Annotated in this window: 100 protein-coding genes and 1 pseudogene (1 of these 101 only partly in view); 54 read left to right on the top strand and 47 right to left on the bottom strand. The window is 72.3% G+C overall.

What is annotated here, in order from left to right; all coding sequences use genetic code 11:
• The 3 genes and pseudogenes from ACFYZ3_RS29290 to ACFYZ3_RS29300 form a co-directional block, all read right to left on the bottom strand.
• Positions 1-253, bottom strand: a pseudogene (locus tag ACFYZ3_RS29290) (hypothetical protein); the annotation flags it as partial.
• Positions 254-284: 31 nt separating this feature from the next.
• The gene (locus ACFYZ3_RS29295; RefSeq protein ID WP_388523767.1) at positions 285-2,240 is read right to left on the bottom strand and encodes a DNA/RNA non-specific endonuclease; all 1,956 of its coding nucleotides are present in this window, start codon (positions 2,238-2,240) and stop codon (positions 285-287) included.
• A 124-nt stretch (positions 2,241-2,364) separates the two neighbouring features.
• Complete coding sequence (locus tag ACFYZ3_RS29300; protein ID WP_388523770.1) at positions 2,365-5,733, bottom strand: ALF repeat-containing protein; 3,369 nt, start codon at positions 5,731-5,733, stop codon at positions 2,365-2,367.
• Positions 5,734-6,273: 540 nt separating this feature from the next.
• On the opposite strand from ACFYZ3_RS29300, the gene ACFYZ3_RS29305 reads away from it, so the two are divergent.
• Both ACFYZ3_RS29305 and ACFYZ3_RS29310 read left to right on the top strand, forming a co-directional pair.
• Entirely contained in the window at positions 6,274-6,819 is a 546-nt protein-coding gene (locus tag ACFYZ3_RS29305) for a hypothetical protein (RefSeq protein WP_388523773.1), read from the top strand.
• A 46-nt stretch (positions 6,820-6,865) separates the two neighbouring features.
• Positions 6,866-9,079, top strand: coding sequence for a trypsin-like serine protease (locus ACFYZ3_RS29310; RefSeq protein ID WP_388523777.1), 2,214 nt, complete (start codon positions 6,866-6,868; stop codon positions 9,077-9,079).
• 14 nt (positions 9,080-9,093) lie between these two features.
• Here the strand turns inward: ACFYZ3_RS29310 and ACFYZ3_RS29315 are convergent, their stop codons facing one another.
• A complete protein-coding gene (locus ACFYZ3_RS29315; protein WP_388523780.1) occupies positions 9,094-9,780 on the bottom strand; it encodes a hypothetical protein in 687 nt (228 codons plus the stop codon).
• A 147-nt stretch (positions 9,781-9,927) separates the two neighbouring features.
• Here ACFYZ3_RS29315 and gcl point away from each other — a divergent pair, with 147 nt between their 5' ends.
• Entirely contained in the window at positions 9,928-11,712 is a 1,785-nt protein-coding gene (gene gcl / locus ACFYZ3_RS29320; protein WP_388523783.1) for a glyoxylate carboligase, read from the top strand.
• A gap of 122 nt (positions 11,713-11,834) precedes the next feature.
• On the opposite strand, the gene ACFYZ3_RS29325 is transcribed toward gcl, so the two are convergent.
• The 5 genes from ACFYZ3_RS29325 to ACFYZ3_RS29345 all read right to left on the bottom strand — a co-directional run bounded on the left by ACFYZ3_RS29325 (position 11,835) and on the right by ACFYZ3_RS29345 (position 16,737).
• A complete protein-coding gene (locus tag ACFYZ3_RS29325) occupies positions 11,835-12,497 on the bottom strand; it encodes a TIGR04222 domain-containing membrane protein (protein ID WP_388523786.1) in 663 nt (220 codons plus the stop codon).
• A gap of 67 nt (positions 12,498-12,564) precedes the next feature.
• Entirely contained in the window at positions 12,565-12,816 is a 252-nt protein-coding gene (locus ACFYZ3_RS29330; protein WP_385358453.1) for a hypothetical protein, read from the bottom strand.
• A 475-nt stretch (positions 12,817-13,291) separates the two neighbouring features.
• Positions 13,292-14,755, bottom strand: coding sequence for a catalase (locus tag ACFYZ3_RS29335; protein WP_388523788.1), 1,464 nt, complete (start codon positions 14,753-14,755; stop codon positions 13,292-13,294).
• Positions 14,756-14,959: 204 nt separating this feature from the next.
• Positions 14,960-15,850: a 2-hydroxy-3-oxopropionate reductase gene (locus ACFYZ3_RS29340; RefSeq protein WP_388523791.1), complete on the bottom strand. Its 891-nt coding sequence runs from the start codon at positions 15,848-15,850 to the stop codon at positions 14,960-14,962.
• Positions 15,851-15,897: 47 nt separating this feature from the next.
• The gene (locus ACFYZ3_RS29345) at positions 15,898-16,737 is read right to left on the bottom strand and encodes a TIM barrel protein (RefSeq protein WP_388523794.1); all 840 of its coding nucleotides are present in this window, start codon (positions 16,735-16,737) and stop codon (positions 15,898-15,900) included.
• A gap of 142 nt (positions 16,738-16,879) precedes the next feature.
• Here ACFYZ3_RS29345 and ACFYZ3_RS29350 point away from each other — a divergent pair, with 142 nt between their 5' ends.
• The 9 genes from ACFYZ3_RS29350 to ACFYZ3_RS29390 all read left to right on the top strand — a co-directional run bounded on the left by ACFYZ3_RS29350 (position 16,880) and on the right by ACFYZ3_RS29390 (position 24,392).
• Positions 16,880-17,146, top strand: coding sequence for a hypothetical protein (locus ACFYZ3_RS29350; protein ID WP_361016138.1), 267 nt, complete (start codon positions 16,880-16,882; stop codon positions 17,144-17,146).
• Positions 17,143-17,511 carry a helix-turn-helix domain-containing protein gene (locus tag ACFYZ3_RS29355; RefSeq protein WP_361016140.1) on the top strand — a complete coding sequence of 123 codons (369 nt, stop codon included), beginning with the start codon at positions 17,143-17,145 and terminating at the stop codon, positions 17,509-17,511. Before ACFYZ3_RS29350 ends, ACFYZ3_RS29355 begins: the two co-directional genes overlap by 4 nt.
• A 149-nt stretch (positions 17,512-17,660) precedes the next feature.
• Positions 17,661-18,176, top strand: a complete 516-nt coding sequence (gene uraD / locus ACFYZ3_RS29360; protein ID WP_388523799.1) for a 2-oxo-4-hydroxy-4-carboxy-5-ureidoimidazoline decarboxylase — start codon at positions 17,661-17,663, stop codon at positions 18,174-18,176.
• Positions 18,173-18,574, top strand: coding sequence for a hydroxyisourate hydrolase (gene uraH / locus ACFYZ3_RS29365; protein WP_388523802.1), 402 nt, complete (start codon positions 18,173-18,175; stop codon positions 18,572-18,574). The genes uraD and uraH overlap by 4 nt, the downstream gene beginning before the upstream one ends.
• Positions 18,575-18,581: 7 nt before the next feature.
• Positions 18,582-19,517, top strand: coding sequence for a factor-independent urate hydroxylase (gene pucL / locus ACFYZ3_RS29370; RefSeq protein WP_127892693.1), 936 nt, complete (start codon positions 18,582-18,584; stop codon positions 19,515-19,517).
• A 64-nt stretch (positions 19,518-19,581) separates the two neighbouring features.
• Positions 19,582-20,997 (top strand): nucleobase:cation symporter-2 family protein, encoded by a 1,416-nt coding sequence (locus ACFYZ3_RS29375; RefSeq protein WP_388523806.1) that lies wholly within the window; start codon positions 19,582-19,584, stop codon positions 20,995-20,997.
• A 72-nt stretch (positions 20,998-21,069) separates the two neighbouring features.
• Positions 21,070-22,458 (top strand): 8-oxoguanine deaminase, encoded by a 1,389-nt coding sequence (locus ACFYZ3_RS29380; RefSeq protein ID WP_388523809.1) that lies wholly within the window; start codon positions 21,070-21,072, stop codon positions 22,456-22,458.
• A 255-nt stretch (positions 22,459-22,713) separates the two neighbouring features.
• Positions 22,714-24,102 carry a nucleobase:cation symporter-2 family protein gene (locus ACFYZ3_RS29385; RefSeq protein WP_388523812.1) on the top strand — a complete coding sequence of 463 codons (1,389 nt, stop codon included), beginning with the start codon at positions 22,714-22,716 and terminating at the stop codon, positions 24,100-24,102.
• 137 nt (positions 24,103-24,239) lie between these two features.
• Positions 24,240-24,392 carry a hypothetical protein gene (locus tag ACFYZ3_RS29390; RefSeq protein ID WP_388523815.1) on the top strand — a complete coding sequence of 51 codons (153 nt, stop codon included), beginning with the start codon at positions 24,240-24,242 and terminating at the stop codon, positions 24,390-24,392.
• Positions 24,393-24,408: 16 nt separating this feature from the next.
• Here the strand turns inward: ACFYZ3_RS29390 and ACFYZ3_RS29395 are convergent, their stop codons facing one another.
• Genes ACFYZ3_RS29395 through ACFYZ3_RS29405 form a run of 3 tightly spaced genes read right to left on the bottom strand, consistent with a single transcriptional unit; the run spans position 24,409 to position 26,180 of the window.
• Positions 24,409-24,831, bottom strand: coding sequence for an acyl-CoA thioesterase (locus tag ACFYZ3_RS29395; protein ID WP_388523818.1), 423 nt, complete (start codon positions 24,829-24,831; stop codon positions 24,409-24,411).
• 54 nt (positions 24,832-24,885) lie between these two features.
• Positions 24,886-25,533, bottom strand: a complete 648-nt coding sequence (locus ACFYZ3_RS29400; RefSeq protein ID WP_388523821.1) for a hypothetical protein — start codon at positions 25,531-25,533, stop codon at positions 24,886-24,888.
• Positions 25,534-25,580: 47 nt separating this feature from the next.
• Positions 25,581-26,180, bottom strand: coding sequence for a histidine phosphatase family protein (locus tag ACFYZ3_RS29405; protein ID WP_388523824.1), 600 nt, complete (start codon positions 26,178-26,180; stop codon positions 25,581-25,583).
• Positions 26,181-26,285: 105 nt separating this feature from the next.
• Here ACFYZ3_RS29405 and ACFYZ3_RS29410 point away from each other — a divergent pair, with 105 nt between their 5' ends.
• Entirely contained in the window at positions 26,286-26,747 is a 462-nt protein-coding gene (locus ACFYZ3_RS29410; RefSeq protein ID WP_388523827.1) for a hypothetical protein, read from the top strand.
• Positions 26,748-26,757: 10 nt separating this feature from the next.
• Here the strand turns inward: ACFYZ3_RS29410 and ACFYZ3_RS29415 are convergent, their stop codons facing one another.
• A complete protein-coding gene (locus ACFYZ3_RS29415; protein WP_388523830.1) occupies positions 26,758-27,966 on the bottom strand; it encodes a pyridoxal phosphate-dependent aminotransferase in 1,209 nt (402 codons plus the stop codon).
• Between the two features lie 87 nt (positions 27,967-28,053).
• On the opposite strand from ACFYZ3_RS29415, the gene ACFYZ3_RS29420 reads away from it, so the two are divergent.
• Positions 28,054-28,704 (top strand): winged helix-turn-helix transcriptional regulator, encoded by a 651-nt coding sequence (locus ACFYZ3_RS29420; protein ID WP_388523833.1) that lies wholly within the window; start codon positions 28,054-28,056, stop codon positions 28,702-28,704.
• 42 nt (positions 28,705-28,746) lie between these two features.
• Here ACFYZ3_RS29420 and ACFYZ3_RS29425 read toward each other — a convergent pair whose 3' ends face one another.
• From ACFYZ3_RS29425 to ACFYZ3_RS29435, 3 genes are all read right to left on the bottom strand, one after another.
• Positions 28,747-29,553 (bottom strand): hypothetical protein, encoded by an 807-nt coding sequence (locus ACFYZ3_RS29425; protein ID WP_388523836.1) that lies wholly within the window; start codon positions 29,551-29,553, stop codon positions 28,747-28,749.
• A complete protein-coding gene (locus ACFYZ3_RS29430; RefSeq protein ID WP_388523838.1) occupies positions 29,553-30,818 on the bottom strand; it encodes a VWA domain-containing protein in 1,266 nt (421 codons plus the stop codon). The genes ACFYZ3_RS29425 and ACFYZ3_RS29430 overlap by 1 nt, the downstream gene beginning before the upstream one ends.
• A gap of 62 nt (positions 30,819-30,880) precedes the next feature.
• Positions 30,881-32,407 (bottom strand): IucA/IucC family protein, encoded by a 1,527-nt coding sequence (locus ACFYZ3_RS29435; RefSeq protein WP_388523840.1) that lies wholly within the window; start codon positions 32,405-32,407, stop codon positions 30,881-30,883.
• 139 nt (positions 32,408-32,546) lie between these two features.
• On the opposite strand from ACFYZ3_RS29435, the gene ACFYZ3_RS29440 reads away from it, so the two are divergent.
• From ACFYZ3_RS29440 to infA, 4 genes are all read left to right on the top strand, one after another.
• Entirely contained in the window at positions 32,547-34,076 is a 1,530-nt protein-coding gene (locus ACFYZ3_RS29440; protein ID WP_388523842.1) for an IucA/IucC family protein, read from the top strand.
• Between the two features lie 67 nt (positions 34,077-34,143).
• Positions 34,144-34,758 (top strand): TOPRIM nucleotidyl transferase/hydrolase domain-containing protein, encoded by a 615-nt coding sequence (locus ACFYZ3_RS29445; protein ID WP_388523845.1) that lies wholly within the window; start codon positions 34,144-34,146, stop codon positions 34,756-34,758.
• A 207-nt stretch (positions 34,759-34,965) separates the two neighbouring features.
• A complete protein-coding gene (locus ACFYZ3_RS29450; protein ID WP_388523848.1) occupies positions 34,966-35,757 on the top strand; it encodes a GNAT family N-acetyltransferase in 792 nt (263 codons plus the stop codon).
• A complete protein-coding gene (infA, locus tag ACFYZ3_RS29455; RefSeq protein WP_109029568.1) occupies positions 35,754-35,978 on the top strand; it encodes a translation initiation factor IF-1 in 225 nt (74 codons plus the stop codon). Before ACFYZ3_RS29450 ends, infA begins: the two co-directional genes overlap by 4 nt.
• A 110-nt stretch (positions 35,979-36,088) precedes the next feature.
• On the opposite strand, the gene ACFYZ3_RS29460 is transcribed toward infA, so the two are convergent.
• From ACFYZ3_RS29460 to ACFYZ3_RS29470, 3 genes are all read right to left on the bottom strand, one after another.
• Positions 36,089-36,958, bottom strand: a complete 870-nt coding sequence (locus tag ACFYZ3_RS29460; protein WP_388523852.1) for a carbohydrate ABC transporter permease — start codon at positions 36,956-36,958, stop codon at positions 36,089-36,091.
• On the bottom strand, positions 36,955-37,869 hold the full coding sequence (locus ACFYZ3_RS29465; protein WP_388523855.1) for a carbohydrate ABC transporter permease: 915 nt from the start codon (positions 37,867-37,869) through the stop codon (positions 36,955-36,957). Before ACFYZ3_RS29465 ends, ACFYZ3_RS29460 begins: the two co-directional genes overlap by 4 nt.
• A gap of 111 nt (positions 37,870-37,980) precedes the next feature.
• On the bottom strand, positions 37,981-39,303 hold the full coding sequence (locus tag ACFYZ3_RS29470) for an ABC transporter substrate-binding protein (RefSeq protein ID WP_388523857.1): 1,323 nt from the start codon (positions 39,301-39,303) through the stop codon (positions 37,981-37,983).
• A 269-nt stretch (positions 39,304-39,572) separates the two neighbouring features.
• Between ACFYZ3_RS29470 and ACFYZ3_RS29475 the strand changes: the two genes are divergently transcribed.
• The 3 genes from ACFYZ3_RS29475 (at position 39,573) to ACFYZ3_RS29485 (ending at position 44,390) form a co-directional block, all read left to right on the top strand.
• Positions 39,573-42,014 carry a glycoside hydrolase family 2 protein gene (locus ACFYZ3_RS29475; protein WP_388523860.1) on the top strand — a complete coding sequence of 814 codons (2,442 nt, stop codon included), beginning with the start codon at positions 39,573-39,575 and terminating at the stop codon, positions 42,012-42,014.
• Entirely contained in the window at positions 42,011-43,048 is a 1,038-nt protein-coding gene (locus tag ACFYZ3_RS29480) for a LacI family DNA-binding transcriptional regulator (protein ID WP_388523863.1), read from the top strand. The genes ACFYZ3_RS29475 and ACFYZ3_RS29480 overlap by 4 nt, the downstream gene beginning before the upstream one ends.
• Positions 43,049-43,241: 193 nt before the next feature.
• Positions 43,242-44,390 (top strand): cellulase family glycosylhydrolase, encoded by a 1,149-nt coding sequence (locus tag ACFYZ3_RS29485; protein WP_388523866.1) that lies wholly within the window; start codon positions 43,242-43,244, stop codon positions 44,388-44,390.
• A 64-nt stretch (positions 44,391-44,454) separates the two neighbouring features.
• Here ACFYZ3_RS29485 and ACFYZ3_RS29490 read toward each other — a convergent pair whose 3' ends face one another.
• A complete protein-coding gene (locus ACFYZ3_RS29490) occupies positions 44,455-44,640 on the bottom strand; it encodes a DUF397 domain-containing protein (RefSeq protein WP_361016186.1) in 186 nt (61 codons plus the stop codon).
• A complete protein-coding gene (locus ACFYZ3_RS29495) occupies positions 44,637-45,470 on the bottom strand; it encodes a helix-turn-helix transcriptional regulator (RefSeq protein ID WP_361016188.1) in 834 nt (277 codons plus the stop codon). Before ACFYZ3_RS29495 ends, ACFYZ3_RS29490 begins: the two co-directional genes overlap by 4 nt.
• Before the next feature lie 149 nt (positions 45,471-45,619).
• Here ACFYZ3_RS29495 and ACFYZ3_RS29500 point away from each other — a divergent pair, with 149 nt between their 5' ends.
• The 3 genes from ACFYZ3_RS29500 (at position 45,620) to ACFYZ3_RS29510 (ending at position 48,505) form a co-directional block, all read left to right on the top strand.
• Positions 45,620-46,048, top strand: a complete 429-nt coding sequence (locus ACFYZ3_RS29500; protein ID WP_388523869.1) for an ATP-binding protein — start codon at positions 45,620-45,622, stop codon at positions 46,046-46,048.
• Between the two features lie 259 nt (positions 46,049-46,307).
• A complete protein-coding gene (locus tag ACFYZ3_RS29505; protein ID WP_388523871.1) occupies positions 46,308-47,543 on the top strand; it encodes an acyl-CoA dehydrogenase in 1,236 nt (411 codons plus the stop codon).
• A 47-nt stretch (positions 47,544-47,590) separates the two neighbouring features.
• On the top strand, positions 47,591-48,505 hold the full coding sequence (locus ACFYZ3_RS29510) for a HipA family kinase (RefSeq protein WP_361016196.1): 915 nt from the start codon (positions 47,591-47,593) through the stop codon (positions 48,503-48,505).
• Positions 48,506-48,563: 58 nt separating this feature from the next.
• Here ACFYZ3_RS29510 and aceB read toward each other — a convergent pair whose 3' ends face one another.
• Positions 48,564-50,186 carry a malate synthase A gene (gene aceB, locus ACFYZ3_RS29515; protein ID WP_388523874.1) on the bottom strand — a complete coding sequence of 541 codons (1,623 nt, stop codon included), beginning with the start codon at positions 50,184-50,186 and terminating at the stop codon, positions 48,564-48,566.
• A gap of 184 nt (positions 50,187-50,370) precedes the next feature.
• A complete protein-coding gene (locus tag ACFYZ3_RS29520) occupies positions 50,371-51,003 on the bottom strand; it encodes an NTP transferase domain-containing protein (RefSeq protein WP_388523877.1) in 633 nt (210 codons plus the stop codon).
• 153 nt (positions 51,004-51,156) lie between these two features.
• On the opposite strand from ACFYZ3_RS29520, the gene ACFYZ3_RS29525 reads away from it, so the two are divergent.
• Complete coding sequence (locus tag ACFYZ3_RS29525) at positions 51,157-51,471, top strand: DUF5955 family protein (RefSeq protein WP_388523880.1); 315 nt, start codon at positions 51,157-51,159, stop codon at positions 51,469-51,471.
• A gap of 22 nt (positions 51,472-51,493) precedes the next feature.
• Here ACFYZ3_RS29525 and allR read toward each other — a convergent pair whose 3' ends face one another.
• The gene (allR, locus tag ACFYZ3_RS29530) at positions 51,494-52,306 is read right to left on the bottom strand and encodes an allantoin degradation transcriptional regulator AllR (protein WP_388523883.1); all 813 of its coding nucleotides are present in this window, start codon (positions 52,304-52,306) and stop codon (positions 51,494-51,496) included.
• A gap of 255 nt (positions 52,307-52,561) precedes the next feature.
• Here allR and allB point away from each other — a divergent pair, with 255 nt between their 5' ends.
• Positions 52,562-53,899 carry an allantoinase AllB gene (gene allB, locus ACFYZ3_RS29535; protein WP_388523886.1) on the top strand — a complete coding sequence of 446 codons (1,338 nt, stop codon included), beginning with the start codon at positions 52,562-52,564 and terminating at the stop codon, positions 53,897-53,899.
• Between the two features lie 64 nt (positions 53,900-53,963).
• Positions 53,964-55,094, top strand: coding sequence for an allantoicase (gene alc, locus ACFYZ3_RS29540; RefSeq protein WP_388523889.1), 1,131 nt, complete (start codon positions 53,964-53,966; stop codon positions 55,092-55,094).
• A gap of 99 nt (positions 55,095-55,193) precedes the next feature.
• Here alc and ACFYZ3_RS29545 read toward each other — a convergent pair whose 3' ends face one another.
• Complete coding sequence (locus ACFYZ3_RS29545; protein WP_388523892.1) at positions 55,194-55,964, bottom strand: SDR family oxidoreductase; 771 nt, start codon at positions 55,962-55,964, stop codon at positions 55,194-55,196.
• Between the two features lie 182 nt (positions 55,965-56,146).
• Between ACFYZ3_RS29545 and ACFYZ3_RS29550 the strand changes: the two genes are divergently transcribed.
• Positions 56,147-56,542, top strand: a complete 396-nt coding sequence (locus ACFYZ3_RS29550; protein ID WP_388523894.1) for a ribonuclease domain-containing protein — start codon at positions 56,147-56,149, stop codon at positions 56,540-56,542.
• A 30-nt stretch (positions 56,543-56,572) separates the two neighbouring features.
• On the opposite strand, the gene ACFYZ3_RS29555 is transcribed toward ACFYZ3_RS29550, so the two are convergent.
• The gene (locus ACFYZ3_RS29555) at positions 56,573-56,773 is read right to left on the bottom strand and encodes a hypothetical protein (protein WP_388523897.1); all 201 of its coding nucleotides are present in this window, start codon (positions 56,771-56,773) and stop codon (positions 56,573-56,575) included.
• 170 nt (positions 56,774-56,943) lie between these two features.
• Here ACFYZ3_RS29555 and ACFYZ3_RS29560 point away from each other — a divergent pair, with 170 nt between their 5' ends.
• Together ACFYZ3_RS29560 and ACFYZ3_RS29565 are read left to right on the top strand one after the other, a co-directional pair.
• Entirely contained in the window at positions 56,944-58,203 is a 1,260-nt protein-coding gene (locus tag ACFYZ3_RS29560; protein ID WP_388523900.1) for a sensor histidine kinase, read from the top strand.
• 46 nt (positions 58,204-58,249) lie between these two features.
• Complete coding sequence (locus ACFYZ3_RS29565; protein WP_388523903.1) at positions 58,250-58,939, top strand: response regulator; 690 nt, start codon at positions 58,250-58,252, stop codon at positions 58,937-58,939.
• On the opposite strand, the gene ACFYZ3_RS29570 is transcribed toward ACFYZ3_RS29565, so the two are convergent.
• Positions 58,936-59,949: a Gfo/Idh/MocA family oxidoreductase gene (locus ACFYZ3_RS29570; protein WP_388523906.1), complete on the bottom strand. Its 1,014-nt coding sequence runs from the start codon at positions 59,947-59,949 to the stop codon at positions 58,936-58,938. The two genes, ACFYZ3_RS29565 and ACFYZ3_RS29570, sit on opposite strands and share 4 nt — an antisense overlap.
• 128 nt (positions 59,950-60,077) lie before the next feature.
• Here ACFYZ3_RS29570 and ACFYZ3_RS29575 point away from each other — a divergent pair, with 128 nt between their 5' ends.
• The 13 genes from ACFYZ3_RS29575 (at position 60,078) to ACFYZ3_RS29635 (ending at position 75,957) form a co-directional block, all read left to right on the top strand.
• A complete protein-coding gene (locus ACFYZ3_RS29575) occupies positions 60,078-60,815 on the top strand; it encodes a myo-inositol degradation transcriptional regulator (protein ID WP_388524199.1) in 738 nt (245 codons plus the stop codon).
• A gap of 218 nt (positions 60,816-61,033) precedes the next feature.
• A complete protein-coding gene (locus ACFYZ3_RS29580; protein WP_388523909.1) occupies positions 61,034-62,038 on the top strand; it encodes a sugar ABC transporter substrate-binding protein in 1,005 nt (334 codons plus the stop codon).
• The gene (locus ACFYZ3_RS29585; RefSeq protein WP_388523912.1) at positions 62,035-63,075 is read left to right on the top strand and encodes an ABC transporter permease; all 1,041 of its coding nucleotides are present in this window, start codon (positions 62,035-62,037) and stop codon (positions 63,073-63,075) included. The genes ACFYZ3_RS29580 and ACFYZ3_RS29585 overlap by 4 nt, the downstream gene beginning before the upstream one ends.
• Entirely contained in the window at positions 63,072-63,863 is a 792-nt protein-coding gene (locus ACFYZ3_RS29590) for an ATP-binding cassette domain-containing protein (protein ID WP_388523915.1), read from the top strand. The genes ACFYZ3_RS29585 and ACFYZ3_RS29590 overlap by 4 nt, the downstream gene beginning before the upstream one ends.
• Positions 63,864-64,002: 139 nt before the next feature.
• A complete protein-coding gene (locus ACFYZ3_RS29595; protein WP_011030775.1) occupies positions 64,003-65,151 on the top strand; it encodes an ROK family glucokinase in 1,149 nt (382 codons plus the stop codon).
• Complete coding sequence (locus ACFYZ3_RS29600; RefSeq protein ID WP_361016219.1) at positions 65,148-65,729, top strand: sugar kinase; 582 nt, start codon at positions 65,148-65,150, stop codon at positions 65,727-65,729. Before ACFYZ3_RS29595 ends, ACFYZ3_RS29600 begins: the two co-directional genes overlap by 4 nt.
• 138 nt (positions 65,730-65,867) lie before the next feature.
• The gene (locus ACFYZ3_RS29605) at positions 65,868-68,753 is read left to right on the top strand and encodes an SNF2-related protein (RefSeq protein WP_388523919.1); all 2,886 of its coding nucleotides are present in this window, start codon (positions 65,868-65,870) and stop codon (positions 68,751-68,753) included.
• Positions 68,750-71,038, top strand: coding sequence for an SWIM zinc finger family protein (locus ACFYZ3_RS29610; protein ID WP_388523922.1), 2,289 nt, complete (start codon positions 68,750-68,752; stop codon positions 71,036-71,038). Before ACFYZ3_RS29605 ends, ACFYZ3_RS29610 begins: the two co-directional genes overlap by 4 nt.
• A gap of 118 nt (positions 71,039-71,156) precedes the next feature.
• Positions 71,157-72,317 carry an NAD(P)/FAD-dependent oxidoreductase gene (locus tag ACFYZ3_RS29615; RefSeq protein WP_388524201.1) on the top strand — a complete coding sequence of 387 codons (1,161 nt, stop codon included), beginning with the start codon at positions 71,157-71,159 and terminating at the stop codon, positions 72,315-72,317.
• Positions 72,314-72,568 (top strand): (2Fe-2S)-binding protein, encoded by a 255-nt coding sequence (locus ACFYZ3_RS29620; RefSeq protein WP_388523925.1) that lies wholly within the window; start codon positions 72,314-72,316, stop codon positions 72,566-72,568. The genes ACFYZ3_RS29615 and ACFYZ3_RS29620 overlap by 4 nt, the downstream gene beginning before the upstream one ends.
• Positions 72,561-74,060, top strand: a complete 1,500-nt coding sequence (locus tag ACFYZ3_RS29625; RefSeq protein ID WP_388523928.1) for an FAD-dependent oxidoreductase — start codon at positions 72,561-72,563, stop codon at positions 74,058-74,060. The genes ACFYZ3_RS29620 and ACFYZ3_RS29625 overlap by 8 nt, the downstream gene beginning before the upstream one ends.
• On the top strand, positions 74,057-74,953 hold the full coding sequence (locus tag ACFYZ3_RS29630) for a dihydrodipicolinate synthase family protein (RefSeq protein WP_361016261.1): 897 nt from the start codon (positions 74,057-74,059) through the stop codon (positions 74,951-74,953). The genes ACFYZ3_RS29625 and ACFYZ3_RS29630 overlap by 4 nt, the downstream gene beginning before the upstream one ends.
• 2 nt (positions 74,954-74,955) lie before the next feature.
• On the top strand, positions 74,956-75,957 hold the full coding sequence (locus ACFYZ3_RS29635; RefSeq protein WP_388523932.1) for a proline racemase family protein: 1,002 nt from the start codon (positions 74,956-74,958) through the stop codon (positions 75,955-75,957).
• 88 nt (positions 75,958-76,045) lie between these two features.
• On the opposite strand, the gene ACFYZ3_RS29640 is transcribed toward ACFYZ3_RS29635, so the two are convergent.
• The 3 genes from ACFYZ3_RS29640 to ACFYZ3_RS29650 all read right to left on the bottom strand — a co-directional run bounded on the left by ACFYZ3_RS29640 (position 76,046) and on the right by ACFYZ3_RS29650 (position 80,388).
• On the bottom strand, positions 76,046-78,346 hold the full coding sequence (locus ACFYZ3_RS29640) for a M9 family metallopeptidase (protein WP_388523935.1): 2,301 nt from the start codon (positions 78,344-78,346) through the stop codon (positions 76,046-76,048).
• A gap of 258 nt (positions 78,347-78,604) precedes the next feature.
• Entirely contained in the window at positions 78,605-79,282 is a 678-nt protein-coding gene (locus tag ACFYZ3_RS29645) for a GntR family transcriptional regulator (protein WP_388523938.1), read from the bottom strand.
• A gap of 164 nt (positions 79,283-79,446) precedes the next feature.
• Complete coding sequence (locus ACFYZ3_RS29650) at positions 79,447-80,388, bottom strand: GlxA family transcriptional regulator (protein WP_388523941.1); 942 nt, start codon at positions 80,386-80,388, stop codon at positions 79,447-79,449.
• A gap of 71 nt (positions 80,389-80,459) precedes the next feature.
• Between ACFYZ3_RS29650 and ACFYZ3_RS29655 the strand changes: the two genes are divergently transcribed.
• Both ACFYZ3_RS29655 and ACFYZ3_RS29660 read left to right on the top strand, forming a co-directional pair.
• On the top strand, positions 80,460-81,365 hold the full coding sequence (locus tag ACFYZ3_RS29655; protein WP_388523944.1) for an NAD-dependent epimerase: 906 nt from the start codon (positions 80,460-80,462) through the stop codon (positions 81,363-81,365).
• Positions 81,366-81,482: 117 nt separating this feature from the next.
• Complete coding sequence (locus ACFYZ3_RS29660; RefSeq protein WP_388523947.1) at positions 81,483-83,381, top strand: ABC transporter ATP-binding protein; 1,899 nt, start codon at positions 81,483-81,485, stop codon at positions 83,379-83,381.
• Here the strand turns inward: ACFYZ3_RS29660 and ACFYZ3_RS29665 are convergent.
• The 5 genes from ACFYZ3_RS29665 to ACFYZ3_RS29685 all read right to left on the bottom strand — a co-directional run bounded on the left by ACFYZ3_RS29665 (position 83,320) and on the right by ACFYZ3_RS29685 (position 88,545).
• Positions 83,320-83,799, bottom strand: coding sequence for a thioesterase family protein (locus ACFYZ3_RS29665; RefSeq protein ID WP_388523950.1), 480 nt, complete (start codon positions 83,797-83,799; stop codon positions 83,320-83,322). The genes ACFYZ3_RS29660 and ACFYZ3_RS29665 overlap by 62 nt on opposite strands.
• Positions 83,796-84,752, bottom strand: a complete 957-nt coding sequence (locus tag ACFYZ3_RS29670; protein WP_388523953.1) for a 3-hydroxyacyl-CoA dehydrogenase NAD-binding domain-containing protein — start codon at positions 84,750-84,752, stop codon at positions 83,796-83,798. Before ACFYZ3_RS29670 ends, ACFYZ3_RS29665 begins: the two co-directional genes overlap by 4 nt.
• A gap of 29 nt (positions 84,753-84,781) precedes the next feature.
• The gene (locus ACFYZ3_RS29675) at positions 84,782-85,675 is read right to left on the bottom strand and encodes a 3-keto-5-aminohexanoate cleavage protein (protein ID WP_386904276.1); all 894 of its coding nucleotides are present in this window, start codon (positions 85,673-85,675) and stop codon (positions 84,782-84,784) included.
• 54 nt (positions 85,676-85,729) lie between these two features.
• A complete protein-coding gene (locus ACFYZ3_RS29680) occupies positions 85,730-86,587 on the bottom strand; it encodes a TetR family transcriptional regulator C-terminal domain-containing protein (RefSeq protein ID WP_388523956.1) in 858 nt (285 codons plus the stop codon).
• Positions 86,588-86,706: 119 nt separating this feature from the next.
• Positions 86,707-88,545, bottom strand: coding sequence for a glycoside hydrolase family 3 protein (locus tag ACFYZ3_RS29685; RefSeq protein WP_388523958.1), 1,839 nt, complete (start codon positions 88,543-88,545; stop codon positions 86,707-86,709).
• A 254-nt stretch (positions 88,546-88,799) separates the two neighbouring features.
• Between ACFYZ3_RS29685 and ACFYZ3_RS29690 the strand changes: the two genes are divergently transcribed.
• On the top strand, positions 88,800-89,846 hold the full coding sequence (locus ACFYZ3_RS29690; RefSeq protein ID WP_388523961.1) for a DUF6215 domain-containing protein: 1,047 nt from the start codon (positions 88,800-88,802) through the stop codon (positions 89,844-89,846).
• Between the two features lie 104 nt (positions 89,847-89,950).
• Here the strand turns inward: ACFYZ3_RS29690 and ACFYZ3_RS29695 are convergent, their stop codons facing one another.
• From ACFYZ3_RS29695 to ACFYZ3_RS29720, 6 genes are read right to left on the bottom strand one after another with little or no spacing between them, the layout of a single operon-like run.
• A complete protein-coding gene (locus tag ACFYZ3_RS29695) occupies positions 89,951-90,922 on the bottom strand; it encodes a fumarylacetoacetate hydrolase family protein (protein WP_388523964.1) in 972 nt (323 codons plus the stop codon).
• Positions 90,923-90,954: 32 nt separating this feature from the next.
• The gene (locus ACFYZ3_RS29700; protein ID WP_388523967.1) at positions 90,955-91,893 is read right to left on the bottom strand and encodes a VOC family protein; all 939 of its coding nucleotides are present in this window, start codon (positions 91,891-91,893) and stop codon (positions 90,955-90,957) included.
• Positions 91,894-91,897: 4 nt separating this feature from the next.
• Positions 91,898-92,917, bottom strand: coding sequence for an amidohydrolase family protein (locus ACFYZ3_RS29705; RefSeq protein WP_388523970.1), 1,020 nt, complete (start codon positions 92,915-92,917; stop codon positions 91,898-91,900).
• Positions 92,914-94,044: an FAD-dependent oxidoreductase gene (locus ACFYZ3_RS29710; RefSeq protein WP_388523973.1), complete on the bottom strand. Its 1,131-nt coding sequence runs from the start codon at positions 94,042-94,044 to the stop codon at positions 92,914-92,916. Before ACFYZ3_RS29710 ends, ACFYZ3_RS29705 begins: the two co-directional genes overlap by 4 nt.
• Before the next feature lie 23 nt (positions 94,045-94,067).
• On the bottom strand, positions 94,068-95,030 hold the full coding sequence (locus ACFYZ3_RS29715) for a cyclase family protein (RefSeq protein ID WP_388523976.1): 963 nt from the start codon (positions 95,028-95,030) through the stop codon (positions 94,068-94,070).
• A complete protein-coding gene (locus tag ACFYZ3_RS29720) occupies positions 95,027-96,028 on the bottom strand; it encodes a fumarylacetoacetate hydrolase family protein (protein WP_388523979.1) in 1,002 nt (333 codons plus the stop codon). Before ACFYZ3_RS29720 ends, ACFYZ3_RS29715 begins: the two co-directional genes overlap by 4 nt.
• A gap of 127 nt (positions 96,029-96,155) precedes the next feature.
• On the opposite strand from ACFYZ3_RS29720, the gene ACFYZ3_RS29725 reads away from it, so the two are divergent.
• From ACFYZ3_RS29725 to ACFYZ3_RS29745, 5 genes are all read left to right on the top strand, one after another.
• Positions 96,156-97,070 (top strand): LysR family transcriptional regulator, encoded by a 915-nt coding sequence (locus tag ACFYZ3_RS29725; protein ID WP_388523982.1) that lies wholly within the window; start codon positions 96,156-96,158, stop codon positions 97,068-97,070.
• A 380-nt stretch (positions 97,071-97,450) separates the two neighbouring features.
• Positions 97,451-98,800, top strand: coding sequence for an alpha/beta fold hydrolase (locus ACFYZ3_RS29730; protein ID WP_388523984.1), 1,350 nt, complete (start codon positions 97,451-97,453; stop codon positions 98,798-98,800).
• Between the two features lie 43 nt (positions 98,801-98,843).
• The gene (locus ACFYZ3_RS29735; protein ID WP_388523987.1) at positions 98,844-99,479 is read left to right on the top strand and encodes an MBL fold metallo-hydrolase; all 636 of its coding nucleotides are present in this window, start codon (positions 98,844-98,846) and stop codon (positions 99,477-99,479) included.
• A 54-nt stretch (positions 99,480-99,533) separates the two neighbouring features.
• Positions 99,534-100,313, top strand: a complete 780-nt coding sequence (locus ACFYZ3_RS29740) for an exodeoxyribonuclease III (protein ID WP_388523990.1) — start codon at positions 99,534-99,536, stop codon at positions 100,311-100,313.
• Positions 100,314-100,400: 87 nt separating this feature from the next.
• Positions 100,401-100,808: a DUF6278 family protein gene (locus ACFYZ3_RS29745; protein WP_388523993.1), complete on the top strand. Its 408-nt coding sequence runs from the start codon at positions 100,401-100,403 to the stop codon at positions 100,806-100,808.
• A 241-nt stretch (positions 100,809-101,049) separates the two neighbouring features.
• Here the strand turns inward: ACFYZ3_RS29745 and ACFYZ3_RS29750 are convergent, their stop codons facing one another.
• The gene (locus tag ACFYZ3_RS29750; protein WP_388523996.1) at positions 101,050-102,657 is read right to left on the bottom strand and encodes an amidase family protein; all 1,608 of its coding nucleotides are present in this window, start codon (positions 102,655-102,657) and stop codon (positions 101,050-101,052) included.
• A gap of 233 nt (positions 102,658-102,890) precedes the next feature.
• On the opposite strand from ACFYZ3_RS29750, the gene ACFYZ3_RS29755 reads away from it, so the two are divergent.
• Together ACFYZ3_RS29755 and ACFYZ3_RS29760 are read left to right on the top strand one after the other, a co-directional pair.
• Positions 102,891-103,622 carry a lytic polysaccharide monooxygenase gene (locus ACFYZ3_RS29755; protein ID WP_388523999.1) on the top strand — a complete coding sequence of 244 codons (732 nt, stop codon included), beginning with the start codon at positions 102,891-102,893 and terminating at the stop codon, positions 103,620-103,622.
• Between the two features lie 151 nt (positions 103,623-103,773).
• Entirely contained in the window at positions 103,774-105,237 is a 1,464-nt protein-coding gene (locus ACFYZ3_RS29760) for a class I adenylate-forming enzyme family protein (protein WP_388524002.1), read from the top strand.
• A gap of 150 nt (positions 105,238-105,387) precedes the next feature.
• On the opposite strand, the gene ACFYZ3_RS29765 is transcribed toward ACFYZ3_RS29760, so the two are convergent.
• The 4 genes from ACFYZ3_RS29765 to ACFYZ3_RS29780 are packed head-to-tail and all read right to left on the bottom strand — an operon-like array spanning position 105,388 to position 110,688.
• Positions 105,388-106,650, bottom strand: coding sequence for a cation:proton antiporter (locus tag ACFYZ3_RS29765; RefSeq protein WP_388524005.1), 1,263 nt, complete (start codon positions 106,648-106,650; stop codon positions 105,388-105,390).
• Positions 106,647-108,032: a cytochrome P450 gene (locus tag ACFYZ3_RS29770; RefSeq protein WP_388524008.1), complete on the bottom strand. Its 1,386-nt coding sequence runs from the start codon at positions 108,030-108,032 to the stop codon at positions 106,647-106,649. The genes ACFYZ3_RS29765 and ACFYZ3_RS29770 overlap by 4 nt, the downstream gene beginning before the upstream one ends.
• Entirely contained in the window at positions 108,029-109,117 is a 1,089-nt protein-coding gene (locus tag ACFYZ3_RS29775; protein WP_388524011.1) for an alpha-hydroxy acid oxidase, read from the bottom strand. The genes ACFYZ3_RS29770 and ACFYZ3_RS29775 overlap by 4 nt, the downstream gene beginning before the upstream one ends.
• Positions 109,114-110,688, bottom strand: coding sequence for an NAD(P)-binding domain-containing protein (locus ACFYZ3_RS29780; RefSeq protein WP_388524014.1), 1,575 nt, complete (start codon positions 110,686-110,688; stop codon positions 109,114-109,116). The genes ACFYZ3_RS29775 and ACFYZ3_RS29780 overlap by 4 nt, the downstream gene beginning before the upstream one ends.
• 62 nt (positions 110,689-110,750) lie before the next feature.
• Between ACFYZ3_RS29780 and ACFYZ3_RS29785 the strand changes: the two genes are divergently transcribed.
• On the top strand, positions 110,751-112,310 hold the full coding sequence (locus ACFYZ3_RS29785; protein ID WP_388524017.1) for an aromatic amino acid ammonia-lyase: 1,560 nt from the start codon (positions 110,751-110,753) through the stop codon (positions 112,308-112,310).
• Here the strand turns inward: ACFYZ3_RS29785 and ACFYZ3_RS29790 are convergent.
• Positions 112,291-113,406: the 3' portion of a sensor histidine kinase gene (locus tag ACFYZ3_RS29790; RefSeq protein WP_388524020.1), read on the bottom strand. 171 nt of this gene lie beyond the right edge of the window; 1,116 of the gene's 1,287 nt are visible here — the last part of the coding sequence; its start codon lies off the right edge, out of view — the gene reads right to left on this strand; the stop codon is at positions 112,291-112,293. The two genes, ACFYZ3_RS29785 and ACFYZ3_RS29790, sit on opposite strands and share 20 nt — an antisense overlap.

The raw sequence follows: 113,406 nt of genomic DNA on the forward strand, positions 1-113,406 counted from the left end.
GCGTGGGGGGGCGCGGGGGCCCCCGGCCGGCCGGGGGGGGGGGGGGGGGGGGCGCGGGGCCCCCGGGGGGGGGGGGGGCCCCGGCCCCCCCCGGGGGGGGGGCGCCCCCCCGCGGGCCCCCCCCGACCGAGCTGTCGTGCCGCGTCGGCGACCCGGCGCGAGGGTGCAACCGGGTCGCCGTGCGGGCCAGGGGAGCCAGTCGAGGAAAGAACGCGGTGACGTCGAACGGCCGCGGCGGGGTGGTGCGACTCATACTGGCTCCCGATGGCGAGATTCGGCTGGGTTCAGTTCCCGAGGTTGAGTGTCCCGGTGTTGCCCTTCGTGTTGGGGATGTAGACCTCGGGGAACAGCGGTTGCGAGGTCCCGTCCGCCCGCTGCACTGTAGCGGTCATGGTGACCCCGACGGGTATCGTGCTGGTGGCGTCCTGGTAGTCGGGCGTGACCTGGTAGAAGAGGGCGTCGGTGGCCTTGAAGTTGGGGTCCTCCTTCACCAGCTTCTGTGCCGCCAGCTCGAAGGTCCGCATGCTGGGCGTGCCTGTGTTCATGCCGGACTGCCAGCAGGGGACGAGATTGTCCTGCCCGCCGTCCAGTATCTGCCCCTTGCCGCCGAGTACGTTCGGGATCAGGTGACAGCGGGCGAGCCCGGCGTTCGGGGCGTAGGTGTCGCGGTACAGCCCCGCGTCCTGCCACCCGGTGATGTCACCGTCGGCCGCGGTGCCGGTGTCGAGGTTCTTCCCCAAGCAGGCCGTCGCCTGGGCCGCGCGGGTGCCGGCGCCGTTCGGCGTGGTGGTCTTGTTGACATGAGCGACGGCTTGGGTGGTGTTCCTGATCCACCCGTCGCCGGCCCGGACCGATCCGTTCGGCAAGGTCTGCAGGCAGGCGCCCTGCCGGACGGCGGTGGAGTCCGTGATCTTCACCAGGAACTGCTCGGCCTCCAGAATCCGCTGGTCCACGAAGCCGTCGGAGAGCTGAGCCTCGGCGGCCTGGTTGGCAGCGAGCGGGATGTGGGCGCGCACACAGGGCCTGCTGGGGTCCGCGTTGCCCAACTCCTGGACGGCCCAGCCGCCACCGGTGTCCTTGAGGACGATCTCGGTGCACAGGGAACCGTCGGTTCCGCCTTCATGGGTGGCCGGGAAGGGGAACGTGCCACAGCTGTCGTTCGCGACGACGTTCGGCAGCGGCTGGAAGGGGTCGGATCCCCCGCAGGTGCGACTGGTGCGGTCGGAGATACCGCTCTTCGCCCGCGTCAGCGGCTTGGCGGCCCCCCAGCCGTCGGCGAGGTTCTGCTGAGCCCACTGGTATCCGACCGCCGCGGCACCCGCCGTGCCGTCCAACTGGACGGTCGGCATGATGCTGGGCACCACGCAGCCGGGGCTCGGTGTGCTGGTGGAACTGGTGTCGCGGACGTCGTCGTCGCAGCGGATCTGCCTCGGGTTGCTCCAGGAAGCGCTCGGGTCGGTGATCGTGGCGCCGGGGTAGGACACGTACAGCATGTATGACGTCGTGAACTCGGTCTTCGTGCCGGGGGCCGGCGACGAGGAGTAGGAGACACGGCCGTTGCGGGAGTCGCCCTTGACCATGGTGCCCCCGTACCACGGGGCGGTCTTGGTGGCCGTGCAGCCGGCCGAGCACGAGGCCCTGAACTTCGCGATCAGGGATGTCACGGCGCCGGTCGCACCGGTCATCGTCACGGTGACGTGCTCGTTCCACGTCGTGTCCGCGGCGGGCAGGAGGGCACTGGTGGCCACCTCGAGCGTGCCGGTGCCGATCTGCTTGCCGTTGGCGTCCTTGAGCACGTACAGGACGGTCAGGCCGGTGATGCAGTAACCGAACCGGTTGTACGTCCAGTTGCCGGGCGCGGTGATCGTGCAGGTGGCCGAGTCGGGGGGGTCGGCCGCGGCCGCCGACCGCGGGGCGACGGCGTCCGGTTGCGTCCCGGCCGGCGCCTTCGGCGCGACACCCATGGTGACGCAGGACTCCACCGCGCCCGCCCTGCGCTCGCGGGAGCCGACGGGAGTGGGCCGGCAGTGCTCCCCGGGGGTGACCCGGAGGGGCTCCGTCTCCACCGGGGCCGGGGCGTCGGTCGGCGCCGCCGTCCCGATCCGGTCCACCGTGCGGGGGGCCGCGGCCGATGCCTCGGAGACCGGCGCCATCGCGGTGGTGGTGACACCGAGAGCCAGGACGGCCAGCAACGGGACGGCCGCCCGTTGGAGCCGGGTGAGAAGCGAGAATGGTCGCATTGTCGTACATGCCTTTCGGATGTGACGTGCTGCCTGGTGAGTGGGGGCCGGGGGACGCACGGGACCGCCCCGCCGGGCACCGGCGGGGCGGGGTATCACCCGTTGCGAGAGTGGAGGGTCCCCGTCAGAAGTGGACGAGGTCGTCGACGAAGTCGGAGACCAGTTCCTTGCCTTCGTGCGCGATCTTGCTGACCACGGGGGAGGCCTTCTTCACGAGCGACTTCACCACCTTGCCGCGGCCGAAGGTGGCCAGGTTGAGGGCGGCGCTCCCGACCGAGCTGACGAACTCGCCGCTGAGGAAGCCGTGTTCGATGCCGGTGAAGAGAGCGCTCAGGGCGCCGGCGCCCAGCGAAACGTAGCCGAAGAACGCCGCGCCCGCGGCGAGCGGCGGGAAGACGAGACTGGCGGCGCCGAGACCGGCGGCGATCAGGCCCGAGGCGACGCTGACCTTGTTGGCGGTGTCGGCCCACCAGCCGGCGTCCGACCACCAGTCCTCGCCGTCTTCTCCGGTGCCGGTGCCGGTGCCGTTGGGACGGACTTCGTCGTTGGTGCCGTTGTCGGCCGGGTTACTGCCCTGCTGGCGCTGCTCCCTCGCCTTCTCGGCGGCCTCACGGGCCTGCTCCTGGATCTCGATCTGGCGCTTCTGGTCGGCGATCTGGTGTGCCTGGCTGGCGGCCGCGGCAGCCGCTGCCTTGTCCCGACCCGCCTGCAGCTCGGACTGGCGGGCCGCCGCGGCGGACGCCTGAGCGCTGTAGGAGGACTGGAGTGCCGAACGGGCCGCGTCGATGGCCTTGTTCGCGGAGTAGTTCGCCGACCGGGACGCCTGGCGCGCGGTCGCGGCCGCCGCGCTGGCCTGGTTGGCCGAAGACTGCGCGGCAGCCGACGAACGGTCGGCGGCGTCGGCGTTGTCCTCGGCCTGCTGGGCGTAGCCGTTCGCCTTGTCCGCCGCGTCCAGCGCCTTGTCGGCCCACTCCTGCGCCTCTTCGCCGGCCTTGCGCGCGTCGGCTGCCGCCTTCGAGGCTTCCGCCGCGTCCTTCTGCGCCTGGTAGGCGATCTTGGCGGCGGCTGCGATCGACCCGCGGATGGCGGCGACGTGGGTGGCGGAGTCGTGATCGAGTCGCGCCGCCTTGTACTGCGCCGTCTGCACGAGACTCCGGCGCATCCAGGTGGGGCCCTCCAGGGCCACCTCCGCGTACGCCTTCACGTACTCGCCGCCGGTGGCCGTCAACGTCGCGGTGGCCACCGAGTCGTCCTCCCGCACCGCGGCCGGGTAGGTGCGGTCGAAGAAGTCCTGGTAGCCCTCGGGAGTGTTCTCGTCGAGCGCGTCGTTGGCGGCCTTGATGACGGCCTTGCCCGGATCGTCGTCGAGGATGCGACCGATCTGGACCTTGTTGTCGTCCTGCGATGCCCGGATGACACCGGAGGTGAGGAAGTCCCCCACCGCTGTCGAACTGGAGTCCTGAAGGGCGGCGTAGGCCGCTTCCGCGATGGTGGGACTGGATATCTGTGCCAAATAGAGGACGGTCTCCCGGTCGTCCTGGTTCTTGGCGAGGGTCCGGTCGAGGTCCACCCAGGAGAGCACGTCCTCGTCGCTGCCGGCGAGTGCGAACTGAGCCGCCTGCCGCGTCCACGCGCCGTTGGACTCCAGCAGCCCGGTGGCGGCCTTGCGGCCCAGGGTGGCGGCGAGGGTCAGGTCACCGGTCTCCCACAGCGCCTTCTCGGCTGCGGCGATGACCTCCTTGAGGGCCTGCTCGGTCTGCGCGTCCTGGGTGCGCTTGTCCTCGTACTCGGCCCTTTCGAGGGCCTCGATCTGGGCCAGCTGGCGGGCCTCGTCGATGCCCTGCAGCTTCTGCTGCTCGATGCGGGCCAGCTCCGCGTCCCTGGCGTTCTGTTCCACGGTCATGGCGTCCGTCACCGCCTTGGTGGCGGTGTCGGCGGCCTTCACGGCCTCCGCGGCGTGCGCGGTGGACTTGTTGGCGTAGTCGATGGCCTTGCCCGCGTTCTTCACCGCCTCGTCGGCGGCGTCGGCGGCCTTCTCCGCGTGTGCGGCCGCGGAAAAGGCGGCGTCGCGGGCCTGACGCGCGGCGGAGGCCGCCGTGTTGGCGAGCGCCTGAGCGGTGGAGGCGGAGTTGGTGGCGCGGTTGGCGGCGGCCGTTGCGATGGCCGCCTGCCGCTTGGCCTCGGCGGCCTCGGACTGGGCCGCGCCGGAGGCCTCGGCCGCCTGTGCGGCGGCCCGTGCGGCGGCGGCGGAGTTGCGCGCGGCGCCCGCCGCGGCGACGCCGGCGTTGACGGACTGGGCGGTGGCGGCCGCGGCGTAGTCGGCGGCCTTGGCCGCGGACGTGGCCTTCGCGGCCGCGTCGCGAGCGGCGACGGCCGCGTTCTTGGCGGCCTGCGTCTTGCCCGCGTCCTTGGACGCGGCGATGGCCGCGTTGTAGGCGCGCGCGGCGGCGTTGCCGGCCGACGCGGCGGCGTGCGAGGCAGCTGTGGCCGCGTAGGAGGCGCGGCGGGAGGCTGTGACGGCCGCGTTCGAGGCGCTGATGGCGTCGCGGGCGGCGTTCGCCGCGCCCTTGGCGGCGTTCGCCGCCTTACGGGCGGCCGCGGCGGACTTCTTCACGTCCTGCTGGGCGGCCGCGGCTTCGGCGGCGGCCTTCTCGGCCGCCTCCTTCGCCTTCTGGGCGGCGGCCTCCGCACGTGCCGACGCCTCGACCGCCAGGTCGGTCTCGGCCCTGGCGCGCTTGCCCTCCCGCTCCACCACAGCGACGAGTTCGGCGATGGTCGCGGACTCCTGGTCCCGGGCCCGGGCGATGTGCTGGCCGGTGTCGAGGAACCACTGGACGTCCGTGGCCGAGCCGCTCAGCGCGCGGTCGGCGTACTTGCGCACCTCGGGTCCGGCGCTGACCAGCATGGCCGCCACCTGAACCCGGGCGTCCTCCAGCGCGGCATCGTACTGACCGTCCGTGAGGAAGGTCTCCAAGGCCTGGCGGGTGCCGGAGTTCAGAGCGGCGGACGCCTCTCGTCTGACCGCCTTGTCGCCGGTGGACGAGACGATGGCGGTCGCCACGCTCAGGTCCTCCAGCAGTGCGGGCTGGTAACCCTGCGCCAGGAACGCGGCGATGGCGTCGTCACCGTCGTCCAGGGCGGCCACGGCCTCCCGGCGCGTGCCCTTGCCGGCCCGGACGAGGGACCTGGCGATGGCGACGCGATTGTCCTCCGTCCTGACCTTGGGGAGCGTCTCGGTCAGGAACGTCTGGACCTCCGCGTCGGTGCCGTACAGGGCGTATGCGGCCGCGGCCTTGGTGGCGCGGCCGCCCGTCATGAACGCCTTGACGACCTTCGCGCGGTCGGTGTCCGGCAAGGTGAGTGAGTCGGCGGGATCGGCGTCGGCGGCCAGGGCGGGGGTCGGAAGAGCGAGCGACAAGGGGGTGGCGGCAGCGGCGGTCGTAGCGGCAACCGCGCCGAGGAGTCGTCTGCGACTCCAGTACATCGTCTGCATAAAAGTGTTGTCCTCGTCGTCAGTGGTTGACGGGCAGCGAATGCGAGCTCGGACCAGACCATTCCAACGCGCCGTCATGCGGAAATCAATTGCCCCCGATGGAAATTGAGGGGTAGTCAGGCGATGGGTCACGAATGACACTATTTGCTCTGCGTGACTTCTTCGCATTTGGTCACACCACCTCCACGGGTAGTGACGGATCTCACACGCGATCTTCAACTCTGGTCCGTTTTGCTCAGGTTCAGGCGGTGGACGAGATCGTCGAGGGACGATGACATGTATGGGCGCGGTGAAGTCGGGATCTTGGAGGTCGGCGATTCCGTACGGTTTCGATGAGGCCGGAACGAGGGGGATGGGAGCTGATGTTCGCCGAGTTCGACCGCTGCCGAAATACGGGGCATTTCAAAGGCGGGCGATTCCCGCAGGCCCTCGGAACGGCCGTTTCCGGCCTGATTCCCGATACCGCCCGCCCAGGGGCGGCCCGACGTATCACTCCGGTCGTCGAGGCCCCAGCCATCCACGGATCGACGAAGGAATGAGATGAAGGCACACGTCGTGAGCACTGCCAAGTCGCACCGCAAGAGGATCGTCGCGCGCACCCTGATAACCTGCGTGGCCACCGGTGCCGTGGCGTTCGGAGTCCTGGCGGCCGGGACACAGGGCGGGGACGACGGCAACGGCCCGGCGGTGTCCGTGGCCGACGAAGACCCCGGTTATGCGGTGGAGGACTTCAACTACCCGGGGGCCGACCGGATCCTTGAGGAGCGGGGCATCGTCCTCAAGCGCGGTGACGGTCACATCACTCTCGCCGACTGCGCCTCCGGCACCGACCTCATCCAGGTCATGGCGCGGCGCGCGGAGGACCCCGTCTGCTTCCGGACCGTGGGCGCCTCCGGTTGGCTCACCATGGAGATACCCGCCGTCTACCTCGTCAGAGGCAACGACTACGCCACTCAGGTGGACATGACCGTCGGGGACGAGGAGAAGTCCTTCGACATCGAGAAGAACACCTGGACCGCGGTGGGCGAGAGCGCGGACGAGCAGGGCCGCGAACACCTGCTGGTGGAGATTCGCACCACCAAGTGAGGTGCCGGCCGACATCTTCCCGTCCAACTTCTGCAGGAAAGTGCTGATGCGAAGAAGTAGACCATCGCGGTTCGCCGCACTCGCCGCCGCGCTCCTCGCCGGGCCGCTCGCTCTGACCGCCGTCCCGGCGCACGCCGTCACCGGCCCGGCCGTCACCGACTCCACCACGACGTACTCCTTCGCCGCCCAACTCACCGTCGGCGACCACGACCGCGGCTGCTCCGGCGTCCTGGTCGACACCGAATGGCTGCTCACCGCCGCCAGTTGCTTCGCCGACAACCCCGCCGACAGCCTCGCCGTGCCCCCGGGCAAGCCCGCCATGGCGACCACCGCGACCATCGGCCGCGCCGACCTCACCGGCACGGGCGGCGCCGTCCGCAAGGTCGTGGAACTGGTGCCGCGCACCGACCGTGACGTGGTCCTGGCCCGGCTGAACCGCCCGGTCACCAATGTCACCCCGCTCGCCCTGGCCACCACCGCCCCCACCGCCGGCGAGGAGCTGACGCTCGCCGGGTACGGCCGCAGCGCGTCCGAGTGGGCGCCGCTGAACCTGCACACCGGCGTCTTCTCGGTGGACGCGCCGGACGCCACCACCGCCACGGTGACCGGCAAGGACGGCGCGGCAGCGTGCATGGGCGACACCGGCGGCCCGCTGGTGCGCACCGTGAACGGCACCCAGCAGCTCGCCGCCCTGGGCAGCCGTTCCTACCAGGGCGGCTGCTTCGGCATCGACGCCGCCGAGACGCGCACCGGCGGCATCGTCGCCCGCGTCGACGACCTCGGCTCCTGGGTGGCGTCCAAGACCGGCGCCAACCGGATCACCGACTTCAACTGCGACGGCGTCGAGGACGTCGCTGTCGCCGACCCGATGGCCGACGTCGACACGCACGCCAAGGCGGGCCTGGTCAGGGTCGTCTACGGCGGCGGCAAGGGCACCGCGGAGATCACCCAGGACCTCGACTGGGTCCCGGGCGGCTCCGAGGGCAACGACCAGTTCGGCACCACGCTGGCCGTCGTCGACTACGACGAGGACGGGTGCAGCGACCTCGTGGTCGGCGCTCCGCGCGAGAACCTCGGCGAGGCCGTCGACGCGGGCATGGTCGACGTCCTGCACGGCGGCCGGGGCGGTCTCGGCACCTCGGCGACCAAGGCCACCCACTTCGAGCAGGGGGCCGGAAACGGGACCATCAAGGCCTCCGCGTCGGAGACCGGCGACCTGATGGGGCAGGCCCTCGCGGCCGGGACCACCGCCGCCGGTGAGCCGTTCGTCGCCATCGGTGTGCCGGGCGAGAGCCTCGGCACCGACGCCAAGGCGGGCCAGGTCTACTACGTCCGGGGCGGCACCAACGCGGGCATCCACCAGGACCGGCTGGACGTGCCCGGCGCCGTCGAGGCGAACGACGGTTTCGGCGCGGTGCTCGCCGCCGACGCCAACCACCTCGTCATCGGGGCGCCCGACGAGGCCATCGGCGCCGACGCCGCCGCCGGTAACCTCGCGGTCTTCTCGCACACGCTGAACAGCGAGAAGCGGCCCACCCCGCTGTTCGGTCTCGACCAGGACCTGGACACCGTCTCCGGCGGTGCCGAGGCCGGCGACCGCTTCGGCGCGGCCCTGGCCCTGGCCCCGTACCGTCCGTCCGGCGCGGCGCGCGCCGACGAGTCGATCCTCGCGGTCGGTTCACCGGGCGAGGCCCTGAGCATCAACGGTGCGAACAAGGCGGAGGCGGGCAACGTCCTCACCTTCCGCATCACCGCCGCGGGCGCCTACACGCAGATGAACAACTACTACTCCGGCACCAACGAGGACGACGTCTCCGGTGCCTCGGAGGCGGGCGACCACTTCGGGTCCACCCTCACCGCCGTCAACACCGCGCCGCGCGCGGTGAGCACCACGGCGACGATGAAGCTGGCCGTCGGCATCCCGGACGAGGCACTCGGCTCGACGGCCAGTGCCGGGGCGGTGCACGTCTTCTCGCTGCTCGGCTCGCCCGGCGCCAACGACAAGTGGATCGAGTCCGGCGACGGCGACGGTGTCCCGGGGACCCCGGGCGCCAACCAGCGCCTCGGCTCCAGCCTCCACTTCACCGGCACCCACCTGTACGTGGGCATGCCCTACGGTCCGACCAGCACCGGCGCGCTGTACGCCCTGCCGATGTCCAACGTGACCCTCGGCGAGACCAACGCCGCGGTCACCGCCTACCAGCCGGGACAGGGCGGTCTCCCCGCCTCCGGCACCACCTTCGGGTACGCGGCGCGGTAGTCACCGCGTCAGTCTCAGCCGGCCGTGGCGTCCAGCGCCACGGCCGGCGCGTTCGCCGGGCGCGGTACGCCCGACGGGTCGAGCACGAACAGCGCGACGTCCAGCAGGTCACCGCGGACCCGGGCGTCCTCGGCGTACCCGGCGAGCGAGAAGTACACGCCCCGCGCCGACTCCGCCATGGCCGTCAGCCACAGGCACTCCACGTCCCGCACCGAGGCCGGGCCCACCGTCGGATCCACCTGGACGACGAGGCCGGGCGCGGCCAGCCCGATGCCGGACAGGGGCCGCTGGTCGGCGCGGCGCACGTCCCGGTGGCCGAGCCCGCGCAGGTACAGGACGGCCGCGGTGACCGCGTCGCGGGCGGTGCGGATCGGGACGGCCCGGTGCGCGGGGACCCGTGACCCCGGAGTGCGCCCCGACCGGCCCGTGGCCGAGGGGTCCACCGGCACGCACAGCACCGTCCCGCAGGGGCAGCCCAGCTCCGGCCGCGGCCACCGGCTCTCGATCCCGCAGGCCGCGCAGCGCACCCCGATCCACTCCTCGTCCCAGGCCCGCCGGGTGACCGCGGTGGCGGCCCCGCGCGGATCCAGCTCCGGGGCGACGGGCGCGCCGCACACGCAGGGGTACGACGGTGCCGTGTAGCGGTGCCGGCGCCCGCAGGCGGTGCAGCACACCGAGATGGTCTCGGACATGACCCCCATCGTCCTCTCTTGACGGCCCCCGGCTGCCCACTTACATTACTTCCAGATCGTAGAAAACAAATTTCGCTATACGGAAGTTGCTACGGAAGAAGCTCACCGCGGGGCGCGACGGGAGTGCGAATCCGACAGCCGGATCAGGAGTACTCGATGGCTCGTATGACCGCTGCCCGAGCGGCAGTTGAGATCCTCAAGCGCGAGGGCGTCACCGACGCGTTCGGTGTGCCCGGTGCGGCGATCAACCCCTTCTACGCGGCGCTCAAGGCGTCCGGCGGCGTCCAGCACACCCTCGCCCGGCACGTCGAGGGCGCCTCGCACATGGCCGAGGGCTACACCCGCACCCACCCCGGCAACATCGGCGTCTGCATCGGCACCTCGGGCCCGGCCGGCACCGACATGATCACCGGTCTCTACTCGGCGATCGGCGACTCGATCCCGATCCTGTGCATCACCGGCCAGGCGCCGACCGCCGTGATCCACAAGGAGGACTTCCAGGCCGTCGACATCGCCTCGATCGCCAAGCCGGTGACGAAGATGGCGGTCACCGTCCTGGAGGCCGCGCAGGTCCCCGGCGTCTTCCAGCAGGCGTTCCACCTGATGCGCTCCGGCCGTCCGGGACCGGTCCTGATCGACCTGCCGATCGACGTCCAGACCACCGAGATCGAGTTCGACCCGGAGACCTACGAGCCGCTCCCGGTCTACCGGCCCACCGCCACCCGCGCTCAGATCGAGAAGGCCCTCGGCCTGCTCAACGCCGCCGAGCGGCCGCTGATCGTGGCCGGCGGCGGTGTCATCAACGCCGACGCCGCCGACCTGCTCGTGGAGTTCGCCGAGCTGACCGGCACCCCGGTCGTGCCGACCCTGATGGGCTGGGGTCTGCTGCCCGACGACCACGAGCTGAACGCCGGTATGGTCGGCCTCCAGACCTCGCACCGCTACGGCAACGCGACCTTCCTGGAGTCGGACTTCGTCCTCGGCATCGGCAACCGCTGGGCCAACCGCCACACCGGCAAGCTGGACGTTTACACCGCCGGGCGGAAGTTCGTCCACGTCGACGTCGAGCCGACCCAGATCGGCAAGATCTTCGCCCCGGACTACGGCATCGCCTCCGACGCCAAGGCCGCCCTGGAGCTGTTCGTCGGGGTCGCCAAGGAGCTGAAGGCGGCCGGGAAGCTGCCCGACCGCTCCGCCTGGGCCGCCTCCGCCCAGGAGCGCAGGGCCACCCTCCAGCGCCGTACGCACTTCGACGACATCCCGATCAAGCCGCAGCGCGTCTACGAGGAGATGAACAAGGCCTTCGGCCCGGAGACCCGGTACGTCTCCACCATCGGCCTCTCGCAGATCGCCGGCGCCCAGATGCTGCACGTCTACCGGCCGCGGCACTGGATCAACTGCGGCCAGGCAGGACCGCTCGGCTGGACCGTCCCGGCCGCCCTCGGCGTCGCCAAGGCCGACCCGGACGCCCAGGTCGTGGCGCTCTCCGGCGACTACGACTTCCAGTTCATGCTGGAGGAGCTGGCCGTCGGCGCGCAGCACAAGATCCCGTACGTGCACGTCCTGGTGAACAACTCCTACCTGGGCCTGATCCGCCAGGCGCAGCGGGCGTTCGACATCGACTTCCAGGTCAACCTGGAGTTCGAGAACATCAACTCGCCCGAGCTGGGCGTCTACGGCGTCGACCACGTCAAGGTCGCCGAGGGCCTGGGCTGCAAGGCGATCCGGGTGACCGACCCGAACGAGCTGGGCGCGGCCCTGGAGCAGGCCAAGAAGCTGGCCGCCGAGCACCGGGTGCCGGTCGTCGTCGAGGCGATCCTGGAGCGCGTCACCAACATCTCCATGTCGGGCACCAACGACATCTCCAACGTGGTGGAGTTCGAGGAGGTGGCCACGGAGCCGGGGCACGCCCCGACCGCGGTCCGGACGCTGAAGGTCTGACGGACCCGGCGCCGAGCGCCCAGAGCGGCCCGTTCCCCTCCTCCGGGGGACGGGCCGCTCTCACGTATGTGCGGACCCCACGTGTGGGCGGACCACATGTGTGCGGACCAATGTGTGCGCGCTCAGTCCGAGCCACCACCGCCACCACCACCGCCCCCCGAGCCGCAGCCGCCCGCATGGTCCCCGTGGTGGCCCGCGCCGCCCCAGTCGCCCGAGACCGAGTCCTCGTACTCGTCGCGCCACCTCAGGAACCTGCCGCGGCCCAGGGAGAAGCGCACTCCTTCGGCCGGGGTGCCCGGGGCCGCCAGCCCGGTCCGCAGCGCGAAGCGCGGCAGCAGCAGGCGCAGGGCGGCATCGCCGTGCAGGGCGACCGCGAGCAGCGTGTCGTCGTCCGTCAGCCCGTGCCTGACCGCCGGCAGCGGGTGTCGCTCCCGCCAGAACTCCACGCGCCGACGGGCACCGCGGGTCGGCCTGAGCCAGGGACGGCCGAGCAGCCCGTCCTCGGCGAGCGGGATGCGCGTCAGGGCCACGGCGAGGCGCACGTCGGGGTGCCGGACCAGCTCACGAGCGGTGAGCGGCTCGTGCAGGCAGTCCAGGACCGTCCCCTCGAACGGCCCCAGGCCCTCCGGCTCGGGACCCGCCGCGCACAGCGTCCGGCGCGGGCCGGTCTCGACGGCGCCCAGCAGGTGCAGGGCGACCAGCGCCACCGTGACGGCGGCCGGTGGCCCGCCGCCCAGCAGCGCGACCTGGTGCGGCTCCCACCCGATCTCCGTGACACCGTCCACGACCCCACCCCCGTGCGCCCCGTGTTGTGCCGGGGTTGTGCCCGCTGCGGGGGACTCCTACGCCCGCTCAGCCACCGCGGTGCTCATGGTGCTCGTGCAGTCCCGGCCAGTCCTCCGGGCCGCCGCCCTGCCACTCGACCAGGTCGCTCGACTCGACGTCGGTCACGTACAGGTCGGCCAGCCGCAGCAGCTCGGCCACGTCGTCGACGTGCGAGGCGACGCCCAGGGTCTCCTCGCCCGAGGTGACCCGGCGGGAGCCGTCGAGGGCGGGGGAGTGGACGACGATGTGCGGATGCTCGGGCGGGTGTGCGGTTGCCATGCCTCCAGGCTGCTGCGCGGGCGGGCGATCCGCACGCCGGAGCACATAGGAGCACCTCGGTGAACGCCGAGCAGCGCCGGATGCGGGACCGTCCGCATCCGGCGCTGCTCGGCCGGTGAAGGTTCTTGGTGAGGGTTGTCGCCGAAGGTTTCTTCACGTGGTGCCCGTCCGGCGGCGCGAGGATGGGCGCGACAGGTCGTTCGCGCCGCCGGACGGAGTGTGCGGGGCCTCTCGATCACGAGAGGCGTGTGGCTGGGACCGCGGCGGTGCGACGGGCCGGAACGGCTCCTCCCCTCAGGTCGTAGGAGGAACGCCCGTGCCCTTCACCACCGCACTGGCTCGCTGGCCGCCGCGGTCCTCGCCCTGCCCGCGCCGGCACCTGGCGGTCACCCCTCATCCGGGCCGCTTCGGTGCCTGCGCGGGCCGCGCGCACGGTCCCGGCCTCCCCGCCGGGTCCCGTGCGCGAGCCGGTGGATCAGTCCTCGCGCAGGGCGCGGACCGCCTCCTCGACGCGCTTGCCGTAGTCCGGGTCGGCCGCGTGGAAGTGCGCGAGGTTCTTCTCCACGACGTCGTTGCGGGAGACCTGCGACAGACCGCCGGCGATGTTCGCGACCAGGCGCTGCTTCTCGTCCTCGCTCATCAGCCGGTACAGCGCGCCGGCCTGCACGAAGTGGTCGTCCTTGGTGTGCAGCGGCGCCTCGTGGGTGCCGGTGTGACCGGACACCGGGAGCGGGGCCGCCAGGGGCGTGCCGGTCTCGGCCGGGCCGTCGTAAGAGTTGGGCTCGTAGTTCTTGGCGTACCGGCCCTGGGAGTTGGACGCCATCAGGCCGTCGCGGCCGTAGTTGGCGGCGCCGCCGGGCACGGCCTTCGGGGCGTTCACCGCGAGCTGGGTGTGGTTGACGCCCAGGCGGTAGCGATGCGCGTCCGCGTAGGCGAACAGGCGGCCCTGGAGCATCTTGTCGGGGGAGGGGCCGATGCCGGGAACGAAGTTGTTCGGGGAGAACGCGGCCTGCTCGACCTCCGCGAAGACGTTGTCCGGGTTGCGGTCCAGCACCAGCCGGCCGACCCGCTTGAGCGGGTAGTCGGCGTGCGGCCACACCTTGGTCACGTCGAACGGGTTGAAGCGGTAGTTCGCCGCCTCGGCCACCGGCATCAGCTGCACGTGCAGCGTCCAGGACGGGTACACGCCCCGCTCGATCGCCTGCACCAGGTCCGTCTGGTGCGAGGTCGGGTCCTCGCCCGCGAGCTTCGCGGCCTCGTCGGCGGTCAGGCAGCGGATGCCCTGGTCCGTCTTGAAGTGGTACTTGACGAAGAAGGACTCGCCCTTGGCGTTCGTCCACTGGTAGGTGTGCGAGCCGAAGCCGTCCATGTGGCGGTACGACGCGGGGATGCCGCGGTCGCCCATCAGCCAGGTGATCTGGTGCGTCGCCTCGGGGGAGTGCGCCCAGAAGTCGAAGACGTTGTCCGGCTCCTGACGGCCCGTGAACGGGTCGCGCTTCTGCGAGTGGATGAAGTCGGGGAACTTGATCGGGTCCTTGATGAAGAACACCGGGGTGTTGTTGCCGACGAGGTCGTAGTTGCCCTCCTCGGTGTAGAACTTCAGCGCGAAGCCCCGCGGGTCGCGGACCGCGTCCGCGCCGCCGAGCGAGTCGGCCACCGTGGAGAAGCGCAGGAAGACCTCGGTGCGCTTGCCGACCGTGTTCAGGAAGTCGGCGTGGGTGAAGCCGCTGACGTCGTCGGTCACCTCGAAGTGGCCGTAGGCGCCGGAGCCGCGGGCGTGCACCACGCGCTCCGGGATGCGCTCGCGGTTGAAGCGCGCGAGCTTCTCGATGAGGTGCTGGTCCTGGATCAGGAGCGGGCCGCCGATGCCGGCGGAGGCTGAGTTCTGGTTGTCGGCGACCGGGGCGCCGGACTCGGTGGTGAGCACGCGCTGCGACATCGTGGACCTTCCGTGGCCTTGCAGACGAGGGTTCAGCGGGAACATCTAGTGGAAACTGATTTCCGCTTCGTGGAGCCTAGATTTGGGACTGTGGCACGTCAACAGTTTGTTGAAGTGGGTTCCGGGCGGCGCCGCCGCTCGGGCGCGACATGACAGGTGTCAGCGACCGCGCCGCCCGGAGGTCTCATGGGGCCGGTACGACGGTCAGACCTGGCCGCCGGACAGGCGCTCCACGGCGCGCAGCAGCGCCGAGTGGTCCAGGCCGCCGTCGCCCTGGGCGCGCAGCGAGGCGACCAGCTGGGCCACCACGGCGCCCACCGGCAGCGCGGCGCCCACGTTGCGGGCGGCGTCGGTGACGATGCCCATGTCCTTGTGGTGCAGGTCGATGCGGAAGCCCGGCTTGAAGTCGCGGCCGAGGAAGTTGTCCTTCTTCCGCGTCAGCACGGTCGAGCCGGCCAGACCGCCGTTGAGGACGTCCAGGGCGGCCTTCAGGTCCACGCCGGACTTCTCCAGGAAGACCACGGCCTCGGAGCACGCCTGGATGTTGACGGCGACGATCAGCTGGTTGGCGGCCTTCACGGTCTGGCCCGAGCCGTGCGGGCCGCACAGCACGATGGTCTTGCCGAGCGCCTCCAGGAGCGGCCTGGCCTCGTCGAAGTCGGCCTGCTCACCGCCGACCATGATGGACAGCACGGCCTCGATCGCACCGGCCTCGCCGCCGGAGACGGGGGCGTCCAGGACGCGGATGCCCTTGTCCTTGGCGGCCTTCGCGAGGTCCACCGAGGTCTGCGGGGTGATCGAGGACATGTCGACCAGCAGCGCGCCGGACTTCGCGTTCTCCAGGATGCCGTCGGGGCCGTAGGCGATGGCCTCGACCTGCGGCGACGCGGGCACCATGGTCACGACGACGTCGGCGTCGCGCACGGCCTCGGCGATCGAGCCGGCCACGGTGCCGCCGGCGGCGGCGAGGCGGTCCAGCTTCTCCTGCTCCAGGGTGAAGCCGGTGACCTGGTAACCCGCCTTGATCAGGTTCTCGGACATGGGGGAGCCCATGATGCCGAGACCGACCCAGGCGACCTTGGGGAGCGTGCTCATGATGGGTACCTCTCTGGAAAATCTCTGAAGAGTTCTGCGGGTGGCGCTCAGCGGGCCGCGCGGGCCCCGGCCGGCAGCCAGGAGAAGGACTGGGAGCTGGGGGCGTCGCCGGGCTTGTACTCCAGGCCGACCCAGCCGTCGTACCCGGCCTTCGCCAGCCGGTCGAGCAGGTCCTCCAGCGGGAGGGAGCCCGTGCCGGGTGCGCCGCGGCCCGGGTTGTCGGCGATCTGGACGTGGCCGGTCTTTGCGGCGTACGCGTCGATCACCTGCGGCAGGTCCTCGCCGTTCATGGACAGGTGGTAGAGGTCCATGAGGAACTTGGCGTTGCCGAGACCGGTGGCCTCGTTGACCTTGTCCACGACCCCGATCGCGGCCGGTGCCGACACCAGCGGGTACCGCGGCGACTCGGGCTCGTTGAGCGCCTCGATCAGCAGGATCGCGCCGATCCGGTCGGCCGCGCGGGCGGCGAGGACCAGGTTCTCCAGCGCCAGCTTGTCCTGCTCGGCCGGGTCCACGCCCTCGACCCGGTTGCCGTACAGCGCGTTGAGCGCCGTGCAGCCCAGCGACCGGGCGAAGTCGGCGGCCACGTCGATGTTGGCGCGGAAGCGGTCCGACTCCGCGCCGGGGATCGACAGCGCGCCCCGGTCGGGTCCGGGCAGCTGCCCGGCGTAGAAGTTCAGGCCGGTGAGCCGGACGCCCGCGTCCTCGATCGCCGACCTGAGGGCGTCGAGTTCGGACTGCTCGGGGGTGGGCGAGTCGATCCAGGGCCACCACAGCTCGACCGCGGTGAAGCCGGCCGCGGCGGCGGCCGCGGGGCGCTCCAGGAGCGGGAGTTCCGTGAAGAGGATCGACAGGTTGACGTTGAAGCGCTGCTCTGCGAATCCCATGGGATGCCGCGCTCCCTTCCGCTTGAGGGTGTGTTTCCGTATTACGGAAGTTCGTTTCTGCTTGATGGAAGGTTGCCCGGGGAGTGCGGCTGTTGTCAAGAGGGGGCGGCGCAAAGCGGTCACCCCGCGTTAGGTTGACCGCGTGCGATTGAGAGTGGAGTTCACGACCGAGCCCTTCGACCTCGACGAGGCGCCCGCCCATGCGGTGGTGGCCCGGGAGGTCGTCGAGGCGGCCGAACTGGACGCGGTGGACGTCGGCCCCTTCGGCAACACCGCCGAGGGCGGCGCCGACCAGGTGCTCACCGCCGTGGACGCGCTGCTGCGCCGCTCCCTGGAGGCCGGCGCGACCCGGATCTCGCTCCAGGTCAACGTGGTCGGAGAGGGCGTCGAGGGGGAGGGCGAGCGGTGACCGGTCCTGCCGAGGAGCCGTTCATCGCGGCCGTGAAGCCCCTGGTCGACGCCATGGGCGGCGAGATGCTGCCGCCGGACGAGGCGGGTCTCGAGGATGTCGTGCTCGCCTGGGAGGGCGCGGACGTCGTCGCCGTACGCCTGCCCCAGCTCGCCGACTCCCTCGATCACATCCTGGCCGCCATGGAGCGCCGGCAGGGCAGGCCGCTGGCCGACCTGGACCGCCGCACCAAGCAGGAGGTCGTCCGGGCCCTGGAGGCACGCGGCGCCTTCGCCGTACGGCACGGCGTGGAGACCGTCGCGAGCGCCCTCGGCGTCAGCCGCTTCACCGTGTACAACTACCTCAACCGCGAGAAGGGCACCTGACCTGCACGGTTCCTTCGCGCCTCCAGCCGCCGTCCGGTAACCGGGCGGCGGCTTTTCTGACCCCGAATTTTCAACAAAGTGTTGACGGCTTGTTTCCGAGGGCGTTAGCTATCGGCACGCCCGCTCAGCACAAGGCCACGGAGGCTCCCGTGACGTCCACTTCCGCGTCGGGCCTGGCCCGCTTCAACACCCTCGAGGAGACCGCGGCACTCGCGGAACTCCACGAGGCGTGCGCCGCCACGGCGTGGGCCCGGTACCTGCTCGCCGCCCGCCCCTTCGCCACCGCCGAGGACCTGTACGCCGCCAGCGACGCCGCCATGGCCGAGCTGACGGCGGACGACCTCGCCCAGGCGATGGCCGGACACCCGCCGATCGGCCGCCCCAAGCCGGGCGATGCGACCTCGTCCCGCGAACAGGCGGGCATGGCGGGCGCCGCCGAGGAACTCAAGGCGGAGATGCTCGAACTGAACCTGGCCTACCAGGAGAAGTTCGGCCACGTCTTCCTCATCTGCGCCACCGGCCGGACCGGCGAGCAGATGCGGGACGCGGCTCTGGAGCGGATCGGGAACTCGCCCGAGCAGGAGCGGGAGATCGTCCGCACCGAACTGGGGAAGATCAACCGCATCCGCCTGACCCGACTTCTCGAACAGGACGCCCGACCATGAGCACCAGCACCACCGCCTCCGTGTCCACGCACATCCTGGACACCAGCGTCGGCCGCCCCGCCGGGGACGTCGCCGTCCACCTCGCCGCCCGTGCGGGCCGCGAAGCGGACTGGCAGGCACTCGGCGGCTCCGCGACCGACGCCGACGGCCGGTGCAAGGACCTCCCGGCCCTGCCGGAGGGCACCACCCACGTACGGCTCGACTTCGACACCGAGACGTACTTCGCCAAGAAACAAGCCGCGGCCCAGCAGGACGCCCCCGCGCTCCGGGACAGCGAGAACGGCCGGCCCGTGTTCTTCCCCGAGGTCACCATCACCTTCGCGGTGGTGCCCGGCGAGCACTACCACGTTCCGCTGCTGCTCAACCCGTTCGGCTACTCCGTTTACCGAGGGAGCTGACCGAATCATGACCCGTTTCGTCCTGGGACAGAACCAGTACGGCAAGGCGGAGAACCGCGTCGTCAAGATCACGCGCGACGGCGACACGCACCACATCAAGGACCTGAACGTCTCCGTCGCCCTGTCCGGCGACATGGAGGAGGTCCACCGCAGCGGTTCCAACGCCAACGTCCTGCCGACCGACACCACCAAGAACACGGTGTTCGCCTTCGCCAAGGAGCACGGCATCGAGAGCGCCGAGGACCTCGGCGTCAAGCTCGCCCGCCACTTCGTGGACAACAACGAGCCCATCCACCGGGCCCGCATCCGCATCGAGGAGTACGGCTGGGAGCGGATCGAGACGTCGAAGGGCGGCGCCCGCTTCGTCGGTGCGGAGGAGATCGCGCACTCCTTCGTCCGCACCGGCCAGGAGACCCGCGTCGCGCAGATCACCTACGACGGCCACGGCATCCAGGTGCTCTCCGGCTTCAAGGACCTCACCGTCCTGAACTCGACCAACTCCGAGTTCTTCGGCTTCCTCAAGGACAAGTACACGACCCTTCCGGAGGACCACGACCGCATCCTCGCCACCACCGTCTCCACCTGGTGGCGGCACAACTGGGACGGCATCGACTCGCACGCCCCCGACTGGGACCGCTCCTACGGCGGGGTGCGCAAGCACGCGCTCCAGGCGTTCGCCGAGACCTACTCGTACTCGCTCCAGCAGACCCTCTTCGAGATGGGTGTGCGGGTGCTCAACTCCCGCGACGAGGTCGACGAGATCCGCTTCTCGATGCCCAACAAGCACCACTTCCGCTCGGACCTGTCGCCCTTCGGGATCGACAACGAGGCCAAGGACGGCGCCGTGTACTACGCCGCCGACCGCCCCTACGGCCTGATCGAGGCCACCATCCTGCGCGACGGCGCCGAGCAACTCATCCCGGTCGACATGACCAACCTCTGACGCGGGACGCGCGCCACCGGCCCGGCCGCCCGGGCCGGCGGCGCGTCACACCGGAGGGAACACCATGGCACAGCCTGCAACGGAGCCGGCGAAAGGCTCGAGTTCCACCCCGTCACCGGAGCACACCGAGGACGCCGTCACGTCCGTGCACCCGGTCGACGAGAAGCTCCACCCCTCGCGGCTCGTCCCCGCCGCACTCCAGCACATCGCCGCCATGTACGCGGGCGTTGTCACTCCTCCGCTCATCATCGGCCAGGCCTGCGGACTGGACATCGAGGGCCGCACCCGGCTGATCGCGGCCTCGCTGCTCATCGCGGGCGTCGCCACCCTGCTCCAGACCCTCGGCGTCAAGGGCTTCGTCGGCAACCGCCTGCCCTTCGTCAACGCCGCCTCCTCGGCCGGTATCGCCCCCATCCTCGCCATCGTCGAGACCAACGCGCAGGGCAGCCAACTCCCCGCCGTCTACGGCGCGGTGATGGTCGCCGGTGTCTTCTGCCTCGCCGTCGGACCGTTCTTCGGCCGACTGCTGCGCTTCTTCCCGCCGCTGGTCACGGGCGTCGTCATCACCCTCATCGGCGTCACGCTGATGCCGGTCCCGGTCGGCTGGGCCCAGGGCGGCGACAAGACCGCCGCCGACTTCGGCTCGATGCGCAACCTCGCGCTCGCCGCCTTCACCCTCGCGGTCATACTCGTCGTCCAGCGCTTCGGCAAGGGATTCGTCAAACAAGTGGCCCTGCTGTTCGGTCTGTTGATCGGCACCCTGGCCGCCATCCCCTTCGGCATGGCCGACTTCGGCGCCCTGGACTCCGCGCCGGTCGCCGCCCTGCCGACCCCCTTCGCCTTCGGCGCGCCCGAGTTCCAGCCCGCGGCCGTCCTGTCGCTGTGCATCGTCATGCTGGTCCTGATGACGGAGTCGTCCGCCGGCATGCTCGCCCTCGGCGAGATCTGCGACCGCCGCGCCGACGCCAGGGTCATCACCCGCGGCCTGCGCACCGACGGCCTCGCCACCCTCGTCGGACCCGTCTTCGGCGGCTTCCCCACCTCCGCCTTCGCCCAGAACGTCGGCGTCGTCTCCCTCACCCGGGTACGCAGCCGCTACGTCGTCGCCGTCGCCGGCGCCACCCTGCTCGTCCTCGGCGCCTTCCCGGTCCTCGGCGCGGTCGTCTCGCTGGTGCCGATGCCGGTGCTCGGCGGCGCGGGCATCGTGCTGTTCGGCTCGATCGCGGTCAGCGGCATCCGTACGCTCTCCGAGGCCGGGCTGGACGACAGCTCCAACATCATCCTGGTCGCCGTGGCGCTCGGCGCGGGCATCATCCCGCTCGCCGCGCCGACCTTCTACGCCGAGTTCCCCGCCTGGGCCCAGACCGTGCTGGGCTCCGGCATCAGCGCCGGAGCGATCGTCGCGGTCGCCCTCAACCTGTTCTTCCACCACCTCGGCACCCGGAGCCGCCACCCGGTCCCGGCACTCAAATCCTCCTAGGGTCCTGCCGTGCCCTCCCCGCGGGTACTCGACTCCCCGCCCGCGGGCCCCACCGAAAGGCAAGGAAGCAGCATGGCAGCAGCATCGGCAACCGAACGCACCGTCATCGAGCACTGTGCGATCGCCACCGTGGACGCGGGCGACACCGAGTACGCCTCCGGTCACGTCGTGCTCGCCGGCAACCGCATCGAGTCCGTCGGCGCGGGCGGGGCACCCGAGGACCTGGAGAACGTCGTACGCCGGATCGACGCGACCGGCCACCTGGCCACCCCCGGACTGGTCAACACCCACCACCACTTCTACCAGTGGCTCACCCGGGGCCTGGCCACGGACCACAAGCTCTTCGACTGGCTGGTCGCCCTGTACCCGACCTGGGCGCGCCTCGACGAGCCGATGGCCCACGCGGCCGCCCAGGGCTCGCTGGCGATGATGGCCCGCGGCGGGGTCACCACCGCCGCCGACCACCACTACATCCACCCGCGCGGCGCCGGCGACCTGTCCGGCGCGATCATCCGCGCCGCCCGCGACATGGGCGTCCGCTTCACCCTCGCCCGCGGCTCGATGGACCGCGGCGAGTCCGACGGCGGGCTGCCGCCCGACTTCGCGGTGGAGAGCCTGGACGACGCGCTCGCCGCCACCGAGGCCACCGTCCGGGAGCACCACGACCCCTCCTTCGACGCGATGACCCAGGTCGCCGTCGCCCCCTGCTCGCCCTTCTCCGTCTCCACCGAACTGATGCGGCACAGCGCCGAGCTGGCCCGCCGGCTCGGCGTGCGGCTGCACACCCACGGCTCGGAGACCGTCGAGGAGGAGAAGTTCTGCCACGAGCTGTTCGGCATGGGCCCCACCGACTACTTCGAATCCACCGGCTGGCTCGGCGAGGACGTGTGGATGGCGCACTGCGTCCACATGAACGACTCCGACATCGCCGCCTTCGCCCGCACCGGCACCGGCGTCGCCCACTGCCCGTCCTCCAACGCCCGCCTGGCCGCCGGCATCGCCCGGGTCCCCGACCTGCTCGCCGCCGGAGTCCCGGTCGGCCTCGGCGTCGACGGCACCGCCTCCAACGAGTCCGGCGAACTCCACACCGAACTGCGGAACGCCCTGCTGATCAACCGACTCGGCGCCCACCGCGAGGCCGCGCTGAACGCGCGCAAGGCACTGCGCCTGGGCACGTACGGCGGCGCGCGGGTCCTCGGCCGGGCCGCCGAGACCGGCTCCCTGGAGGCGGGCAAGCTCGCCGACCTGGTGCTGTGGCGCATGGACACCCTCGCCCACTCCTCGATCGCCGACCCGGTGACCGCCCTGGTCCTCGGCGCCCCCTCCCCGGTCACGGCGTCGTTCGTGAACGGACGGCAGATCGTCGAGGACGGCAGGCTGCTCACGGTCGACGAGGACGCCGTCGCCCGCTCCACCCGGGACGAGGCACGGCGCCTGGCCCGGATCGCCGCGCAGGACTGAGCCGGACGCCGCCGAACACCGCACAGCAGAACACCACTTGATCTCCGGCCGGGAGGGACGGCTCCCGGCCGGTAACCGTGGACCCGAGCGGGGTCCACGGTGGCCTACTCCGGGGTGTGCGCCCCTGCGCGCACGCCCCGGAGCGGTCGCCCGTTCCCCCGAACGGTCCGTCCCGGTCCCGCACGACCACCACTAGCTCCACCTCCCTGACACCCACGTCAGAGCCGACGTGTAACCGACCGGAGGAACGCCGCCGTGGCCGACCACCCTGTTGACGAGAAACTCCCGCCACTGAAGATGGCGACGACCGGCCTGCAACACGTGGCCGCCATGTACGCCGGGGTCGTCGCCCCGCCCCTGATCGTCGGCGCGGCCATCGGCCTGAGCGCCACCGAGCTGACCTTCCTCACCGGCGCCTGTCTGTTCACCGCGGGCCTGGCCACCTTCCTCCAGACGCTGGGCATCTGGAAGATCGGCGCCCGGCTGCCCTTCGTCAACGGCGTCACCTTCGCCGGTGTCGCCCCCATGACCGCGGTCGTCGCCTCCACCGACGACAAGTCCGACGCGCTGCCGATCATCTTCGGCGCGGTCATCGTCGCCGGACTCCTCGGTTTCGTCGCCGCCCCCTTCTTCAGCAAGGCGATCCGCTTCTTCCCGCCGGTCGTCACCGGCACCGTCATCACCCTGATAGGCATATCCCTGCTGCCCGTCGCCTTCGGCTGGGCACAGGGACCCAGCCCCACCGCGGACGACTTCGGCTCGGCGACCAACCTCGGCCTGGCCGGAATCACCCTCGTCATCGTGCTGTTCCTGCGCCGCTTCACCCGGGGCTTCGTCAAGCAGATCGCCGTGCTGCTCGGCCTGATCGCGGGCACGCTCGTCGCGATCCCGTTCGGCGTCACGGACTTCGGCCCGGTCGCGGACGCGGACGTGGTCGGCTTCCCGACGCCGTTCCACTTCGGCGCCCCGCAGTTCCAGATCGCCGCGATCATCTCCATGTGCGTGGTGATGGTGGTCTCGATGACCGAGTCCACGGCCGACATGCTCGCCCTCGGCGAGATCGTGGACCGCCCGGCCGACGAGAAGACCATCGCGGCCGGACTGCGCGCCGACACCCTCGGCTCCGCCCTCAGCCCGGTCTTCAACGGCTTCATGTGCAGCGCCTTCGCCCAGAACATCGGCCTGGTCGCGATGACGAAGATCCGCAGCCGGTACGTCGTCGCGGTCGGCGGCGGCTTCCTGGTCCTGATGGGCCTGTGCCCGATGGCGGCCTCGCTCATCGCCGTCGTCCCGCGCCCGGTGCTGGGCGGTGCCGGCGTGGTCCTGTTCGGCTCGGTCGCGGCCAGCGGCATCCAGACCCTGGTGCGGGCGAGCCTGGACAAGGACAACAACGTCCTGATCGTGGCGGTCTCGCTGGCCGTCGGCATCATCCCGATCGCGGCGCCGGAGTTCTACCACTCGTTCCCGGAGAACGCGCGCATCATCCTCGACTCGGGCATCTCGACCGGCTGCGTGGCCGCGGTCCTGCTCAACCTGGTCTTCAACCACATCGGCGGCCGGGAACGCGACGCGGAGGACGTCACCCACCCGATGGAGGCGGGCGACGAGATCACGGAGTCGTCCCGGGCCGCGGCGATGCCGTGACGCCGGGAGCCCCGCCAGGGCTCCATCGCTGTCCGGTGACGGGACGGTTCGTCCCGGGCGACCCGCCGTCCGCGCGGTGTGCCGCCCGGGACGAACCGTCCCGGCGGTGTGTCGTCCGGGACGAACCGTCCCGCTCCATGTCACCGGCGCCTCACCGGTCCCGCCCCTCCCGACACCGCAGGGCGGCCGTGGCGATCGTCGTCGCCACCCGGAAGGCGGGCCGCCGCCCCTCGACCGAGGCCCGCGCGGCCCACGACACCGAGCACCGGCCGGAGCCGACGGACGCCTGACGCGGCATCCGTCGGCCTACAGTCCGAACAGCTCCGGCCGGGCCGCCAGTTCCTTGAAACGCTGCCGCGGGTCCGCCACCAGCCTGCGCTCGCGCAGGTCCATCAGCCCGCCGACGGCCTCGATCTCGGCGGCGACCGTGCCGTCCGCCTTGGTGATGAGCTGCCGGATCCGGAAGGTCTTGCCCGTACCCCACTCGAAGGCACAGGTCACCGTGACCTCGTCACCGGCGAGCAGCTCCCGCTGGAACCGGATGGTCGTCTCCAGGGCCACCGGCCCGACCCCGCGGGCGACCAGGTCCGCCTGTCGGATCCCGGCCGCCTGGAGCATCGACCAGCGGGCGTGCTCGGCGTAGTTCAGGTACACCGACTGGTTCAGATGGCCCTGGGTGTCGGTCTCGTACCCGCGGACGGTCACGGGAACGGAGAACGGTTCGCTCACTGCTGCTGCCTCTCCTCGCACACGTACGGACGGACCGATCCTGACATGCGGGCGTCACACCTTTCGCGGGGAGGCCAGCAGGTAACGGGCCCGTGTGCGCGGCTCGGTGTGCTCCCCGGTCTGCCAGCCCGCCCGCTCCAGCGTCGCCGCGCACTCCCGCAGCGCGGCGCCGTCGCCTTCGTACACGGCGACCGCCTCGGGCTGCGGCGTCGCCCGCACCCGGTATCCGTCGTCGCCGTCCGGACCGGCCGGACGGTGCCCGGCCGCCTCCAGGGCGAGTGCGGCGGCCCGCACGAGATGCGTCCGCTCCCACGCGCACGGCCGGTCCGTGCTCCCGTCGGGATGCGTCATCCGGCGCAGCTCCAGCAGCCCCTGCCAGGCGCCGCGCACCTCACGCAGCCGCGCGGACCCCGAGCCGCCCGGCGCGGCCTCCTCCCCGCCGACCCGTGCGGCGAACACACCCCCGGCGGCCGGGGCTCCGGCGGGCTCCGGCGCCTCCGGCTCTTCCGGCGCGTCGGCCGCCTCCCGTATCCGGTGCCCGGCCGGGGTCAGGAAGTGGTCGTGCGGCGGGCGCGGATGCCGGAAGGCGAGCCCCCGCCTCACCAGCGCCGCGAGCTGGGTCTCCGTACCCTTCAGGCGTCCGGTGGCGGGATCGGCGGCGGCGATGACACGCCGCTGCGCGGCGGTCGGCGACAGTGCCACGGCGTGCCCCCCTTCTCTCGTCGGCTCACCGGTGACGCCTTCGAAGACTACGACGGAGGTCTGACATTCCAGGCGGCGATCACCGGCCGCCCGTGCTCCGTCCCCAGCCGGCACAGCGTCCCCGTACCCAGCTGGAACAGCGCCCCGTGCGAGGGCGGAAGACCCAGGTGCCGGGCGGTCAGCACGCGCAGGAAGTGCCCGTGCGCCACCAGCACCACGCACCCCTCGGTGTTGGCGAAGGCCGCCTCCACCGTGGCCAGCACCCGGTCGGCCCGCTCACCCACCTGCTCGGGCGTCTCCCCGGGGTGGTCCGGCGGTCCGGGCGCGACCCCGTCCGTGAACAGGAACCAGTCCGGCCGGCTCCGGTGGATCTCGACGGTCGTGATTCCTTCGTAGCCGCCGTAGTCCCACTCGTGCAGGTCCGGCTCGATCCGCACCCCGTGCAGCCCGATCAGTTCGGCCGTCTCCCGGGCCCGCTGGAAGGGGCTGACGAAGGCCGCCCCGATCCGGTGCGACCGGATCAGCGGCACCAGACTCCGGGCCTGCTCCCGCCCCTTCTCGGTCAGCGGGACGTCCGTCAGCCCGGTGTGCCGCCCCGAGCGCGACCATTCGGTCTCACCGTGCCGGACCAGAAAAAGATCACCCATGGACCTCCGCCTTTCCACCGTGCTCGTCAGCACGGTGTCACATGGGCAGCATGGCCCACGGAACCGACTCGGTCCCCGGCGGGTGCCCGGATCTAGGATCCCTCCGTGCTCAAGACACCCTTCGCACCCGCCGTCCGCTGGACGGCCGCCGTGCTGATCACTCTGCCGGCGGCCACGGCGTGCGACGATACCGGCGCCCGGACCGCGACGGTCTCCGCCGTCCGAGTCACCGCCGCCTGGCAGGCCGGCGACGACACGGCCCTCACCCTGTCCGCCGACCGTACCTTCACCGCGTCCGGGCTGGACTCGGGCAAGCTCGCCGGTGCCGGCTGCCCGGGCGGGCACACCGCCGGCGACTGGGCCTTCTTCGCCGACGACGGCGACGGCCTGTACATGACCTCGCCGCGGGCCCGGTCGGGATCGGAGATCGGCCTGTCCTTCACCGAGCAGTCCGACGAGCCCTGCCGGCTCACGCTGACGGTCGTCGACGACGGTGAGACCCTGTGCGCCACGTCCGATCCGGAAACCCCGTGCGACCTGGGCGTCCGCTTCACCCGGAAGGGCTGAGCCCCGGCCGCTACTGCCGGTACCCGCTCAGGAACCGCCCGATGCGCCCGATCGCCGCCTCCAGGTCCTCCGCGTGCGGCAGCGTCAGGATGCGGAAGTGGTCGGGGGAGGGCCAGTTGAAGCCCGTCCCCTGCACCACCTGGATCTTCTCCCGCAGCAGCAGGTCCAGGACGAAGCGCTCGTCGTCGTGGATCCTGTGGACGGCCGGGTCGATCCGCGGGAAGGCGTACAGCGCGCCCTTGGGCTTGACGCAGGAGACACCGGGGATCTCGTTGAGCTTCTCCCAGGCCACGTCCCGCTGTTCGTGCAGCCGTCCGCCGGGGGCCGTCAGCTCGCGGATGGACTGGCGGCCGCCGAGCGCGGCCTGGATGGCGTACTGGGCGGGCGCGTTGGCGCACAGCCGCATGGAGGCCAGCATGGTCAGGCCCTCCAGGTAGTCCCTCGCGTGCTGCTTCGGTCCCGTCACCACCAGCCAGCCGGAGCGGAAGCCCGCCACCCGGTATGTCTTGGACAGGCCGCAGAAGGTCAGCACCACCAGGTCGGGGGCGAGGGAGGCGGCCGAGTGGTGCACGGCGTCGTCGTAAAGGATCTGGTCGTAGATCTCGTCGGCGAGGACCATCAGGCCGTGCCGGCGGGCGAGGTCGAGGATGCCCTCGACGATCTCCTTGGGGTAGACGGCGCCGGTGGGGTTGTTGGGGTTGATGATGACGACCGCCTTGGTGCGGTCGGTGATCTTCGCCTCCATGTCGGCCAGGTCGGGGTACCACTCCGCCTGCTCGTCGCAGAGGTAGTGCACCGCCCTGCCGCCCGCGAGGGTGGTCACCGCCGTCCAGAGGGGGAAGTCGGGGGCGGGGATCAGCACCTCGTCGCCGTCCTCCAGCAGGGCCTGCACGGCCATGGAGATCAGCTCGGACACGCCGTTGCCCAGGTAGACGTCGTCCACGTCGACCTCCAGGCCGAGGGCCTGGTAGCGCTGGGCGACGGCCCGGCGGGCGGAGAGGATGCCGCGCGAGTCCGTGTAGCCGTGCGCCTGCGGCAGCATCCGGATCATGTCCTGGACGATCTCCTCCGGCGCCTCGAAGCCGAAGAGGGCCGGGTTGCCGGTGTTCAGGCGCAGGACGCTGTGGCCCGCCTCCTCCAGTGCGTTGGCCTGCTCGATGACCGGGCCGCGGATCTCGTAACAGACCTCGCTGAGCTTGTTCGACTGCCGGAACTCCATGCGCGGCTTCCCCTCCGGAATCTGGTGTTGCTTGGTTTTACCAAGTGGCAGCTTGGAAAGTCCAACAACTTGTCTACACTGCGTCGCATGTCACCTCGCCGTAGCTACGACCAGTACTGTTCCGCCGCCCGCGCGCTCGACGCCGTCGGCGACCGCTGGACCCTGCTGATCGTCCGGGAGCTGCTCGCCGGTCCGCGGCGCTACACCGACCTGCACGCCGACCTGCCCGGCGTCAGCACGGACGTACTCGCCTCCCGGCTCAAGGACATGGAGCGCGAGGGACTGACGACCAGGCGCCGGCTGCCCCCGCCGGGTGCGGCGTACGTCTACGAACTCACCGCGCGGGGACGCGGCCTGCTGCCCGTCCTGGAGGCGCTCGGAGCGTGGGGCGCCGGCGACCTGGGGGAGCGCCGGCCCACGGACGCCGTACGCGCGCACTGGTTCGCCCTGCCGCTGCTGCGGGCCCTGCGGGAGGCGGGCGCGGCGGAGGGGCTCGTCGAGGTCCGGCTGGAGGAGGGGGACTTCCACCTGTACGCCGATGCCCGCGCCGAGGGGGAGGACGGTCCCGTGTACGGCGAGGGGCCCGCGCCGGGCGAGCCCGACGCCCGGCTCGTGCTGGACGCCGCGACCTGCGCGGCCCTCGGCCGCGGCGAGGTCGGTCTGCGCGACGCGGTGCGCGACGGCCGCGTCGGGGTGACCGGCGACGGCACGGCGGCCAAGGCGCTGCGGGAGGGATGAGACGGCAGAAGGCCCGCCTCGGGCGGGCCTTCTGAGGGTGGATCAGGCGCCGGGCGGCACCCGGGACGGCCGTCCCGAACCACGGGTCAGCGCATAGCCGCCGATGCCCGCGAGCGCGGCCAGGACGGCCCCGATCCCGCTCCATACCCAGCGGTCCGACCACCAGCCCGACGACCAGCCGTCCTCCGGCTCGATCGCGGACAGCACGGCGCCCCGGTCCCCTTCGTCGTCCTCGGCGGCGCCGGACGTCAGCGCGATGCCCGGCACCAGCGGCTCGGCCAGCGAACCGTCCACCGCCGCAGCCCCGCCCATGTCCTTGGAGTCGGCCCGGACCTCGGCGGAGACGGGCACACCGAGGTCGGAGGTGGGCACGTTCACCGCAGTGAGCCGGACGTAGTAGGTGCCCGGCAGCGGGTCGTTGGCCCACGGCTCGGTCCAGGCCCGCACGGTGCGCAGCACGCAGGCCAGTTCGACGGAGGAGGTGCCCGCGTCCGCGGTGCGGGCCTGGGCGCCCCACTGGCAGGCCTGGCGGCGGCGCAGCCCGTCGTACACGTCGACCCGCCAGGTCTGGGCGGCGTGCGTCTCGGGCAGCTTCACCGTGGCCTTGACGGTGGGCCGCTGCCCGGCGTCGGCCGGGAACGACCAGTACAGGTAGTCGCCCGCGGCCCCGTTCGCCGTGGCCACCTGCCCCTGCTCGAACTCGGTCGCGGTACGGAAGGACGTGCCCGCCGTGGTCGGCGCGTCACCGTCCCCCGACGGGCTCGCGGAGGGCGAGGAGTCGGCCGCCGCGGGAGCCGCGGCGAGACCGAGCAGCACGACGGCCGCGCTCAACGCTCGGGTGAATCGCATCAGTTGGTCCTCCAGATCGCGAACCGCCAGCGCGAGAGCCAGCCCCACAGCAGACCGGCGACGAAGCCGACCAGCACCAGCAGGCCGAGCAGCCACCAGCCGCGCCCGAGGCCGAAGGCGGCCACGTCGTCGGAGTCGCCCGGGCCGTCCACGACGTCGACGGTCAGCTCCAGCGGCAGACCGGGCGTGGTCTTCACACCGGAGGCGACGGAGAAGGAGTTGGTGACCTGCAGACACACGCCCTCGGCCGGGGCGCCGTCCTCGTCACTCTCCGCCTTCGGGTACCGCAGCCCCGTCGAGAGCACGTCGGTGCGGCCGTTGCCCGCCGCCTCACCGCGCACGATCTCCCGGCCGTGCACGGTCACCGCGCGCAGCAGCACCCCGTAGGAGGGGTTCACGGCCCGGTCGGCGCCCACGCTCACCGAGGCGCGCAGCTCCTGACCCGGCTCCACGTCCACCCGGTACCAGCGCTGCTGCCCGAACTCCTCGCGGTCGGTGTACAGCCCCGACTTCAGCGTCGGCGCCTTCGCGCACGCGTCCGCGCCCTCGGTGGCCACCGGCGTCACCACCGGATCGGCCGCCCGGTCCACCAGCTGGTTCACCTTGTCGGTCAGTTCGTCGGTGTGCTCGACCGACGTGTACGTGCCGCCGGTCGCCTCGGCAATGCAGCTGAGCTGCTGCCGCATCTTGGTGTTCGGGACCAGACCCAGCGTGTCGATGGTCAGCCCGATGCCCTTGGCGGCGATCTCGCGGGCCACCTCGCACGGGTCCAGCGGAGCGCAGGTGTCCTCGCCGTCGCTGATCAGCACGATCCGCTTGGAGCCGTCGCCGCCGTCGAGGTCGTCCGCCGCCTTGAGCAGCGCGGGGCCGATCGGCGTCCAGCCGGTCGGCGCCAGGGTCGCCACCGCCGTCTTCGCCTCGGTGCGGTCCAGCGGCCCGACCGGGTAGAGCTGCGCGGTGTCCTTGCAGCCGGTCTTGCGGTCGTCGCCCGGGTAGTCCGCGCCGAGCGTCCGGATGCCCAGCTGCACCTCTTCCGGCGTCGCGTCGAGCACCTCGTTGAACGCCTGCTTCGCCGCCGCCATGCGCGTACCGCCGTCGATGTCCCGCGTCCGCATCGAACCGCTGACGTCGAGCACGAGGTCGACCTTCGGCGCGTCCTCACCCGTGGGTTCACCGGCACTCGCCCCGACCGGGAACGCCATCCCGGCCGCCAGCGCGGCGAGCAGGGCACAGGCACCCGCCGCCAGCCGTGTTCTTGTGATCATCGGCGGATCCTATTGATCAGTGGTGCCGCGCTCCAAAACGAGACCGTGCCGATGCCCCGGCTTCACCTCCACCGCAGCGGATTGGGCAGCTCCGTCCACACATCGCCCGTGCTCCCCGGCGAAGTCCGCATCGCCGTCAGCGCCTTGACCGGTAGCGGCCCCTCACGCAGGGCCATGACGTCCCCGGTGCGCGGCAGTTCGGGCACCGCTGCCTCCAGGCACGTCCGCAGTGCCGGGCCCGAGCCGGCCGTCGCCGCCAGGGCGCCGCCCACCAGCGAACCGAACAACTTACGGCGCAGCGCGACCGGTTCGTCGGTGAGGATCCGGTCGGGCAGGCCGGTCGCGGCGATCCCGTGCCGGGCCAGGCGGGCCGGGGAGACGCGGATGTCGGCCAGGTCGCGGTAGACCAGGCGGAGCGGGTCGCCCGTCGGGGACAGGACGACCAGGAGGTTCTGACCGTGGGCCTCCAGGGCCACGCCCAGCTCCAGCGCGCGCAGCCCGACGGTGAGCGCGAGACGGGCGAAGGCGGCGAGCCACGCGGGGGAGCGCGGCAGCCCGGTGGTCGCCAGCGCGGCCACCGGGACGACGTGCTCGCCCGGCGAGGCGTACACCTCGGGCGCTTCGCGCAGTACGGCGGCCAGGTCGGGGGAGTGGGCGGTGGCCGCGCCCAGCGTGCGGGTCACGTGGAGCAGGCCGTCGAGGCGCGCCGCCACGTCCTCCCCGAACGACGACAGGTCGCCCGACGCGGCGATCGAGGCGACCGAGATGTCCCGCACCGAGGACGTCAGCCGGGTGCTCAGCGCCGTCTTGACGTGCACCGAGCCGGGTACGGCGAGGGTCCGCAGGGACATCAGCGGATGCGCGGTGGGCCCGGCGCCGTACGACTGCTTGAGCACGTGCGCGGCCTGCCACGGATGCACCGGGACCACCACCCGCGCCCCGTCCCGCCACTCCCCGGGCCACACCCCCGTCACCAGGCACTCCGCCGCCGGGACCGGCACGAGCCCCAGCTCCACCACCGGCCCGTGCTCGGGCCCGTACGCCAGCTGCTCCGCCACCGAGAACCCCGGCCGCGCACGGCAGCCCGGGTGGTACGGGTGCCCGTCGACCACCCGCTGTTCCCACCCCCAGTCGCTGTCCGGCCACTCGTCCGGGTGATTCCCGGATGCCCCCTCCCGCGCGGCCCGGGGCTGCGCCGCACGCGACAGTGCCAACGACGCCGCACTGCGCCCGAGTTCGGCGGCGAAGGAGGCCGAGTGCGGTACGGCGAGGTCCGTCATCAGCCGCTCCGGGTCGTCGTACGCGACCTCGTCCAGCCGTACCACCGGGACGTACGCGTCCGTGCGGTACGGGTCGGCGGCCGGACCCGTCAGCCGGCGGCCGTCCCGCAGCCGCAGGACGAGACCGTCCCCGGACCCCTCCCGGCCTCCGATCCACGGCAGCGGTTCGAAGGCGAGCGCACGCCACAGCCGGGACAGCACGGCCGCGCGGGCCCCGGGCCGCTCGGCCGTGAACCGGGCGGCCAGAGCGGGGCGTACGGCCGCCACCTCGTCGGCGACCTCGGCCGCAGCGCTGGAGGGACGATGCACGGGCTGACTCCTCGGGTAAGGGAACGGGGACACGTACGTGTACGGGTGGGGCGGCAGGGCGGAGGGCCGACGAGGGTCACCACGAGAGACATACTGATCGTCTCCGTCCTCTCCGCCATGGACCGACCGTAGGGAACGAGTGGAACGCGTGGATCTCCTGCCCCCGCCCACCGGCGCCGACTCCCGGGACGACGTGGCGCGCCGCGCCGACGCCCACGCGGCCGTACCGCTGCTGAACTGCCTGCTGCGCGAGGTGGCCGAACCCCTGCCGGGCCCCGGTGCCCGCCCCGTGTACCGGCTGCCCGGCGGCAGACTGCTGCGGGTGCGCCCAGGGCGGCGGCCCGCCGAACCGGAGGTCCGCACGGCGGACGGGTGGCACCGCGTCGACCACGCCGAACTGGTGAAGCTCGTCGCCGAGGCACTGCGCCGGCACACCGGTGTGCCCAACCACGAACTGCCCACCGAGATGACCGACAGCCGCGACGCGGTGGCCGCGCTGCTGACGGCACGCGCGCGTGCCACCCCGCCCGCGGACCCGTACCTCCGCTCCGAGCAGGCCCTGCTCACCGGCCACACCCACCACCCCGCCCCCAAGGCACGCGGCGGCGGCCCGCACGCCGGGTGGCTGCCGTACGCGCCCGAGGCGCACGCCCGCTTCCCGCTGGCGCTGCTCGCCGTGCGCGAGGACACCGTCGTCGACGAGGGCGACACCACCGCCCTCGACGCCCTCGGCAAGGCCCCGCCCGGCTACCGCCTGCTGCCCGCCCACCCCTGGCAGCTGGAGCTGACGGCACCCGCCCTGGCCCCCGCCTTCGCCGACGGCCGGCTCGTCCGGGTGGGCACGACCGGCTTCTTCGCCTGGCCCACGGCCGCGATCCGCACGGTGTACGCGCCCGAGTACCTGCCCGGACAGGACCTGTTCCTGAAGTTCAGCCTCGACGTGCGGGTCACCAACGACATCCGCCGCCTGTGGCGCCACGACCTGATGCGCCTGCGCCGCACCGACACCGCGGTCACCGAGGCCTTCGCCTCCGTCGGACCCCCCGCCGCCTGGCTCGGCGACCGCGGCCACCGCACCGCGGACTTCGCCTTCGAGGAACTGGCCGTCGTCGTCCGCGACGGACTGCGGGACCACCTGCTGCCCGGCGCGACCCCGCTCCTGGCCGCCGCGCTCGTGGAGGGCTTCCCCGGCAGCCCGCTGACCGCCACCGCGGACCCGGCGGCCTGGTGGGAGGCGTACCTCGCCGCCGTCGTGCCGCCCGTCCTGACCGCCTTCGCCGACGACGGCGTCGTCCTGGAGGCGCACCTGCAGAACACCCTGGTCGCCGTGGACCCGACCGGCATGCCGGTGCAGGCCCTGTTCCGCGACGCGGAGGGCGTCAAACTGCTGCCGGACACCCCCCGGGCGGCCGGCTGGGAGCGCCTGGTCTACTGCCTCGTCGTCAACCACCTGTACGAGATCGCCGCCGCCCTCGCCGAACACCACCCCGGCCTCGACCCCTGGCCCGCCGTCCGCCGCGAACTGGCCCGCCACGGCCTCCCCGAGATTCCCGCGCTGCTCACCGCCCCCACCCTCCCCGCCAAGACCAACCTGCTGCTGCGCTGGACCGGCGCGGACGGCGCCGACGCCCGCTACCGCCCCCTGGCCAACCCGCTGCGCGGGGCATGAGGCGGCGGCCCACCGCGACGCCCAATAATCCCGTGCCGTGCCGCCCCCCTTGGTGCACACTCACCGCATGGCGGACATGGACGCGTTCCGGGACGAGATCGCCCACTGGGCGGCGGGCGGTACCGGAGACGCGGCGGCAGAGCTGGCGGCCGACCTCGGCCTGCGGACGGCGGTGCTGCTGGAGGGCCCCAGCGACCTCGCGGCCGTCGAGGCGCTGGCGGCCCGGGAGGACCGCGACCTGACCGCCGAAGGCGTGGCCGTGGTGTCGATGGGCGGCGCCATGAGCGTCGGCCGCTACGCCGGCCTGCTCGGCCCGCCCGGCCTCGGCCTGCGCCTGACCGGCCTCTGCGACGCCCGCGAGGAGCCCTTCTACGACCGCGGCTGGCAGCGGGCGGGCGCCGTACGTGACTTCCACGTCTGTGTGGCCGACCTGGAGGACGAGATGATCCGGGCGCTGGGCCCGGAGCGGGTCGAGGAGGTCATACGCTCCGAGGACGAACTCCGCCCCTGGCAGACCTTCCTGGCCCAGCCCGCCCAGCACGGCCGCGCCCGGCAACAGCAGTTGCGCCGCTTCCTCAGCACCCGGAAGGGCCGCAAGATCCGCTACGGCAGCCTCCTGGTGGAGGCCCTCGACACCGTAAGGCCACCGGCACCGCTCGCGGATCTCCTCGCGGGGCTGTGACCGTCGGGCTGCTTCGTGACGCAAAGCGTTTGAGCGAGGCGGCGCCCCGCTGCTACGGTCCTGGCGGACCGTGAAGTCGTCGTATGGAGGTGAGCCCCGTGAACACAGTCACCCGTGGGTGCTCCCTCGATCCGTCACGGTCCGACGGCTGACGTCCGGTGTCGCCAGGAGCGCCTGAGGCCGAGGCACTCCTGGAGGAGGACTCCGATGAACACAAAGCCCTTCACATCCGGCCCGAGCGAAAACGCCGTGGCGATCACGCGCGTCGCGGACCGGCAATGGCATGCACTGGACGACGACTTGGTGGTCGGGCGCGGTTATGCGGCGCGCCGGGCCGACGGTCGCCTCTTCGTCAGCATCGACGCCTGGCACGACGCCCCCTTCGACCGGCTCGCCGAGACGATGCTGACGGAACTGCCGGCACCGTTGCACACGGTGGTCGACGAAGCCGATGCCGAGCTGACGGCCCGCTGGCGGCGGGCTGGGTTCACGGTCCGCCGCCGTGAATGGGAGTACGTCGTACCGACCGACCCGCGGGTCACCGGGCTCGGCGACGCCCTGCCGCCTTCGGGCGTGACAATCGTTCCCGCCGGTCAGGCGGACGAGGGCCTGCTGCGGGCGGTGGACCGCGCGGTCCGTGACGAAGTCGGCGCGACCGTCGGATGGCAGTCGATGCCGACGGAGGTGATCCCCTTTTACGAAGGCGACACCATCGTCGATCCGTCGAAGTACGCGGTGGCCGCGGCGCCGGGCCGCTACCTGGGGCTGATCCGGGTGGTGACGGTGAACCGGCCGCGCATCGGGCTGCTCGCGGTCCGCACCGGCGAACAGCGCCGCGGCATCGCGCGGGCACTGCTGGCCCACGCGCTGGGGACACTGCACCGCTCGGGATTCGCCGAGGCCCGGACCGAAGTCCAGGAGTCCCATCACGCGGCATCGGCGCTGTTCGAGGGCATCGGCGCCCGGCCGACGAGCAGCAACCTGGAGCTGGTGCGATGACGAAGCACAAGAACGTCATCGAGGTCGAGGGCAAGGTCGTCGAGTGCCTGCGCAGCGCCATGTTCACCGTGGAGCTCGAGAACGGGCACCAGGTCCTCGCGCACGTCAGCGGGAAGATCCGCAAGAACTACATCCGGATCATGCTGGAAGACCGGGTACTGGTGGAGCTCCCGCCGTACGACTTGACGCGCGGCCGGATCGTGTTCCGGTACCGGAACTAGCGGCAGTCGGCGCTCTCCGGGGCGACTGATCGCCCCGGTCCCGACGCGTCGCCCCGTCCTGGAGGAATCCAGGTCGGGGCGTTCGGTCGTTCGGCGGTGAGCCGGCCCTGCTACTTCGTGGCCCCCTGGGCGAAGCCGTTGTAGATGTAGCGCTGGAGGAACAGGAAGATCACCAGGGTCGGCACGATGACGAGGACGGCACCGGCGGAGATGTTCTCCCAGTGCGCCCCGAACGGCCCCTTGAACCGGAACAGGGCGGTCGACATGGTCCCGAGATCCTCGGAGGGCATGTAGAGGAAGGGGATGTAGAAGTCGTTGTACGTGGTGATGCCCTTGATGATGACCACGGTCGCGATGGCCGGCTTCAGCAGCGGAAAGATGATCTTCCGGTAGATGGTGAAGGAGTTGGCGCCGTCGAGCCGCGCGGCCTCGTCGAGCGACCGGGGGATGCCGCGGATGAACTGCAGGAAGATGTAGATGGCCACGATGTCCGTGCCCATGTACAGCAGAATCGGGGCCCAGCGGGTGTTGAACAGCCCGAAGCTGTTGACCACCTGGAAGGTCGCCACCTGTGTCGTCACGGCCGGCACCAGCGTGGCGATCAGGAACAGCGCCATGACGAGCTTCTTGAGGCGGAAGTCGAAGCGGTCGATCGCGTACGCCGTCATCGAGCCGATGACCACGGTGCCGGTGATGGAGAACAGCAGGATGAAGGCCGTGTTGCCGAAGGCCTTCAGCATGTGGCCGTCGTTGAAGGCCGTCGCGTAGTTGGAGAAGTTGAGCCAGTCGTCCGGCAGGGCGAGCGCGCCCTGCCCGTCGGAGATTTCCCCGTAGGACTTCAGCGAGGTCAGGAAGATCACGGCGAGCGGCAGCAGCACCACGAGCGAGGCGAGGACGAGCGACAGGTACGTCAGAGCGGTGCTGACGCGCGGGCGGCGGCGTACCTGTTCCGGGGAGCGGGCCGGGGCGGTGAGGGTCATACGAGGTCCACCTTCTCGTCGGACACGAGGCGGCGCTGGATCCAGGTGATCACCAGGATGATGGCCAGCAGCACCACGGCGCAGGCCGAGGCCAGGCCGGTCTTGTTGAACTGGAAGGCGAACTTCACCGTCTGGATGACGAACGTCGAGGTCTCCGTCGCACCGCCGGTCATGATGTACGGGATCTCGAAGACGGACAGGGAGCCGGAGATCGCCAGGATGACGCTCAGGCTCAGCACCGGCCGGATGCTCGGCGCGATGATGTGCCGGAACTGCTTCCAGCGGCCGGCGCCGTCCAGCTGGGCGGCCTCGTAGAGCTCGCCGGGGATCGACTGGATCGCGCCCAGGAACAGGACGAAGTTCAGGCCGGTGAAGCGCCACACGGACACCCCGGCCATGGAGGTGTTGGCCGACTCCGGAGACCCCAGCCAGGCGTGGTCGGTACCGACGCCGAGCCAGGACAGGACCGAGTCGAGCGTGCCGCCGTCCTGGAAGAAGTACAGGAAGACGAAGCCGATCGCGACGCCGTTGATCAGGTACGGGAAGAACAGGATGCCCTTGAACAGGTTCCTGAAGCGCAGGTCGAAGCTGAGGACGGCGGCGAAGTACAGGGCGACGACGATCTGTACGACGGACGCCGCGAGGTAGTAGAAGCTCACCGCGAACACCCGGAACAGCTCGGGCCGGGTGAAGATCTCGGTGTAGTTGTCCGCCCCGACGTAGCTGCGGTCGGGGCTGATGCCGTCCCAGTCGGTGAAGCTGTAGTAGATCATGTTGCCCACCGGCACATAGGTGAACGTGATCAGCAGGGCGAGGGGCGCCAGCAGGAACAGCCACGGCGTGATCCTGCGCCGGGCGGCCGGGGCGGGGGGTGAACCGGTGGTGACGGTCCGGGTTCGGGTTCGGGTCATTGCGGAGCCTGGGGCCTTTCGTCGTCCGCTGAGGGCACTGGCGCCGGGTCCCCGTTCACCGGGGAGGCGGGAGAGGACCCGGCGGGTGCTGGTACCAGACGGGTGCCGGGGTCAGGAGCCGACCGTCCCCCTGGCCTCGGACCAGCGCTTGTTCAGGTCGTCGAAGTAGCCGTCGAGGGAGCCGTCCGTGGCGCCGCGGGCGATGTCGATGAGCTTCTTGCGGTAGTCCGGCTTGTTCAGCCCGATCTCGGAGGCGTTGTCGATGGCGTTGACGTCGGCCGTCTTCGCCTCGGAGCGCTCGATCATCCTGACATCGTTGTCAACGTACTCCTTGAGCGTCGCCGGCATCCCCTCGGACTTCAGGGCGGAGACGGCCCCCTCCTTGGCCGCGTAGCCGGACTTCTCCGTGAACCAGTCGATCCACGCCCGGGCGGCCTCCTTGTGGTCCGAGTGGATGTTGACGGCCTGCTGGTAGTCGGAGACCAGGGTGGCGCAGAACTGGCCGTCCTTCTGGGACGGAACCGGCATGAAGCCGATGTCGTCCGGGTTCTGCCCGGCCGCCTCGGCCGCGTCCCGCATCTGGTTGACGGCCCAGGAGCCGAGCATCATGCTGCCCACCTTGCCCTTGGCCAGGAGGGTCTTCGAGCTCTCCCAGTTGGTGGTGGCCGGGTCCTTCTCCGACAGCTTCTCGTGGACGATGTCGTAGAGGAGGGTGTCGAGGGTGTCGAGGTCGTTGCCCTCCGCCCACGGCTTGTCCATCGCGGCCAGCTTGTCGGAGGCCTGGGTGTCGCAGCTGATCGAGCCGACGCCGTTGGTCCAGGGGCTCTCCAGCGGCCAGCCGTCCTTGAAGTTGGTGTAGTACGGAGTCGCCCCGGTCTTGTCCTTGACCGCCTTGAGGTCGTCGAGGAACTGCTCGGTAGTCGTCGGCCAGTCGGTGATCCCGGCCTTCGCGAACAGCGCCTTGTTGTAGACCAGGCCGTTGGCGGTGCCGAAGGTGGCGATGCCGTAGGTCTTGCCGGCGACCTCGGTCTTGTCGGTGAAGCGGTAGGTGCCCTTCATCGACGAGGTCTCGCCGAGCGGCGCGAAGAACGTGGGGTAGTCGCCCTTGGCGACCGCCGACGGAATCAGCAGGACGTCGCCGTAGTCCTCCGTGTTCATGCGGATCTTCACCTCACCCTCGTAGTCGGTGAGACCCTCGAACTCGACCTTCACGTCGGGATAGGTCTTGTTGAACTCGGCGGCGTACTTCTTCATCGTCCCGTCCTCGACGAGGTCGGTGCGGTTGGTGAGCACGGTGATGTCCCCCGAGACGCCATCCGGGTTCACCGGCGCGGCGGCGGTCTCGCCCGCGTCCGCGCCGCCCCCTCCACTACACCCCGCAACGGTCAGCATCGCGGTGGCGAGCAGTGCGACGCTCAGCGTCCTCTTCCCCATGTGCCCAGCTCCTTTCCAAGGATTACGGCTCGGGCTCCGGTGGTGGTGACGGCGACTATGTCAGCCACTCATGAACCGGTAAAGCTTCCTCATCGCTCGCGATGCGCAATCGTTACCTGTAGCGCATAGCCGAGTGGGAACTTCCCAGGCGCTACCGCTCTGGAGTGCTGACCCCTGATCGACAGAGAGGGCTAGACCGGTTTACTCAAGGGAGTTAGGTTGAGTCGCGTTGCATCGACACCGGGCCCGTCCCGCCGAAGGAGCCGTACATGAAGGAAGTCGTCCCGCTCGCCGAGGGCTGGAGCCTGAGCCACAGCGAGAACCTGCTGCCGGCCCAGGTCCCCGGTTGCGTCCACACCGATCTGCTCGGGGCCGGCCTGATCCCGGACCCCTTCCTCGGCGTCAACGAACCCGACGTGGCCTGGGTCGGACAGCGGGCCTGGACCTACGTCCGCGACCTGCCGGCCACCGACACCGCAGGGGAGCGGCACGAGCGGACCGACCTGGTCTTCGACGGCCTGGACACCGCCGCCACCATCACCCTGGACGGGCGGGAGGTGGGCCGGACCCGGAACATGCACCGGCGCCACCGCTTCGACGTCACCGGTCGGCACGGGCTCCTGGCGGTGGACTTCGCCTCCGCCTACGACGAGGCCGCCAAGGTCCGGGCGCTGACGGGGGAGCGCCCCAACGTCTACCCGGAGCCCTTCCAGTACATCCGCAAGATGGCGTGCAGCTTCGGCTGGGACTGGGGCCCGACCCTGGTGACGGCCGGCATCTGGCGCCCGGTCCGGCTGGAGCGGTGGTCGACGGCCCGGCTGGCCGCCGTACGCCCGCTGGTGACGGTCCACGACGGCACCGGCCGCGTCGAGATACGTGTGGAGGTCGAGCGGACCGCGCGGGGGACGGCCCGCCCGCTCGCCGTGCGCGCCACCGTCGGGGACGGCCTCGCCGAGGCGCGCGGCGCGGTGGAGGGGACGCACGCCGTGCTGACACTTCAGGTGCCCCACGCCGATCTGTGGTGGCCCCGCGGCTACGGCGCTCAGCCTCTGTACGACGTGGAAGTCGCGCTGGTCGAGGAGAGCGACGGCCCCGACGTACGGCCCCTCGACACCTGGCACCGGCGGATCGGCTTCCGGACCGTGGAGCTGGACCGCTCGGCGGACCGGCACGGCACCGGCTTCACCCTCGTGGTCAACGGCGAACGGATCTTCGCGCGCGGGGTCAACTGGATCCCCGACGACGTGTTCCCGTCCCGGATCACCCCGGAGCGCTACCGCACCCGGCTGCGCCAGACCGCCGACGCGGGCGTGGACCTGGTGCGGATCTGGGGCGGCGGCATCTACGAGGACGACGCCTTCTACGACACCTGTGACGAACTGGGCCTCATGGTCTGGCAGGACTTCCTCTTCGCCTGCGCCGCCTACCCGGAGGAGCAGCCGCTGCGCGGCGAGGTCGAGGCCGAGGCACGCGACAACGTTGTCCGGCTCATGCCGCACCCCTCGCTCGTCCTGTGGAACGGCAACAACGAGAACCTGTGGGGCTTCCGCGACTGGGACTGGGAGCCCGAACTGCGGGGCGACTCCTGGGGCGGCGGCTACTACCTGGACCTGCTCCCGCGGATCGTCGCCGAACTCGACCCCACCCGCCCCTACACCGCGGGCAGCCCCTGGTCCGGCTCCTGGGACCACCACCCGAACGACCCGGCCCACGGCACCCACCACTCCTGGGAGGTCTGGAACCGCCGGGACTACGCCGAGTACCGCGACTCGGTGCCCCGCTTCGTGTCGGAGTTCGGCTGGCAGGCGCCGCCGGCCCTGGCGACCCTGCGACGCGCGCTGCCCGGCGAACGGCTCGCGCCCGACTCGCCCGGCATGCTGCACCACCAGAAGGCCGAGGACGGCAACGGCAAGCTGAACCGGGGCGTGGCACGCCACTTCGACCTGCCCGAGGACGACTTCGACCGCTGGCACTACCTCACCCAGGTCGTGCAGGCCCGCGCGATCGCCACCGGGATCGAGCACTGGCGCTCGCACTGGCCCGTGTGCGCGGGCACCATCGTATGGCAGATCAACGACTGCTGGCCGGTCAGCTCCTGGTCGGCCATCGACGGCGACGGCCGGCTCAAGCCCCTCTACCACGAGCTGCGCCGGGTCTACGCGGACCGGCTCCTCACGCTCCAGCCGGCCGACGGCGACGACAGCCCCGTACTCGCCGTGGTCAACCAGTCCGCCGAGCCCTGGCAGGCACGCGTGGGACTGCGCCGACTGCGGGCGGACGGCCCCGAAGTGGCCGAGCACGTGCTCGACGTGTCGGTCGCCGCCCGTTCGGTGCACCGGGTGGCCGTACCGCGGGATCTCGTACCCGCGCCGCATTCCGGCAAGGAGTTCCTGGTCGCCGACAGCGGGGACCTGCGCAGCGTGCACGTCCCCGTCACCGACCGGGAATTCGCCTGCCCGGCCCCGCGCTACGACGTGGCCGTGGAGTCCCCGGTAGGTGCCGGGACCGGTAATGTCGAGGTCGTGGTAACCGCACACACCCTCGTACGCGACCTCCTCCTACAGGCCGACCGGCTCGGACCGGACGCGGTCTGCGACACCGGACTGCGCACCCTGCTCCCCGGCGAACAGCTCCGGCTGCGGGTCACCGGCGCGGCCGAGACCGGGGCCAACGCCGTACGAGCGGCTCTGTTCTGTGTGGAACCGGCGTGAGCACACCGTCCGTACGCGTCACCATCAAGGACGTCGCCGCGGCCGCCGGGGTGTCCAAGGGCGCCGTGTCCCTGGCCTTCAACGACAAGCCGGGGGTCTCCGACGCCACCCGTGAGCGGATCTTCGCGGCGGCCCGGCAGCTGGGCTGGGCCCCGAACTCCTCGGCGCGCAGCCTGTCGCGCCAGTCCGTCGACACGGTGGGGCTGGCGATCTGCCGCCCCGCCCGGCTGCTGGGCCTGGAGCCGTTCTACATGGAGTTCGTCTCCGGTATCGAGAGCGTGCTCGCCGAGCGCGACTGTTCGTTGCTGCTGCGGCTGGTCGGCTCGCTGGAGGAGGAGATCCGACTCCAGGAACGGTGGTGGCGGGAGCGGCAGGTGGGGGGCTCGATCCTGGTCGACTTCCATCAAGAGGACCCGCGGATCGGCCCGCTCGGACGGATCGGCCTCCCGGCCGTGGCCGTCGGTCACCCGTCCCTGACCGGAGGATTCCCGTCGGTGTGGACGGACGACGACGCCGCCGTCGCCGAGGCGGTGCGCTACCTCGGGGTGCTGGGGCACCGGCGCATCGCGCACGTGGGCGGCCCCCGTGGGCTCGGGCACAGTGCCATCCGGACGACCGCGTTCGAGCGGACCATGAGTGAACTCGGCCTCGACCGCGGCCCGCACGTCGAGACGGGCTTCTCGGGCGAGGACGGCGCCCGCGCCACCCGCTCCCTGCTGCTGTCCGCCGAGCGGCCCACGGCGATCCTCTACGACAACGACATCATGGCGGTCGCCGGACTCGGGGTCGCCGCCGAGATGGGCGTCTCCGTGCCGGACGATCTGTCGCTGCTCGCCTGGGACGACTCCCAGTTGTGCCGGCTGACCCATCCGACCCTGTCGGCGATGAGTCACGACGTGCACGGCTTCGGTGCGCAGGTCGCGCGGGTGCTGTTCGAGGTGCTGGCGGGTCACGACGTGGCGTCCCGGCCCGTCGCGACGCCGTCGCTGGTGCCGCGGGCGTCGACCGCACCGCCGCGGCCTATCGCTTCCTGAGCTACTAAACCGCTAAACCTGCTGACCAGCAAAGACGGGCCTTTTGCTCACGGGATTCACCTGCGGAACTTGCTTTCACGTGGCCGATTGACAGGCATGTAGGTCGCCTCTACGGTCCTTGTCGGTTAACCGGTAAAGCAAGTTCCCGCAAGGACAACGTTGTCAGGTTCATGACCTTCATCGAAGGAGACTCATGCGACAGCCGAGAAGCACGCTGACCAGGACCGCGGGGATGGCGTTCGCCGCCGTTCTCGGACTACTGCTCTCCCTCGCCGGTCCTGCCACCGGCAGGGCGGAGGCGACAGCCGCCGGAATCCACGTGAGCAACGGACGCGTCGTCGAGGGCAACGGCAACGCGTTCGTCATGCGCGGGGTCAATCACGCCTACACCTGGTACCCCGACCGCACCGGCTCCATCGCCGACATCGCGGCCAAGGGCGCCAACACCGTCCGCGTCGTGCTCAGCAGCGGCGGCCGGTGGACGAAGACGAGCGCGTCCGAGGTCTCCACTCTCATCGGCCAGTGCAAGGCCAACAAGGTCATCTGCGTCCTGGAGGTGCACGACACCACCGGCTACGGCGAGGACGGCGCCGCGACCAGCCTGGACCAGGCCGCCGACTACTGGGTGAGCGTGAAGAGCGCACTGGAGGGCCAGGAGAGCTACGTCGTCGTCAACATCGGCAACGAGCCCTTCGGCAACAACGACTACACCGCGTGGACCGCCGCGACCAAGGCCGCCATCGGCAAGCTCCGCGGCGCCGGCATCGACCACGCCCTGATGGTCGACGCGCCCAACTGGGGCCAGGACTGGTCCGGCACGATGCGGACCAACGCGGCCTCGGTCTTCGCCTCCGACCCCGACCGCAACACCGTCTTCTCGATCCACATGTACGGGGTCTACGACACCGCCGCCGAGGTGCGGGACTACCTCAACGCCTTCGTCGGCAACGGACTGCCCATCGTCGTCGGCGAGTTCGGCGACCGGCACAGCGACGGCAACCCCGACGAGGACGCCATCATGGCGACGGCGCAGTCCCTCGGCGTCGGCTACATCGGCTGGTCGTGGAGCGGCAACGGCGGCGGTGTCGAGTACCTCGACATGGTCAACGGCTTCGACCCGAACGCGCTGACCAGCTGGGGCAACCGCATCTTCAACGGCAGCAACGGCATCGTGGCGACGTCCCGGACGGCCACCGTCTACGGCGGCGGCAGCACGGGCGGCACCGCTCCCAACGGTTACCCGTACTGCGCGAACGGCAGTGCTTCCGACCCGGACGGCGACGGGTGGGGCTGGGAGAACAGCCGGTCCTGCGTCGTGCGGGGGAGTGCGGCGGACGGCTGACCGGGCCGACGGCGACGCCCCGCCCGGGGGTTCCCAGGGCGGGGCGTTCGGCCGTGCGGGCGGGTCAGGCGCCGGTCGTGTACGTGAGGAAGCGGGTCCAGGCCGCGGGGGAGACGGCGAGCTGGTCGCCGTGCGGCGCCTTCGAGTCGCGGATGTGGACCGTGTCCGGGCGGGTCGCCACCTCGACGCAGTCGCCGTCACTGCCACTGCTGTAGCTGCTCTTGAACCAGGCCAGTTCGGATGAGCTCATAGCGGTCCTCGCAATCGCTTCAACAGGCCCTTGGAGTCCTCGGGGTTGAGGGCTTGTGAACGCAGTCTCGCATAGCGCTGGAGCATGATGCTGACCTCCTTCGAGTCGGAGATCAGTAGGCCGCCGCGCTGTCCCTCTGCGTAACCGAACCACCTGTTCTCGGCGGTCTCCAGTACCTGGAGGGGGCCATCGAAGCCTGCGTGGTCCACTTGCCGTAACGGCATGATCTGCAGCTCCACGTTGAACTGGTCAGCCCGCGTGAGCAGGTTGTCGATGAGTAGCTTCGTCACCTCTGGTCCGCCAGTGCCACGTTCGATCAGCGCTTGCTCAATGATGAAGCTGAATGAGATCGGCGGCCTGCGCTGAAACAGCTCTTGGCGGCCGAGACGGGCTGTGACCTGTTGGTTCACCTGTTCGTCGTCCTTCACGGGCGGCACGCTCACCGTCACCGCCCGCGCGTACCCCTCCGTCTGCAACAACCCCGGCACCACCCGGCACTCATACGTATACAGACTCACCGCCTCCGCCTCGAACCGTGCCCACTGCCGGAACCAGCTCGCCAGCCCCGGTTGCCGCGACAGATGCCGTGCCGCACCCCGCAACGCGCCGAACGCGTCGAGGGTCTGCTCCGCGCGTTCCACGAAGTCCACCGGAGGGAACCGCCGCCCCTGCTCGATGGACGCCACCGTCGGCACCGAGTACCGCACCCGCGGCGCGAACTCCTCCTGGGTCAGCCCCGCCCGTTTGCGGAACGCCTTGACGACCTCGCCGAACGCCTTGAGGCTGTCCGAGGCCTCCGGCTCACCCGCGCCGCCCGTACCGTCCGTCATCCGGGACACCTCCCACCCGTCACGCCCACTCAACGGGCCCATGGTCACGGACGGTTACTCCTACTGTCCACCGTCCGCACCCGTACGCTCACCGTGCGTACCGGTCGGTGATCTGGTGGGACGGCGTCGCCGCAGGTGGGATGGGCGGCATGAGACCAGCCTCCACTCCCCGACTCCCGGTCACCGCGCGTGTGTTCGTCCAGCGGTTCAGCTCCACCCCGCGCGGTGCGCGACTGGCCCGGCATCTCGTCGTACACCGCCTGGACGCGTGGGGCGTCCCGTACGGCTCGGCGCTGTCCGACACGGCCGCGCTGCTCGTCGCGGAGCTGGCGGCGAACGCCGTGACGCACGGGAGGGTGGCGGGGCGCGACATCGAGGTGCTGCTGCGGCTCGACCCGTACACGCTGCGGATCGACGTCTCCGACAGCCGGGGGGAGCGGCGCCCGGAGGTCGCGGCGGCATCGGAGGGCGAGCACGGGCGCGGGCTGCTGCTCGTGGACGTGATGGCCGACCGGTGGGGCGTCTTCGACCGTGTCCCCGTCGGCAAGACGGTCCGCGCGGAACTGGATCTGCGGTGACATGTCCGCGCCCACGCCTCAGGCGGGTCCGGCGTCGAGGGCCCGCCCGGCGGGGGCGCCCGCGTGGAACCAGGCCGCGCCGACGGCCTTGAGCAGCGCGGCGCGCCGGCCGGCTGGCCAGGGGGGAGCCGGTCCGGGGCCTCCCGGCCGGCGAGACGGGTGTGTCCGATTGATGGTCACCCCCTTGCCCGGGCTGGACCCACCCGCGAAGGTATTCCCCACTAAGTCGATAGGAAAAGTAGGGAATGGTGATGGGGTCGTGGGGACGCCGGAGTTCTGGATGCGTGTCGGCCGTGAACTCGGAGACGACCTCGCGACGGACGCCCCCGACCGAGACCGGGCGGGCAAGCCCCCGTACGACGAGGTGGCGCGGCTGCGTGAATCCGGCCTTCCGGCCGCCCTGGTGCCGCCCCATGCGGAAGGCGGCGACACGGGTGACGGCATGCACGGCGGGATGGACTGGGCCGATGCCTGCGCCGTCGTCCGCCGGATCGCGGCCGCCGACGGCTCCCTGGGCGAACTCCTCGGACGCCACCACGTGTTGTCCTGGAGCGCCCGGTTCTTCGCCGCCCCGGAACGCGTCTTCGCACTGGAGGCCCGCGCCGTGCGCGAGCAGTGGCTCTGGGCCGGAGACACGGGATCGGCCGACGCGGACGGGCCGTGCCGCCACGGCGACGGCGACGGCGGTCTCGTCCTCGCCCCCGCCCGGGGCTCCGGAGGCTTCCTGCTCAACGGACGGCGGACCCTGGCCACCGCCGTCGACGTGGCCGACCGGTTCGTCCTCGACGCGGTCTGCGCGTCCTCGGGCGACTCCGTCGTCGTGCTGGTGGACCCGCGGCACCCGGGCGTCGTCCGCACCCCGCTGACCGACCGGTTCGGCCAGCGGCTCGCCGGTGCGGGCACGGTGCGGTTCGACGACGTACCGATCGGCGTGGACGACGTACTGGGGGCCGCCGCGCTCGACGAGGACACGGCCGCACCCTTCGCCACCGTCGCTCCGCTCGCACTGCGGCTCATGCTCGCCCAGGTGGCTCTGGGGGTGGCCGAGGGGGCGCTCGCGGAAGCGCGGGAACTCAGCCTCGCGGCGTCCCACGCCCGGCCGCGGGGCGCCGCGGAGTACCTCCTCGCGCCGCCTCCCGGCACGGACGCCGATCTGCTGCTGGCCTTCGGCGAACTGGCCCTCGCCGTCCACGGCGCGTCGGCCGTCGTCGAGCGTGCCACGACCGCCATGGCCACGACACTGCGGACGGGCCGGGCGCTGGACGCGCGCGGGCGCGCCGACACCGCCGCGCTCGTGGCGGCCGCCGGAGCGGTCACCGACCGGGCGGCCCTGCGTGCCGGGGCGGGGATCCTGGAACTCGCCGAATCCGACGGACTCGACCGGTTCTGGCGCAACATCCGGGTCCTGGCGGGCCGCGGGCCCACCGGCCCCGCCCTGCGCGCCATCGGGGACCACTTCCTGTACGGCGGGGGTGCCTCGCCCGCGCGGTGGTAACCGCTGCCGAGCAGGAAGCCGGGAGCGCCCCTCAATATGCTCGACCCATGCTCACCGAAGTCACCGCCACCCGCTACATCGAGCCCCTGCGCTCCGGCGGCTCCGTGCCCGCCGTCGTCGAGGCCGACGATCTCGGCACCTACGTCCTGAAGTTCACCGGCTCCGCGCAGGGCCGCAAGGCGCTGGTCGCCGAGGTGGTGGTGGGGGAGCTGGCCCGGGAGCTGGGGCTGCGGGTGCCGGAGCTGGTGCTCGCGCACTTCGACCCGGCGATCGCGGAGGCCGAACCGCACCAGGAGGTGCGGGACCTGCTGCACGCCAGCGCGGGGCTGAACCTCGGCATGGACTACCTGTCGGGCGGTGCCGACTTCACGCCCGAGGTCGCCGAGGTGTTCCCGGTGGATCCGCGGGAGGCGGGACGCGTCGTCTGGCTCGACGCGCTCACCGTGAACGTCGACCGGACGGTGCACAGCTCCAACCTCATGGTCTGGCCCACCCTCGGCACCGTGCCGCCGCGTCTGTGGCTCATCGACCACGGCGCGGCGCTCGTCTTCCACCACCGCTGGGGCGCCTCCCCGCCCGAGAAGGCGTACGACTTCCGGCACCACGCCCTCGGCCACTACGCGCCCGACCTCCCGGCCGCCGACGCCGAGCTGGCGCCGAAGGTCACGCGGGAGCTGCTGCGCGAGGTGGTGGGCCGGGTGCCGGAGGCCTGGCTGACCTGCGAAGGCGACCTCGACACGCCGGAGAAGGTGCGCGCCGCCTATGTGGACTACCTGCACGCGCGCGTACGGGCCTCCCGGCAGTGGCTGCCCACCGGATTCCCCAGCCGCGAGGAACTCGCGGCCGAGAACGCCGCCCGCGCGGCGCGCACGCAGCGGGGCCGGCCCGACTGGCTGAAGCGGGTCCCCGACCTGCACGGCAAGCCGCCCGCGGAGCAGGACTGGTCGGTCCATCTCGGCTGACACACGTCTGTGCCCCTGATGCCGGGCCTCGGCATCAGGGGCACAGACGTGTGCGGCGTCAGCCCTTCAGCTGCTCGTACGCCGGCAGCGTCAGGAAGTCGGCGTAGTCCTCGTCGAGCGACACCGTGAGCAGCAGGTCGTGGGCCTGCTGCCAGTTGCCGGCCGCGAAGGCCTCGTCGCCGATCTCGGCGCGGATGTTCGCCAGCTCCTCGGCGGCGACCTTGCGGGCCAGGTCGGCGGTGACCTGCTCGCCGTTGTCGAGGACGACCTCCGCGTTGATCCACTGCCAGATCTGCGAGCGGGAGATCTCGGCGGTGGCCGCGTCCTCCATCAGGTTGAAGATGGCGACGGCGCCGAGGCCGCGCAGCCACGCCTCGATGTAACGGATGCCGACCTGGACGGCGTTGACCAGACCGGCGTACGTCGGCTTGGCGTCCAGGGAGTCGACGGCGATGAGGTCGGCCGCCTTGACCTCGACGTCCTCGCGCAGGCGGTCCTTCTGGTTGGGCTTGTCGCCGAGGACCTTGTCGAAGGACTCCATGGCGATCGGCACCAGGTCGGGGTGGGCGACCCAGGAGCCGTCGAAGCCGTCGCCCGCCTCGCGGTCCTTGTCGGCGCGGACCTTCTCGAAGGCGACCTTGTTGACCTCGGCGTCCCGGCGCGAGGGGATGAAGGCCGCCATGCCGCCGATCGCGTGCGCGCCGCGCTTGTGGCAGGTGCGGACGAGGAGTTCGGTGTACGCCCGCATGAACGGGGCGGTCATCGTCACCGCGTTGCGGTCCGGCAGCACGAACTTGGCGCCGCCGTCGCGGAAGTTCTTGACGATGGAGAACAGGTAGTCCCAGCGGCCGGCGTTCAGCCCGGAGGCGTGGTCGCGCAGTTCGTAGAGGATCTCCTCCATCTCGTACGCGGCCGTGATCGTCTCGATCAGGACGGTGGCGCGGACGGTGCCCTGGGGGATGCCGACGTAGTCCTGCGCGAAGACGAACACCTCGTTCCAGAGGCGGGCCTCCAGGTGGGACTCCGTCTTCGGGAGGTAGAAGTACGGGCCCTTGCCGAGGTCCAGCAGACGCTGGGCGTTGTGGAAGAAGTACAGGCCGAAGTCGACCAGGGCGCCGGGCACCGGGCGGCCGTCGACCTGGAGGTGGCGCTCGTCGAGGTGCCAGCCGCGCGGGCGCATGACGACCGTGGCCAGCTCGGCGTCCGGGCGCAGGGCGTACGACTTGCCGGTGCGCTCGTCCGTGAAGTCGATGCTGCGGGTGTAGGCGGAAGCCAGGTTGAGCTGGCCGAGGACCACGTTCTCCCAGGTCGGCGCGGAGGCGTCCTCGAAGTCCGCGAGCCACACCTTCGCGCCCGAGTTGAGCGCGTTGATGGTCATCTTGCGGTCGGTGGGGCCGGTGATCTCGACGCGGCGGTCGTTCAGCGCGGCCGGAGCGGGGGCCACCTTCCAGGAGTCGTCCGCGCGGATCGCGGCGGTCTCCGGGAGGAAGTCGAGCGTGGAGGTGCGGGCGATCTCGGCGCGGCGCTCCGCACGGCGGGCGAGGAGCTCGTCACGCCGGGGCGTGAACCGCCGGTGCAGCTCGGCCACGAAGGCGAGCGCCGCATCGGTGAGGACCTCCTCCTGCCGGGGCAGGGGCTCGGCGTCGACGATGGCCAGCGTGGACGGCGCTGGTGCGGACATGAGCTGTCACTTCCTTCAGCGGTGGCACCGGGTGCCAGAGGGTGCGTATGGGGCATTACGCACTCGCCGTGCAGCGGAGTGCTTCTGGTCAGTGGATAGTAGTTTCCTCATCGTGGAACTTCAATGGTTTGTTGATGTCGAGATTCTCCGGGTCGAGGCAAGGTGGCGCTCGGTGCCACCTCCCTCACTCAAGGTGGACCAGGTCCGCCTCGGTGTCGATGTCGTACGGCCGGGCCACGTCCCCGCACTCGACGAGGGCGATCTCCGCCTCGTGTTCCCTCAGATAGGCGCGGGCACCCCGGTCGCCGCCGGCGGTCGCCGCGATCCCCGCCCAGTGCGCGGCGCCGAGCAGCACGGGATGCCCGCGCACGCCCGCGTACGCCGCCGAGGCCAGCGACGTCTCGTCCCGGAATCCGGCGCGCACCCGGGCCGTCGCCTCCGCGCCGATGCCGGGCTGGTCCACCAGGGCGACCAGCGCCGCCCGCGCCCCGGTCCCCGCCAGTGAGCCGAGCCCGGCCCGCAGCGACGACCCCATGCCCTGCTCCCAGTCGGGGTTGTCCACGAGGACGCAGCCGTCGAGCGCGGCCCGCGCGCGTACTTCCGCGGCGCGCGCCCCCAGGACGACGTGCACGCGGGCGCAGCCGGCCGCACGGAGTACGTCGACCGCGTGTTCGACGAGTAAGTGTCCACGGTGTTCGAGCAGCGCCTTGGGGCGGCCGCCGAGCCGCCTGCCGCCTCCGGCGGCCAGCAGCAGCCCCGCCACCCGGTCGCCCACCTGGTCTTCTGTCGGGGCCTTGTTGTCGGTGTCGTCGGTCATGGCACCTGCATACCTGACCGCCCGCCAAACGCTTCGGCGTGCACGGGATTTCCGGAGACTTTCCGGAGACTGAATTTCGGTCCGCGTGGTGGCGCGTCCGGTGTGCGGTGGCGTTTACTGGCCCGCGCACAACGGAGTGCGAGGGGGAGGGCTGTGTTGCGGAGCTTGGGGCAGAGGCACGTGACCGTCGGCGACGAGGACGTGAGGGTGGTGGCGCTGCGGACCGCGGTGTCGCGGTTGCGCCGACAACTCGCGCTGCTGCCCGCCGACTTCCCGGACCGCCAGATCGCGGAGGACGAGCTGGCCGACCTCGCGGCGATGGTGGGCCACGGCGTTCCCGAGGTTGCGCGACTGCGCCGCTCCCTGCTGCTGATAGCGGGCGCGATCGGCTCCGTCAGCGCCCTCGCACCGGGACTGACGGAGGTCCGTCACGCCGTGGAACTCTTCGGGGACCCGCCGCGTCGCTGAGCCCCGTGGGGGAGGGGCCGCCTCAGGCGGCCGGGTTGCCGTTCGAGCCGTTCGAGGTCAGCAGGGCCTCGGAGAGCTCCGACGCCACCTGCTGGAGCAGGGGTACGATCCGGTCGGTCGCGGCCTCGGTGACGCGGCCCGCGGGGCCGGAGATCGAGATGGCCGCGGCGGTGGGGGAGTCCGGCACCGGGACGGCCAGGCACCGGACGCCGATCTCCTGCTCGTTGTCGTCGATCGCGTAGCCCTGGCGCCGCACGTCCTCCAGTGCCGCGATGAAGCCGTCCGGCGTGGTGATCGTCTTGTCGGTCGCGGCCGGCATGCCGGTACGGCCCAGCAGGGCCCGCACCTCGTCCGCCGGGAAGCTCGCGAGCAGCGCCTTGCCGACACCCGTGGAGTGCGGCAGGACGCGCCGCCCGACCTCGGTGAACATGCGCATGGAGTGCTTGGACGGCACCTGGGCGACGTACACGATCTCGTCCCCGTCGAGCAGGGCCATGTTCGCCGTCTCGCCGGTCTCCTCGACCAGGCGGGCCAGGTGCGGGCGGGCCCAGGTGCCGAGCAGCCGGGAGGCGGACTCGCCCAGCCGGATCAGGCGGGGGCCGAGCGCATAGCGGCGGTTGGGCTGCTGGCGTACGTATCCGCAGGCCACGAGCGTGCGCATCAGGCGGTGGATGGTCGGCAGCGGCAGCCCGCTGCTGGCCGAGAGCTCGCTCAGGCCGACCTCGCCCCCCGCGTCCGCCATCCGTTCGAGCAGGTCGAAGGCGCGCTCCAGGGACTGGACGCCACCGGTGGCGGACCTGGCGGAGTCGGTGGTGCTGGCGCTGGACGTCGGCACGGCACGTTCCTTTCGGGGCTGGCGGGAGGAAAGAAGCGTACCCGGCACCCGGTTGACTACCGGCTTGTACGTAGCTACGTTCTGCTTGCTGGAATTCTAATTCCGCTTTGTGGAAACGTCCAGAGCGGGGTCATTGGGCATGCCGTCACAAAGGGTGCCTCTTGACGGCCTCGGAGCGGGAGTGAAGACTCCTTCAACAGAACGTTGAAATTCGACGGCAGAGGCAGACAGGTACAGGCAGAGAAGGGGATCCGGGTGTCCGAAGCTGAACTGGTGCTGCGCTCGACGCGCGTCATCACTCCCGAGGGGACCCGCGCCGCGTCCGTCGCGGTGACCGGGGAGAAGATCACGGCCGTCCTGCCGTACGACGCCCCCGTCCCGGCGGGCGCCCGGCTCGAGGACGTGGGCGACCACGTCGTCCTGCCCGGCCTGGTCGACACCCATGTGCACGTGAACGACCCCGGGCGCACCGAGTGGGAGGGCTTCTGGACCGCCACCCGCGCCGCGGCCGCCGGCGGCATCACCACCCTCGTCGACATGCCGCTCAACTCCATCCCGCCGACCACCACGGTCGACAACCTGCGCACCAAGCGCCAGGTGGCGGCCGACAAGGCCCACATCGACGTCGGCTTCTGGGGCGGCGCCCTGCCGGACAACGTCAAGGACCTGCGCCCGCTGCACGAGGCCGGGGTCTTCGGCTTCAAGGCCTTCCTGTCGCCGTCCGGCGTGGACGAGTTCCCCCACCTCGACCAGGAGCAGCTCGCCCGGTCGCTGGCGGAGATCGCCGCCTTCGACGGCCTGCTGATCGTGCACGCCGAGGACCCGCACCACCTGGCCGCGGCCCCGCAGCAGGGCGGCCCCAAGTACACCCACTTCCTCGCCAGCCGCCCGCGCGACGCCGAGGACACCGCGATCGCCGCCCTGCTCGCACAGGCCAAGCGCTTCAACGCGCGGGTGCACGTACTGCACCTGTCCTCCAGCGACGCCCTGCCGCTGATCGCCGAGGCCCGCGCCGACGGTGTGAGGGTCACGGTCGAGACCTGCCCGCACTACCTCACGCTCACCGCCGAGGAAGTGCCCGACGGCGCCAGCGAGTTCAAGTGCTGCCCGCCGATCCGCGAGGCCGCCAACCAGGACCTGCTCTGGCAGGCGCTGGCGGACGGCACCATCGACTGCGTCGTCACCGACCACTCGCCCTCCACGGCCGACCTCAAGACCGACGACTTCGCCACCGCCTGGGGCGGCATCGCCGGCCTCCAGCTCAGCCTGCCGGCCATGTGGACCGCCGCCCGCGGGCGGGGCCTCGGCCTTGAGGACATCGTGCGCTGGATGTCGGCGCGCACGGCCGCCCTGGTGGGGCTCGACACGCGCAAGGGCGCCATCGCGCCGGGCCACGACGCGGACTTCGCCGTGCTGGCGCCGGACGAGACCTTCACGGTCGACCCGGCCGCCCTTCAGCACCGCAACCGCGTCACCGCGTACGCGGGCAAGACCCTGTACGGCGTCGTGAAGTCCACCTGGCTGCGCGGTGAGCGCATCGTGGCGGACGGCGCGTTCACCGACCCGAAGGGACAGCTCCTCGACCGGGCCTGACGTGCCCGGACACTCCCTGAACCCAGTACCCCCCGAACAGCCCCGAAAGGAACACCTGATCACCGTGACGGCCCAGCAGAACACCTCGTTGGCCAGCTTCACCGGCGACGCCCAGCCCTACGGAGGCGGCGACCCGTACGCGGACTACCGCACCGCCGACCTCCCCTTCACCCAGTACGCCAACCTTGCCGACCGGCAGCTCGGCGCGGGTGTCGTCGCCGCCAACGACGAGTTCTTCGCCCAGCGCGAGAACCTGCTGGTGCCCGAGCCCGCCGAGTTCGACCCCGAGCACTTCGGGCACAAGGGCAAGGTCATGGACGGCTGGGAGACCCGCCGGCGCCGCGGTGCCTCCGCCGAGCACCCGTGGCCCACCGAGGAGGACCACGACTGGGCGCTGATCCGCCTGGGCGCCCCCGGCGTGATCCGCGGCATCGTCGTCGACACCGCCCACTTCCGCGGCAACTACCCGCAGGCCGTCTCCGTCGAGGGCGCCTCGGTCGCGGGCTCCCCCTCCCCGGAGGAACTGCTCGCCGACGACGTGAAGTGGACGACCCTCGTCCCGCGCACCCCGGTCGGCGGCCACGCGGCCAACGGCTTCGCCGTCTCGGCCGAGCAGCGCTTCACCCACCTGCGCCTGGGGCAGCACCCCGACGGCGGCATCGCCCGCCTGCGGGTGTACGGCGAGGTCGTCCCGGACCCCGCCTGGCTCACCGCGCTGGGCACCTTCGACGTGGTCGCCCTGGAGAACGGCGGCCAGGTCGAGGACGCCTCCAACCTCTTCTACTCGCCGGCCACCAACACCATCCAGCCGGGCCGCTCCCGCAAGATGGACGACGGCTGGGAGACCCGCCGCCGCCGCGACCGGGGCAACGACTGGATCCAGTACCGCCTGGTGGACCGCTCCCGGATCCGCGCCGTCGAGATCGACACGGCGTACCTGAAGGGCAACAGCGCCGGCTGGGCGTCCGTCTCCGTCAAGGACGGCGCGGCGGGCGAGTGGCGCGAGGTGCTCCCGCGCACCCGCATGCAGCCCGACACCAACCACCGCTTCGTCCTGCCCGAGGCGGCCGTCGGCACGCACGCGCGCGTGGACATCTTCCCCGACGGCGGCATCTCCCGCCTGCGCCTGTTCGGCACCCTGACGGAGGACGGCGCGGCCCACCTCGCCGCCCGCCACCAGGAACTGGGCGGCTGACCCGCCGCTCGGCTCGGCACGGACCCGCGGGGCGCACCGGCAGGACAGCACCGGTGCGCCCCGCGCGCACGCCCGTTCGCGACCGCCTCCCGGGGGCGGTTACGCCGCGTGGCCGCCGTCGACCGCGAACTCCGCGCCGGTGACGTACGTGGCGGTCGCCAGGTACGCCACCGTCGACGCCACCTCGTCCGCGGTGCCGAAGCGGCCCAGCGCCGTCAGGGCCGCCTGTCCGTCCGCGTAGGGGCCGTCCGCCGGGTTCATGTCGGTGTCGATCGGCCCCGGGTGCACGATGTTCGCCGTGATCCCGCGCGGGCCCAGTTCCCGGGCCAGCGCCTTGGTCAGCCCGATCAGCGCCGACTTGCTCGTCGCGTACAGGGTCCCGCCGGGCCCCGGCACCCGCTGGGTCATGCAGGTGCCGACGGTGATGATCCGCCCGCCCTCGGTCATGCGGGCCGCGGCCGCCTGCGAGGCCAGGAAGACGCCGCGGACGTTCACCGCCAGCAGTCGGTCGACGTCGGCGGGGGAGAGGCTCTCCAGCGGGCCGAGCAGGCCCAGGCCCACGTTGTTGACCAGCACGTCGAGGCCGCCGCCGAGCGCCGTGGCGGCCCGCTCGACCGCCCCCGCCGCCTCGTCCGCGTCGGCGGAGTCGGCCCGCAGGGCCACCGCCCGGCGCCCCAGCGCCCCGACGGCCCGGACGACGTCCTCGGCCGCGTCCTTGCCGTTCACGTAGGTGAGGGCCACGTCCGCGCCCTCCTGGGCCAGCCGCAGGACGGTCGCCGCGCCGATGCCCCGGCTGCCGCCGGTCACGAGGGCGGTACGGCCGGTCAGGGGGGCGGGGGCGAGCGGGTTGGTGTGCGTGTTCGTGTTCATGGGTCCATCCCAGCCGGGTCGCCGTGCCCGTGCTGGCGGCGAACGGACATCGACCTGACCTCCGGTCCGTTCCGGTCCGCGCCGGTCAGGATGTGAACGCGCCGAAAACACATATGACATCCCGGGAAACTCCACGACCTTGTCATTGACATGCCACTGTCTACGCGCGTCATCATGAGCGCATGCGATTCCCCCCACGCGCCGCTCGGCTCGGCGCAGCAGCCGCAGTCCTGTCCGCCCTCCTCGTGGGCGGCACCGTCTCCGCGTCCACGGCCGGCGCCGCCCCCGCGGCGGTCGGCGACATCTGCTACAGCGACCTGCCCTCCCAGGCGCACGACACGCTCGACCTGATCGAACAGGGCGGCCCCTATCCGTTCGAGCAGGACGGGACCGTCTTCCAGAACCGGGAGGGCATCCTGCCCAGTCAGTCCTCCGGGTACTACCACGAGTACACGGTGATCACCCCGGGCTCCGACACGCGCGGCGCCCGCCGGATCGTCACCGGTGAGGAGAGCCAGGAGGACTACTACACGGCCGACCACTACGCGTCGTTCGACCTCGTCGACCACGGCTGCTGAGGTCCGGCCGGCCGGGTCCGGATTCCGAACTCACTCGGACCCGCGGCTCTCGGCGGCGGCGAACAGCGCGCCGCCGAGAGCGAGCAGCGCCACGCTCGCGTAGACCTCGTAGCCGTCGAGGAAACCGATCTTCTGCACCAGACCGATGTGCCAGTCGGTGAACTCGTGCACCAGGCCCATCCCGCCCTGCACCACGGCGACGAAGCCCAGGAACTCCAGCAGTTGCTTCATGTGCCCGACTCTCGCCCCGCGGTCCCCCCACACGCATCGGCCGCGGGGCGAGTCCTGGCCGACACAAGGCGTCGTGGCGCGGGCCCGGACGCGCCGAAAGTCGACGCTCGCGCGACCATGGTCGGCGATCCCCCTCGCCCGGCCGTCCCGGCCGCCGTCGCTGCGTAGATTTGTCGACCGTGAAGAATGACAAGCAGGCCGCGGTGCCCCCGGCCTTCGCGAAGCGGCGCTGGCTACTGCCCGCGGCGCTGGTCGAGGACCTGTACCCGGAACGCCGGCGGCCCGGCGGCCGGCCCCGGCGCACCGCACGCGACTGGGTCGTCGACTTCGCCTGCTTCCTGCTCGCGGTCGCGATCGGCCTGCTCGCCGCCGACGCGCTGGACCAGGAGCCGGACCTCTCACCCGCCATGGCCGTCGCGGACCAGCTGATCGGCGCCCTGGCCTGTGCCGCCGTCTGGCTCCGGCGGCGCTGGCCGGTCGGGCTGGCCGTGGCCATGGTGCCCGTCTCCCTGGTCTCGGCCACCGCGGGCGGTGCGGTCCTCGCCGCCCTGTTCACGCTCGCCGTGCACCGGCCCTTCCGGTACACGGCCTGGATCGGCGGCGCGAGTCTCGCCGTGACGCCGCTCTACTACTGGATGCGCCCGGAACCCGACCTGCCCTTCCTGGCGTCCCTCGTCATCGCCGTCCTGCTCGCGGTCACCGTGCTCGGCTGGGGCCTGCTCGTCCGCTCCAAGCGCCTGCTCCTGCTCAGCCTGCGCGACCGGGCCCGGCACGCCGAGGCCGAGGCGCGGCTGCGGGCCGAGCAGGCGCAGCGGCTGGCCCGGGAGGCCATCGCCCGGGAGATGCACGACGTCCTCGCCCACCGGCTGACGCTGCTCAGCGTGCACGCGGGCGCCCTGGAGTTCCGGCCCGACGCACCCCGGGAGGAGGTCGCGCGGGCCGCGGGCGTCATCCGGGAGAGCGCGCACGAGGCTCTCCAGGACCTGCGACAGATCATCGGCGTGCTGCGGGCGGCCGACTCCGACGACGCGGGCCGCCCCCAGCCCACGCTCGCGGCGCTCGACGCGCTGGTCGCCGAGTCCCGCGAGGCGGGCATGAAGGTCACCCTCGCGGAGCGCGTGCCCGACCCCGGAGCCGTCCCCGCCGCCGTCGGCCGCACCGCCTACCGCATCGCCCAGGAGGCGCTGACCAACGCGCGCAAGCACGCCCCCGGCACCGAGGTCACCGTCTCGGTCACCGGGGCACCGGGCGACGGACTGGCCCTGTCGGTGCGCAACGCCCCGCCCCGGGGCGAGGTGCCCCACGTGCCCGGTTCGGGGCAGGGGCTGATCGGGCTGACCGAGCGGGCGACGCTCGCGGGCGGCACCCTGGAGCACGGGCCGACGCCCGGGGGCGGCTTCGAAGTCCGCGCGAGACTGCCGTGGGGCTGAGCCACCCCCGGGGGCGGCCGGCGGCGACCGTGATTACGTATGACGCATGACTGCGATCAGACTGCTCCTCGTCGACGACGACCCGCTGGTGCGGGCCGGGCTGTCCCTCATGCTGGGCGGCGCCGAGGACGTGGAGATCGTCGGCGAGGCCGCCGACGGTGCCGAGGTCGGGGCGCTCGTCGACCGCACCCGCCCGGACGTCGTCCTCATGGACATCCGGATGCCGGGAACGGACGGCCTCACGGCGACCGAACGGCTGCGGAGCCGCACCGACGCGCCCCAGGTCGTCGTGCTCACCACCTTCCACGCCGACGAACAGGTGCTGCGGGCCCTGCGCGCCGGAGCCGCCGGGTTCGTCCTCAAGGACACGCCGCCCGCGGAGATCCTCGACGCGGTGCGCAGGGTCGCGGCCGGCGACCCCGTCCTGTCGCCCGCCGTGACCCGACGGCTGATGGAACAGGCGGCCGGTGCCGCCCCCGACGCGCGCCACGCACGCCGCACGCGCGCGCGTGCCCGCGTGGAGACCCTCAACGACCGCGAGCGCGAGGTCGCCGTCGCGGTCGGCCGCGGCATGGCCAACGCCGACATCGCGTCCCACCTCTTCATGAGCGTCGCCACGGTCAAGGCCCACGTCTCCCGCATCCTGGCCAGGCTCGACCTCGACAACCGGGTCCAGATCGCCCTGCTGGCGTACGACGCGGGACTCCTCGACGAGTACCAGGACGACGCCCCCTAAGGCGTGAGCGTTTCGGGTACCTCCGCCAGCCGTACGGGTCTGCGCTCGCGCCGGGAGACGTCGCAGGCCTCCGCGATCCGCAGGGCCTGGAGCGCCTCGCGCCCGTCGCAGGGGTTGGCCCGCTCGCCGCGCACCACCTGCACGAACGTGTTCAGCTCGGCCTCGTAGGCGGGTCCGAAGCGCTCCACGAAGCCGGTCCACGGCTTGTCGGCGGCCGGCGGTCCGGTCGGCTCGGTGGACGCGATCGGCGTACGGTCGTCCAGGCCCACGACGATCTGGTCCAGCTCCCCGGCCAGCTCCATGCGCACGTCGTACCCCGCCCCGTTCAGCCGCGTCGCCGTGGCCGTCGCCAGCGTGCCGTCGTCCAGTGTGAGCAGCGCCGCGCCGGTGTCCACGTCGTCCGCCGCGCGGAACATCGGCGGACCGGCGTCGGACCCGGCGGCGTACACGTCGACGACCTCCCGCCCGGTCACCCAGCGCAGGACGTCGAAGTCGTGGATGAGCGTGTCCCGGTAGAGCCCGCCGGACTGCGGCAGGTAGTCGGCCGGCGGCGGCGTCTGGTCGCTGGTCACCGCCCGGACGGTGTGCAGCCGGCCGAGCCGCCCGGACCGCACCGCCTCCCTGGCCCCCGTGTAGCCGGTGTCGAAGCGGCGCTGGAAGCCCATCTGGAGGACCGTCCCGGCGGCCTCCACCTCGGCGATCGCCTGTAACGTGCCCGGCAGGTCCAGCGCGATGGGCTTCTCGCAGAACACCGGGAGCCCCGAGCGGGCCGCCCGGCCGATCAGTTCGGCGTGGGCCGGGGTCGCCGTGGTGATCACCACCGCGTCCACGCCCCACTGGAAGATCTCGTCGACTCCTGGTGCCGCCGTCTCGCCCAGCCGGTGGGCCAGGTCCTGCGCCCGCGTGATGTCGGCGTCCGTGAGGATCAGGGATCCGACGTCGCGGTGGCGGCTGAGCGTGTTGGCGTGAACGGTACCGATGCGGCCCGTTCCGATGACCCCGATGCGCATGGAATCAAAGTGGGCTCACAGCAGCTCCCTGTCAATGCGTATGTCCGGACAATCGAACTGCGCAGCTTCCCGTCACCTCGGCACGGAGCTACGCTCGGCCCGTGCCGAAACCAGAAGTGGACCCGACCGTGTCGCTGGACCTCAGCGTGGATCGCAGCAGCCCGGTGCCGCTGTACTTCCAGCTGTCGCAGCAGCTGGAGGCGGCGATCGAGCACGGCGCGCTGACCCCCGGGAGCCTGCTGGGCAACGAGATCGAGCTGGCCGCGCGGCTCGGCCTGTCCCGGCCCACCGTCCGCCAGGCCATCCAGTCGCTCGTCGACAAGGGCCTGCTCGTGCGCCGCCGCGGCGTCGGCACCCAGGTCGTGCACAGCAAGGTGCGGCGCCCCCTGGAACTCAGCAGCCTCTACGACGACCTGGAGGCGGCGGGCCAGCGCCCCGCCACGAAGGTCCTGGTCAACACCGTCGTCCCGGCCACCGCGGAGATCGCCGCCGCGCTCGGCGTGGCCGAGGACAGCGACGTGCACCGCATCGAGCGGCTGCGGCTGACGCACGGGGAACCGATGGCGTACCTGTGCAACCACCTGCCGCCCGGCCTCGTCGACCTGGACACCGGGCAGCTGGAGGCCACGGGCCTCTACCGGCTGATGCGTGCCGCCGGGATCACCCTGCACAGCGCCCGGCAGTCCATCGGCGCCCGCGCCGCGACCTCCGGCGAGGCCGAGCGGCTCGGCGAGGACACGGGGGCGCCGCTGCTCACCATGGAGCGCACCACCTTCGACGACACGGGGCGCGCGGTCGAGTTCGGCAGCCACACCTACCGGCCGTCCCGCTACTCCTTCGAGTTCCAGCTGCTCGTGCGGCCCTGAGCGACCGGGGCCGGCGGCCGGCCCACGGGCGGTCCCACCGGCGGCCCCCACCGTGCGGGTTCGTCGCAATGTCCGGACAATGTGACCGTCGGCCGATCCCCGGAGGCGAGCGCTCCGCTTGTGTGTCGGACAATGGGGCGTTTGGGGTTTCCAGAACCCGGCCGGGGCCGGGAAGGCCCCGTACGCACAGCACGGCACAGCAAGAAGGGCACGGCCTCGTGGCACGGTTTCGGACATGGGTGGGCATCGCGCTGGCAGGGGCACTGTCGGTGTCCCTGGCCGGCTGCAGCAGTACCGGCGGCAAGCGCGCCGAGGACGCCCGCAAGGCCGCGTCGGCCGAGGGCAGGGCGGCGGTGAACACCCCTCGCTGGACCTTCGCGATGATCACCCACTCGGGTGACGGCGACACCTTCTGGGACATCGTCCAGAGCGGCGCCGAGCAGGCCGCGGTCAAGGACAACATCAACTTCCTGTACTCCCACGACGACGAGGCGCAGCAGCAGGCCCAGCTCGTGAACGCGGCCATCGACAAGAAGGTCGACGGCATCATCGTCACGCTCGCCAAGCCCGACGCGATGAAGTCCGCCCTCGCCCGCGCGCACAAGGCGGGCATCCCGGTGATCACGGTGAACTCCGGCTCCGAGGAGTCCAAGGAGTTCGGCGCACTCACCCACGTCGGCCAGGACGAGACGATCGCGGGCGAGGCCGTGGGCGAGGAGCTGAACGAGCGGGGCCGCGAGCAGGCGCTCTGCGTGCTCCACGAGCAGGGCAACGTGGGCCACGAGCAGCGCTGCGACGGAGTGGAGAAGACCTTCGACGGCAAGGTCCAGCGGCTCTACGTCAACGGCACCAGCATGCCGGACGTGCAGTCCGCCATCGAGGCCAAGCTCCAGACCGACAAGTCCGTCGACGCCGTCGTCACCCTCGGCGCCCCCTACGCCGACACCGCCGTCAAGGCCAAGCAGGGCGCCGGCAGCAAGGCCGAGATCGACACCTTCGACCTCAACGCCAAGGTGGCCGCGGGACTCGCGGACGGCACCCTCGGCTTCGCCGTCGACCAGCAGCCCTACCTCCAGGGCTACGAGGCCGTCGACCTGCTGTGGCTGTACAAGTACAACGCCGACGTCCTCGGCGGCGGCCGCCCGGTGCTCACCGGACCGCAGATCATCACCAAGGACGACGCCGCGGCGCTGGCCGAGTACACGAAGCGGGGCACGCGATGAACGCCACGCAGGTGAAAGCGGCTGATGAAAGGATTCTTCAGACCTCTCCGCTGCGGAGACTCCTCGGCCGCCCCGAGCTGGGCTCCGTCGTCGGCGCGATCGCCGTCTTCGTCTTCTTCGCGTTTTTCGCCGACAGCTTCCTGCGCGCCGCCAGCCTCAGCACCGTGCTCTACGCCGCCTCCACGATCGGCATCATGGCCGTACCGGTGGCGCTGCTGATGATCGGCGGGGAGTTCGACCTGTCCGCGGGCGTCATGGTCACCTCCTCGGCGCTGGTGTCGTCGATGTTCAGCTACCAGATGACCGCCAACGTCTGGGTCGGCGTCGGGGTGTCCCTGCTGGTCACCCTGGCGATCGGCGCCTTCAACGGCTTCATGCTCACCCGCACCAAGCTCCCCAGCTTCATCATCACGCTCGGCACGTTCCTCATGCTGACCGGCCTGAACCTGGGCTTCACCAAGCTCGTCGACGGCACCGTCTCCACCAAGTCGATCGCCGACATGGAGGGCTTCCCCTCCGCCCACGACGTCTTCGCCTCCACGATCACGATCGGCGGCGTCGGCTTCAAGGTGACCATCCTGTGGTGGCTCGCCCTGGTCGCCGTCGCCAGCTGGATCCTGCTGCGCACCCGCGCGGGCAACTGGATCTTCGCGGTCGGCGGCAACAAGGACGCCGCCCGCGCGGTGGGCGTCCCGGTCACCAGGACCAAGATCGGCCTCTACATGGGCGTCGGTCTCGGCGCCTGGATCTCCGGCCAGCACCTGCTCTTCTCCTACGACGTCGTCCAGTCCGGCGAGGGCGTCGGCAACGAGCTGATCTACATCATCGCGGCCGTCATCGGCGGCTGCCTGATCACCGGCGGCTACGGCAGCGCCGTCGGCTCCGCGGTCGGCGCGTTCATCTTCGGCATGACCAGCAAGGGCATCGTCTTCGCCGAATGGAACCCCGACTGGTTCAAGTTCTTCCTCGGAGCGATGCTGCTCCTCGCGACCCTGCTCAACGCCTGGGTCCGCAAGCGCGCGGAGGCCACCAAGTGACGCGGAACGAAGACCGCACGGCGCTCGTCGAGCTGTCCGGCGTCAGCAAGAACTACGGCAACGTCCGCGCCCTCGAGGGCGTGTCCCTGGAGGTCCACGCCGGGGAGATCACCTGCGTGCTCGGCGACAACGGCGCGGGCAAGTCCACCCTCATCAAGATCATCGCCGGGCTGCACCAGCACGACGGCGGCACGCTGAGCCTGGACGGCGAGGAGACCCGGCTCTCCTCCCCGCGCGAGGCCCTGGACCGCGGCATCGCCACCGTCTACCAGGACCTCGCCGTCGTCCCCCTGATGCCGGTCTGGCGCAACTTCTTCCTCGGCTCCGAGCCGCGCAAGGGCGTCGCCCCGTTCAAGCGCATGGACGTCGACCACATGCGCCGCACCACCCACGCGGAACTCCTGCGCATGGGCATCGACCTGCGCGACGTCGACCAGCCCATCGGCACCCTCTCCGGTGGCGAGCGCCAGTGCGTGGCGATCGCCCGCGCGGTGTACTTCGGCGCGAAGGTGCTCGTCCTGGACGAGCCGACGGCGGCACTGGGCGTGAAGCAGTCGGGTGTGGTCCTGAAATACGTGGCGGCGGCACGTGACCAGGGCCTCGGTGTTGTGCTGATCACCCACAACCCACACCACGCGTACCTGGTGGGAGACCGGTTCGTACTGCTGAAGCGCGGCACGATGGTGGCCAATCAGCTGCGTGACGACGTCACACTGGACGAGCTGACCCAGCAGATGGCTGGTGGAACAGAGCTGGACGATCTACGCCATGAACTGGAACGCAGGTAAGGGGCGCGGGGCTGTGTCATGTGCGGCTCCGCCGCGTGGGCGCGACCAGCCACTACGCACCCGCACCCGGCAACGAACCGTTCCGCCCACCCCCCGCCCATTCGGCACCCAGCGTGAGCGTGCGGCACAATCGCACCCGATGAGCACCTACCGCGACTTCACCGCCCCCATCGGCTCCCGCCGTGCCCCGGTCCTGCGCACCGTGGGCACGAGGGAACGCCGCTCGCACCTCACGGCACCCCGCGTGCCCACGGTCGGCATCGACATCGGCGGCACGAAGGTCATGGCGGGTGTCGTCGACGCCGACGGCAACATCCTGGAGAAGCTCCGCACGGAGACCCCGGACAAGTCCAAGAGCCCGAAGGTCGTCGAGGACACGATCGTCGAACTGGTCCTGGACCTCTCCGACCGGCACGACGTGCACGCCGTCGGCATCGGCGCGGCCGGCTGGGTCGACGCCGACCGCAACCGCGTCCTGTTCGCCCCCCACCTGTCCTGGCGCAACGAGCCGCTGCGCGACCGCATCGCAGGCCGCCTCGCCGTGCCCGTCCTGGTGGACAACGACGCCAACACCGCCGCCTGGGCCGAGTGGCGCTTCGGCGCCGGCCGCGGCGAGGACCACCTCGTCATGATCACGCTCGGCACCGGCATCGGCGGCGCGATCCTGGAGGACGGCCAGGTCAAGCGCGGCAAGTACGGCGTCGCCGGCGAGTTCGGCCACATGCAGGTCGTCCCCGGCGGCCACCGCTGCCCGTGCGGCAACCGCGGCTGCTGGGAGCAGTACAGCTCCGGGAACGCCCTGGTCAGGGAGGCCCGCGAGCTGGCCGCCGCCGACTCGCCGGTGGCGTACGGGATCATCGAGCACGTCAAGGGCAGCATCGGCGACATCACCGGACCGATGATCACCGAGCTGGCCCGCGAGGGCGACGCCATGTGCGTCGAGCTGCTCCAGGACATCGGACAGTGGCTCGGTGTCGGCATCGCGAACCTCGCCGCGGCCCTCGACCCGTCCTGCTTCGTGATCGGCGGCGGGGTCAGCGCCGCCGACGACCTGCTGATCGGCCCCGCGCGCGACGCCTTCAAGCGTCAGCTCACCGGCCGCGGCTACCGCCCCGAGGCCCGCATCGTCCGCGCCCAGCTCGGCCCCGAGGCCGGGATGGTGGGCGCCGCCGACCTGTCCCGGCTGGTCGCCCGCCGCTTCCGCCGGGCCAAGCGGCGCCGGGTGGAGCGCTACGAGCGCTACGAGCGGTACGCCGAGGCCCGCCGCGAGTCCCGGGAGTCGCTGTGACGGAGTCCCTGCCCCACCAGCCCGGCCCCCCGGAGCCGGCCGGCGCCGCGGCCGAGGGCCGCCGGCACATGATCCGCCGCCGTACGCTCACCCTGCTCATCATCGTGCTGCTCATCGGCGTCCCGGCCGGCTACCTCGCGATCTCGGCGAGCCAGAGCCGCGACAGCGGCAGGGACAAGGAGGCGAAGTACGCGGCGACCGGCATGACCAGCGGCTGGCCCTCCAAGCTCCAGCGCCGCATCTACGAGGTGCCCGTCCCGGTCCCGGCCGAGGAAATCGCGTACTACGAGACGAACAACTGGAAGACCAGCCGCCTCTACGTCCAGTTCGAGACCACCGGTGCCGGTCTCGACGTCTTCCTGGCGGGGCTGGGCGTCGACCGGGACGCGCTGAGGAAGGGCAAGATCGCGATCAGCGACCGCGCCCAGCGGGTCACCGGCTGGCAGTTCGGCGGGTCCGGCTCCTGGTGGGGCGTCGTCAACGAGCAGGAGAACCCGGCACCGACCCAGGACGTCGTCGTGAACATGGAGAACCCGGACTACCCGATGGTGTACGTCGTCTCGCACACCGTTCCCTAGACGAGCCTGCGGCCCCTCGGCCCGGACTCTCGGCTCCGGGCCTTCCCCCGGCGGCAGGCCGTCGGAGCCGATTGTCAGACCCCGCCCGTAGAGTCGAAGACATCTGATCGGGCAGACGGGCGGGAGGTGACAGAACGTATGGGCGACATGGCCGTGACCGAGGCAGCGCGGGTCGGCGCGCCGACGGCTCCCGTCCCCGTCGGGCTCGCGGCCGTCTTCCTGCCCGCACCACTCCCGCGCGAGGGACGGATCGCCTTCTGGGATCCCGACGGCGGACCGGTCGACGCGGCCCTGGAATCCGGCGGGCCGACGGAGCTGACCGTCGTCCGTCCGCACGGCGCCGGGGTGCGGCGCGGGACCGCCCCCGCCCTGTCGCTGCCGCTCGCCGAGGCACTGCCCCACCTGGTGCGCGCCCGGCACGACCGGGCCGCCCACCCGGCCACCGCCTGCTGGGGCGCGGCGGCCCTGCACGCCCTGCGGCTCACCGCACGCGGCCGGCTGCTGCCCGGCCTGACCGCGACCGGCCACGACGCCTGGCGGGCCGGGCCACTCGACCCCGACGACATCGCGCACCTGCGGGCGGTGGCCGCCGCCCTGCCCCCGGAGGGCCACGCGGTCCCCCTCGACGGCCCCGGGCCGATCCGGCTGCCGGAGCCGGAAGCGCTGGTCCGCGCCTTCCTGGACGCGGTCGCCGACACCCTGCCCCGCACCCCGGCCGCGCCCCACGCCTCAGGGCGGCCGTTCGCCGCACCCGAGGCCCGGCACCTGCCCGGCGCCCAGGACTGGGCCGCGGAGGTCGCCGCCGGCATGGACGCGGGGGTGCGGATCTCGCTCCGGCTGGACCTGTCGGCGTACGACCTGTTCGACCGGGAGGGGGAGGGAGCCCCGGGGAGCGGGAGCGGCGGCGCCGTAGGCGCGCGCAACGCCGGCGCGGCCGTCGTCCAGGTGCACAGCCTCGCCGACCCCACCCTCGTCGCCGACGCGGCGGACCTGTGGTCGGGGACGGCGGACGCGGCGTTCGGCGCCCGTGCGCGCGTGGACACCGCCCTGGCGGTGCGCCGCGCGGCGCGGGTCTGGCCGCCGCTGGACCGGCTCACCGAACAGGACGTGCCCGACGTACTCGCCCTGTCCGAGGAGGAGGTCACCGACCTGCTCGGGGTGGCGGCCGCCCGTCTCGCCGCCGCCGGCGTCGCCGTGCACTGGCCCCGCGACCTGGCCCAGGACCTCACCGCGACCGCGGTGATCAGGACCGCGCCCGGTTCCGCCACCGACGGCACCGGCTTCTTCGAGAGCGAGGACCTCCTCCAGTTCCGCTGGCAGCTCGCGATCGGCGGCGACCCGCTCACCGAGGCCGAGATGGACACCCTCGCGGAGGCCCACCGCCCGGTCGTCCGGCTCCGCGACCGCTGGGTGCTGGTCGACCCGGCGCTCGTCCGCCGGGCCCGCAAGCGCGATCTGGGTCTGCTCGACCCGGTCGACGCCCTCTCCGTCGCCCTCACCGGCAGCGCGGAGACCGACGGCGAGACGGTCGACGTGGTGCCCGTCGGCGCGCTGGCCGCCCTGCGCGACCGGCTCACCGCGGGGGTGCGCCCGGCCGAACCACCGCCCGGCCTGCACGCCACCCTGCGCGACTACCAGCTGCGCGGCCTGGCCTGGCTCGACCTCATGACCTCGCTCGGCCTCGGCGGCTGCCTCGCCGACGACATGGGCCTCGGCAAGACCGTCACCGTCATCGCCCTGCACCTCAGGCGCGCCCGCAGCGAACCGACCCTGGTCGTCTGCCCCGCCTCCCTCCTGGGCAACTGGCAGCGGGAGATCAACCGGTTCGCGCCCGGCGTCCCGGTCCGCCGCTTCCACGGCCCCGACCGCACCCTCGACGACCTGACGGGCGGCTTCGTCCTCACCACCTACGGCACCATGCGCTCGGCCGCCACGACCCTGGCCGAGCAGCCCTGGGGCATGGTCGTCGCGGACGAGGCCCAGCACGTGAAGAACCCGTACTCGGCGACGGCGAAGGCCCTGCGCACGATCCCGTCCCCGGCACGGGTGGCCCTGACCGGCACGCCGGTGGAGAACAACCTCTCCGAGCTGTGGGCGCTGCTCGACTGGACCACCCCCGGGCTGCTCGGCCCGCTGAAGTCCTTCCGCGCCCGGCACGCGCGCGCGGTGGAGAACGGCGAGGACGACCAGGCGGTCGAGCGCCTCGCCCGGCTGATCCGCCCCTTCCTGCTGCGCCGCAGGAAGTCCGACCCGGGCATCGTCCCCGAGCTGCCGCCGAAGACCGAGACGGACCACCCCGTCCCGCTCACCCGCGAGCAGGCCGCGCTGTACGAGGCGGTGGTGCGCGAGTCGATGCTCGCCATCGAGGAGGCCGAGGGCATCGGCCGCCGCGGCCTCGTCCTCAAGCTGCTGACCTCGCTGAAGCAGATCTGCGACCACCCCGCGCTGTTCCTGAAGGAGGAGCACCCGCCGGGCGGCACCGACCGGATGACCGCCCGCTCGGGCAAACTGGCCCTGCTGGACGAGCTGTTGGACACGGTGCTCGCGGAGGACGGCTCGGTGCTGGTCTTCACGCAGTACGTCGGCATGGCCCGCCTCATCACCACCCACCTGGCCACCCGCGCGGTCCCGGTCGACCTCCTGCACGGCGGTACGCCGGTGCCGGAGCGCGAGCGGATGGTCGACCGTTTCCAGAGCGGGGCCACTCCCGTGCTCGTCCTGTCCCTGAAGGCCGCGGGCACCGGCCTGAACCTCACCCGCGCCGGACACGTCGTGCACTTCGACCGCTGGTGGAACCCGGCCGTGGAGGAACAGGCCACCGACCGCGCCTACCGCATCGGCCAGACCCAGCCGGTCCAGGTCCACCGGCTCATCACCGAGGGCACGGTCGAGGACCGCATCGCCGAGATGCTCCAGTCCAAGCGGGCCCTGGCCGACGCGATCCTCGGCTCCGGGGAGTCGGCCCTCACCGAACTGACGGCCCGTGAACTGTCCGACCTGGTGTCCCTGCGGAGGCCGTCATGACCCCCCGGCCCGCCGACGAGGCCCGCCGCGCCCTGCGGGAGGCACGCGAGCGCGGCGAGGGTGCGGGCGCGGATGCGGAGCGTGGGCCGATGCCCACGCCCACGCCGACGTCATCGTCTCCACCACCGGCACCGCCACCATCGGAGCCGGAGCCGGAGCCGGCACGGGGCCAGGAAGGGGACCGCGACCCGAAGCCGCCGGAACACACCCGCCCGCGCCCCGGAGACGTCGCCCGTGCCGCGCTGCGCAGCGCGCTAACCGCGCGGCGGACGGGGGCGCACAGTCCCGAGGACGTTCCCGACGCACCTGACGCACCCGACGCACCCGACGCACCTGACGCCCCGGGCGCCACTGACACCGTGGAGACCGATCCGGGAGATTCCCGGAATTCGGGAGAGCGTGGGGGGCCGTCGGATCCGGGCGGGACGGTGCACCGGCCCGACGCCACGACCGACCGGACCGCCCCTGCGGACCCGGCCGACCCGGCCGTCCCCACCGACCCGGCCGTCCCCACCGACGCGACCGGCTCGACCGTCCCGCTCGTTCCGCCCGTCGCGGCCGTTTCCGACGAGGGGCCCCTCCCCGGCTCCGGTGACGCGGACGGCAGCCGACCGGCGGATGTGGCGCGTGAGGCGTTGCGGGCGGCTCGTCGGCAGGCGAAGGCGGACGCGGCGGCCGAGGGCGTCTCGGCCCGGGGCGCCGCGCCCGCGCGGCGATCGTCCCGGCCGGCCGGTCGTCTGCCGCGGGCGGGCGGTCCGGGCACCGCCGACGCCCGCGCCCGCGCCGTACGGGACTTCGCCGCGGACGCGTTCCGGCTGCCCCCTGAGGCGGACCCGGCCGAAGGGGCCCAGCCCGCCGAGGAGCAGGCCGGTGCATCCCCCGCCGAGGGCGGGACGACGGCACACCCTGAGCCCGCCCCGTCGCCCGGTGCGGACACGGGGCAGCATGCCTCGGCGGCGCGTGGCCGGGCCGTCTCCTCCGTACCGCACACGAAGACTCGCGCGCCCCGCTCCATGGCCGCCCCCGACCGTGACGGCGATCTCCGGCGCACCTTTCCCGCGCTGCCGCCCCGGGAGGCCGCGGAGGAGGGCTTCGCCGGTACCTGGTGGGGGAACGCGTGGGTGACCGCGCTGGAGGAAGGCGCCCTGGACGCCGCCCGGCTGGAACGCGGGCGCGGATACGCCGGGCGCGGTCACGTCGACGCCATCACCGTGACGCCCGGGCTGGTCCTCGCCTACGTGCAGGGCAGCCGCGCCCGGCCGTACCGGGTGCAGGTGCGGCTGCGCACGCTCGGCGACGCCGACTGGGACCGGTTCCTCGACGCCGCCGTCGAACGCCCCGGGCACATCGCGGCGCTGCTCGACAAGGAACTTCCCCACTCCCTGGCCGATTTGGCAGACCGCGGCGTACCGCTACTCCCCGGACCCGGCGACCTGACCCCGCAGTGCAGCTGCCCCGACTCCGGGCACCCCTGCAAGCACGCCGCCGCCCTCTGCTACCAGACGGCACGTCTGCTCGACGCCGACCCCTTCGTCCTGCTGCTGCTCCGCGGCCGGGGCGAACGGGCGCTGCTCGACGCCCTGTCCCGGCGGAACGCGGCCCGTGAGGCACGCGCGGCCCAGGACCGCGGCCCGGCGCCGCTGCCCGGCGTCCGGGCCGGCACGGCGCTGACCCCGCGCGCCCTGCCGCCCCTCCCGGCGCCGTTGCCCGCGCCTCCGCACCCGGAACAACCGCCGGCCTACCCGGCCGCCCCGGGCGGCCCCGACCCCTTCGCGCTGGACCAGCTGGCCACCGACGCGGCCGCCCGCGCGCACGCCCTGCTCACCACGGGGCGCGACCCGGTCGGGGGACTGACGCTGTGGCAGGACGCCGTCCGGCTCGCCGCCGCGCGCCCCGGCTCCGGCCTCACCGCGGGCACGCGCGCGCTGTACGCGTCGCTCGCCTCGGCCGCCGGACGCGACACGGCGGAGCTGGCGCGGGCCGTCGCCGCCTGGCGGCAGGGCGGCTCGGAGGGCCTCGACGTCCTGGAGGAGCCCTGGGACCCGCCGGCCGGCCGTTTCGACCGGGCCCGCCCCCTGCTGCTCGCCGCCGACCTCCCCGCCTTCCGCCCCTGGCGCAACCGCCTCACCCACCCACGCGGCCATGTCCAGCTCAGACTCGGCCGGACGGGGCTCTGGTACGCGTACGAGTCGGAGCCCGGCCGCGAGGACTGGTGGCCGCGTGGCACGCCCGACCTCGACCCGGTCGGAGCCCTGACCGGCCTGGGCACCCGAGTCGATCTCTGACCCCGCCGACCGCCGGCGGTGAAGTGGGCGTTGTCTTCCGCCTGCCGGATGTATAGCCTCACTCATGGCATGTGACATTGCACAGCGAGGTGCGTGCGCGGAGGAGGAGCCGTTGACCCTGAAGGTCGTCGTCGTGGGCGCCGGAGTCGTCGGGGCCGCCTGCGCCTTCCACGCCGTCTCGGCGGGCATGGACGTCACGGTCACCGACCGCGGACCCGTCGGCGCCGGGACGACCAGCCGCGGAGAGGGCAACGTCCTCCTCTCCGACAAGGAACCCGGCCCCGAACTCGCCCTGGCACACCTGAGCCGCACGTTGTGGGACGAGGCCGGCCGGGAGCTGGGACCCGACTCCTTCGAACTGGAGGCCAAGGGCGGCCTGGTGGTCGCGAGCGGCGCCGAGAATCTCGCGGCGCTCCAGGAGTTCGCCGCCCGGCAGGAGGCGGCCGGTGTCCGCGTCGAGCGGGTCGACCGGGTGCGGGACCTCGAACCCCACCTCGCACCCGGGATCCCCGGCGGCGTCCACTACCCGCAGGACGCGCAGGTGCAGCCCGTGCTGGCGGCGGCCGCGCTGCTGCGGGCCGCCGTACGGCGCGGCGCGCGCTTCCACCCCGGCGAGGTCGCCGGGGCGGTGACCGGCCGGGACGGCCGCGTCACCGGTGTCCGGACGGCCGCCGGTGACGTGCTGCCCGCCGACGCCGTCGTCAACGCCGCCGGGACCTGGGGCGGTGAGGTCGGACGGCGGCTCGGCGCCCCCGTCGAGGTGCTGCCGCGCCGCGGCTTCGTCCTGGTGACCGAACCACTGCCGCCGATGGTCCGGCACAAGGTCTACTCCGCCGACTACGTCGCCAACGTCGCCTCCTCCGACGCCGGGCTGGAGACCTCGTGCGTCGTGGAGGGCACGCGCGGCGGCACGATCCTCATCGGCGCCAGCCGCGAACGCGTCGGTTTCGACACCACGATGAACACCGCCGTGGTCGCCCGGCTCGCGGCCCAGGCGTGCCGGCTCTTCCCCTTCCTGCGCGGAGTCCATCTGATGCGCGCCTACCGCGGGTTCCGGCCGTACTGCCCGGACCACCTTCCGGTGGTGGGCCCCGACCCGCGGGTGCCGGGCGTCGTCCACGCGTGCGGCCACGAGGGGGCGGGCATCGGCCTCGCCCCCGCCACCGGCGCGCTCGTCACGGCCCACCTGCTCGGCCGACCCTGGCGCGGCGCCGATCCGGCCGCCCACACCGCCCTTCTCCCCGACCGCTTCGTCACCCCCGGAGGTGCGCCCCAGTGAGCGAGATCGTCGTCGACGGCGAGCCCCTGCCGTACGCCGAGGGACAGACCGTCGCCGCGGCCCTCGTCGCGGCGGGCCGCGTCGCCTGGCGCAGCACCCGCGTCGGACACCGCCCGCGTGGCGTCTTCTGCGGCATCGGCGTCTGCTTCGACTGCCTCGTCACCGTCGACGGAGCCCGCGGGCAGCGCGCCTGCCTGGTGCCGGCCCGGCCCGGCATGACCGTCACGACCCTGGAGGGCGACGATGACTGAGCCCGCGGACCTCGTCGTCGTCGGCGCGGGCCCGGCAGGCATGGCCGCCGCGGCCACGGCGCTGGCCGGTGGACTGCGCGTCGCCCTGCTGGACTCCGGAGCCGCCCTCGGCGGTCAGTACTGGCGCCACCCGCCCGAGCACGCGCAGGCGGCCGTGGCGACCGACGACCTGCACCACGGACTGGACCGGTACCGCGCCCTGTGCGGAGCGCTGGCGGCACACCGGACGGCGGGCCGGCTCGACCTGCGCCTGGGACACCACGCGTGGTCCGCGGTCCGTGAGGGCGACGGATTCGCGGTCCACGCGGTCGACCGCCGCGCGGCGCCGCGGGAGACCGCCGTCGTCCTGCGGGCGCCGAGACTCCTGGTGGCCACCGGCGCCTACGACCGTCAACTGCCCTTCCCGGGATGGGACCTGCCCGGCGTGCTGACCGCCGGTGGGATGCAGGCCCTGCTCAAAGGCAGTGGAGTGGCCGCCGGGAGCCGGGTCGCGCTGGGCGGCACCGGCCCGTTCCTGCTGCCGGTCGCCGCCGGACTCGCGGCCCGCGGCGTCGAGGTGGTCGCGGTGTGCGAGGCGGCCCACCCGCGGGCCTGGCTGCGGCACCCCGGCCCGCTGCTGCGCAACCCCGACAAGTGGGCGGAGGGCGCCGGGTACGCCGCCACGCTGGTGCGCCATCGCGTCCCGGTGCGCCCGCGCACGGCCATCGTCGCCGCGGAGGGCGGCGAACGCGTGACGTCGGTACGGATCGCCTCGCTGGCCCCGGACGGCAGCCCGCGCCCGGGTACGGAACGCCGCGTGGAGGTGGACGCCGTCGGCGTCGGCTGGGGCTTCGCACCCCAGCTCGACCTGCTCGTTCCGCTCGGCTGTTCCCTCACGGACTCGGCGGACGGCAACGCGGTGGTCGCGGTCGACAGGGGGCAGCGCACCACCGTCCCCGGCCTCTACACCGCGGGGGAGACGTGCGGGGTGGGCGGGGCGGCACTCGCCGTGAACGAGGGCCGGCTGGCCGCGGCGTCGGTCCTGGCCGACGCCCGCGCCACCGCCGTACCGGCGAACAGGCGTCTGGCAGCGCTGCGTTCGGCGGTGGACCGGCAACGCGCCTTCGCCCGGGCGATGGCGCTGGCCCACCCGATTCCTCCCGCCTGGTCCTCGTGGCTGACCGACGAGAGCGTCGTGTGCCGCTGCGAGGAGGTGACCGCCGGTGCGATTCGGACCGCCCGCGCCGAAGGCGCACACGACCACCGGCAGATCAAGCAACTGACCCGGGCCGGCATGGGCTGGTGCCAGGGGCGGATGTGCGGACCCGCCGTGCACTGCCTCACGGCGCGGCGCCGGGCCTACGAACCCGCGGAACGGCTCGTCGCGACGCCCGTCACCCTCGGGGCCCTCGCCGACCTCGACGAAGGCCCGCCGGTATCGACGACAGCGGCGGTATCGGCGACTTCGGCGGTACCGGCGGACAGCAGTGAAACCGACAAGGAGTGTCCATGAGCGAGACCCGCAAGCCCTGGCACGGCGTCATCGTCGCCACCAGCTTGCCGTTCGACGACGATCTCTCGGTCGACTTCGGCGCGTACGGCGAGAGCGTCGCCCACCTCGCCGCGCAGGGAATGCACGGCGTCGCGCCGAACGGGTCGCTGGGCGAGTACCAGACCCTCACGTACGAGGAGCGCGACCGCGTCGTCGAGACCGCCGTCGCGAACGCCCCAGAGGGCTTCACCGTCATGCCGGGCGTCGGCGCCTACGGCGCTCGCGAGGCCGAGCGGCACGCCCGGTTCGCCAAGGACGCGGGCTGCCAGGCCGTCATGTGCCTGCCGCCCAACGCCTACCGTGCCGACGACCGCGCGGTGCTCCAGCACTTCGAACGGGTCGCCTCGGTGGGCCTGCCCGTCACCGCGTACAACAACCCCATCGACACCAAGGTGGACCTGCGCCCCGACCTGCTGGCCAAGCTGCACGCCGAGGGGTACATCGTCGGGGTCAAGGAGTTCTCCGGCGACGTTCGGCGCTGCTACGAGATCTCCGAGCTGGCCCCCGGCCTCGACCTCATGATCGGCACCGACGACACCGTGCTGGAGGTCGCCCTCGCCGGCGCCAAGGGCTGGGTCGCCGGGTACCCTCAGGTCTTCCCCCGGGCCTGTCTGGCGCTGTACGAGGCGTCCGTCCGGGGCGACCTGGAGACGGCGCTGCCGCTCTACCGGCAACTGCACCCGGTGCTGCGGTGGGACAGCAAGACGGAGTTCGTCCAGGCCATCAAGCTCGGCCAGGAGCTGACCGGCCGCCGCGGTGGTCCCTGCCGCCCGCCGCGACAGCCGCTCGGCCCGGAGACCGAGGCCGTCGTGCGCGCCGCCACCCAGGCCCTCGTCGACGCCGGGGTGAACTGACGATGCGTTCGACGGTCTGCTACCACGCCGTCGACTCGCACACCGAGGGGATGCCCACCCGCGTGATCACGGGCGGGGTGGGCGTCCTCCCCGGCGCCACGATGTTCGAGCGGCGGCAGCGGTTCGTCGCGGAACGCGACCACCTGCGCACCCTGCTCATGTGCGAGCCGCGCGGACACGCGTCGATGTCCGGGGCCGTCCTGCAACCCCCCACCCGGCCGGACGCCGACTACGGCGTGCTCTTCATCGAGGTCTCCGGCTGCCTGCCGATGTGCGGGCACGGGACCATCGGTGTCGCGACGGTCCTGGTCGAGACCGGCATGGTCGAGGTGACCGAGCCGGAGACCGTGGTCCGGCTCGACACCCCGGCCGGACTGGTCACGGCCCGGGTAAGGGTGCGCGACGGCCACGCCGAGTCGGTGACCCTGGAGAACGTGGCGTCGTACTGCCACGCACTCGACCAGGTCGTCGACGTCCCCGGACACGGGGAAGTGCGCTACGACATCGCCTACGGCGGCAACTTCTACGCCGTCGTCCGGACCGAGGACCTCGGCATCCCCTTCGAGCGGGCGCACAAGCAGCCGCTGCTGGAGGCCGGACTGGCCGTCATGGACGCGATCAACAAGCAGAACCCGGTGTCCCACCCCGAGAATCCGGACATCGACGTGTGCCACCACGTCTACCTCGAAGCGCCCGGCTCGACCGCGGAGCACTCACGGCACGCCATGGCGATCCATCCGGGATGGTTCGACCGGTCGCCCTGCGGCACGGGCACCAGCGCCCGCATGGCGCAGCTGCACGCCCGCGGCCTGCTGCCGGTCGGCCAGGACTTCGTCAACGAGTCGTTCATCGGCTCCCGCTTCGTCGGACGCGTCCTCGGGGAGACGACGGTCGGCGGCCGCCCGGCCGTCCTGCCCTCCGTCACCGGCCGGGCCTGGATCACCGGCACCGCGCAGTACCTGCTCGACCCCTCGGATCCCTACCCGGCGGGCTTCACCCTCTGAGCACGGGACCCACGCCTGCGGCCCGGGGCGGCTTCGCGCCACCCCGGGCCTCGGTGCGCCGGCCGTCCCGCGCCGGGTCCGCGTCGGGTCAGTAGCCGGTGGCGACGGTCACCCCGTCGAAGCCGTCCACCGCGTACAGGCTGATGCAGTGGGCGCCGGCCGCCGGGTGGTCGACGGTCAGGGTGTGGCTGTTGCCTACGCCCGTGTCCCGCCGCGTGTATCCGGTGGTGCCGGGCCAGCCGCTGTCGCTGTAGTACAGGTCCGCGTCACCCGTGCCGCCGGAGGTGGTGATCGTCAGCCGCGTGGTGCCGGCCGGGACGTGGAGGTAGAGGTACGCGTAGTTCCCGGTGGTGGCGGACTGGCCGCTCCGGCGGCAGTTCTGCCCCAGCTCCCTGGCGTCGGTGCCGGTGCACTCGGTGCCGGTGCCGCAGTCGCCGGCGGCGCAGCCCGCCAGCCAGGTGTACCAGTCGTCGTCGTAGCGGGTGCCGATGGTGTCGGTCAGGTGGGCGCGGGCGGCGTTCCAGTCGCCGGCGCGGTAGTGGCCGAGCACCGTGTCCAGGTCGGCGCGGTGCTTCTCGAGCATGTACCGCGTGGCGAGGTAGCCCCAGCGGTAGACGCGGGTGGTGTCGTGGCTGTACGTGGTGTCGAAGAGGGTGCTCAGGGCGTAGGTGCCGCGGCCGGCCTCGGTCATCGCCTCCGTGTACGGAACGCCGCGGTAGGAGTAGGAGACGTACTCGGCGAAACCTTCGACCCACCAGATGGTCGGGGTGGTGATGTTGGCGTCGAAGTCGCCGTACATGTCGAAGCGGCCGTCGAGGTAGTGGGTGTACTCGTGGTTGAGGTTCCAGATCTGGAAGTCGGGGCGCAGCCATTCGGCCTCGTAGGCGATGAAGCGCGGCTGGTTGCCGGTCGCCGACGGGTCGCCCTCCAGGTACATGCCGCCGTTGTTGGTGTCGATTCCGAACATGGCACCGGCGTAGGTCTGGTAGTCGGTGCTCGAGTCGAAGACCACGACCTCGATCGTGTCGTTCCGGTCGCCCGCGACCGGCCCGTCGTCCCGGGCGACCGAGTGGAAGTAGGCGTCCTGGCCGCGCAGGCTGTCACAGCTGGACGACAGCTCGCCCGAGGACATCTGCTGGGCCCTGATGGTGATGCTGGAACTGCACGCGTACGTCACCGGCAGCACGGCCTTCTCCAACTGCGCCGGCAGGTCGCAGGTGCCGTAGGAGGCGCAGTCGGCGGGGTCGTAGTAGGCGGTCATCTCGGCCACACCGACCCAGAGCGGGGCGGTGTCACCGGTGATCGCGCTCGAGTTCAGCAGGCCGGCGGCGAGCGGGCGGACCTTGCTCCGCAGCGCGGAGTGCTGCAGGAACCTGCCGAGTTCGCGTCCGGCGTTGGACGTGAGGTAGGACCGGTCCGTACCCAGGAGTGAGAGGTGACCGGCCGCGAAGCCGTACAGGGCGTCGATCAGGCTGGGATCCGACTGGACGGCGCTCACGAACGCGGGCACCTGGTGGCCCCGGAAGGTCACCGTGTAGACGTTGTTGACCGCGTTGAGCATCCACCAGGAGGAGTTCCAGGAGGAGTCGTAGTCCGCCAGCAGCCGTTTGACGACGTGGATGTAGCGGGCGTTCTCCTCGGCGCTGTCGATGAGGGTCACGGCCTCCGCGAGGGTCTCACCGTTGGCGTCGCCGACGTCGCGGGAGTGCGGACTGGCGAAGAAGGCGTCGAGCCCCGCGCGTATGGCTGTCCGCAGGCCGCTGCCGTAGGAGCCCACCGTGTCGGCGTTGTAGTAGTGCACGTAGTAGCCGGCCCGGAGGTAGAGCACGAGCTGCGGCATGCCGGTGCTCGCGTTGCCGGGGTAGGACGCCGAACCGTCGCGCAGGGCGTACGCGACGGTGGTCATCTGCGCTTCGCGGAAGGCCTGGTGGGCGTCGCTCCCGGTCAGGTTGAACAGGGTGTTGACGCAGTCGGTCGTGGATGACTCGATCTGCCGCACCAGTGCGCTGCCGGTGCGGGTGGTGAAGGCGGAGACGTCGCACGCGGCGGCCGCGGCGGTGGTCTTCCTCCGGTCCGCGGCCTGCGGTTCCGCGTGTTCTTCGTGCTGTCCGTAGGACTGCTTGAGCACGTCCTTGCTCGCCGCCAGCGGAGGAAGCGCCGAGGCCTTCAGCCGCCCCTTGCCCACATGCTCGGTCGGGGCGGTGACGGACCGGCCCACGGGCGGGGGACCGGCGTGCTGCTGTCCCGTGTGCGCGGTCCGTGCGGCGGCGGACACGGAGGCCGCGGGCAGGGCACCGGCCGGCCGCGCCGGAAGACCGACGCCCATGGCGACGGTCAGGGCAAGCGGCAGGGCCGCCCCCAGACGCCGCCGGACACTCGTTTTTCTCACTGTGCCTCCCATGAGGGTGGGGACCACGCGATGCGGGGCCCATGGAAGTGACGGGGCCGTGGATCGGGGAGGGCCGCGCCGTCGAACGGACGGGGGCACGGCCGATGCCTTGCATGCGATTGGCATGACCACGACCTGTGCTATGTACCATTGCACAGGTGACATGGCATCGGGAAGCGGTCTGACGGAATCACGGTCCGACGGTTACCGCAGTCGCCAAGTGGTGTGTGGGAAAAGGGACTTGAGCGCGCTCTCGGCTCAGTCCCGGGCGTTCGTCCGGCCGTCCGCCCACAGTGTGCGGACGTGTGCGAGATGGCGGCGCATGCACTCCTCTGCCTCGTCGCCGCGGCCGGCCACCATCAGGTCCAGCAGGTCGACGTGCTCCTGCGCGGAGGCGACCAGTCGCCCCGCCTCGTTCAGGCTGCCCAGCCCGAACAGGCGCGAACGCTTGCGCAGATCGGCCACCACCCCCACGAGGTGGTGGTTGCCGGCCAGGGCCAGCAGCTCCAGGTGGAACCGGTGATCGGCTTCGAGGTACTTGAGGACGTCGTGCTTCCGGGCCGCGGTGACGATCTGCTCCGCCAGCGGGCGCAGTGCCTCCAGTTGCTCCGCGGTCGCCGTCGCGGCGACGCGGCCCACGGTGGGAACCTCGATCAGGGTCCGGATCTCGGTGAACTCGTCGAGGTCCCGCTCGGTCATCTCGGTGACCCGGAAACCCTTGTTGCGCACCGCTTCGACCAGGCCCTCCCTGGCCAGGTCCAGCATGGCCTCGCGCACCGGGGTCGCGGAGACACCCAGCTCCGCGGCGAGGGTGGGGGCGGAGTAGACGACACCCGGACGCAGGTCACCGGCGATGAGGGCGGCCCGGAGCGCGTCACCGACCTGGTCACGCAGATGGGTCTGCACGGAGATCGCCCGGGACTTGAGATGCGGCATCCGTGCTCCTGCGTCCGACCAGCCAATGACCTCCCACTATACAATGTCACGTTGCGTCGACGGTCGGTGCGGGCCCGCGCTGCCCGGTCAGCGCAGCGACGCCACCCAGGTCTCCACCTCGTCGGCGCCGCAGCCCCGCACCTGCAGAAGTGGGTGACGCGCGGCTACACGTCCGCGCGCGTGCCCGACGGGTTGAAGCTCGCCTGGTAGGCCGTGGGCGTCAGCCCGATCCGGGCGACCAGGTGCTTGCGGAGGGAGTCCGCACTGCCCAGCCCGCTCTTCCGGGCCACCTGGTCCATGGGCAGCCGGGTGGTCTCCAGCAGTTCCCTCGCCCGGTCGACGCGCCGGTGCAACAGCCATTGCAGCGGGCTCAGTCCGGTCTCCGCGTGGAAGCGCCGGGTGAGCGTGCGCACGCTCGTCCCGGCGTGCCGCGCCAGGTCGGTCAGGGTGAGCGGGCGGTCCAGCTGTTCGAGCGCCCAGGCACGGGTGGGGGCGAAGGACGTACCGCGCTCCGGCGGCAGCGGGGTCTCGATGAACTGGGACTGGCCGCCCGGCCGTACGGGAGGGACGACCGCGAGCCGCGCGGCCGCGTTGGCCGCCGAAGCACCGTAGTCGACCCTGATCAGGTGCAGGCACAGATCGATGGCGGCCGCGGCGCCCGCCGAGGTGAAGACGCCGCCGTCCTCCACGAAGAGGAGGTCGGGCTGCACGTCGACGGCCGGGAAACGGGTGGCGAGGTCGGCCGCCAGCCCCCAGTGGGTGGTGGCGCGCAGCCCGTCGAGCAGGCCGGCCTGCGCCAGGACGAACGCGCCCGTGCACAGGGAGGCGACCCGCGCGCCCCCGGCCGCGGCCCTGCGCAGGGCGTCGAGGACCTCCGCGGGAGCCGGCTCGCCCCCGCTGCCGACGGCGAGCACCGTGTCGGCACCGTCCAACGCGTCCAGGCCGTCCGGCACCACGATGTCGGGGCCGCCCACGGTCGGCGTCGGACCGGGCCGCGCCGTGCAGACCCGAACGTCGTAGTGCTCGACGTTGTGGAACACCATCAGCGGGATCGAGACGTCGAAGCTCAGCACGGGCGGCACGACGACCGCGGTGACGCGATGCATGGCCAGAACCTCCGGACGGTTGGCATTGTGGCCACTATGGCACGGGGCCGTGGGACGGCACCGTGGTCGGCATGACAACTCATGTGATCGTCGGGCGCGGGGCAGCCGCGTCGAGGACCGCGCTTCTCCTCGCCGAGGACGGCGAGCGGGTGCGCATGATCAGCCGTACCGGCGGCGGGCCCGACCACCCCCTCGTCGAGAAGGTGGCCGCCGACGCGACCCACACCGGTCGGCTCACCGAACTGACGGAGGGCGCCGACACGCTGTTCACCACCGCCGCGCCGCCGTACCACCAGTGGCCCGACCAGTTCCCCGTCCTGTCCGCATCGCTCCTGGGCGCGGTGCGGCGGACCGGGGCCGCGTACGTCATGCTCGGCAACCACTACGGCTACGGCCCGGTGAGCGGGCCGATCAGTCCCGACCTGCCCCTGGCGGCCACCGGTCCCAAGGGGCGGGCCAGAGCGCGGGTGTGGGAGGAGGCCGCCGCCTCGGGGGTGAAGGTCACCGAGGTGCGGGCCGCCCAGTTCTACGGTGCCGGCGCCTTCTCGGTGTTCAGCCTCATGGTGCAGGGGCCGGTCCTGGCCGGCAGGCTTGCGCTGGTGCCCCAGGAACTCGACGTGCCGCACAGCTACTCCGCGATCGGCGACACCGCCCGCACGCTGGTCGCCGCGAGCCGCACCGAGCAGGCGTACGGCCGGGCCTGGCACGTCCCCACCTCGACCCTGTCGGTACGGGAACTGGCCGGACGGCTCGCCGGACTCGCGGGTGCGCCGACCCCTCGGATGGAGGAGATGACCGAACGCGACCTCACCATGCTGGCGTTCACCGAACCGTTCTGGGCGGAGATGCACGAGGTGCTCACCGAGCCCGGTCACCCGTTCGTCGTCGACCACTCGGAGACCGGGAAGATCCTGGGCGTGCACGCCACCCCGGTGGACGACGTCCTCGGGGAGGTCGTCCCGGACCCGGGGGCGTAGCCACCCCCTGGCACCGGTCGCGCAGTGTCCGGTTCTCGACGGTCCGCGTTAAATGCGTGGACTGTGGCCCCCGTCCGACGGGAGACTTCCGGCTTCCGAACCTCCGGGAGTGTGACGGTGACGACAGACACGCGCGGACCGGCGCCGGGCAGGAGCGCGGTCGTCCTGGCGCTGCGCCACTACGGCCGGGAACTGCTGCGCCTGCGGCGGCTGGCCCTGCCCGCGCTGCTGCTGCCGGCCGTGGGCAACATCGGCATCCGCTACGTCGCGCCCCTGCTGATCGCCAAGCTGGCCGGGCAGGCCGCCGACGACGGCGGTCTCACCCTCGGCCGGGCGCTGCCGTACGTGCTGGGCTTCGGCCTGACGCTGCTGCTCGCCGAGGCCGTCTGGCGGGTCGGGCAGCACTGCCTGAACCGCGTGGACGCCCTCGGCATGGAGCACCTGTACGTGAGCGGCATGGACGAACTCCTCGCCAAGGACGCCGCGTTCTTTCACGACAACTTCGCCGGCTCCCTGACCAAACGGGTGCTCAGCTTCGGCAAGCGCTTCGAGGACTTCGTCGACACGGTGACGTACCGGATCGTGGGCAGTCTCGTCCCCCTGGTGTTTGGTGCCGTGGTCCTGTGGAGCTACGAACCGATGCTCGTCGTCGGCCTGTTCCTGATGATCGCGCTGACGGTGGTGGCCGCGACACCGCTGATCCGGCGCAGGCAACGGCTCGTCAACGACCGGGAGGCCGCGATCGCCCGGGTCTCCGGCCATGTCGCCGACAGCCTCATGAACATGGAGACCGTCCGGGCGTTCGCGGCCGAGCGGCGGGAGGCGGCCGAACACCGCAGCAGGGTCGCGGACTCCCGGCGCCTGACGCTGAGATCGTGGGACTACGGCAACCTGCGCGTCGACACCCTGATCGCGCCCATGTCCGTCCTGACCAACGTCCTGGGCCTGTTGGTCGCCATCGCCTTCGGCGGCCCGGGGCAGGGGGTGGAGGAGGTCGTCGTCGCCTTCACCTACTACTCCAACGCCACCCAGATCATGTTCGAGTTCAACCAGATCTACCGGCGGCTGGAGAGCTCGACGACCGAGGCCGCCCAGTTCACCGAGCTGCTGCTCGATCCGCCCACCGTGGTCGACGCCGACGCGCCCGCACCCCTCGCGCCGCGGGACTCCGGCATCCGCTTCGAGGCGGTGACCTTCGCCCACGCGGGCGCGAAACCGATCTTCCGGGGACTCGACCTGGACGTACCCGCGGGCGCCCGGATCGGCCTGGTCGGCAGGTCCGGCGGCGGCAAGACCACGCTCACCCGGCTCCTGCTGCGGATGTCGGACATCGACGGCGGACGCATCCTGATCGGCGGCCAGGACATCAGCCTGCTGCGCCAGAGCGACCTGCGCTCGCTGATCGCCTACGTCCCGCAGGAACCCGCCATGTTCCACCGCAGCCTGCGGGACAACATCGCCTTCGCCCGGCCCGGCGCCACCGACGACGAGATCCACGCGGCCGCCGCGGCCGCGCACGTCACCGAGTTCGCCGACCAGCTCCCGGACGGCTTCGGCACACTGGTGGGGGAGCGGGGGGTGAAACTGTCCGGCGGCCAGCGCCAGCGCGTCGCCCTCGCCCGGGCCATCCTGCGCGACGCCCCGGTCCTGCTGCTCGACGAGGCGACCAGCGCGCTGGACTCGGAGAGCGAACTCCTCGTCCAGGACGCCCTGTGGCGGCTGATGGACGGACGTACGGCCCTCGTGGTCGCCCACCGCCTGAGCACCGTCGCCGGCATGGACCGCCTCGTCGTCCTCGACCGCGGACGCGTCGTCGAGCAGGGCTCCCACGAGAAGCTGCTCGCGACGGACGGCGCCTACGCCAGGCTGTGGCGGCACCAGTCGGGGGGCTTCCTCGGCGAGAGCAACGGGTCGGCGGAGCAAGGGGACCACCGCGACGACGGTCCCCCGCGCCTCAGGCCACGGCGGGGATCGAGCGGCCCGCCCAGTGAGGAGGCGGCTCGGTCAGCTCCGTGAAGCGGCACCGCACCGACTCCGGGAACTCGGTGGCCCGCCCCGCCTGCCGGTCGACGTGGACCGCGAGCAGCTCGGACGTCGCGACCGCGGCCGCGTCGGGCGCCGGCTCCGCGTCCGGCCCGGGCACCACGTACATCTCGTGCGTGAAACGCGCCTTGCGGGCCGCCGCGCCCAGCACACGGGTCCGGACGGCCAGATGAGCCGCCTCGGGCACGTCGCGCAGGAAGCGGACGTGGGACTCGACCGTGTAGAGGGAGCAGCGGGTGGACTCGCGGTAGCCGGAGTCCAGGCCCGTCTCGATCATCAGTGCGTCCGTGGCGTGACCGAAGACGAGGACGTAGTAGGCCTCGCTCAGGTGGCCGTTGTAGTCGATCCACTCCGGGCGGACCCTGCTGCGGAGCAGCGGGAGACCGGTCATCGGGAGTCCTCCTCGGGGCCCAGGCGGCCGGTGGCGCGCAGTACCTGGACGACGCCCCGGTCGCGTTCGGCCACCAGGTCGGCGATGGAGCGGCCGTCCGCCGCCTCGTCGCAGCCGGCCACCACCGCGTCGTACAACTCCTTGTCCAGTTCCGGCGCTTCCAGGCGCGTCCAGGGCGACTTCAGGGACGGACCGAAGTGGTCCAGCATGTGCGCCATGCCGCCCTCGCCGCCCGCGAGCGCGAACGTCAGCATCGGTCCCATCACCGCCCAACGCAGCCCGGGGCCCTCGGTGATCGACAGGTCGATGTCCCGGACCGTCGCCTCGCCGCTCGCCACCATGTGCAGCGCCTCGCGCCACAGCGCCTCCTGGAGGCGGTTCGCGATGAAGCCCGGGACCTCGTTGTCCATCGTGATGACGGACTTGCCCGCGACCTCGTAGAAGCGGGAGGCCCAGGCCACCGCCGCCGCGTCGGTGCGCTCGCCGCCGACGACCTCCACGAGCGGGATGAGGTAGGGCGGATTGAACGGGTGACCCACGACCAGGCGCGAGGGGTCCGCGGCCGTCGTCTGCATGTCGGTCATCGGATAGCCGGAGGTGGACGAGGCGATGACGACACCGGGCGGCGTCGCCGCGTCCAGGCGGGCCAGCAGATCGCGCTTGAGGGCGAGCTTCTCGGGCGCGCTCTCCTGGACGAACTCGGCGTCGGCGACGGCCTGTTCCAGGGTGGCGGTGACGGTGAGCCGGTCGGTCGACGCGCCCTCGGCGAGGCCGAGCCGGGTGAGCGTCGGCCACGCCGCCTCGACCAGGCGGCGCAGCTTCGGTTCGGCGTCGGGTGCCGGGTCCCAGGCGGTCACGTCGTAGCCGCGCGCCAGGAAGTGGGCGACCCAGCCGCCGCCGATGACTCCGGCGCCGACACAGGCGACGCGGCGGACGTTCTCGGGTGAGGTCATGAGGGGGGATCCTTCGTGGTCGCGGTGGACTACTTGCGCGGCTTGAGACCGAGCGTGGCGCGAGCCTCGTCCGGTGTCGCGACGCGGGCGCCCATCGACTCGGTGAGGGTCACGGCCCGTTCGACGAGCTGGGCGTTGGTCGCCTTGTTGCCCCGGCCGAGGTACAGGTTGTCCTCCAGGCCCACGCGGACGTGGCCGCCGAGCAGGATCGACTGCGCGACCCACGGCATCTGCATCCGGCCGAGCGCGAAGCTCGCCCAGCGCGCGCCGTCCGGCAGCATGTTGACCATCGACTGGAGCACCCCGGGGTCCGCGGGCGCGCCCCACGGGATGCCCATGCACAGCTGGAACACGGTCGGGTCGTCGAGCAGGCCCTCCGCGAGCAACTGCTTGGCGAACCAGAGCTGACCCGTGTCGAATATCTCCAACTCGGGCCGCACACCCAGCTCCTGGATGCGCCGCGCGCCCGCGCGCAGCATGTCGGGAGTGGAGACGTAGAGGTTCGAGCCGTCGCCGAAGTTGAGCGAGCCGCAGTCCAGGGTGCAGATGTCGGGAAGCAGGTCCTCGACGTGCGGAAGGCGTTCCAGACCGCCGACGAGGTCGGTGCCCGGCAGGTGGGTGAGCGGGTCGTCCGGGTCGATGACCAGATCGCCGCCCATACCGGCGGTGAGGTTGATGACGACGTCGGTGCCGGTCTCCTTGACGCGCTCGACGACCTCCCGGTACAGCTTCGGGTCGCGGGACGGATCGCCGGTCTCCGGGTCGCGTACATGGATGTGGACGACGGCAGCTCCGGCGGCGGCCGCCTCCACGGCGTTCCTGGCTATCTGTTCCGGGGTGACGGGGACGTGGGGGCTCTTGCGGACGGTGTCGCCGGCGCCCGTGAGCGCGCAGGTGATGATGACGTTCTCGGTCATGGGCATGCGGGGGCCTCCCGAGGGATGTGGGCCGGGGCAGGGGCTGGTGCGGCTCTTGGGCTATGGAGCCAGAATCGTGTCGTTGACGTGGGCGGTCAGCGCCGTGTGCATCGCGTCCGCGGCACCGGCGGACGCCGGCCCGCTCACCGACAGGACGTGCGTCGCCAGGCCGTCGATCAGAGCGGTCAGCGTCAGTGCCGCCTCCTGCGGATCGAGCCCGGCGCGGAAGACGCCCTGTCCGACACCTCGGCGTACGACGTCGGCGACGGTCTCGCGCCACTGCCGGTAGTACTCGGAATGCAGACGGCCCACCGCCGTGGAGCGGGCGGCCTCGGCCCACAGGTCGAGCCACACCGCCCACTGGCGGCGCTGCTGCGCGGTGCGCGGCGTCTGCAGCGCGATGAGCTGGGACAGCTCCGCCGCCGCGTCGTCCGCCTCGGCGAGACGGGCGGCACGGCGCGCGGTGTCCTCGTCCATGCACCAGCGCACGGCCGCCTCCAGGAGCTCGGCGCGCCCCGGGAAGTGGTAATGGATCGCGGCGCTGCTGGTGGCGCAGGCGCGGGCGATGTCGGCGACCCGCACCGCGTGGAAACCGTGCTCCGCGATCAGCCGGACCGTCTCGCGGACGATCTGCAGCGGTCGCCCTCCTTCGACACCGGTCGCCGGTGGCGTGGCCTTCTCGCGGGACCGGGTGCCCAGCAGCCGGCCCGCGTCGACCTTGCCCTCGTCGGCGATCCGTGCCAGCTCCGCGACCGTGAAGCGGCGGGTGCCGCTGAGCGAGCGCGACAGCTTGGACGGATCCATGACGACGCGGCGCGCGAACTCGCGCTGGCTGACGCCCGCGGCCGCGATGACCTCGCGGACGCGGGCGGCGGTGTCGGCGTTCGGTGCGCCGTCGAGGACGTCGTCGGTTTCCACGGGCCACGACCTTAGACATGTGTTGCGGAAAACTCAACACGCCTGAAGTAGAAGCCGCTGGCACAGTGGTCCGTTGAGACCCTGACTGTCGTGTCAGTCAGAGGTGGGGGAGGCGGTCGTCAGCGCCCCCGGCGGTCGTCGTACGACAGGCCGTGCCCGACGTGGAAGAGGACCTCGGCCGGGTCGTCGGCCCGCTGGACGGGTACGGGCAGCTTGCCGCGCGGCTCGACCCGGCCGGCGATCACCCGGGCCGCGGCACGCAGTTCGACCTCGGTCCAGCAGTAGGACGCCAGTGAGGCCCGGACGCCGCCGAGGTGGGCGATGTCGTAGGGGTTGCGGACCGCGAGGTGGACGACCGGCACTCCCGTCGCGAGCAGCCGGGACACCAGGGTGCGCTGGGCGCTGGTGGCGCTGACGTTGTCGGTGGTGACGACCACCGCGTCCCGTCCCCGTGCCGCGGCCACCGCCTCGTCGATCTTCGCCGCGTCGGGCGTCCGGCCGGTGGCGAGGTGGGAGGTGCGGTAGCCCAGTTCGTCGAAGGCCGCGGCCAGCTCGGGCACCGTGGTGCGGGTGTCGTCGGTCGGGAAGGCCGGGCTGGCGCCGACCACGAGCAGCCTTCGCTGCCGACGGCGCAGCGGGAGCGCCTCGTCCTCGTTGACCAGCAGGGTGGTGGTGCGTTCGGCGATCCGCGCGGCGGCGAGCCGGTGCCTGCGGGCGCCGACGACCCGGTCGACCTCCTTCCGGGAGGCGTAGGGGCTCCCGTCGAACAGGCCGGCCTTGTCCTTGACGCGCAGGATGCGCAGCACCGACTCGTCGAGCCGCTCCTCGGTGATCTCTCCGCCGCGGACGGCGGCCAGGACCCCGTTGTAGGCGACGTCGATGTCCGGCGGGAACAGCAGTTGGTCCGCACCGGCCTTGAGGGCGAGGACCGGCACGCGGTCGTCGCCGTACTTGGTGCGCACGCCTTGCATGTTGAGTGCGTCGGTGACGATCACGCCGTCGAATCCGAGTTCGTCGCGCAGCACGCCCTGGAGGATCGCGGGCGACAGGGTGGCCGGGTCGTTGCTGGGGTCGAGCGCGGGGACCTGGAGGTGCGCGGTCATGATCGAGTCGACACCGGCGGCGATCGCGGCCCTGAAGGGCGGGGCGTCGACGCGCTCCCACTCCTCGCGGGTGTGGGTGATCACCGGCAGACCGGTGTGGCTGTCCTGGCCGGTGTCCCCGTGGCCCGGGAAGTGCTTGGCGCAGGCCACGACGCCGACCTGCTGGTACCCCGTCACCTGGGCCGCCACCATGCGGCCGACCGCGCGGGCGTCGGCGCCGAAGGAGCGCACGTTGATGACGGGGTTGGCCGGATTGACGTTGACGTCGGCGACCGGGGCGAAGTTCTGACGGATGCCCAGGGCGGCGAGTTCGGTTCCCGATATCAGCCCGGCGGTGCGCGCGTCGGAGAGTGAGCGGCCCGCGCCGAGCGCCATCGCGCCCGGCAACTGGGTGGCGCCGCTGCCGATGCGGACGTTGACCCCGTGCTCCTGGTCGATGGAGATCAGGGACGGAATGGGCGTGGGCAGGGCGAGCGAGGCCCGCTGCACACCGTTCGACAGGTCCGCGATCTGCCGGGGGTCCTGGATGTTGTTCGTCCAGCCGTGGAAGTAGATGACACCGCCGAGGTGGTACTTGGCGATGAGCTCGGCCACGGTACGGACGCCGAGTTCCCTGAGGTTGCGGTCCTGGTCGAACTGGCTGGGGGAAGTCGCGGACGTACCGTAGAAGTACGGGACGAACAGCTGGCCGATCTTCGCCTCGACGCTCATCCGGGAGACGATTCTCTTGAGGCGCCCGTCGCGCCCGTGCGCGACCGCGGGGGTGGCCGCGGCACCCACGACGCCCGTCGCGCTCGCGGCGACGAGGGTCGCGGAGGCGATGACGGTTCGTCTGGACAGACTCCGGTCCTGCATGCGGACATGCTCCTTCCAGCCTTGCCCATCAGGGGAATTGAAGGAAACGTGGAGAACTCCGAACAGCGGGAAACGTAGCCCGCCGATCTGGGCGCGACAAGAGGTCTAGACAAAATAGGTCTAGACAAACGGTCCGGGGCGGATCCCGGTCCAGGTTGCTCGCCCCCGAGCAGCGGTTGGTCACGGTTGAGTCCCGAGCCGGAACTATGGCCTCCGTCACAGCCAGCGTGATCTTGGCCTGGTGAGATCGCCGGATGCTCGGTTTCCTCATCCGCCTGCTGCCCTTCTGGGTCCGCGAGCCCCTGCTCATCGTGGTCGGGTCCGTGTTGGGCGTACGCATCATGTATCTCGCGTTCCGTGACGGCGCATGGGTCCCGGCCGGGATCGGCGCGGCGTTCCTGGTGTTCACCGCCGTGCGCGTGCACACGGTGGTCCAGGCCCTGCGCGCCCGACGGAGCCCTGGCCCGGGGGCCGCGGCGGACGGGGCGGGGTCGGCGAAGTCGACGGTGTCCGATGCTGCTGCCGTCCCGCCGCAGCCGCAGCCGCAGCCGCAGTCGCGGCCTCCGGCGGAGCAGCGGCGCCCCGCTTCGGCCACCGTGGAGAAGGAACCCAACGCGTGGGGTCAGGCCGCCGCTGCCGTGGCCGTGTTCGCGGCGCTCGGAGCCGCGCTGTGGCTGGGCCCGCGCCTGCTGCCCTCCGAGGACGCCGGCGCGCCGCATGCCGTCTCGTGTCCCGGCGGGGAAGGCGAGGACCTGCCGGCCGCCTACACGAAGACGCCCCGGGCCGTGACCGGCGGCGAGCTGTGCGCGGCGCTCAACCGGTCCGACCTGGCCCAGCTCCTCGGAACGCCGACGGAGACGGCGACCGCGGCATCCGGCAGCAGCAACACCGCTCCCCTGACCGACGGGAAGGTCGCCCAGCCGGAGGCGGAGGTCCAGTTCGACACCTACACCGTGCACGTCTCGGTCACGTACAACAAGCTGTCGATCGCTCAGTACGTCAAGCTGATGAAGTACGGCGAGGAGACGGACGTCAAGACTCTCTCGGTTCTCGGCCGGCCGGCGGTACTCGCCTCGGACCACACCATGAGGATCGAGATCAATCTGGGGAGCGGCGGTTCCGGCGGACCGGTGGAACAGGGCCCCCTGGCCCGAACTCTGTCCGTGGCCCTCGACGGAAAGGACCCGGGCGGCTACTACGACATCACCGTGTGGAGCACGTCCGGCGCCCTCCCGGACGACAGCGTCCTCCTCGACATCGCGGAGAAGGTCCTCCCCACGCTCCCCGAACGGACCGTGTGACGGAGCGCCCGGTCAGCTTCTCCTCGGTCGGTCGAGGCGCTTCCCGTCGGGCCGGACGAAGTACCGCTCAAGGGAGTCCGCAGCGCGCGAGGGGTGCAGGCCGCTCACGGCCGCTCCCGGGTCCGGCGCCGGCCCGGAGGCAGCGGGACGGGCTCGGGACCGGGGACGATCTTGTTGGTGAGCGTGCCGAGACCCTCGACGGTGAGGGTGACGGTGTCGCCGGGCTTCAGGGGCGGCGGGCTCTGTTCGCCGCTCCGGCCCCAGAGTTCGGCGAGGCAGCCGCCGTTGCCGCAGGTGCCGGAGCCCAGGACGTCGCCGGGTACGACGCGGGTGCCGCGGGAGGCGTAGGCGGTCATCTCCTCGAAGGTCCAGCTCATGTTGGACAGCAGGTCCTCGCCGGCCTTTTCGCCGTTGACCTCGGCGCACAGGGCCAGGCGCAGGAAGCCGTCGGCGTCCCGGTACGGCTCCAGCTCGTCGGCGGTGACGAGGTACGGACCGAGGGTGGTTGCGGTGTCCTTGCCCTTGCAGGGGCCGAGGCCGACCTTCATCTCGGCGCTTTGCAGGTCGCGGGCGGACCAGTCGTTGAAGACGGTGTAGCCGACGATGTGGTCGCGGGCCCGTTCCGGGGTGAGGTCGCGGCCTTCCCGGCCGATCACGGCGGCCACCTCCAGCTCGAAGTCCAGGACCGCCGATCCGGGCGGGACCGGTATGCCGTCGCGGTGGCCGTAGACCGCGTGGGGGTTGGTGAAGTAGAAGGTCGGGGCCGCGTACCACTGCTCGGGGACGCCCGCGGTACCGTCCACGGAGCGCCGTACGCCCTCGACGTGCTCCTCGAAGGTCACGAAGTCCCGCACCGAGGCGGGCCGGAGCGGGGGCAGCAACCGTACTTCGCAGGCGTGCGGGCCGGGTGGCGCGTCGAGGACCGCGGCGCCGGCGGCGAGCAGGCCGGGGAGCCCGCCGGTCACCTGGATCAGTGCGGTGAGCGAGGTGGCGCCGGGCAGCGGGAAGAGGGCGCCGTCCTCTTCCACTACCGCCACCCGGCGGCGGTCCTGGTGTTCGTAGGCGGCGAAACGCATGGTGCGGCTCCAGCGAGTTGATCGGACAGGCCCTATACCGGTGGGGCGACGAAGACGCCGCGGTCGGGGTCGTTGAAGGACTCCTTGGCGACCAGTTCGTTCATGGGGTTGGCGGTGCCCCACTGGTCGGTGACCTCGGGCTGGGAGAAGTCGTAGACGTGCGGGTGCCAGGTGTCCTCGTCCAGGCACTCCAGCTCGGTGGTGTACTCCACGGTGTTGCCGTGCGGGTCGAGGAAGTACGTGAAGGTGTTGTCGCCGGCCATGTGGCGGCCCGGCCCCCAGATCTTCTTGAAGCCCGCCCGCATGACCCGGCCCGAGCCCCGCATGTACTCGTCGAGGCCGCGCATCTCGAAGGAGACGTGGTGCAGCGCGGTGTGCGGGCCCTGCGCGATGGCCATCGAGTGGTGCCGGCTGCTGATCCGCATGAAGTGCATGACCTCGCCCATGTGCGGCGAGCCGAGCGTGTCGGAGAGGGCGAAGCCGAGGTGGCGTTCGTACCACTCGCGAGTCCGGTTGAGGTCGGGGGAGTTGAGGACGACGTGGGAGAGCTTGACCGGGATGGACTCCTTCTCCTCGATCCTGCGGTGCTGCCGCACCTCCACGTCGGCGGAAACCTCGATGGTGCGGCCGTCGACGTCGAAGAAGCGGAAGCCGTACCCGCCGCCCGGGGTGTCGACCCTGCCCGGCCGCGTGATCAGCTGCACGCCCCCCGCGAGCAGCCGCTCGGCGAGGGTGTCCACGTCGGCGGCGGAGGCGGCGCCGTAGGAGACCAGGTCGAGGCGCTTCTCCTCGGCCCTGCGCAGCCGCACGACGTACTGCTCGGGGGAGCCCTCGGCGGCGAGGAAGGAGATGCCGGAGTCCTCGGCGACCTCGGTCAGGCCCCAGACTCCGGCGTAGAAGTCGAGCTGCTTGTCGTAGTCGGGCACGGCGAGGTCGACGTGCCGCAGGTGGGTGAGCAGGCGTGCGCTCATGGTGTCAGTCCTTCCGGAGGAGGGCGGCGGCGTTGCCGCCGCGGACGGCGTGGAAGTCGGCCTCGGGGAGCCCGGCGGCGCGCAGGGCGCCGACCGGGTCCTCGGTGCCCATGTCGAAGGGGAAGTCGGAACCGAGGAGCACCCGGTCGGCCCCGGCGGCCCGGACCAGTTCCCGCAGCACGTGCGGGTCGTGGACGAGGGAGTCGAAGTAGAGGCGCCTGAGGTAGCTGCCGGGCGGGTGGGCGCAGGCGGCCCCGGCGTCGGAGCGGGTCGCCCAGGCGTGGTCGGAGCGGCCGATGTGGGTGGGCAGGTAGCCGCCACCGTGCGCCGCGATCAGCCGCAGGCCGGGGTGCCGGTCCAGGACGCCGGAGAAGATCAGGTGCGAGAGGGCGACGGCGTTCTCGGTGGGCTGGCCGACGGTGTTGGACAGATACCACTGGTCGAGCCGCTCGTCGAGGGTGCAGCCGAAGGGGTGCAGGAAGAGCAGCGCGCCCGTCTCCTCGGCCCGGGACCAGAAGGGTTCGTAGGCCGGGTCGGAGAGTTCGCGTCCGGGGGCGTGGCTGGAGATCTCCACGCCGAGCAGCCCCTGCGCGAGGGCGTGGTCGAGCGCGTCCACCGCGAGCGCCGGGTGCTGGAGCGGCACCAGGCCCAGTCCGCGCAGCCGGTCGGGGGCGGCCGCACAGTGCGCGGCGGTGGCCTCGTTGGCCAGCCGGCAGACCTTCTCCGCGATCGCCCCGTCGGCCCAGTAGTGGTAGTGCGAGGGGGAAGGGCTGACCAGTTGCACGTCCACGCCCTGGGCGTCCATCGCCGCCAGCCGTACGGTCGCGTCGGTCAGCCGGGGCAAGCGCTCGCGGACCATGGGTGCGCTGACGGCGAGGGCGGCCGGGCCGTTGCGGCGGGCGTCCAGGACCCGCGCCTCGGCGAGCCCTCGTTCCCCCTCCACCAACGCCTCGACCTCCGGCAGCAGGACGTGCGCGTGCACGTCCACCGTGGGAGCAGGCGTCCCGAACCCCGGCGCGCTCACGGCAGTTCCCGCAGCATGGTCATGGTGCGGACCATCAGTCCGGGCACGTCCGCGTCGCGTACGCCGTCGAGCTGCCACTGCCCGATCTGCACGGACGCCTCCACGACCGGGCGGACACGGGTGATCCGCCGCTCGTGGTACGCCTGGAACAGCGCGTCGTCCCACTCGTCGGTCCCCGTCAGCATCCGGGCGAGCACCCAGGCGTCCTCCAGGGAGAGGGCGGCCCCCTGGGCCAGGGTGGGCGGACAGCAGTGCGCGGCGTCGCCGATCAGCACGACCCGGCCGCGGTGCCAGGAACCCTCGACCAGCATCCGGTCGAACCAGGTGTAGTTGACCTTCGCCGGATCGGTGATGTGCGCGGTGATCTCCGGCCAGAACCCGCCGTACGCGGCGGCCAGGCGCCGCATCTCGTCGGCGTACGACGCGGGCGGTATGGAGGCGCGGTCGCGGTTGGCCTCGACGACGTAGGCGTAGAGCGTCGTCTCGCTGGTGGGGCAGTAGCCTGCGATGTAGGCGGGGCCGCCGTAGGCGAGGTCGGTGCGGACGACGCCGGCCGGACGCGGGGCGGCGATCCGCCAGATGGCCATGCCGGTGGGCTCGGGCTTGTCGGCGATGCCGATCGCCCCGCGGGTGGCGGAGCCGAGGCCGTCGGCGGCGACGACCAGGTCGTAGCGGGCCCCGGTGCCGTCGCTGAGGCGTACGGAGACACCGTCGGCGTCCTGGTCCAGGATCTCGGCGGTGGTGCCGAGGCGGACGGTGGCGCCACTGGCGCGCACGGCGTCGATGAGGATCCGCTGGAGTTGCGGGCGCTGCATGCCGACGGTGGCGGGGAGGTCGTCGCCGCCGGTGCGCAGGTCGTCCTGGACGTGCAGGACGGTGCCGTCGGGGGCGGTGAGGCCGACCGAGCCGAAACCGAATCCGGACGCCTCCACCCGCTCCCAGACGCCGAGTTCACGCAGCACGCGCAGGGCGTTGCCCTGGAGGGTGATGCCGGAGCCGGCGGTGGCGTTCCAGTCGTCCTCGGCCTCGATCAGGTCCACCGTGAGACCGGCGCGACGCAGCAGGACCGTGACCGCGTTGCCGGCCGCACCTCCGCCGATCACCAGGACCTTACGGGCTTCTCTCATGGGGAACTCCCTCGTTTCGCTGGTCATTTGACGGCGATCGGGTTGACGGGCGAGCCGACCGCGCCGGTGATCGGCAGGGGTGCGGCGGTGAGCCAGAAGGCGTACGCGCCGTCGGCCGCGCAGTCCTCGGCGAGGGCGTCCAGGTCCCACATCTCGCCGATCAGCAGGCCGATGTGGGGGATGGCGACCTGGTGCAGCGGCTGGAAGGCGTGCTCGAACTCGTTCGGGCGGACCTCGAAGCCCCAGGTGTCGGTGGCGATCGCGGCGATCTCGCCGCCGTGCAGCCAGCCCGCCGTGGTGAAGGACAGCCCGGGCGCGGGCCCGCCGGCGTAGTCGCCCCAGCCCTCGCGCCGGACCCGGGCGAGCTGCCCGGTGCGTACCAGCACGATGTCCCCGCGCCCCACGGTCACGCCGTGGGCCCGGGCGGTCGCGGTCAGGTGCTCCTCGGTGATCGCGAAGCCGTCGGGCAGCTCGCCGCCCGCACCGACGACGCGGCCCACGTCGAGCAGGACACCGCGCCCGGCGACGTGCGCGGCCATGTGCTCGATGCCGGTGACCCGGTCGCCGTCGGAGGTGACGACCTTCTCGGCGGCACGTCCGTTCCACGCCCTGCCGTGGTCGAAGATGTGCCCGAGCCCGTCCCACTGCGTGGAGCACTGCAACGGCATCGCGATGACGTCGTCGGCGCCGCCGATGCCGTGCGGCAGGCCCTGGTTGCCGAGCGCGGCGTCGGTGCCGGTGTCCAGCATGGTGTGCACCGGATTGGTGCGCCTGCGCCAGCCCTTTTGCGGGCCGTCGATGTCGAAGCGCTGCGAGAGGGAGAAACTGGCGCCTCGGCGTATCAGCGCGGCACCCTCACGGCGCTTCGCCTCGTCGAGGAAGTTGAGGGTGCCCAGCACGTCGTCCTCGCCCCAACGGCCCCAGTTCGAGTACGCCTTCGCGGCGCGGGCGACCGAGCCCTCGGGGTCCGCGCGGTCCAGGGTCACTCGGTCACCTCCGCCACACAGCGGGTGCGCTGGGCACCGAGCCCGGTGATGGAGGCGTCCATGACGTCGCCGTCGCGCAGCAGCCGGCCCCAGTGCATGCCGTTGCCGGCGGGGGAGCCGGTGAGCACCAGGTCGCCGGGCAGCAGCCGGGCGGTCTGTGACGCGTAGGACACCATCCGCGCCACGTCGAAGATCATGTCCTTGGTCGACTCGTCCTGCATGGTCTTGCCGTTCAGCTTCAGCGTCAGCCGCAGGTCGCCCGTGTCCGCGACCGACCCGGCCGGCACGATCCACGGGCCCAGCGGGGTGAAACCCGGCGCGTTCTTGCTGCGCAGCCAGTCCGTGCCGATCTGCGGCATGTCCCGGCGGAAGACGGTGGCGCGGTCGGTGAGGTCGTTGGCGATCGTGTAGCCGACGACGTGCCCCAGGGCCTCACCGACGGACACCCGATGGGCCGGGCGGCCGATCACCGCGGCCAGTTCCAGCTCCCAGTCGGGCTGCTCCGCCCACGCGGGCAGCACGACGTCGTCGTAGGGGCCGGTGATCGCGCTCGGCAGGCCGAGGAACACGTACGGCAGGTCCTCGGCCGCCCGCCGGTCCATGATCTCCGCGGCCTCCGCGCGCCGTTCCTCCTCGGGGCGTTCGTCGCCCGGGGCCCGGTGCGCTACGTGCAGGTCGATGACGTGCTGCCGGTAGTTGGCGCCGGACTGGAACACCTGGCGGGGTTCGACCGGTGCGTGCACCCGGAAGTCCGCGAGGGGCCTGCGATCCGGACCGGCGTCGACGGCCAGCGCCCGCAGCCGGGGCAGGACCGTGTCCCAGCTCTCCAGCAGCGCCCGGGTGGTCAGCTGTTCGTCGTCGAACGCGGCGCGCAGATCGAGCACCTCGGCGCCGGCGGTGACGAGGGCGGGGAAGGCGGGGCCCTCGGGAGCGGAGAGGGTGGCCAGGGCGAAGGGCCCGGCGAAGAGGGCGGACGGGGCTTCAGGTGTCACGGACATGTCCTCCTGATGGCGATGGCACTAATCTGGACCCGCCACTCGCGATCACGGAAATCGATTCCGTGGATGACTGCCATCCACAAGACGAATCCCCGCAGGTCGTAGCCGGACAGTCAGGGAAATCGCCGTGAATCTCAGTCGCCTGGACCTCAACCTCGTCGTCGCCCTGCGCGCCTTGCTGGAGGAACGCAACGTCACCCGCGCCGGACGGCGGGTCGGTCTCAGCCAGCCCGCGATGAGCGCGGCCCTGTCCCGGCTGCGCCGCCACTTCGACGACGACCTGCTCGCCCGGGTCGGCGGCCACTACGAACTGACCGCCCTCGGCCAGGTGCTCCTCGACCGCACCTCCACGGCGTACGACGTACTGGAACGCCTCTTCGCCAGCCAGGCGGACTTCGATCCCGCCAGCGAGCGGCGCGAGTTCAAACTGATCGCCTCCGACTACGCCGTCGCGGTCTTCGGCACCGAACTCGCCCGGGTCGTGCACGAGGAGGCCCCCGGCATCCGGCTGCGCTTCGCGCAGACCCCGACCACCGTCGTGGACGCCACGGACACGCTGCTGAGCACGTCCGACGGCCTGCTGATGCCGCACGGCGTCATCAGCGACTTCCCCGCCACCGACCTCTACCAGGACCGCTGGGTCTTCCTCGTCGCCGACGACCACCCGAGCGTCGACGTCCGGCTCACCCACCAGGACCTGGCCCGGCTGCCCTGGGTCACCTACCAGCGCACCTACGACGCCCCGGCCGTCCGCCAGCTCGGCATGCTGGGCATCGAGCCCCGGGTCGAGGTCTCCGTGGACAGCTTCCAGATCATCCCGCTCCTGGTGGCCGGCACCCGTCGCATCGCCCTCATCCAGGCCCGCCTGGCCCGGCTCCTGGCGCCGCTCGCCGCCGTGCGCGTGGTGGAGCCGCCGTACGAGGCCGTGCCGCTGCGGGAGGCCATGTGGTGGCATCCCGTGCACACCCACGACGCGGCCCACATCTGGCTGCGCGAGACCACCGCCCGCGTCGGCAGGCGCATGACCGACGGGCCCGAATGAACTCGAACCGGCGAGGGCGAAACCGGCCTGGCACGCCGGCGAGGCCACGCTCAGCATCGCCAACACCCCGACCATGCCTCGTACGGGAGGCGCTGAAGACGTTCCGCGCCACGCAAGGCCGCGTTCGGAGTTGCAGAATAATGGACGCAAACGGCCCTCGCAGGGTCCGTCTGTACGATGCTCGGGCGTCCTGCCTCACGTACCTCGCCAACTGGGGTGCCGGATCACCTGCTCGCCGGGTGGGCCGGGCACACCAGCGTGAAGACGACGAAGCAGTGGTACGTGAAGCCGGACGTGGCGGACCTGCTTCCAGCGGCTGAGGTATGGGGAGGTCTCGCAAGGGGCGTGTGACAGATCGTGACAGATGAAGGTGTGAACCCGTGACCGAAGGCAAGACCGAGACGCTGCAGTACCGCTTTGACGGGCCAGAACACCTACCAGTCCTGATCCTGGGGCCGTCCCTGGGCACCACATGGCACATGTGGGACCGCCAGGTGCCCGAACTGACCCAGCAGTGGCGGGTCTTCCGCTTCGACCTGCCCGGACACGGTGGCGCCCCGGCCCATCCGGCGGGGTCCGTCGCCGAACTCACCACGCGTCTGCTGGCCACCCTCGACGGACTCGGCGTGCAGCGCTTCGGGTACGCCGGCTGCGCCTTCGGCGGTGCCCTCGGCATGGAGCTGGCCCTGCGCCACCCGGAGCGTCTCGCCTCCCTCGCGCTGATCGCCGCCTCGCCCCGCTTCGGCACGGCCGACGAGTTCCGCCAGCGCGGCGTGATCGTGCGCACCAACGGGCTCGACCCCATCGCCCGCAGCTCCCCGGAGCGCTGGTTCACCGGCGGGTACGCGGCCGCCCAGCCCGCGATCACCGAGTGGGCCGTGCAGATGGTGCGGACCACCGACCCCGGCTGCTACATCTCCGCCTGCGAGGCCCTCGCCGCGTTCGACGTGCGCGCGGAACTCGGCCGGGTCGGCGTACCCACCCTGGTCCTCGTCGGCTCCGACGACCAGGTCACCGGGCCCGCCGAGGCCCGCACCCTGGTCGCCGGCATTCCCGACGCCCGCCTCGCGGTCGTCCCCGGCGCCTCCCACCTGGTCCCGGTCGAGCAGCCCGCGGCCGTCACCGACCTGCTGGTACGGCACTTCACCACCGCCTGGCAGGCCGCCCACGACGCCACCTCCACCGGGCAGGTCCCCGTCCCGGCCCACCCCGCGGCACAGCAGGTCCCGGTCCCGGCCGCCGGGATCCCCGCCACCCCCGTTCAGCCGGTACCGGCTCCGCCGCCGCAGGCCGCGGCCATCGCCGAGATCGCCCCGGCCCCCGTCGTGCCGCCGCAGGCACAGGGGCGGCCCGACCCGTACGACGCGGGGCTCAAGGTGCGCCGCGAAGTCCTCGGGGACGGGTACGTCGACCAGGCCCTCGCGCAGGCGGACGAGTTCTCCGGGGACTTCCAGGAGCTCCTGACCCGCTACGCCTGGGGGGAGATCTGGGACCGGCCGGGCCTCGACCGGCGCTCGCGCAGCTGTGTCACCCTCACCGCCCTCGTCGCCGGCGGCCACCTGGACGAGCTGGCGCCCCACCTCAGGGCCGCGCTGCGCAACGGCCTCACCCCGGGCGAGATCAAGGAAGTACTCCTCCAGGCGGCCGTCTACTGCGGCGTACCGGCCGCGAACGGCGCCTTCCGGGTGGCCCAGCAGGTCATCCGCGAGGAGACGACACCACCGGAGTGAGCCCCTCGGGCGGGGAGGGGGCGCGCGGCGGCAGGATGGAATCATGAAGCTCACCAAGAAGTCGCACGCCTGTGTCCGCATCGAGAAGGACGGGCAGACGCTCGTCATCGACCCCGGCGGGTTCAGCGAGGAGGACGCGGCCCTCGGCGCGGACGCGATCCTCGTCACCCACGAGCACCCGGACCACTTCGACGAGCTGCGGCTGCGCGCTGCCATGGAGGACAACCCGGCCGCCGCGATCTGGACGCTGGAGTCGGTCGCGGAGAAGATCTCGGCGGCATTCCCGGGCCGTGTCCACACCGTCGGCCACGGCGACACCTTCACCGCCGCCGGTTTCGACGTACAGGTCCACGGCGAGCTGCACGCCGTGATCCACCCGGACATCCCGCGCGTCACCAACGTGGGCTTCCTCGTGGACGGCGGCAAGGTCTTCCACCCCGGTGACGCCCTCACCGTCCCCGACCACCCCGTCGAGACGCTGATGCTGCCGGTCATGGCCCCGTGGAACAAGATCGCCGAGGTGATCGAGTACGTGCGCGAGGTCGGGCCGCGGCGCGCCTACGACGTCCACGACGCGCTCCTCACCGACCTGGCCCGCCCGATCTACGACCGCCAGATCGGCGAGCTGGGCGGCTCCGAGCACCTGCGGCTGACCCCCGGCGACTCGGTGCGGCTCTGAGGCCCCGCCCGGGGCGGGACCGCGTTGTCAGTGCCGCCCGGTAGGTTGTGGGACATGCGCATCGCGACCTGGAACGTGAACTCGATCACCGCCCGCCTGCCGAGGCTGCTCGCCTGGCTGGAGAGCAGTGGCACCGACGTGCTGTGCCTCCAGGAGGCCAAGGTCGCCGAGGCGCAGTTCCCCTTCGACGCCCTGCGCGAGGCGGGCTACGAGGCGGCGGTCAACGCCACCGGCCGGTGGAACGGGGTGGCGGTGCTCTCCCGCGTGGGCCTGGAGGACGTGGTCAAGGGCCTGCCCGGCGACCCGGGCTACGAGGGCGTCCAGGAGCCCCGGGCGATCTCCGCCACCTGCGGGCCGGCCCGCGTCTGGTCGGTGTACGTGCCCAACGGCCGCGAGGTGGACCACCCGCACTACGCCTACAAGCTCCAGTGGTTCGAGGCGCTGCGCGCCGCCGTCGAGGGCGACGCCTCCGGCAGCCGCCCCTTCGCCGTGATGGGGGACTACAACGTCGCGCCGGAGGACGACGACGTCTACGACCGGGCGGCCTTCGAGGGCGCCACCCACGTCACCCCGGCCGAGCGCGCCGCCCTCGCCTCGCTGCGCGGCGCCGGTCTGTCCGACGTGGTCCCGCGCCCGCTGAAGTACGACCACCCCTTCACGTACTGGGACTACCGCCAGCTCTGCTTCCCCAAGAACCGCGGCATGCGCATCGACCTGGTGTACGGCAACGAGCCCTTCGCCAAGGCGGTCACCGACTCCTACGTCGACCGCGAGGAGCGCAAGGGCAAGGGCGCCTCGGACCATGCGCCCGTCGTGGTGGACCTGGACCTGTAGCCGCACGCACCGCACACGCACCTACCGCACACACACCTTCCGCGTGCCCTGTGGTGCACATGGCGGTACGAATGACACTGTGGAGGTATGAACTTCCCCTTCCTGGGCAAGCGGCGCGAAGATCACCGGGCGCATGACGCGGAGGGCATCGGCGAGCTGCTCGCCGACTGCGATCTGCTGCGCTCGCAGGCGCTGCGGGAGGGGGTCCGGCTCGACGACTCCGCGCTTTCCCTGGAGCAGCTGGACCAGGTGCTCCCGCGCTGGCGCAGCGACGAGGAGATCCAGACCTGGCTCGGCAACGACGCCGGTCTGTACCTCGGCACCGTGATCGTGCGCACCGTGCCCGGCGCCGCCTGGAGCATCCGGTCCGACGGGCAGCCGGTGGTCCGGCTCGCCTCCGGCCGGGAGTTCGACGTGGTGGCGAACGGCCACGCGTGGGCGGAGGGCGGCGTGCCCGAACTCTCCCAGCTGTACGGCGAGGTGGCCGAAGCGTGAGGTCTTGGCCCTGCTTCCAGCATAAATAGGGGTAATGATCGAAAGGTGCGTGTCGGTCGCATTGGGGATGTTTGTCCCGATACGTTGCAGTGGTCGGGAGAGGACACGAACGCACGGGGGACATGCGCAGGGTGCAGCCGGAGATCACTGCTCGCGGGCGAGGAGAAGGTCAGCTGCACACCGGCGAGCGACTTCGTCGAGCGGCCGCTCGACGACGTGGCACTCGCCGGTCCGCTCGGGCTCAGCGGGAGGTGCCGGAGGGTGCCGTAGGCAGGTACCGGGGCGCCCGCCAGGCGTCCAGCCGGTGCTCCACCGCCGCACCCAGGGACAGCAGTTCGACGTCCTGTCGGTCACCGGCCATGAGGAGCAGCCCGACCGGCAGTTCACCGACGAACCCGGCGGGCACCGACAGCGAGGGGTACCCGGCCACCGCCGCGGGGGTGGAGGACGGGATCACGTCGTTGTCGCCCCGCGCGCAGTCGGTGGTCCACGCGGGCGGGTTCGCCGGGGAGGCGATGGCGTCCAGGTCGTGCTCGGCCATGACCTCGTCGATGGACCGCCGGGAAAGATCGGTCAACTCCGCCCGCATCGCCCGGTACTCCGGAGCGGTGGTGGACGGTGCGGCCAGCGCCTGCTCGAACAGCTCCTGACCGGCGAAGCAGCTCTGCTCCTGCGGGTGGGTGCGGTTGAACTCGATCAGCTCGGCCAGGTCGCGCGGCCCGCCCCGGGTGGCGAGGTAGGCGTCGATGTCCCGGTGGAACTCGCTCAGCAGCGCCGGGAACTCGAGTTCGGCCAGTCGCTCCTGGTACGGCAGGCTCACCTCGACGACCTCGGCCCCCGCCGCGGTCAGCCGGGCGGCCGTACGGGTCATCAGGGCGTCCACCTCGGCGCCGAGTGACGGCAGCCGCCACAGGCCGATCCGTTTGCCGCGCAGAGTGCCGGGACGGTGGACCGCGTCCGTGAGGCTCGGAGCGTCGTCGGTGCGGACGGTGTCACGGCCGCTCAGCACGGAGAGCGTGAGCGCGGTGTCGATCACGTTGCGGGCCATGGGGCCGGCCGTGTCCTGCTCGGCGGAGATCGGTACGACGCCCGACTGGCTGACCACTCCGAGGCTGGGCTTGAGGCCGACCACACCGTTCATCCCGGCGGGGCACACGATGGAGCCGTCCGTCTCGGTCCCGATCGCCACCTGCGCCAGCGACGCGGCGAGCGCCGCGGCCGAACCGGAGGACGATCCGCAGGGGTTGCGGTCCAGGACGTACGGGTTGTTCGTCTGCCCGCCCACCGCCGACCACCCCGACGTCGGCTTGGCCGCGCGGAAGTTGGCCCACTCGGAGAGGTTGGCCTTGCCGAGGATCACCGCGCCGGCCGCCCGCAGCTTCCCGACCAGGACCGCGTCGGTGTCCGGTGGGCTCCCGGCGAGGGCCAGCGACCCGGCGGTCGTCGGCATGTCACGGGTGTTCACATTGTCCTTGAGCAGGACGGGGATGCCGTCCAGCGGGCCGCGGGCCCTGCCGAGGCGGTGTCTGAGGTCGCTGGCGGCCGCCTGGCGCAGGGCCGTCGGGCTGGTGCGCAGCACCGCGTTGATCCTGGGGTCGACGGCCTTGATCCGCCGCAGGTAGGCGAGGGTCAGCCTGAGCGAGGACAGCGATCCCCGGTTCATGCGCGCCTGCAGTTCGGGGATCGTCACCGTGTCCAGATTCACTCCCTTGACCAGCGTCGACTCGGCGGATCGCGCCGAATCGCCGGGCCGGGGACCGGCGGCCTCGGCCCGTTGGCCGGGTGCCGCCGCGACGAGGGAGACCACGACCAGAAGTGCGGTCAGGGCCGCCATGCTTCTCTTCTTCATGGCCGACAGCCCACTACACGGGGCCGCCCGGCACAAGGGGCCCCTCAGTCACGGCAGTTGCCGCACACGGCAGGGCCGGGGATTGATGTGCGCCCCCTTGACGGCCCCCACTCCTTCGCTAAGGTCTAGACCTGCACGCGTAGGTCTAGACCTGCGGTGCGGGGTTGCCTCATCGGCAACGTCGTAAGCCGGGGCAGGCTGATCCGACGTGGACCGAAGGGAACAGTGATGTCATGCGCATGAAAAGACGAGTGGCCGCCGCCGTGGGAGCGCTGGTCGCTCCCGTGGTGGCCCTGAGTCTGCCGGCGCCCACCGCGAGCGCCCACGGCTGGGTGGTCTCGCCGGGGAGCCGACAGGACCAGTGCGCCAACCGCGTGGTGCAGTGCGGTCAGATCAAATGGGAACCGGCGAGCGTCGAGGGCCCGAAGGGGCTGCGCAACTGCAGTGGCGGAGACGCCCGGTGGGCCGACCTGGACGACGACGCCAAGGGCTGGCGGGTCACACCCATCGGCACCACGCACACCTTCACCTGGACCATCGAGGCCCGGCACGCCACCAGCAACTGGCAGTACTTCATCGGTGACCGGAAGATCGCCCAGTTCGACGGGCACGGCGCCCTGCCTCCCGCGTCGGTCAGCCACCAGCTGGACTTCGGCGGGTTCAGCGGGCGGCAGAAGGTGCTCGCGGTCTGGAACATCGCCGACACCGCCAACGCCTTCTACGCCTGCATCGACGTCAACATCGGCGGCGGAAACGACGGTGGAGGTGACGACGGCGGCGGGGACGACGGCGGCGACCAGCCGGGCGACTGTGTCGCGGGAGCCTGGAGCGCCGGGAGCGTCTACAACGGCGGCGAGACCGTCTCCCACGACGGCCACACCTGGCGTGCCAAGTGGTGGGTGACGGGTGAGGAGCCCGGCACCACCGGCGAATGGGGCGTCTGGGAGGACCTCGGCGCCTGCTGAACCGCCGTGGCGCTCCGTCCAGGCCACGGGCGCGGCCGGCCGGCGTACGCACCCGAGCGCGTGCGCCGGCCCGCATCTCAGAGTCCTCTGATACCGCGCCGTTAGCGTCCGGCCGGTGGTGTGCGATCAACCGGTCTCGTGAAGGAGCGCCATGACGGAGCAGTTCCCCGGTGCAGTCCTCGACCTCCTCGACGCGGCGGGCGACCGCACGGTCTTCGAGCACGACGGCCGGGAGGTGAGCGGGCGGCAACTGCTCGGCACGACCCGGCGGGTGGCCGCCGCCCTGCGGCAGCGCGGCCTCGGGCCGGGCCGTGGCCTGGCCCTGCTGCTCGGCGTCGGTCCGGAGGCCTTCGCCGCCGTCATCGCCGCGTACACGGTCGGAGCCCGCGTCGTCGGGGTACGGCCCGGCATGACGGACCACCAGCAGGCGGCCCTCCTGCGTGACGCCGAGGTCGCCGCCACGCTCACGGACCGGCCCGGCACACCGGGCCGAGCGGACCTCCGGCCGCCGGGGGCCGTCCTGCCGCTCGGCGAGCTGCTCGCGGCACCGGACGACGGTCTGCGGCCCCGCGTCCCGGCACGGCCGCAGGACGTCGCCCGGCTCATCCACACCAGCGGCAGCACCGGAGTTCCCAAGGCGTGCGCCCAGACGTACGGGGCGATGACGGCGGCCTGGACGCTGCGGCCGGAGGACTGGCCGCCGGCGGTCCGGGAGCTGGCGGGCCGGCTGGACAGGTTCCTGGTCTTCGGCACCCTGGCCAGCCAGGTGATGCTCGAGTACGGCCTGCTCGCACTCGCCGCCGGAGGCGTTCTGGTCTCCGCCGACCCGCCCGACCTCCCCGGGGCCCTCGTGCGCCACCGGGCGACCGCGAGCGTCATCACGGTCGGACGGCTGAACCGGCTCGTGACGGAGCTGCGTTCCGCGCCCGTCGACCTCGGTGGCCTGCGCGCGCTCATGGTCTCCGGCTCGCCGCTGGAACCGGGCCGGGCGCGCGCGGCCGAACAGGTGCTCGGGCCGGTCGTCTTCCACGGGTACGGACAGACCGAGACCGGCATGATCTCCATGGCCACGCCCGCGGACCCGCCCGGCTCGCTCGGCGTGCCGCCCGTCGACCTGGAGGTCCGGGGTCCCTCCGGCCGCCCCGTCCCGGCCGGCACCGAGGGGGAGATCTTCGTCCGCACGCCCTCGCAGGGTGCCGGGTACTGGGGGCAGCCCGCGCTCAGCGACGAGGTGTTCGTGGACGGCTGGGTCCGCACGCGGGACCTCGGGAGCCTCGACGCCCGGGGGAGGCTGTGGCTCTCGGGACGCGTCCGGGACGTGGTCATCGTCGACGCCAACGTGCACTACGCCGGTCCCATCGAGCGACTGCTCGCCCGCCACCCGGCGGTGGCCGAGGCGTACGTCGTCGCCGTGCCCGACGATGCCACGGGGGAGGCCGTGCACGCCTTCGTCGTCCCCGCGGCCGATCGCGTACCCGCGCTCGACGACCTTCGCGCGCTGGTGGCGGGGCGGCTGGGCGAGGCCTGCGCGCCGACGCGCCTGACCCTCATCGACGAGGTGCCGCTCACCGCGGCCGGGAAGCCGGACAAGCGGCGGCTGACGCGGGGGACCTGACCGGCCGGACCGGCTCCCCCGTGTACCGGCCCTCCCCGTGCACCGGTCGCCCGTGTACCGGCCCTCCCCGTGTACCGGCCCTCCCCGTGCATCGGCCCCCCCGTGCATCGGCCCCCCCGTGCATCGGCCCCCCCGTGCACCGGCCCCCCGTCACCGGCCGCCGACGGCGACGGCCCCCCGCGGACGACCGGCGCGCACCCGGTCCCGCCGGTCCAGCAGGGCCAGCAGCGGTGTCGCCATGACGGTGGTCGTGATGGCGACCACCACCAGGGCGCTGAACATCGCCTGCGTCACGATCCCCGCCGCGAGCCCCAGGTTGAGGGCGACCAGCTGCATCAGGCCGCGCGCGTTCATCAGCGCCCCCACCCGCAGGGCGACCTGGCTGGACTCGCCCGCCGCCCGCGCCGCGAGCCAGCAGGCGCCGAACTTGCCGACGACCGCGACCACCACGCACCCCGCGGTGAAGAGCAGGACCGGGCCCGAACCCAGCAGGGTGAAGTCGGTGTTCAGCCCCGAGTAGGTGAAGAACAGCGGAACGAAGACCGCGCCCACCGGCTGGAGTGTCCCGACCGTACGGTCCAGCCGCTCCGAGCGGGGGAAGACGACGCCGAGACTGAACGCGCCGAACACCGCGTACAGCCCGATGACGTCGGTGTACCAGGCGATCAGGAACAGCACGCCGACGAGGGCGAGCAGGAGCTGGTCGGCGCCCGTGCGCTCGGCGAGCAGCGCCGTACGGTCGCGCAGCCGCACGCCGACGGCGAGCACCGCGATCAGGCCGAGGCCCCCGGCGAGGGCCACCGAGACCTCCCCGGCACTGCCGCCCGCGATGCCGAAGACTCCGGCGAGCAGGACCCAGGCCGCGGCGTCGTCGACCGCGCCGGCCCCGAGGGACAGGGCGCCGAACCGGGTCTTGGCCAGGTCCCGTTCGGCGATGATCCTGGCCAGCATCGGGAACGCCGTCACCGCCAGCGCGACGCCGACGAACAGGCCGGAGACCGTCAGCGACACGTTCGGGGCGAGCGCGCCGGTGCGTTCGCCGACGGCGGCGATGAGCACCACCCCGAGCACCATCGGCACCACCAGCCCCGCCGCCGACACCAGCCCGGCCGACCGGGCGACACCCCGGAGCCGGTCCGCGCGGAAGTCCCAGCCGACGTGGAACATGAACGCCACCAGCCCGATCTGCCCCACCACGTAGAGCACCGGCCGCAGTTCCGTGGGGAAGAGGGCCGACTCGACGCCCGGCAGCAGCGCGCCCAGGACCGACGGACCCAGGACCACGCCCGCGAGCATCTCCCCGACGACCGGTGGCTGCCCGACGAGTTGCAGCAGCCGGCCGACCACCCGGCAGACGACGAGGATCACGACGACCGCGAGGAAGAAGGCAGGACCCAGTTCCGTGGTACTCATCCGTTGCTCTCCCTGCTTGTCTTGCTCTCCGTGGGGTGGGCGACCGGACAGCGTCCGGAGGGTGGTTCCTCGAAGTACCGGGCCGCCGGGCGCAGCCTCCGTGCATGCAGCACCATGACCGTGCCGAGCACCAGTTGCCGCACGCCCCGGGTGACGTCCTCCGCGCCGTCGCGCAGCCGGACGAACCGGCGCAGCGCCTCCAGCCGGCGCCGGCCGGGGATCAGCGGGCGGGGGATCAGCAGACAGGGCGCGCGGTGCGGGTTGGAGCGGGTGTGCGAGGCCGTCGAGTCGAGCCGGAACCGGCTCAGCACCTCGCGCACGGCGACGCGCAGGACGATCGGCGACACGCGCCACGCGGGGCAGGGCCGGTTCGCCGCCACCCCGAACGGGATGTACGGGGCCCTCCTGGCCGCCGGGTCGGACCAGCGGTCCGGGTCGAACTCGTCGGGCCGCTCGTGCCCCGTGGCCTGGTAGTCGGGGTAGCTGAAGCACACCACGGACCCGGCGGGCAGCACCGTCGTGTCGTCGAGCGGCACCTCACCGGTGGTGATGCGGTGGGCGATCCCGAACAGCGGATACAGGCGGAGCGTCTCGTCGATCACGTGCGCGAGGTACCGGTCGTCGTCCGGGCGTTCCGACAGGCGGTGCTGCACCCGCGGGTGGCGGGCCAGGGCGAGCAGGACGTGCGCGGTCGCCTCGGACAGCTGGACGACCGCGGTGTTGAAGAACGTCCCTTGCAGGTACAGCGCCTGCTCGGACGGGGAGAGGGAGGACGGCAGCCGGTGCGGCACGTCCCCGGCGGCGATCCGCTCGCCGAGGTACGCCGTCAGCCGGGCCCGGCGTCGCGGGTGCCGCAGTCCGGTGCACTTGAGGGCGGTGATCACGTCGTCGGCGTGCGCGGTGATCAGGTCCCGGGCGTGCGGCGGGCACGGCCGGCGGAACACCAGCTCGTAGGCGAAGGCGGCCCAGGCGGGCATGAGCAGGTCCCGCAGCCGCACCAGGCTGACGCGGTCGAGCGGGACCGTGTCCAGTACGTCCGCGACGGCCCGCCCGGCCGCCTCGGCGAGTCCGGCGGACGAGCCGGCGAGGATCCGCCGCGTCGTCGCGGCGACCTGGTCGTAGCGTTCACCGGGCTCCAGATGCTCCTGGTGCACCTCGGAACCCGGCGCGAGCCAGTACCAGAACAGGTCGGACAGACCGGCGCCCGCGCTCCGGCCGTTCACCGCGGGATGGGCGTACACCCGCTCGAACACCTCGGGGCCGTGGGCGGCGTTGGGCAGGGTCACCACCCGGTCGCCGTTGACCTTCTCGAAGACGCGCACCCGCAACGCCACCACGGTGCGCGGCAGCCACCACGAGGCGGGCCGCCGGGTGCCGCTCACCACGCCGCCTCCCCCCACCACGCCGCGTCCTCGCGGACGACCATGTCGGCGCCCAGATCGGCGTTGCGGCGCCCGCCGCACAGGGCGAGCGTGTGGTCGTACTCGTCGAGCAGCGTCCGCAGCACCTCGCGGACGCCCGCCTCGCCCGCGGCGGCCAGCCCCCACAGCACCGGACGTCCCACGCCGACGGCCGCCGCGCCCAGCGCGAGCGCGACGGCCACGTCACCGCCCCGGCGCACCCCGCCGTCCAGGAGGACCGGCACCGCACCGGCGACCGCCCGGACGACCCCGGGCAGGCAGTCGACGGACGCCGCGGCGCTGTCGCACTGACGGCCCCCGTGGTTGGAGACGATCACGCCCGCCGCGCCGTGCTCCACGGCCAGTCGCGCGTCCGCCGGATGGAGCACCCCCTTGACCCACACGGGCAGCGAGGTCATGCCCACCGTCTCGGCGAAGTCCCGCCAGGACGCCGCCGGGTGCATCGGGATGTCGGTGAGGGCGCCCGGCGGGGCGCCGGGCAGGTCGCGCATGTTCTCCGCGGCGTAGCCGGGCGGCAGGTCGTCGAACCCGTTGCGCAGATCCCGGGTGCGCCGGCCGAGGAGCGGCGAGTCGGCGGTGACGACCAGGGCCGAACAGCCCGCCTCCTCGGCCCGCCGCACCAGCGCCTCGGTGACCTCCCGGCGCGGGTGCGGGTAGAGCAGGAACCACACCGCCGCGTCCGGGTCCGCCTCGCGGGCCGCCGCGACGACGGCCGGCACCGCCGTCGTCGCGGCGACGCCCGTCACCAGGACGGCGCCCTCGGCCGCGGCGGCCCGCGCCGTGGCCCGTTCGCCGTCCGGGTGCAGCAGGCGGTGGAACGCCGTCGGTGCGACCACCACCGGCGCCGCCCCCCGGGCGCCCGGCAGGTCCACGGCCGTCTCCCGCCGCGCGGCGCCGCGCAGCACCCGGGGCAGCAGCGCGTACCGGTCGAACGCCCGCCCGTTGGCGGTCAGCGCGCGCTCCTCGCCCGCGCCGCCCGCCACGTAGTCGTAGTGGACCGGGTCGAGCGCCGCGCGCGCCGCGTCGTGCAGTTCGCGGAGGGTCACGGCGCCACCGGGGTCACCGCGTCGCGCCGGGCGGCGAGGAACGCCCGCAGCGGGGCCCGGTGGTACTCCTCGCTGTCCCACTCGTTCTCCAGGTTCGACGCGAGGTGGTGCTCGGCGACGAACGCGCCCTGCCGGTACCAGCGCACGACCGGGTGCAGATAGCGGCCGTCCAGTCCGGAGACGTCGTACTGGGACCCGCGGCCGGCGCTCACGTCGAAGGGATCCACGAGGTCGTGGTCCTTGCCGTACTCCAGGGTGATCACGGCGTGCGCCTCGACGTCCCCGAAGTCCCCGGCGGCGACGGCGCCCGGCACGTGCGCGACCGGGACCTCCTCGGCGTAGCGCATCGTGCCGTTTGGGGCGAGCGTGAGCAGGTCGCCGAGGACGGCGAACTGCTGCCACAGCGCCGAGGACCGGTTGACCCGGCCGATCACCGCGTCCACGGCCCGCTCCGTGGTGTCCCCCAACTCCGCCGCGGGCCAGGGCTCCTGGTGGTGGCGCTGCCGCAGTCCCCGGTGCAGGGCCCGCACCATGTAGCGGAAGCCGTGGATGAAACCGGTCGTGGCCTTCCGGAAGTCCCGGCCCTGCATCAGCGTCCCGGCGAAGTACAGGCCGGGCACGTTGACCGACTCGCTCAGGGGCGTCAGTTCCGGGAAGCGGCCGTCGACCATCAGGTCGGGCGTGCAGGTCTCGTCGAAGATCGAGGCGTCGAAGCGGAACCCGGTCGCCACGATCACCCGGTCGTAGCGCAGGTCCTTGACCACGTCCTCGTTGCGCTCGAAGGCGAACTGGACCCGGTAGCCGTCCGCGTCCCGCCGGATGTCCAGCACCCGGCCGTCCAGGAGGGCGTTCTGGGACTTGAGCTGGTAGCTGTCCAGGAAGTTGTTGTAGACCGCCCGCAGGTGTCCCACGTAGTGCGTCCGCCAGGCCATGCGCAGCGAGCCCGAGCCGGCCACGTGGATGACCGCAGCGTTCTCCATCAGGTTCTCGGCGGTCTCGAAGGCGGAGTTGCCCCGCCCGACGATCAGCACCCGCTGATCGGTGTAGCCCGCCGGGTCGGTGTCGATCGTGTCGTAGCGCTCGGCCAGTTCGACGCCCGGGATCGACGGCAGGTTCGCCACCGGCATGCCCGTGGCGACCACCAGGTGCCTGGCCCGCCACTCGGTCCCGGTCTGATCGGTGACGGTGAACCCCCCGGCGTCGCGGGTGACGTGCCGCACCGCGGTGTCGTACCGCACCCGCACCCCGGTCCGGTCGGCGAAGTCCGCCAGGTAGCGCACCAGGTCGTCGGCGGGCGGGAAGTAGCGGGGGCTGTAGCGGGTGAACACCAGCTCCGGGTCGTCGCTCAGCAGCGAGTTCCAGTCCATCCGCAGCCGCAGCTCCGGGTCGTCGTACCCGGTGTGCACCTTGTTGTTCGAGATCAGGTTGCGGTGCCGGGGGAAGCGCGTGAAGAACGCGCCCGGCACGCCGCCGCGCTCCAGGACGACGTAGTCCGCGCCGTCCCGCTCCAGGAAGGAGGCGAGTTGCAGGCCGGCCGGGCCCGCTCCGATGATGAGGTAGTCATGGCTCATGGCACGGAAGGTAGCCACGTGATCTCAGAGCGCTCTGAGATCCCGGGCCTACGTTGCCCGTTGTGCTCACACCCACGGACACACCCACGGACACCGTCCCGCTCACCGGCCCCCTGGACGCGGCCGCCCTGCGCCGCGCGGCGCTGCCCCTCACCGTCACGGTGGACGAGGAGGCCCGCGCCCGCGTCGAACGCGGGCGCCGCCTCTTCCACGCGCTGCGGCACGGCCCCGGCGGCACGGACCGCCGGATCTACGGCGCCGACACCGGCTTCGGCGCCCTCGTCGGCTACGCCGGCCGCACCGACGACGCGGACCAGTGCGACAACACCCTGGCGCACCTCGGCGCGGGCCAGGGACCGGACCTCCCGCCCGGGATCGTGCGCGCCTCCCTGCTGCTGCGCACCCGCTCCCTCGCCCAGGGCCTGTCGGGTGTGTCGGCCGAGGTGGTCGACCGGCTCGCGGCGATGTTCGCCACCACCTTCGCGCCCGCCGTCCCCCGCTACGGCTCCGTCGGCGCGAGCGGCGACCTCATCCCGCTCGCCTACGCCACCCAGGCACTGCGCGGCCGGGGCCACGCCTACGTGAACGGCGACCGGATGCCGGCCGGCGAGGCGCTGACCGCCGCCGGACTGCGCCCCCTCGCCCTCGACGGACGCGACGCGCTCGCCCTGGTCAACGGCACCTCCGTCACCACCGCGGCCACCGCGCTGGCCCTCGACGCCGTGCGCGCCGCCCACCGCTCGCTCACCGCGCTCACCTGCCTGCTGACCGACCTCCTCGGCTGCGACACCGGCTTCCTCGACGCCGACCTGCTGCGGGCCTACGGCCACCCCGGCACCGTCGACGTGGGCGGACGGATGCGGCGGACCCTGGCGGGCGGCACGCCCTCCGGCACCCGCCCGTTGCAGGAGCCGTACAGCATCCGCTGCGCCCCGCAGCTGCTGGGCGCCGCCGAGGACGCGCTGCGCCACGTCGACGGAGTCGTCGCCGCCGACCTCGCCGGGGTGAGCGACAACCCGCTGTTCTTTCCCGGCACCGGCACCGGCACCGGCACCGGCACCGGCACCGAGGACGCGGCCGTGGGGAAGGTCGTGCACGGTGGGAACTTCTTCGGACAGCCCGCCGCGTTCGCCGCCGACCTGCTCGCCTCCGTCACCGCCCAGCTCGGCAACCTCGCCGAACGCCAGCTCGACCTCCTGGTGGACCCGGCACGCAACGGCGGGCTGCCGCCGATGCTCGCCACCGAACCCGGAGCACAGCACGGGTTGCAGGGCGTGCAGCTGGCCGGCACCGCGTTCGTGGCGGAGATCCGCCGCGCCGCGACCCCGGCCGGCATGCAGAGCCTGCCGACGAACCTGCACAACCAGGACGTCGTCCCCTTCGGCACGCAGGCGGCCCTGCGCGCCCACGACACGGCCGAGCTTCTCGGCCTGCTGTGCGGGTCGCTCGCCCTCGGCCTGCGCCAGGCCGCCCACGTCGGCGCCCGCCGCCCCACCGCACCCCGGTGCGGGGAACTCCTGGACTCCCTCGCCGATGCGATCCCCCCGGTCGACCCGGACCGCCCGCTGGACTCGGACGTGCGTGCCGCCGCCCGCCTGCTGGTCAGGTACGCCCGGCCTTGACCCGGCGGGGGGCGAGGCGGGGCGCCCGGCCCCGGGGTGGCGGGACGGAGACGGCCGGGGGACCGCCCAGGGGGAGCCGGATGGTGAACAGGGCGCCGTGTCCGGGCCGTCCGGTCGCGGCGACCGTACCGCCGTGGTGGGTGACGACCTCCCGCAGCAGCGCGAGCCCCAGACCGTACCGGCCGGTGGCACCGCCCCGGTGGAACCGCTCGAAGAGCCGTTCCGCCTCGGCGGGATCGAAGCCCTTCCCGGTGTTCGCGACGGTCAGCGTGACCGTCCCGCGCACCCGTGCCAGGGCGACCTCGATCCGCCCGCCCGTCGGGGTGTGGCCGACGGCGTTGGACAGCAGCTCCCCGACGGCCCGGCGCAGCGCCGACTCGACCCCGTCGACGAACACGGGGCGCGGCGGTCCGTCCACGACGACGGTGAGACCACCCTCCCGCACCCGGTCCGCCTCCTCCGCGACCACCGCACGGGCCAGTGCCACCAGGTCGACCGGCCGGTGCTCCGACGGCCGCGCCGGGCCCGCCGCGAGGCTCGCGGACAGCAGCAGGTCGTCCAGCACCTCGCCCAGCCGGCCGGCCGAACCGACCAGCCGCGTCAGCCCTTCGCGGTGCCGGGCGGGGAGGTCCTGCGCCGCCGCCTGCCGCGCCAGCAGCTGCGCCCGCGTGTACACCTGGGTGACCGGGGTGCGCAGCTCGTGGCTGGCGTCCGTGACGAACCGGCGCTGCCGGGTGAGCGCCTCGGCCAGCGGGGACACGGCGAGCCGCCCCAGGACCACCCCGGTGACGGCCGCCGCCAGCAGGCCCACCACTTCGGCGACGCCCAGCGCGAACCACAGGTGCCGGCGGTCGGCCAGCTGGAACCGCAGGTCGAACACCGCCTGCACGACCTGCCCGTCCGCCCTGACCTGCGTACGCACCAAGTACTGGGTGTCGTCGCGTCGCACCGTGCGTTCCACCGCCTCGTGGGTCCGGCGGACCTGCCGCATGTCGCTCTGCACGGGGAAGCCCGCCGGGGCGTTGGCCAACGGCGTCGCGCCGCGCGCGAACAGCCAGGTGCACACCGGCGGACTGGACAGGTCGCCGCGCTCGGC

The organism is Streptomyces sp. NPDC001599 (assembly GCF_042893535.1).
GTDB lineage: Bacteria > Actinomycetota > Actinomycetes > Streptomycetales > Streptomycetaceae > Streptomyces.

What these genes read in the sequence shown, in the direction of transcription:
- ACFYZ3_RS29295 (WP_388523767.1), bottom strand. Translation starts at nt 2,240, where the DNA reads ATGCGACCATTCTCGCTTCTCACCCGGCTCCAACGGGCGGCCGTCCCG.
- ACFYZ3_RS29300 (WP_388523770.1), bottom strand. Translation starts at nt 5,733, where the DNA reads ATGCAGACGATGTACTGGAGTCGCAGACGACTCCTCGGCGCGGTTGCC.
- ACFYZ3_RS29305 (WP_388523773.1), top strand. Translation starts at nt 6,274, where the DNA reads ATGAAGGCACACGTCGTGAGCACTGCCAAGTCGCACCGCAAGAGGATC.
- ACFYZ3_RS29310 (WP_388523777.1), top strand. Translation starts at nt 6,866, where the DNA reads ATGCGAAGAAGTAGACCATCGCGGTTCGCCGCACTCGCCGCCGCGCTC.
- ACFYZ3_RS29315 (WP_388523780.1), bottom strand. Translation starts at nt 9,780, where the DNA reads ATGGGGGTCATGTCCGAGACCATCTCGGTGTGCTGCACCGCCTGCGGG.
- gcl (WP_388523783.1), top strand. Translation starts at nt 9,928, where the DNA reads ATGGCTCGTATGACCGCTGCCCGAGCGGCAGTTGAGATCCTCAAGCGC.
- ACFYZ3_RS29330 (WP_385358453.1), bottom strand. Translation starts at nt 12,816, where the DNA reads ATGGCAACCGCACACCCGCCCGAGCATCCGCACATCGTCGTCCACTCC.
- ACFYZ3_RS29335 (WP_388523788.1), bottom strand. Translation starts at nt 14,755, where the DNA reads ATGTCGCAGCGCGTGCTCACCACCGAGTCCGGCGCCCCGGTCGCCGAC.
- ACFYZ3_RS29340 (WP_388523791.1), bottom strand. Translation starts at nt 15,850, where the DNA reads ATGAGCACGCTCCCCAAGGTCGCCTGGGTCGGTCTCGGCATCATGGGC.
- ACFYZ3_RS29345 (WP_388523794.1), bottom strand. Translation starts at nt 16,737, where the DNA reads ATGGGATTCGCAGAGCAGCGCTTCAACGTCAACCTGTCGATCCTCTTC.
- uraH (WP_388523802.1), top strand. Translation starts at nt 18,173, where the DNA reads ATGAGCACCAGCACCACCGCCTCCGTGTCCACGCACATCCTGGACACC.
- pucL (WP_127892693.1), top strand. Translation starts at nt 18,582, where the DNA reads ATGACCCGTTTCGTCCTGGGACAGAACCAGTACGGCAAGGCGGAGAAC.
- ACFYZ3_RS29375 (WP_388523806.1), top strand. Translation starts at nt 19,582, where the DNA reads ATGGCACAGCCTGCAACGGAGCCGGCGAAAGGCTCGAGTTCCACCCCG.
- ACFYZ3_RS29380 (WP_388523809.1), top strand. Translation starts at nt 21,070, where the DNA reads ATGGCAGCAGCATCGGCAACCGAACGCACCGTCATCGAGCACTGTGCG.
- ACFYZ3_RS29390 (WP_388523815.1), top strand. Translation starts at nt 24,240, where the DNA reads ATGTCACCGGCGCCTCACCGGTCCCGCCCCTCCCGACACCGCAGGGCG.
- ACFYZ3_RS29405 (WP_388523824.1), bottom strand. Translation starts at nt 26,180, where the DNA reads ATGGGTGATCTTTTTCTGGTCCGGCACGGTGAGACCGAATGGTCGCGC.
- ACFYZ3_RS29415 (WP_388523830.1), bottom strand. Translation starts at nt 27,966, where the DNA reads ATGGAGTTCCGGCAGTCGAACAAGCTCAGCGAGGTCTGTTACGAGATC.
- ACFYZ3_RS29420 (WP_388523833.1), top strand. Translation starts at nt 28,054, where the DNA reads ATGTCACCTCGCCGTAGCTACGACCAGTACTGTTCCGCCGCCCGCGCG.
- ACFYZ3_RS29425 (WP_388523836.1), bottom strand. Translation starts at nt 29,553, where the DNA reads ATGCGATTCACCCGAGCGTTGAGCGCGGCCGTCGTGCTGCTCGGTCTC.
- ACFYZ3_RS29430 (WP_388523838.1), bottom strand. Translation starts at nt 30,818, where the DNA reads ATGATCACAAGAACACGGCTGGCGGCGGGTGCCTGTGCCCTGCTCGCC.
- ACFYZ3_RS29445 (WP_388523845.1), top strand. Translation starts at nt 34,144, where the DNA reads ATGGCGGACATGGACGCGTTCCGGGACGAGATCGCCCACTGGGCGGCG.
- ACFYZ3_RS29450 (WP_388523848.1), top strand. Translation starts at nt 34,966, where the DNA reads ATGAACACAAAGCCCTTCACATCCGGCCCGAGCGAAAACGCCGTGGCG.
- infA (WP_109029568.1), top strand. Translation starts at nt 35,754, where the DNA reads ATGACGAAGCACAAGAACGTCATCGAGGTCGAGGGCAAGGTCGTCGAG.
- ACFYZ3_RS29460 (WP_388523852.1), bottom strand. Translation starts at nt 36,958, where the DNA reads ATGACCCTCACCGCCCCGGCCCGCTCCCCGGAACAGGTACGCCGCCGC.
- ACFYZ3_RS29465 (WP_388523855.1), bottom strand. Translation starts at nt 37,869, where the DNA reads ATGACCCGAACCCGAACCCGGACCGTCACCACCGGTTCACCCCCCGCC.
- ACFYZ3_RS29470 (WP_388523857.1), bottom strand. Translation starts at nt 39,303, where the DNA reads ATGGGGAAGAGGACGCTGAGCGTCGCACTGCTCGCCACCGCGATGCTG.
- ACFYZ3_RS29475 (WP_388523860.1), top strand. Translation starts at nt 39,573, where the DNA reads ATGAAGGAAGTCGTCCCGCTCGCCGAGGGCTGGAGCCTGAGCCACAGC.
- ACFYZ3_RS29485 (WP_388523866.1), top strand. Translation starts at nt 43,242, where the DNA reads ATGCGACAGCCGAGAAGCACGCTGACCAGGACCGCGGGGATGGCGTTC.
- ACFYZ3_RS29490 (WP_361016186.1), bottom strand. Translation starts at nt 44,640, where the DNA reads ATGAGCTCATCCGAACTGGCCTGGTTCAAGAGCAGCTACAGCAGTGGC.
- ACFYZ3_RS29495 (WP_361016188.1), bottom strand. Translation starts at nt 45,470, where the DNA reads ATGACGGACGGTACGGGCGGCGCGGGTGAGCCGGAGGCCTCGGACAGC.
- ACFYZ3_RS29500 (WP_388523869.1), top strand. Translation starts at nt 45,620, where the DNA reads ATGAGACCAGCCTCCACTCCCCGACTCCCGGTCACCGCGCGTGTGTTC.
- ACFYZ3_RS29510 (WP_361016196.1), top strand. Translation starts at nt 47,591, where the DNA reads ATGCTCACCGAAGTCACCGCCACCCGCTACATCGAGCCCCTGCGCTCC.
- aceB (WP_388523874.1), bottom strand. Translation starts at nt 50,186, where the DNA reads ATGTCCGCACCAGCGCCGTCCACGCTGGCCATCGTCGACGCCGAGCCC.
- ACFYZ3_RS29520 (WP_388523877.1), bottom strand. Translation starts at nt 51,003, where the DNA reads ATGACCGACGACACCGACAACAAGGCCCCGACAGAAGACCAGGTGGGC.
- ACFYZ3_RS29545 (WP_388523892.1), bottom strand. Translation starts at nt 55,964, where the DNA reads ATGAACACGAACACGCACACCAACCCGCTCGCCCCCGCCCCCCTGACC.
- ACFYZ3_RS29550 (WP_388523894.1), top strand. Translation starts at nt 56,147, where the DNA reads ATGCGATTCCCCCCACGCGCCGCTCGGCTCGGCGCAGCAGCCGCAGTC.
- ACFYZ3_RS29555 (WP_388523897.1), bottom strand. Translation starts at nt 56,773, where the DNA reads ATGAAGCAACTGCTGGAGTTCCTGGGCTTCGTCGCCGTGGTGCAGGGC.
- ACFYZ3_RS29565 (WP_388523903.1), top strand. Translation starts at nt 58,250, where the DNA reads ATGACTGCGATCAGACTGCTCCTCGTCGACGACGACCCGCTGGTGCGG.
- ACFYZ3_RS29570 (WP_388523906.1), bottom strand. Translation starts at nt 59,949, where the DNA reads ATGCGCATCGGGGTCATCGGAACGGGCCGCATCGGTACCGTTCACGCC.
- ACFYZ3_RS29585 (WP_388523912.1), top strand. Translation starts at nt 62,035, where the DNA reads ATGAACGCCACGCAGGTGAAAGCGGCTGATGAAAGGATTCTTCAGACC.
- ACFYZ3_RS29595 (WP_011030775.1), top strand. Translation starts at nt 64,003, where the DNA reads ATGAGCACCTACCGCGACTTCACCGCCCCCATCGGCTCCCGCCGTGCC.
- ACFYZ3_RS29605 (WP_388523919.1), top strand. Translation starts at nt 65,868, where the DNA reads ATGGGCGACATGGCCGTGACCGAGGCAGCGCGGGTCGGCGCGCCGACG.
- ACFYZ3_RS29610 (WP_388523922.1), top strand. Translation starts at nt 68,750, where the DNA reads ATGACCCCCCGGCCCGCCGACGAGGCCCGCCGCGCCCTGCGGGAGGCA.
- ACFYZ3_RS29625 (WP_388523928.1), top strand. Translation starts at nt 72,561, where the DNA reads ATGACTGAGCCCGCGGACCTCGTCGTCGTCGGCGCGGGCCCGGCAGGC.
- ACFYZ3_RS29630 (WP_361016261.1), top strand. Translation starts at nt 74,057, where the DNA reads ATGAGCGAGACCCGCAAGCCCTGGCACGGCGTCATCGTCGCCACCAGC.
- ACFYZ3_RS29635 (WP_388523932.1), top strand. Translation starts at nt 74,956, where the DNA reads ATGCGTTCGACGGTCTGCTACCACGCCGTCGACTCGCACACCGAGGGG.
- ACFYZ3_RS29645 (WP_388523938.1), bottom strand. Translation starts at nt 79,282, where the DNA reads ATGCCGCATCTCAAGTCCCGGGCGATCTCCGTGCAGACCCATCTGCGT.
- ACFYZ3_RS29650 (WP_388523941.1), bottom strand. Translation starts at nt 80,388, where the DNA reads ATGCATCGCGTCACCGCGGTCGTCGTGCCGCCCGTGCTGAGCTTCGAC.
- ACFYZ3_RS29655 (WP_388523944.1), top strand. Translation starts at nt 80,460, where the DNA reads ATGACAACTCATGTGATCGTCGGGCGCGGGGCAGCCGCGTCGAGGACC.
- ACFYZ3_RS29665 (WP_388523950.1), bottom strand. Translation starts at nt 83,799, where the DNA reads ATGACCGGTCTCCCGCTGCTCCGCAGCAGGGTCCGCCCGGAGTGGATC.
- ACFYZ3_RS29670 (WP_388523953.1), bottom strand. Translation starts at nt 84,752, where the DNA reads ATGACCTCACCCGAGAACGTCCGCCGCGTCGCCTGTGTCGGCGCCGGA.
- ACFYZ3_RS29675 (WP_386904276.1), bottom strand. Translation starts at nt 85,675, where the DNA reads ATGCCCATGACCGAGAACGTCATCATCACCTGCGCGCTCACGGGCGCC.
- ACFYZ3_RS29685 (WP_388523958.1), bottom strand. Translation starts at nt 88,545, where the DNA reads ATGCAGGACCGGAGTCTGTCCAGACGAACCGTCATCGCCTCCGCGACC.
- ACFYZ3_RS29690 (WP_388523961.1), top strand. Translation starts at nt 88,800, where the DNA reads ATGCTCGGTTTCCTCATCCGCCTGCTGCCCTTCTGGGTCCGCGAGCCC.
- ACFYZ3_RS29695 (WP_388523964.1), bottom strand. Translation starts at nt 90,922, where the DNA reads ATGCGTTTCGCCGCCTACGAACACCAGGACCGCCGCCGGGTGGCGGTA.
- ACFYZ3_RS29700 (WP_388523967.1), bottom strand. Translation starts at nt 91,893, where the DNA reads ATGAGCGCACGCCTGCTCACCCACCTGCGGCACGTCGACCTCGCCGTG.
- ACFYZ3_RS29710 (WP_388523973.1), bottom strand. Translation starts at nt 94,044, where the DNA reads ATGAGAGAAGCCCGTAAGGTCCTGGTGATCGGCGGAGGTGCGGCCGGC.
- ACFYZ3_RS29720 (WP_388523979.1), bottom strand. Translation starts at nt 96,028, where the DNA reads ATGTCCGTGACACCTGAAGCCCCGTCCGCCCTCTTCGCCGGGCCCTTC.
- ACFYZ3_RS29735 (WP_388523987.1), top strand. Translation starts at nt 98,844, where the DNA reads ATGAAGCTCACCAAGAAGTCGCACGCCTGTGTCCGCATCGAGAAGGAC.
- ACFYZ3_RS29740 (WP_388523990.1), top strand. Translation starts at nt 99,534, where the DNA reads ATGCGCATCGCGACCTGGAACGTGAACTCGATCACCGCCCGCCTGCCG.
- ACFYZ3_RS29745 (WP_388523993.1), top strand. Translation starts at nt 100,401, where the DNA reads ATGAACTTCCCCTTCCTGGGCAAGCGGCGCGAAGATCACCGGGCGCAT.
- ACFYZ3_RS29750 (WP_388523996.1), bottom strand. Translation starts at nt 102,657, where the DNA reads ATGAAGAAGAGAAGCATGGCGGCCCTGACCGCACTTCTGGTCGTGGTC.
- ACFYZ3_RS29755 (WP_388523999.1), top strand. Translation starts at nt 102,891, where the DNA reads ATGCGCATGAAAAGACGAGTGGCCGCCGCCGTGGGAGCGCTGGTCGCT.
- ACFYZ3_RS29760 (WP_388524002.1), top strand. Translation starts at nt 103,774, where the DNA reads ATGACGGAGCAGTTCCCCGGTGCAGTCCTCGACCTCCTCGACGCGGCG.
- ACFYZ3_RS29765 (WP_388524005.1), bottom strand. Translation starts at nt 106,650, where the DNA reads ATGAGTACCACGGAACTGGGTCCTGCCTTCTTCCTCGCGGTCGTCGTG.
- ACFYZ3_RS29780 (WP_388524014.1), bottom strand. Translation starts at nt 110,688, where the DNA reads ATGAGCCATGACTACCTCATCATCGGAGCGGGCCCGGCCGGCCTGCAA.